Genomic DNA, 114,275 nt, shown 5'->3' with positions numbered 1-114,275 from the left:
CCGCGCCGGTCGTGACGTGGGCGCGGGCGGCCAGGTCGCCGGCGGTGAGGAGGTTCTCGCCGGCCTCGATGACATAGCCGAAGCAGGTCAGGTCGGTGACGCTCAGGCCGACCTGCTGGGCCATCTCCTGCTGGCCGATCATGCTCGTCGCGATGAGGTGGTCCATCGCGGAGAGGGCCTCGGCCGGGGTGGCGGGCGGGCGCGGCTTGGCTTGCATTCCGGAGTTCCCTGATTCCCTTAGTGCGTGAGAGGTTTCTGCGCTAAATTTCTTACGGCGTGAGAGATTCTGCTGTCGTCGGATGCCGCGGGGAGGCGGGCGCATGGGCGCGCACCAGTATGACGAGGGGCACACGGTCGCCGGGTGGACCGGTTTCGGGATCGCGACGCTCGGGGCGGTGGTGCTGGGACTGGGGGTGTGTACGGCGTCGGCGGCGGTGCTGCTCGCCGGGCTCGGGGTCGTGGCGGTGAGCGTGCTGGTCACGTGGGCCCTGCATCTGGCGGGGTGGGGCAAGCCGCCCGGGCGCCGGGATCGGCGGGAGTGGGGGTGGCGGGTGCGGGATCTGAGCGCCCGGGAAGGACATCCCGGCTGCGTGGGGTGCCGACTGGCGGGGCGGGGGCGCAGGCGGGCAGTTCCCGACGTGGCCGTTTCCGCTGCCGCCGACGCGGTCACCGCCTCCCCGGTCTCTGCGGAAAGCCGCAGGTGAACGGCCGTTGTCAGTGGGGCCGTCTAGTGTCGTGAGGGATGGCACAGGCATGGAGGTGCTCGGGGCTGCGGTGGGCGGCAGGCGGTCCCGTGCTGGTGTGGGACGGCGGGCGGCACAGCCCGCTGACCCGGGAAAAGCGAGTGGCCTTCGGGGTCGCGGACGGGGGTGTGCGGGGATGCGTGGGAGCACGGGGACATCCGTGTCCGGTACGGGCGATCGTGCCGGCACGGAGCACGGGGGCGCGGTGCGAGGAGTGCGCGCGGCTGGACCGGGCGCACTCGGTGGCCGCCGACACGATCGCCGACGACCCGCGGCCGTACCACGTATATCTGGCCTGGTTCGGGCCCGGCATGGTCAAGGTCGGGATCACGGCCGGGGAGCGGGGCTCAGCGCGGCTGCTTGAGCAGGGTGCCGTCTGCTTCAGCTGGCTGGGGCTCGGTCCGCTGATGGCCGCCCGGCGCACGGAGGAGCTGCTGCGGGCCGCCCTGCGGGTGCCGGACCGGATTCCGTACGGCGAGAAGCGGGCGGTGCGGTCCCGGCTGCCGGCGTCGGCGAAGGACCGTGCGGCCGAGGTCGAGGACCTGCACGCGCGAGCCGTCGGGCTGCCGGCCTGGCCGGAGTCGCTGCGGCGGGAGCCGTGCCGGGTCGTGGACCATGTGGAGGTGTTCGGCCTGGCGGGGCTGCCGGCCGCCGTCGGAGAGGTCGGCGAGCTGGCCGCGGGCACCTCGGTGGGCGGCGAGCTGCTGGCCGCAGCCGGGCCCGACCTGCATCTGGCGACCGGGCGCGGGGTCGTCGTGCTCGACACCCGCCTGATGACGGGGTGGGACCTCGTCGCCGCCCGGGACGGCGAGGACGTCACCGCTCCCGTGCGGGAGCTCAGGTCCGGGGAAGCGGCCGGGGTGCAGGACGGGTTGTTCTGACGGCTCGGGCGGACGGGGGTCGCCTGTGGTGAGGTGACGGCGCCGCCATCCGGTCGGCGGCGGTCGGCGAGGACGTTGTCGTGAGGCGGCGAGGTATGGCTGAGAGCGCCGGGGTGCGGCGGTTCCGGGAGCGGCTCGGGCTGCCGGGGATCGTCGACGTGCACACCCATTTCATGCCGGAGCGGGTGCTGCGCAAGGTCTGGGGGTACTTCGACGCGCTCGGGCCGCTGACGGGCGGGGTCGAGTGGCCGATCACCTACCGGCAGGAGGAGGACGAACGGCTCGCCGTCCTGCGGGGCTTCGGGGTGCGGGCCTTCACGGCGATGCTCTATCCACACAAGGCGGGCATGGCCGAGTGGCTCAACGGCTGGGCCGTGGACTTCGCCCGCCGCACCCCCGACTGCCTGCACACCTCGACGCTGTTTCCCGAACCCGGCGTCGAGCGGTACGTCGCGGAGGCGGTCGAGGCGGGGGCGCGGGTCTTCAAGGCGCACGTGCAGGTGGGCGCGTACGACCCCGCGGACGGGCTCCTCGACCCGGCGTGGGGGCTGCTCGCCGAGGCGGGGACACCCGTGGTGATCCACTGCGGTTCCGGGCCGGCGCCCGGCAGGCACACCGGGCCCGAGCCGATCGCCCGGGTACTGGCCCGGCATCCCCGGCTGCGGCTGGTCGTCGCGCACATGGGCATGCCGGAGTACGAGGACTTCCTGGACCTGGCCGAGCGGTACGAGGAGGTGCGGCTGGACACGACGATGGCGTTCACGGACTTCAGCGAGCGGTTCGCGCCGTTCCCGCGGCGAGCGCTGCCGAGGCTGGCCGCCCTGGGGGACCGGGTCCTGCTGGGCAGCGACTTTCCCAACATCCCGTATCCGTATCTGCACCAGTTGCACGCCCTGGAGCGGCTGGACCTCGGGGCGGAGTGGCTGCGAGCCGTCTGCCACGACAACGGGGCACGGCTGTTCGGACTCCCGAAGCCGTAACTCCCTGGCGCACAGCCAGGCTTTACGCCCTGATCACCTTGACCCGCACATGATGGACGCGGGCCGGGCCGGATGCCGTCGGGCGAGAGCTTCCCAGGGGTTCCCTGAGAGGCGCCTGTGCGTTTCTCAGGCAATTCACAGGTTGCCGAAAGGGTGCTCTCAGAGGATCCAGACAGGGTTTCCACCATGACCACGACCTCGCCCCAGGGGCGCACCGAACTGCTGAGGCCGGACGGGAGCCCCGTCCGAGTGCTTGTGGTGGACGACGAGTTGTCGATCACCGAGCTGCTGTCCATGGCCCTCCGCTACGAGGGCTGGCAGATCAGGGCCGCCGGAGATGGCACGGGCGCCATCCAGACCGCCCGGGAGTTCCGGCCCGACGCCGTCGTCCTGGACATGATGCTGCCCGACATGGACGGCCTGACCGTCCTGGGGCGCCTGCGCCGCGAGCTCCCGGACGTCCCCGTCCTCTTCCTCACCGCCAAGGACGCCGTCGAGGACCGCATCGCCGGTCTCACCGCCGGCGGCGACGACTACGTCACCAAGCCGTTCAGCCTCGAAGAGGTCGTCGCCCGGCTGCGCGGCCTCATCCGCCGCTCCGGTGCCGCCGACCGCCGCTCCGACTCCGTGCTGGTCGTCGGGGACCTGACCCTCGACGAGGACAGCCACGAGGTGTCGCGGGCCGGCGAGAGCATCCACCTCACCGCCACCGAGTTCGAACTCCTGCGCTTCCTGATGCGTAATCCCCGGCGTGTCCTGAGCAAGGCGCAGATCCTGGACCGGGTCTGGTCCTACGACTTCGGCGGGCAGGCCAACGTGGTCGAGCTCTACATCTCCTACCTGCGACGCAAGATCGACGCGGGTCGCGAGCCCATGATCCACACCCGGCGTGGCGCCGGTTACCTGATCAAGCCCGCGGCGTCATGAGCGGGCGACGACGGCCGCGTGCGCAGCAGCGACGGGTGCGCCAGCCGCGCACCCTGCGGACGCGGCTCGTCGTCGCGTCCGTGGTGCTGATCGCGGTGGTGTGCGCGGTGATCGGCACCGTGACGACGCTGGCCCTGCGTTCGCACCTGTACGACCAGCTGAACGGCCGGCTGGGCGAGGTCGCCGCGCGGGTGGCGCCCCGGGACTTCGGGGGACCGCCGGTGAGCGAGGACAGCGGTCTGCCCGGCGGCGGCCAGGACAAGAAGAAGCAGCAGACCGAGACGAAGCTCAACCAGTTCGTCACCATGGGCCCGCAGCCCGACGGCACGATCGCGGCCAAGGTGGTGAACGGCACCATCACCGAGTCCCAGCGCGGTGTGAAGTCCGACTCCTCGGGCAACTTCGCGATGACCGCCAAGGCCCTCACGGACGCCCAGGAGAAGGCGCTCAACTCCGTCCCCCAGGACAACAGGATCCACACGGTGGACCTCCCCGGGCTCGGCACCTACCAGGTCACCTACACCACCAACGGCACGTACTCCTACTACGTGGCCATCCCCACCACGGAGGCCGACAGCACCATCAACACGCTGATCATCGTCGAGATCAGCGTCACCGCCGCCGGCCTGGGCGCCGCCGTCCTCGCCGGTTACGTGCTCGTCGGCGTCGCCACCCGCCCCCTGCGCCGCGTCGCCGCCACGGCCACCCGCGTCTCCGAACTGCCCCTGCACACCGGCGAGGTCAACCTCAGCGAGCGGGTCCCCGAGTCGGAGACCGACCCCCACACCGAGGTCGGCCAGGTCGGCGCCGCGCTCAACCGGATGCTGGACCACGTCCACAGCGCCCTGCACGCCCGGCAGCAGAGCGAGATGCGGGTACGGCAGTTCGTCGCGGACGCCAGCCACGAGCTGCGCACCCCGCTCGCCTCCATCCGCGGCTACGCGGAGCTGACCCGGCGCGGCAGAGAGCAGGTCGGCCCCGACACCCGGCACGCCCTGGGCCGTATCGAGTCCGAGGCGGGCCGGATGACGTTGCTGGTCGAGGACCTGCTGCTGCTCGCCCGCCTGGACGCGGGCCGTCCGCTGCAGTTCGAGCAGACCGACCTCATCCCCCTGGTCGTCGACACGATCAGCGACGCCCGCGCCGCCGGCATGGACCACAACTGGCGCCTCGACCTGCCCGACGAGCCGGCCCTGGTCTCGGGCGACGCGGCCCGCCTGCAGCAGGTGCTCATCAACCTGCTCGGCAACGCCCGCAAGCACACCCCGCCCGGTACCACGGTCACCGCGCGCGTGCAGCGGCGCGGCCCGTGGATGTGCGTGGACGTCGAGGACAACGGAGGGGGCATCTCCCCCGAGCTGCTGCCGCACGTCTTCGAGCGGTTCGCCCGAGGCGACTCCGCGCGCTCGCGCGCCACCGGCTCGACCGGACTCGGGCTCGCGATCGTGCAGGCCGTCGCGACGGCGCACGGCGGCGCGGTCACCGTGGACAGCGTTCCCGGACGCACCGTCTTCACCGTGCATTTGCCGGCGCTTGCCCCGGCGATGCCCCGGCCCGCCCCCGAAACGAATTGGCAATCGCACTCACAGGCGCAGCACAGTGCCACCACATGGGTGCAACAGGGCGCTTGACCAGAGTCGTTGTCATGCGAACCGACTCTTCTCCCGGCACCCTGCCGGCGCGGGAGCACCTCCCGGCCGGCGACGCCGGTACGCCTGTCCTGGACGTCGTGATCCCCGTCTACAACGAGGAGAAGGACCTCCGGCCGTGTGTGCTGAGACTGCACGAGCACCTCAAGCGCACGTTCCCGTACGCGTTCCGCATCACGATCGCGGACAACGCCTCGACGGACGCCACCCCCCAGGTGGCGGCGCGGCTGGAGGCGGAGATCGCCGAGGTCGGCAACTTCCGGCTGGAGCAGAAGGGCCGCGGACGCGCGCTGCGCACCGTGTGGTCCGCCTCGGACGCCCCGATCCTCGCCTACATGGACGTGGACCTGTCCACCGACCTCAACGCCCTGCTCCCGCTGGTGGCCCCGCTGATCTCGGGCCACTCCGACCTCGCCATCGGCTCGCGGCTCTCCCGCAGCTCGCGTGTGGTGCGCGGTCCCAAGCGGGAGTTCATCTCCCGGACCTACAACCTGATCCTGCGCGGCTCGCTGCAGGCCCGCTTCTCGGACGCCCAGTGCGGCTTCAAGGCGATCCGCCGTGACGTCGCCCAGGTGCTGCTGCCGCTGGTGGAGGACACCGGCTGGTTCTTCGACACCGAGATGCTGGTGCTCGCCGAGCGCGCGGGCCTTCGTATCCACGAAGTCCCCGTCGACTGGGTCGACGACCCCGACTCCACCGTCCACATCGTGAAGACGGCGACCGACGACCTCAAGGGCGTGTGGCGCGTGGGCAAGGCCCTGGCCACCGGTTCGCTTCCGCTGGACCGGCTCGCCCGCCCCTTCGGCGACGACCCGCGCGACCGCGAGATCCAGGACGTGCCCCGGGGCCTGGCCCGCCAGCTCGTCGGCTTCTGCGTGGTCGGCGGTCTGTCGACCCTGTTCTACCTCGTGCTCTACAGCCTCTTCCGGCAGGTCAGCGGCTCCCAGCTGGCCAACGCGCTCGCCCTGCTGGTCTCGGCGGTCGCCAACACGGCGGCCAACCGGCGCCTCACCTTCGGCGTGCGCGGCCGCGGCGGTGCCGTCCGCCACCAGGCGCAGGGCCTGGTCGTCTTCGGTATCGGCCTCGCGCTGACCAGCGGCTCGCTCGCCGCCCTGAACGCGGCGACGTCCGAACCGGCGCACTCCACCGAGCTGGCGGTCCTCGTCGCCGCCAACCTCGCGGCGACGGTCCTGCGCTTCCTGCTCTTCCGGGCGTGGGTCTTCCCCGACCGGCGCGACAACGAGCCGTCGACGGTGGTCGCCTCGCACCTGCCGTCCTCGCCGACGTACGCGACCGTGCCGCAGCAGCCGCAGTACGCCCCCCGGCACCCCCACCAGCAGCCCCCGCTGCCGCAGCGCCCGGCGAACGGGCAGCACCCCCACGCCACGACGACCCAGTTCCGCGCCGGTGAAGCCGCGGACCGCCGCTGGGCGGACGCCACCATGCAACTGCAGCCGGTGCGTCCGACCGACACCGATCCGAGGGACTGACGATGACCACCCACTACGATCCGCAGGCCCAGCAGGGCCCCGCCGGCTGGGGGCCTCCCGAGACGGCCGCCCCCGCCCCCGTCGCCGTACGGGAGCAGGCCGTACAGGAGCAGGACGTACAGGAAGCGCCTGTACAGGCCCCGGTGGTCACGGCCGGTCCGCAGTCCGGTGAACCCCGGCAGCCCTTCGTGCGGAGACTGTGGCGCGGGCGCCCCGAGGACCCGCGCTGGGCCCGCCCGGCGTTCCTCGGTCTGCTGCTCGCCACGGCGCTGCTGTACTTCTACAACCTGAGCGCGTCCGGCTACGCCAACTCCTTCTACTCGGCCGCCGTGCAGGCCGGCACCAAGAGCTGGAAGGCGATGTTCTTCGGCTCGCTGGACGCGGGCAACGCGATCACCGTCGACAAGCCCTCGGCGTTCCTGTGGCCGATGGAGATCGCCGCCCGGGTCTTCGGGCTGAACTCCTGGACGATCCTCGGCCCCGAGGTCCTCATGGGCGTCGGCACGGTCGCGGTCGTCTACGCCTCCGTGCGCCGCCGGTTCAGCCCCGCGGCCGGCCTGATCGCGGGTGCCGTGCTCGCGCTCACGCCTGTCGCGGCGCTGATGTTCCGGTTCAACAACCCGGACGCGATGCTGGCCCTGCTGATGTCGCTGGCCTGCTACTTCGTGGTCCGGGCGGTCGAGGACGGCCGGACCAGGTGGCTGGTGTGGGCGGGCGCCGCGATCGGCTTCGCGTTCCTCGCCAAGACCCTGCAGGCGTTCCTGATCCTGCCGCCGCTGGCGATCGTGTACGCGGCCGTCGGCCCGCACACGTGGAAGAAGCGGATCGGCCAACTGGCACTGGCGACGGTCGCGTTGGTCGTCTCCGGCGGCTGGTGGGTGGCGATCGTCGAGCTGTGGCCGGCCTCCTCGCGGCCCTACATCGGCGGTTCGCAGAACAACAGCTTCCTGGAGCTGACCTTCGGCTACAACGGCCTCGGCCGCATCAACGGCGACGAGACCGGCAGCGTCGGTGGCGGCGGTGGCGGAACGGGAACCGGTCAGTGGGGCGCCACCGGCTGGAACCGCATGTTCAACTCCGAGATCGGCAGCCAGATCTCCTGGCTGATCCCGGCCGCGCTGATCCTCCTCGTCGCCGGTCTGGTGGCCACCCGCAGGCTCCGGCGGACCTCGGTGACCCGGGCCTCGTTCCTGGTCTGGGGCGGCTCGCTGCTGATCACCATGGTCGTCTTCAGCTACATGGCGGGCATCTTCCACCAGTACTACACGATCGCCCTCGCCCCCTACATCGCCGCGGTGGTCGGCATGGGCGCCGGGCTGCTGTGGGAGAAGCGCGCCGAGACGTGGGCGTCGATCACCCTCGCCGCCGCCGTGGTCTCGGCCGCGGTGTGGGGTTACGTCCTGCTCAACCGCACCTCCACCTACCTGCCCTGGCTGAAGTTCCTGGTCCTGATCGGCGGTCTGGCCGCCGCGCTCGGTCTGATCTTCGCGGGCCGCATCAGCCGCCGGCTCGCCCTGGGCGCGGCGGCGGTGGGCCTGGTGGCCGCGCTGGCGGGCCCGACGGCGTACACCCTGAGCACGGTGGACTCGGCGCACACCGGTTCCATCCCGACGGCCGGTCCGGCGGGCGCGAGCTCGATGGGCTTCGGCGGCGGCGGTCCCGGCGGGGGCGGCAACCGCGGCGGGTTCGGCGGCGGCATGCCGGGCCAGAACCAGCAGAACGGCAACGGCAACGCACAGGGCCGGAACGGCACCGGCGGCTTCCCGGGCGGCGGCACCGGCGGGTTCGGCGGGGGCATGCCGGGCCAGCAGAACGGCAACGGCAGCACCCAGGGCCGGAACGGCACCGGCGGCTTCCCGGGCGGCGGTCAGACGGGCGACGGTGGCGGCATGGGCGGCGGCGGTGGCGTCGGCGGCCTGCTGAACGGCGCGACCGTCTCCTCGCAGGCCAAGAAGCTGCTGGAAGAGGACGCCGACCAGTACACCTGGGTCGCCGCGGCCATCGGCGCCCAGAACGCGGCGAGCTACCAGCTGTCCACCGGCGACGCGGTGATGGCGATCGGCGGCTTCAACGGCACCGATCCCTCGCCGACGCTGGCCCAGTTCCAGAAGTACGTGGCGGAGGGCAAGGTCCACTACTTCATCTCCTCCGGCACCGGCGGCGGGATGGGCGGCAGCAGCAGCGGCACGGCCTCCCAGATCACCTCGTGGGTCGAGAAGAACTTCAAGAAGGTGACGGTCGGTTCGGCCACGTTCTACGACCTGACGCAGAAGGCGAGCAGCTGACGGCCGGCTGACCGGGAACGCGAGTGTTGTACACCGTATAGCAACCAGCTATACGGTGTATGACATGTCTGGCCATCCCCGGCGCTGGCTGATCCTCGGCGTCATCTGCCTCGCGCAGCTCACCGTGCTGCTCGACAACACCGTCCTGAACGTGGCGATCCCCTCCCTGACCAGGGAGCTCGACGCGGAGACCTCCGACATCCAGTGGATGATCAACGCGTACTCGCTCGTCCAGTCCGGTCTGCTGCTCACGGCGGGCAGTGCCGCGGACCGCTACGGCCGCAAGAGGATGCTGACCGCCGGGCTCGCCCTGTTCGGCGTCGGCTCGGTGGCGGCCGCACTCGCGCACTCCAGCGGCCAGTTGATCGCGGCCCGGGCCGGCATGGGGGTCGGCGGTGCGCTGCTGCTGACGACCACGCTCGCGGTGGCCATGCAGATCTTCACGGCCGAGGAGCAGCCGAAGGCGATCGGCGTCTGGGCCGCGGTCAACGCGCTCGGCTTCGCGGCCGGTCCGCTGCTCGGCGGTTTCCTGCTGAACCACTTCTGGTGGGGCGCGATCTTCCTGGTCAACCTGCCGGTCGCCGCGCTGGGGCTGGTGGCGGTGGTGGTCCTGGTCCCCGAGTCGAAGGATCCGCGGGGGGAGCGCCCCGACCTGGTGGGCGCGCTGCTGTCGACGCTGGGGATGGCCTTGCTGGTGTACGCGATCATCTCGGGGCCGGAGCACGGCTGGCTCTCGGGCCGGGTGCTCGGCACGGCGGCGGTGGCGCTCGCGGTCCTGGCCGGGTTCGCGTACACGGAGAGCCGCGTCCCGTGTCCCATGCTCGACCCGCACTTCTTCCGCAACCGTCGGTTCACGGGGGCCGTCACCGGGGCGGTGCTGATCACCTTCGGTATGGGCGGGGCGCTGTTCCTGCTCACCCAGCGCCTGCAACTCGTGCTCGGCTACGGCCCGTTGGAGGCCGGCCTGCGCACGGCGCCGCTCGCGCTGACCGTCGTCGTGCTGAACTTCTCGGGGCTGTCGGCGAGGTGGGCGGGACGGCTCGGCACACCGGTGTCCATCGCGCTGGGGATGGTGCTGATGGCGGGCGGGCTGGTGTCGATCGCCCTGCTCGACACCGGGGGCTACGGCGGGACGTTGCTGGGGCTGCTGCTGATCGGGGGCGGCTGCGCGATCGCCAACCCGGCCATGGCGCACGCCGTCATGAGCTCGATTCCGCCGGAGAAGGCAGGGGTGGGGGCCGGGATCAACGGGACGCTGGCGGAGTTCGGCAACGGGCTGGGCGTCGCGGTGCTCGGGGCCGTGCTCGGTTCCTCCGGAGGGCTGGTGGAAGGGCTGCGGGCCGGGCAGTTGGTGGGAGCCGTGGCCGTGCTGCTGGGCGGGTTCGCGGCGGCGGCGTTGCTGCGGCGGGCTCAGCGGGCAGACTCGGAGATGGTTGTCGCCCACTGACCGGGTGACAGGGCCGTCGTGCGGCTGCCGGTTGGGTGGGGATGATCGCGCGGTTCCCCACGCCCCCGAAGATCGGCTGCCGCCCAGCATCATGATCGGCGAGGTCGGACAGGCTAGGAAGGTGCGCCATGGTGAAGGCGGCTGAGCGTGCGGCGCGGACCAGCGTCTGGCTGGAGGGCAAGGTCCGCCGGGGCGGTCGCGGCGGCCAGCCGTCCGGCCTCGACCGCGACCGCATCACCGAGGTCACGGTCCGTCTCCTGGACGCCGAGGGACTGGCCAGGTTCTCCATGCGCCGTCTGGCCGCCGAGCTGAACGTCACCGCGATGTCCGTCTACTGGTACGTGGACACCAAGGACGACCTCCTCGAACTCGCCCTCGACGCGGCCTACGGCGAGCTGGACCTGCCGGACCCGGCGGCCGACGAGGACTGGCGCGAGCAGCTGCGCACGCTGGCACGGCAGTACCGGGCCCTGCTGGTGCGCCATCCCTGGCTGTCCCCGCTGGCCGGCACCTTCCTCAACATCGGTCCGAACTCGCTCGCGTTCTCCCGGGCCGTGCAGCAGGTCATCCGCAGGACGGGCCTGCCGGTGCACGGCCTGACCGGTGCCATCTCGGCCGTCTTCCAGTTCGTCTACGGCTTCGGCACGATCGAGGGCCACTTCATCGCCCGCTGCGCCACCGCCGGCATGACCCAGGACGAGTACTTCCGGCACGCGATGAGCGCGGTGACGCAGTCCCCCGAGGCCGCCGAGGTCATCCGCGAGAACGAGGAGATCATGACGGCCCGGGGCGGCGACACGGTGGAGGAGATGAGGGACAGGGACTTCACCTTCGCCCTGGAGCTGCTCGTGTCCGGCATCGAGGCGATGGTGCACCGCCCGCAGCCGCCGTCCTAGCCCTCCGGCGACGCCAGCCGGGCCGGGAACCCGCCGGTGGCCACCGGGCCCCACGTCCGCGGGGTCACGCGGATGATCGACTTGCCCTGCTTCACCATCGCCGCGCGGTACTCGTCCCAGTCGGGGTGCTCGCCGGCGATGTTGCGGTAGTACTCCACCAGGGGCTCCACGGAGTCCGGCGCGTCGATCACCTCGGCCGTTCCGTCGATCTGGACCCAGGGGCCGTTCCAGTCGTCGCTCAGCACGACGACGCTGACCCGTTCGTCCCGCTTGGCGTTGCGGGTCTTGGCGCGCTCGGGGTAGGTGGAGACCACGATCCGGCCCGAGTCGTCGACCCCGCAGGTGAGCGGTGAGGCCTGCGGGCTTCCGTCGGCCCGGCGGGTGAGCAGGAGGGCGCGGTGACGGGGCCGTACGAACTCCAGCAACTCTTCCAGGGGGACGCGCGTGTTGGTAGCGATGTTCGGTGCCATGGAGGCAGCCTACGACCCCGCCGGCCACAGGCCCCTCAGGCCGGCAGCGCCTCCTCCACGTCCCCGTAGACGGGGATGTCCCGCCTGAGCCCGGTCAGCTCCAGCACGCGGCTGGGCACGCCGTACGGCGCCGCCGCGATCCGCAGGGGGACCTGCCGGCCGAGCAGGCGGTGCACCTCGCCTATGAGGCGGGCGCCCTGGGAGTCCATGAAGGCGGTGCCGGTGAGGTCCAGCACCAGCAGCCGCAGCGAGCCGGTCCGGACGGCCACCGCGGTGGTGACGGCGTCCAGGAGCAGTGCCCCGTTGGCCAGGTCGATTTCGTGGGGGAGGGTGATCACTGTGCATCCGGGCAGGTCGCGCACCCGGCAGCGGGTCGGCAGGAAGGTCAAGGCACTCACCTGGCAGACGGCGGACGGTCAACCGGAACGGGGGAAGGCCACTTCCTGACCTGTTGCCATTCCAGCATGCCCAAGGACGGCTGCAAAGACGACCGGACGGACCGTCAGCCGGGCGTCACCGGTGTGCAACCGAGCAGATAGAGTTCTGTTCGTCCTGTGCTCGCAGTCAGGAATGTGCTGCGGAGCTCTCCTGCGCATGGCCTCTTCGGCCGTGCACGCCGAAGAGGTTCGTGGTGACTGCGCCTGATTTTTCCGATTCGCCCCGTTATGCCTCCGATACCCCTGACCTCTCGGGTTTCGAGCTGGCCGAAGCTCTGACGGTGGCGGCGCGGCAACTGCACGACACGGCCACCCCGCACAGCACCATGCGCACCGCGGTCCGCCTGGCGGTCCACCTGCTGCCCGGCGCCGAGCACGCCGGCATCTCCGTGCTGGACAGCGGCGACCACCGCCGTACGGTCGCCTGGACCGACGAGATCGTGCGCAGGGCGGAGTCCGCCGGCGGAACGCAGGAGCGGCGCCCCTACTGGGCCCGGCTGTGGCACGCCCCCGTGGTCCGCCTGGACGGCGAGGAGACGGAGGACGGCGGCGACGGCCTGGCGGACCTGGGGCTGCGCTCGGTGCTCGCGCTGCGGCTGCGTGCCGACCGGCGCCGGCTGACCGTGCTGACCGCGTACGCCGGCAAGTCCGGCGCCTTCGACGAGGCCGCCGTGCGGATCGGCCGCCTGTTCACCGCCCACGTCAGCCTGGCCCTCGACGCGAAGACGGAACGCGAGCAGCTCACCGAGGCGATGCGCACCCGCGACCTGATCGGACAGGCCACGGGCATCCTCATGGAACGGATGAACATCGACGCGGCGGAGGCCTTCGACAGCCTGGTGCGCGCCTCCCAGCGGGAGAACGTCAAGCTGCGCGACCTGGCCCGCCGCATCGTCGACAACAGGTCCTAGTCAGCCCTGCGGCAGCGACTCCCCCTGCACCGCCTGGATGTCCAGCTCGACCTTCAGGGTGGTGCCGATCGCCGCGATGCCGGCCTGCACCACCTGGTTGTAGTTCATCGCGAAGTCCTCGCGGCGCAGCTCGGTGGTGGCGCGGAAGGCGGCGCGGGTGCCGCCCCACGGGTCCGCGCCGGTGCCCAGGTAGGCCAGGTCCAGGTCGACCGGCCGGACCACGCCGTGCAGGGTGAGCTCGCCGTGCACCGTCCAGCGGTCCGTGCCGGCCGCCGTCAGGCCGCTGGAGCGGTAGGTGATCTCCGGGTACGACGCCACGTCCAGGAAGTCCGGCGAGCGCAGGTGGTCGTCCCGCATGCCGTTGCCCGTGTCGATGGAGGCCGCCCGGATCACCGCCTCCACCCGCGACTTCTCCACCTCGTCCGGCGCGATCTCGATCCGCCCGGCGAAGTCGGTGAACCGTCCGTGCACGCTGGAGATGCCCAGGTGCTGGGCCACGGCCCCGACGCTGGAGTGCGCCGGGTCGATGGTCCACGGTCCGGGCGGCGGCAGCTCGGTGCCGCCCTGCCGGGCCAGCGTCACCGTGCCGACCTCGGCCCGGCCGCTCGCGGTGACGATGGCAGTCGAGGCGGCGGGCGCGTACCCGAGGGCGGTGACGATGACGACGTACGCCCCCGGCGCCAGCGCGGTCGCGTCCCGTACCGCTCCCTCGGCGTCCGCCTCCGCCCGCAGCACCTGCGTGCCGCTCGTGTCGGTCACCGTGACGACCGCGTGCGACACGGCCCATCCGTCCCGGGTACGGATCCTCGCGGTCAGTCCCATCCCGTTTTCTCCCTGCAAGATCTACTGGTCGATGAAAAAACCGGCCCGTGGCGGGCGCACCTCCGCTCAGAGCGCGCCACCGCCACGGGCCGGGGTCCGGACTACTCGCCCGGGTGGGCCAGTTCGATGTCGTGGCCGTCGACTCCGCCGCCGCCCACCGTGAGGGCGGTGGCCACCGGCGGGTAGCCCGTCGCGATGACGGTGTACTCGCCGCTGTCCAGGTCGGTGAAGGCATACGCCCCGTCCGCCCCGGTGGTCGCGGTGCCCACCACGTTGCCCGCCGCGTCGACGAGCGTCACCCGCGCGTCGGCCAGCGGACCGTGCGGCGCCCGGACGACGCCCTGGAGCTGGGCGCCCGCGTCGAGGTCGACGTCGATCCGGGTGACCCCGGTGCCGCCCACCTCGACGGGCAGTGCCCGCGGCCGGAACCCGGCGGCGTTGACGGCGACGGTCACGGCACCCGGCACCAGCTCCGCGAAGGAGAACTCGCCCTGCTCGCCGGTGGTGCCGGTGGCCAGCAGATCTCCGCGCACATCGGTGACGATGACCATCGCGTCCTTGACCGGCAGCCCGGTCGCCGCGGCCCGCACCAGCCCGTTCAGCCCGCTGGTGCCGCTGAGCAGGATGTCGTACGACACCGGCTCGCCGTTGACGACGACCGTGGACGCCTGCGGCTGGAACCCGTCCGCGGAGGCGATCAGGACGTACGACCCGACGCTCGGCGCGTCCACCGCGTACGAACCGTCGGCCTGGGTGACCGAGCGGCCCAGCTGCCGGCCCGCCAGCGAGATCAGCGTGACCGCGGCCTGCGCGACCGGCGCGCTCTCGGCGCCGCGCACGAAGCCGCGGACCGGGATGCCGCCGGAGCCCTCGGAGGACGCCTCGGGCCGGGCGAGGGTGGCGACGGCGGCCAGCCTCTGCGTGCCGTCGGCGGCGGTCCCGGTGTCGGCGGCCACGGTGTGGGCCGGCACCGGCTCGGCGGCGGGAGCAGCGCTCTCGGCGGCGTCCGCGGCGGGAGCCTCCTGCGCGGCCGCGGCCTGCGCCAGCGCGCCCTTGGTCTTCAGCGGGACCTCCTTGATGAACAGGCTGATCAGGAAGGCGAGGGCCGCGAGGCCGCCGGCGATCAGGAAGACGTCGGCGATGGCGTGGCCGTAGGCGCTCTCCACCAGCGTGCGCAGCGGGGCGGGGTACTTGCCCAGGTCCGGGATGCTGTCGGTGGAGGAGCTGGAACCGGCGAGCGCGGCACGGTACTTGGGGTCGAGGGCGGCGATGCCGTCCGTGACGTAGTGGGTGATCCGGTGGGCCATCACCGCGCCGAGCGCGGAGACGCCGACCGCACCGCCGAGGGAGCGGAAGAAGGTGACCGTGGAGCTGGCCGAGCCGAGGTCGTGCGGGTCGACCTGGTTCTGCGTGCACAGCACCAGGTTCTGCATCATCATGCCGATGCCGAGACCCAGCAGGGCCATGAAGACGGCCATCTTCCAGTAGTCCGTGTCGTACCGGATGGTGCCGAGCAGGCCGAGGCCGGCCGTCACCAGGACGCCGCCGCTGACCAGCCAGGCCTTCCAGCGGCCGGTGCGGGTGATGAACTGCCCGGAGACGGTGGAGGAGACGAACAGACCGCCGATCATCGGGATCGTCATGACGCCCGACATCGTGGGGGACTTGTCGCGGGCCAACTGGAAGTACTGGCTGAAGAACACCGTGCCGGTGAACATCGCGATGCCGACGAACAGCGAGGCCAGCGACGCCAGCGTGATGGTGCGGTTGCGGAACAGGCGCAGCGGGATGATCGGCTCGCTCGCCTTGGCCTCGATGAGCACGAACAGCGCGCCCAGCACGATCGACCCGCCGACCATGGTGTACGTCTGCCACGACAGCCAGTCGTACTTGTCACCGGCGAAGGTGACCCAGACCAGCAGCAGCGAGACGGCGGCGGCGATGGCGGTGGCGCCGCCCCAGTCGACCTTGACCTCCCGCTTCACGACGGGCAGGTGCAGGGTCTTCTGCAGCACGATCAGCGCGATGACGGCGAAGGGGACGCCGACGTAGAAGCACCAGCGCCAGCCCAGCCAGCTGGTGTCGGTGATGACACCGCCGAGCAGCGGGCCGCCGACGGTGGCCACGGCGAAGGTGGCGCCGAGGTAGCCGGAGTAACGGCCGCGCTCACGCGGCGAGATCATCGCGGCCATGACGATCTGGGCCAGGGCGGACAGACCGCCGACGCCGATGCCCTGGACGACACGGCAGGCGATGAGCATGCCGGGGTTCTGGGACAGACCGGCGGCCGCCGAGCCCAGGACGTAGACGACCAGTGCTATCTGGACGAGCGCCTTCTTGCTGTACAGGTCGGCGAGCTTGCCCCACAGGGGAGTGGCCGCGGTCATCGACAGCAGGGCGGCGGTGACGACCCAGGTGTAGGCGGACTGGCCGCCGCCGAGGTCGCTGATGATGTGCGGCAGGGCGTTGGTGACGATCGTCGACGACAGGATCGCCACGAACATGCCGAGCAGCAGACCGGAGATGGCCTCCATGATCTGCCGGTGCGTCATCGGCGCGTACTCGGCGGGGCCTCCCCCGTGCTTGGCATGAGCCCGCACACCGGCTGGTGTGGTCGTTGCCATGGGCTTCCTTCTCTTACGTGGTCGCGGGTGTACGGGTGGTCGGTTCGAGTGCGGGAGGGGGCAGCCGGGGCGGCACGGCGCGGCAGTCGTCGAAGCTGGCCCGCAGCCGTGTCATCAGCCGGGTGAGCTGGCCGACCTCCTCGTCGGTCCAGTCGGCCAGCCGGTCGGCGAGCAGCTGCGTGGTCCGCTCGGACAGCTCGTCCAGCAGCCGCAGGCCCTCGGGGGTGAGGTGGACGATGCGTGAGCGCTTGTCCGTGGGGTCGGGGGAGCGCTCGATCCAGCCCCGGGCCGCGACGTGCGCGACATGGCGGCTGGTGACCGACATGTCCACCGCGAGCAGCTCCGCGAGCTTGCTCATGCGCATGTCGCCGTAGCGGCCGAGCAGCGTCAGTACGGCGGCGGAACCGCTCGGGCAGTCGGACGGCATGATGCGCCCGAGCTCCCGCTTGACGGCGCCGAAGGCGCTGAACTGACGGATCAGCTCCTCGTACTGCGCCCGTTCGGCCATCTCGCACCTCCCGCATTCGTTGCTTAGGGCAACCATAGGAGCTGTTGGTTGCTACAGGCAAATAAATCGGTGGCCGCCGGGACAAAAACTTGGCAAAGACAAGTATTGCAAGCGTAAACACGCAGGTCGCAGTGGTCGCCCCCGCGCACCGCCCCCCACTTGGGCCACACCCGCGGATTCGCTAGGGTCTCGGGCTATGACCAACCCCCAGGGCCCCCAGGGCAACCACGACCCCGCAGGCAGCACCCAGATGTTCCGCGCGTTCGTCGACGAGGCGGCCCCGCAGGGCCGGCCGCAGGCGGCCGCGTCGACGGGCCCGCGCATCGGTCTGATCGTCGGCATCGTGGCCGCCGTGGTGATCGTGGCGGCCGTGGCCTGGCTCGCGCTCAAGTAGTCCCCGCCGGGAGTAGTCCCCGCCGGGAGTAGTCCCCGCCGGGAGTAGTCCCCGCCGGGCTACTCCCACTGGACGGCCACGTCCTTCGTCTCGATGTGCATGCCCAGCGGCACGCGCCAGGCGTCGACGCACACCGTCCAGGTCTTCGTCCTGCCCGCGTCCGCCGCGATCGGCGCCGGCAGGTCCACGGTCGACGCGACCGTCCCCCAGTCGATGCCGAGCGCCCCGATGACATGGGTGCCGAAGGTCACGGTGCCCGAACGCACCGCGGTACCGCCCGCGTTGCGGAAGGCGAGGGTCACGTCCTCGCACCAGCGCCGGTCGGTGGGCGTGCGCTGCGGGGCGCCCCAGGTCAGGGCGGCGGGCGCGGGGGCCGGAGTCGGGGACGCCGGGGGTGAGGACGGGGTCTTCTGGCCGGAGCCGGGGCCGTCGGGGGTGGGGGAGCTGGTCGCGGGGTTCGGTGTCCGTGCGGAAGCGGACGCCGTGGCAGGTGAGTTGACGGCCGCCGTACCCGTGTCCGCCTCGGCTCTTCCTGTCGCCGCCCGCTCCCCTTTTTCTCTCGCCGCCCGCTCCCCCTCCAGCGGCACCAGCGTCACCCCGCCCGTGGGGGCCGCCGCCGTACCGGACGCCTGGGGCGCTCCGCCGGCCGCGCCGGTCGCGACGTAACCGCCGCGCCCGTCCCCGCCGCCGCACGCGGCCAGCACCGCGCCCAGACAGACGACGGCCGCCGACGCGCCGATCAGGGCGCCTCGACGGCCGTGTGTCGGTGTGGTCCGTGCCGTCCGTGCCGTCCCAGGAGTCCCACGCAGCATCGCGCCATGGTGGCTGACGCCCCGTCAAATAGAAACCCCTGTGACCGCCGTGGCCCGGTCAGTCGGAGATCAGGCCCTCGCGCAGCTGGGCCAGGGTGCGGGTCAGCAGGCGCGAGACGTGCATCTGGGAGATGCCGACCTCCTCGCCGATCTGCGACTGGGTCATGTTGGCGAAGAAGCGCAGCATGATGATCTGCCGCTCGCGGGGCGGGAGTTTGGCCAGCAGGGGCTTGAGCGACTCGCGGTACTCCACGCCCTCCAGCGCGGTGTCCTCGTAGCCGAGGCGGTCCGCGAGGGAGCCCTCGCCGCCGTCGTCCTCCGGGGCCGGCGAGTCCAGCGAGGAGGCGGTGTAGGCGTTGCCGACCGCGAGGCCGTCGACCACGTCCTCCTCGGACACGCCCAGCACGGCGGCCAGTTCGGTGACCGTCGGGGAGCGGTCCAGCTTCTGGGAGAGCTCGTCGCTGGCCTTCGTCAGGGCCAGCCGCAGCTCCTGAAGCCGGCGCGGCACCCGCACCGACCACGAGGTGTCGCGGAAGAACCGCTTGATCTCGCCGACGACCGTCGGCATCGCGAACGTCGGGAACTCCACGCCCCGTTCGCAGTCGAAGCGGTCGATCGCCTTGATCAGGCCGATGGTGCCGACCTGGACGATGTCCTCCATCGGCTCGTTGCGGGAGCGGAAGCGGGCCGCCGCGTAGCGCACCAGGGGGAGGTTGAGCTCGATCAGGGTGTCCCGGACGTAGGCCCGCTCGGGGCTGTCCTCGGCGAGCGCGGCCAGCCGCAGGAACAGGGAGCGGGACAGGGTGCGGGTGTCGATGGCCTCCGAGGAGGCGGGAAGGGCCGGGGCCGGCACGGCCTCCAGGGCCGTGACGTCGTCGAGAACGGCGTCGGGCGCGGACTCGCTCTTCGTGAGCGTGAGCACCTTCGAGCTGCCCTGGTCTGCGGACATGCCACCCCCTCTGGGTCGCGGGACGGTCGCGGCGGAGGCTCCCCTGATGAGGAGTTCAGCCTTCACCTGAATACCGGAGCCGAAGCCCCGGCAAACTCGCTTCCGGAAGAATGTCACATGTCGGCAACACGCTGTAGTGACATGTCGACATGCGAGATGCGAATCGGCCCTGGAAAGAGGGGGTCTGGGGCTTTTTCGGCACGAAAGCGTCGGGAAGATGCCTGGTGAGCGATTCGCTCGTGCCGGTTACTCCTCGATCCCGCTTGCGAACTGCGGTGTTCCGGAACGTGCGCCCGTGCGCCTCTTATGCATCGATCCGATTGGCGGATCGCAGCCGTTGGAAGCTACGCGCGAGTAGCCGTGAGACGTGCATCTGAGAGACGCCGAGTTCCGCACTGATCTGCGACTGGGTGAGATTGCTGTAGTAGCGCAGCAGAAGGATTCTCTGTTCGCGCTCCGGCAGTTGGACGAGGAGATGGCGGACGAGATCGCGGTGCTCGACGCCGTCCAGGGCCGGGTCCTCGTATCCGAGCCGGTCCAGCAGTCCGGGCAGCCCGTCGCCCTCCTGCGCGGCCTCCAGGGAGGTGGCGTGGTACGACCGTCCGGCCTCGATGCAGGAGAGCACCTCGTCCTCGGAGATGCGCAGCCGTTCGGCGATCTCGGCGGTGGTGGGGGTGCGGCCGAAGGCGGTCGTCAGGTCCTCCGTCGCGCTGTTGACCTGCACCCACAGCTCGTGCAGCCGGCGCGGTACGTGGACGGTGCGGACGTTGTCGCGGAAGTACCGCTTGATCTCGCCGACGACCGTCGGCATCGCGAAGGTGGGGAACTGCACGCCCCGGTCCGGGTCGAAGCGGTCGATGGCGTTGATGAGCCCGATGGTGCCGACCTGGACGACGTCCTCCATCGGCTCGTTGCGGGAGCGGAAGCGGGCGGCCGCGTAGCGCACGAGCGGGAGGTTGGCCTCGATGAGCGCCCCGCGGACCCGGTTGTGCTCGGGGGTGCCCGGTCTGAGCTGCTTGAGCTCGGCGAAGAGCACCTGGGTGAGCGCCCGGGTGTCGGCGCCCCGGCTGCGCGGCGCGGCGGCGGGCGCTTCCGTGGTGGCCTCCTGGGGAGGCGCGGTACTGGCCGACACGGTCAACGCCACCTCTTCAAACGGTCTGCATCGGTCAACTCATCCGTCAAAAGCGGTCATAGCATCACAAGACATGTGCACTGTGTGCAAGCACCGCATAACTCCGTGTTATCCCGTGTTGACGCGCGAAAGCCCCCCGCCGTTGCGGCGGAGGGCTCGTGGTGACCGTGACGGCCGGGGGCGGTTCAGTACGCGTAGTCGGCGATCACCCAGGTGGCGAACTCCTTCCACAGGGCCACGCCGGCCTGGTGCTCCGGGTGCTCGACGTAGCGGCGCAGCGCGTCCGCGTCCTCGAAGCCGGAGTTGATCGCGAAGTCGTAGGCGATGGGCCGGTCGCTGAGGTTCCAGCCCAGCTCCCAGAAGCGGATCTCGGGGATCTTGCCCTCCAGTGAGCGGAAGGCGGCCTCGCCCTGCGCCACGCGCGGGTCGTCGCGCCCGACGCCCTCGTTGAGCTTGAACAGGACCAGGTGGCGGATCATGACTTCCCTCCGTTGACGACCCACGTCATGAAGTCGCCGATGGCTTTCGCGGCGTCCGAGATGCCCTCGAACGCTATCTGGACGTAGTCGGCGGCCTTGGCCGGGTCCGTGATGATCACGTACAGCGCGAAGACCACGAGGACATAGACGGCGATCTTCTTGGCGTTCACCGCCACTGCGGCCTCCCCTGAGCTCGGTGTGGCGCCAGGGCCCCCTGTTGCCGGGCGCGAGTGTAACCGTCACGCCCACTTCAAGGCCCAACGGCCCGCAGGTGAGGGGCTTTCGGCGGTCCCGCGCGGGGCGGGCGGGGAGCAGGATGGAAGCAGGCCCGAAGGGATCTGGCAGGAGTCCGGCGGGCCGGGACGGACCCCCACTGCGGGGTGTGCGCCGCCGTTCTCCCCCGTCGGCGACGCGCACTTGAGGGTCCGTCCACGAACCACGAAGGGCCCCGTCGCGTGACGGGGCCCTTCTCCAGCGGTAGCGGAGGGATTTGAACCCTCGGTGACTTGCGCCACACTCGCTTTCGAGGCGAGCTCCTTCGGCCGCTCGGACACGCTACCGAGACAGACCCTACAACACGGGGGGCCGTGCGCTGAAATCGGTATGCGGGGCTCTGGTCAGCGGTCGCGGAAGAAGCGTGTGAGCAGGTCGGCGCACTCGTCCGCGAGGACGCCCTCGATCACCTCGGGGCGGTGGTTGAGCCGTCGGTCGCGTATGACGTCCCACAGCGAGCCCGCCGCGCCGGCCTTGTCGTCCCGGGCGCCGTAGACGACCCGGTCCACCCGGGACTGCACGATCGCCCCCGCGCACATCGTGCAGGGTTCGAGGGTGACGACCAGGGTGCAGCCGGACAGCCGCCACTCCCCGAGCCGCGCGGCGGCCCGGCGGATCGCCAGCACCTCCGCGTGGGCCGTGGGGTCGCCGACGGCCTCGCGTTCGTTGTGTCCGGCGGCGAGCACCGTCGTGCCGTCCGGGGCCAGCAGTACGGCGCCCACGGGCACGTCGGCGCCCGCCCGCCCGGCCTCGTCCAGGGCGAGCCGCATCGCGGCCCGCCAGCGGTCGCGTACCGGGTCGGGCGCGCCCGCCGTCCGCGAGGTCAGCGGACGGTCTCCAGGACCTCCGAGGCACCGAGGGCCTCGGCGATCGCGGTCAGGGCGTCCTCGTCGAGGGAGCGCAGCTCCTTGGCGCCGACGCCCAGGTCGTCGAGGATCTCGGCGTCGCCGACGGGGCTGTGCGGCACCGCCTCCGCGGAGCCGCCGTCCTCGGCGTCGTCGTCCTCGTCCTCGCCGTCCTCGGTGCCGTCGAGGTCGAGGGCGTCCAGGTCGGGGCCGTCGTCGCCGGGCTCCCTGCCGAGCAGTTCGTCGGTGAGCAGGATCTCGCCGTAACTGCTGCGAGCGGCGGCCGCGGCGTCCGAGACGTAGATACGAGGGTCGTCCTCGCCGTCCACGCGGACGACGCCGAACCACGCGTCCTCCTGCTCGATGAGCACCAGCACCGTGTCGTCGTCGGGCGAGGCTTCACGGGCCAGGTCGGCCAGATCCGACAGCGTCTCCACATTGTCGAGGAGTTCTGTGTCGCTCGCTTCCCACCCGTCTTCGGTGCGCGCGAGCAGTGCGGCGAAGTACACCGTGACTCTCCCACTGGTCATAGGTGTGCCGGTTGGGGGTCCCCCCGGCGGAGGTTCTGGGCGGAGAGAGCTGGGCTCCGAGCCCCACCCACTCGGAATCGTGGCAGAAACAAGGCGTTCAGGGGACGTCTTCGGCTCCCTGTGTCCGGCAGTTTTGATCGTGCGCTCGTTGCCGCCACCAGCGGATCGTACGCGGCTTTTCCCGGAGCCGACGCACCACCACCTGCTCAACGCCCGTACCGTACGGCGATCTTCCCCGCACCGGGGCTACCAGCGGAACGTGCGCATACGCATCGCGTGCCGGAGGCGGGCGACCTTGGCGCGGCGCGGCTGGACGCGGTCGCGCAGTGCGCGGGCCTCGGCGAGTTCGCGCAGGAACTGCGCGCGGCGGCGCCGTCGCGCGGCGTCGGTCTCCCGGTCGGATCCGCCCTCGGGCACGTCAGACAGCTCAGGCATCGGTTCACCACCCTGGTCCGTCCCTCCCACTTTCCCTCGGACGGGCGGTTTGATGCCAGCGCGAGGTGCCTGCCAGCACCGTTACTGTTATGGGCATGCGTCTCCACGTCGTCGACCACCCCCTGGTCGCCCACAAGCTCACCACGCTGCGCGACCAGCGCACCGACTCCGCGACCTTCCGGCGGCTCGCCGACGAACTGGTCACCCTGCTCGCCTACGAGGCCACGCGGGACGTGCGCACCGAGCAGGTCGACATCACCACGCCGGTCTCCCCGACCACCGGCGTCAAGCTCTCCTACCCGCGCCCGCTGGTCGTGCCGATCCTGCGGGCGGGGCTCGGGATGCTGGACGGCATGATGCGGCTGCTGCCCACCGCGGAGGTGGGGTTCCTGGGCATGATCCGCAACGAGGAGACGCTGCAGGCCTCCACGTACGCCACGCGCATGCCGGAGGACCTGTCCGGGCGTCAGGTGTACGTGCTCGATCCGATGCTGGCGACGGGGGGCACGCTGGTCGCGGCGATCCAGGAGCTGATCAAGCGCGGGGCGGACGACGTGACGGCCGTGGTGCTGCTGGCGGCGCCCGAGGGCGTGGAGGTCATGGAGCGGGAGCTGGCCGGGACGCCGGTGACCGTGGTGACGGCGGCGGTGGACGAGCGGCTCAACGAGCACGGCTACATCGTGCCGGGCCTGGGGGACGCCGGGGACCGTCTTTACGGTGCCGCCGAGTAGGGGTTCGGCCGCTCTCAGCAGACCTTCTTCGTGGACTCGGCCGTCGGCTGGGGCCTGGTCAGTGCGGCCAGCGCCTTGTCGGCGGCCGTCTTCGTCGTCAGGGAGGTGAACCTGTCGCCGATGATCAGGTCCACGTCCGTGCCCTTGCGGGCGGCGTCCGTGCGGCGCTCGGCGCCGGTCAGCTGGGTCGCGAGGACCGGCAGCGAGGTGTTCAGGGACGGCGCCGGGCCCAGCAGTATCCCGCTGCCCTTGACCTTCTTGTCGTACTGCTTCGCCGCGTTGCCCACGTCGCCGATCTTGAAGCCGCGCTTCTTCAGTTCGTCCGCGGTGTCCTTGGCGAGGCCGCTGCGGGTCGTGGCGTTGTAGACGTTGACGGTGATCTGGGCCGGCTTGAGGAGGGCCGCCGTGGACGCCGAGGGGCTCGCCTTCGTCGAGCAGTCCGCCTTGGGACCGGCCGCCGCGGCCTTCTTGCCGCCGCCGGTGAAGACGTCGATGAGCTGCAGGGTGCCCCAGCCGAGTACGCCGAGAACGGCGAGTGAGGCCACCACGGCGAGTACGAGACGGCCGCGGCGCCGGCGCTGTCGCATCCGTGGGTACTTGTCCCCCGTGATCCGGTACTTCCCGCCCATGCCCGGGGGAGTCAGCATGCTCATGAGCGCAGCGTAGTGCGCCTGGGCGGCGATGCCTACTAGATGATCATTCGACGCCGCTCAGGTGAACCCGAAAGGGCCAAGCCTTCACGGAAGCGGCACTCGGGGAGCGCGCGGGGGCGGCCCTCAGTCCAGTTCGAGCACGCGCGCGTGCAGCACCTGGCGCTGCTGGAGCGCCGCCCGCACCGCGCGGTGCAGGCCGTCCTCCAGGTACAGGTCACCCTGCCACTTGACGACGTGCGCGAACAGGTCGCCGTAGAAGGTCGAGTCCTCGGCCAGGAGGGTCTCCAGGTCGAGCTGCCCCTTGGTCGTCACCAGCTGATCGAGGCGGACCGGGCGCGGCGCGACGTCCGCCCACTGCCGGGTGCTTTCCCGGCCGTGGTCGGGGTACGGCCGGCCGTTTCCGATGCGCTTGAAGATCACACGGAAAGCCTACCGGTCCCGACGTTCCGGGCGCAGCCATGGCGACGGAGTGCGACGCTGGAAAAGGTGTGGTGAACCGGGGCGAAACGGAAACGGGGTCCCAGATGAGTGACAGCGAGACCGTGTCCGAGGCCACTGCTCCCGAGGGGCCGGGAAGCGCTCCCGCCCTCCCCCGCGAGGCCCTGGAGATCGCCTCCGGATACGCCTTCTCCGGCCCCGCGCTCGATCTCGGCGCCCTGCTCTGGGACGGACGGTGCCTGTCCGACGCGCAGGTCCGCGTCCCGCTCGCCGTGCTCAACCGCCACGGCCTGGTCGCCGGCGCCACCGGCACCGGCAAGACCAAGACGCTCCAGCTGATCGCCGAGCAGCTCTCGGCGCAGGGCGTGCCGGTGTTCCTGGCCGACATCAAGGGCGACCTGTCCGGGATCTCGGCCGCCGGGCGGCCGGACGACAAGGTGCGGGAGCGGGCCGCGGAGGTGCACCAGCGCTGGACGCCGACCGGGTTCCCCGCCGAGTTCCTGGCCCTCGGCGGCCTCGGCCACGGCATCCCGGTCCGCGCCACCGTCACCAGCTTCGGCCCGGTGCTGCTCGCCAAGGTGCTCGGCCTCAATCCGACCCAGGAGCAGTCCCTCGGCCTGGTCTTCCACTACGCCGACCAGAAGGGCCTGGAACTGGTCGACCTCAAGGACCTGCGGGCCGTGGTCGCCTTCCTGACCTCCGACGAGGGCAAGGCGGAGCTCAGGACCATCGGCGGCCTGTCCTCCGCCACGGCCGGGGTGATCCTGCGCTCGCTGACCGCCTTCGAGGCGCAGGGCATGGCGGAGTTCTTCGGGGAGCCGGAGTTCGACACGGGCGAGCTCCTGCGGACGGCGCCCGACGGGCGGGGCGTGGTCTCCGTCCTCGGACTGGCCGCCGTACAGGACCGGCCGCGGCTGTTCTCGACCTTCCTGATGTGGCTGCTGGCCGATCTCTTCCACGACCTGCCGGAGGTCGGCGACGCCGACCGGCCCAGGCTGGTCTTCTTCTTCGACGAGGCGCATCTGCTCTTCGACGACGCCTCCGAGGCGTTCCTGGACTCGATCACGCGGACCGTCCGGCTCATTCGCTCGAAAGGGGTCGGTGTCTTCTTCGTCACGCAGACCCCCAAGGACGTGCCGTCCGATGTCCTCGCCCAGCTCGGCAACCGCGTCCAGCACGCCCTCAGGGCGTTCACACCGGACGACCAGAAGGCCCTCAAGGCGACGGTGAAGACCTTCCCGAACTCGGCCTACGACCTGGAGGAACTGCTCACCGGGCTCGGCACGGGCGAGGCCGTGGTGACCGTCCTGAGCGAGAGGGGGGCGCCGACGCCGGTCGCCGCGACCCGGCTGCGCGCCCCCGAGTCCCTGATGGGGCCGGCCGAGGCGGCCGACCTGGACCGGGCGGTGCACGCCTCGCCGCTGTACGGGCGGTATGCACAGGCTGTGGACAGGGAGTCGGCGTACGAGAGGCTGACCTCGGCGGAGCCGGCCGCCCAGCCACCCGCGAAGCCGTCCGGGGCCAAGGGGCCGGACGAGATGCGGGAGGCGTCCAGGGCCCCGAAGTCCAGGCCGCAGCGGTCCGTCGTCGAGCAGGTCGTCGACAGCGGCGTGTTCCGGTCGCTGGCCCGCTCCGTCGGCACCCAGATCGGCCGCGAGATCACCCGCTCCCTGTTCGGAACGGCCCGGCGCAGGCGGTAGCCCGGCCGGGCCGCGGGGTCAGCGGTCCCGTTTCCGCGGGGGCCGCTGGGGTCCGGACTGCTGTTTCACGTCCGGTTTCGGTGCGCTGCGCGCGGCCTCCGCGCGCAGCAGGGCGCGCAGGACCGCGTAGGGGTCGGTGGGCATGGCTGTGTTCCTCGCGTCGTACTGACTGACCTGGACGGGAGCGGGGTCTGTCAGCAGCGCAGGACCACCGTGCGCAGCAGGCGCGGGGTGCAGGCGGTGCGCGGGGGCGCGGAGGGGCAGGGGCGGGTCCCGGCGGCGACGGGGGCCGGGTCCGGCAGGAGGGCCGGCCGCGGGGGTACGACCTGACGGTGGTCCGCGCGGACCAGCGGCGGCGGGACCGGTGCCGCGGCGTCGTACTCGGCGGTGCTCTCGATCGACGCCGGTGCGGCCGTCGCGTACGCCTCGCCGGGCACCAGGAGGGCGAGCAGCAGCACGAGCGCCCGCAGCCAGACGCGGCTGCGGGGCAGGTGTCGTGCGGTGCTCACCTGAGACCTCTGCCCGGGACACGCCGGTCGTTGAGCACCCGGGGCGCCGGGTCCGCCCGGATGGAGCACGCCTCACACCTCGCGCGGCACCCGCCGGGCCCGGCCGCGGAGGGTGAGGGCGGTGGCGATCTCGATGACGCCGACCGCGACCAGCCAGATCCCGCCGACCAGGGTGAGCACGGCGACCGAGTGGAAGGGCGAGTCGATCAGCACGATGCCGGCGACGAAGGTGACGATCCCGAGGAAGATCTGCCAGCCGCGGGCCGGCGTGTTCCGGTCGGAGGCCGCGGCCAGCGTCTGGGTGATGCCGCGGATGAGCCAGCCGATGCCGATCCACAGGGCGAGCAGCAGGATCGACTGCATCGGCCCGCGGAAGCAGAACAGGCCCAGCAGGATCGACAGGGCGCCGCTGACGAAGGCCAGGACGCGCAGCGAGGTCGTCTGGTGGGTGCCGAACGCGGCGACCAGCTGGAAGACGCCGCTGATCACCAGGTAGAGGCCGAAGAGGATGCCGGCGGCGAACAGGGAGGCGCCCGGCCAGACCAGGACCAGGACGCCCAGCACCAGCGAGGCGACGCCGGTGACCAGGACGACCTGCCAGGCGGCACGGGAGAGGGCGTGCAGGGGACCTTCGAAGGGCGGCTCGGGTTCGTGGCCGCCGTGGGGCGTCTGCTGGGCGTGGACCTTGCGGTCGTCGTACTCCGGGCCCCAGGGGGAGCCGCTCGGTGCCTCGTTCATGATCCATGCTCGGAACGGGGCGCGGCGCTCCGCCACCCGGGGCGGTCCGCTCGGCTGACGCCTGCCGCCGCTACTTCTTCTTGGCCGCCTTCATCTCCTGCTTGTACGCCCGCACCTTGGCCAGCGACTCCGGTCCGGTGATGTCGGCGACCGACCGGAAGGACCGCTCCTCGCCGTAGCCGCCGGCCGCCTCCCGCCAGCCCTTCGGCCGTACGCCCAGCTGCTTGCCCAGCAGTGCCAGGAAGATCTGCGCCTTCTGCCGGCCGAACCCGGGCAGCTCCTCCAGGCGCCGCAGCAGTTCGCGTCCGTCGTCGACGCCCTTCCACACCAGTTCGGCGTTGCCGTCGTAGTGCTCGACCAGGTACCGGCACAGCTGCTGGATGCGCTTGGCCATGGAGCCGGGGTAGCGGTGCACGGCCGGTTTGTCCGACAGCAGCGCGGCGAAGGCCTCCGGGTCCTGGGCGGCGATCTCGTGCGCGTCCAGGTCGTCGGCGCCGAGCCGGTCCGCGATCGTGCGGGGGCCCTTGAACGCCCACTCCATCGGGACCTGCTGGTCCAGCAGCATCCCGACCAGCGCGGCGAGCGGGGAGCGGCCGAGGAGCTCGTCGGCCTGGGCATCCTGAGCGAGGTGCAGGGTGACGTCCATGACCCCGATCATCCCTCTTTCACGCTTCGCGTACGATTCCACCACCAATTACTAAGGCAAGGCTTACCTAAAGGGGTAGGGGGTCGCAGCGTGACGACCGAGATCCACCGGGACGCCTGGGGCATCCCCCATCTGCGCGCCGCCGACGCCCGCGCACTCGCCCGCGCCCAGGGCCTGGTCACCGCCCGCGACCGGGCCTGGCAGCTGGAGGTCGAGCGGCACCGGGCGCAGGGCACCTCCGCCTCCTTCCTCGGCGCCGACGCCCTGCCCTGGGACCTGTTCGCCCGCCGCGCCCGCCTCGACGACACCGCCCGCCGCTGCTGGACGACCCTGGAGGAGGGGGACCCCGAGACGGCCGCGTGGGTGCGGGCCTACGCCGACGGCGTCAACGAGGGCCTGACGGCCGCTCCCGAGGTACGGCAGGAAGGCCGCTGGGAGCCCTGGACGCCGCTCGGCGTCTGGCTCGCCGTGCACATCCTCTTCGCGGGCTTCCCGGCCAAGCTCTGGCGGGAGCGGGCGGTACGGCACCTGGGCGCGGACGCGGTCGGCCTGTTCGCCACGGACGGGCCCGGCACCTCCGGCAGCAACGGCTGGCTGGTCGGCGGCGAACGGACCACCACCGGGCACGCGATCATCGCCGGCGACCCGCACCGCTTCATCGAGGACCCCGGCGTCTACCAGCAGATCCACCTCTCCTGCCCCGAGTTCGACGTCGTCGGCCTCGCCGTCCCCGGCGTTCCCGGCATCGCCCACTTCGCCCACGCCGGCCCGGTCGCCTGGGCCATCACCAACGCCATGGCCGACTACCAGGACCTGTACCGGGAGCGGCTGCGGCGCACCGGCGCGGGCGTGGAGGCGCTCGACCCGGACGGGGTGTGGCGGCGGGCCGCGCGGCACACGGAGACGGTACGGGTGGCGGGGGAGGAGCCGGTCGAGGTCGAGGTGATCGAGACGCTCCGCGGGCCCGTGGTCGTCGGCGGACCGGAGGGCCTCGACGGCGGCGTGCCCGACGCCCAGCCGCTCGCGATCAGCCTGCGCTACCCGCCCCGCGTCACCGCCGACCTCGGCTTCGGCGCCCTGCTCCCCCTGCTGCGCGCCCGCAGCGTCGCCGACGTCGACCGGGCCGTGGAGCGGTGGGCCGAGCCCGTGAACGTCGTGCAGGCCGCCGACACCGCCGGGGGCGTGCTGCACCGGGTCGCCGGGCGGGTGCCCGTGCGCTCGGCGGCGAACCGGACCCGGGTGGTGCCCGCCTGGGAACCCGGGCACGAGTGGCGGGGCCGGCACGAGACGCCCCGCGCCGGCCTGACCGACGGCCTGGCGGTGATGGCCAACCAGCGCGGCCCGGCCGCCCCGCTCGGCGTCGAGTTCGCCCCGCCGCACCGCGCCGACCGCATCCGGGCCCTGCTGGCGGAGAAGGACCGCTGGTCGGCCGCCGACATGCCGGCCCTGCACATGGACACCCACCTCGCCTCCGCCGCGCCCCTGCTGGACCTCCTGGCCGCCCTGGACGGCCTGTCGCCCGAGGCCGCCGCCCTGCGCGACCGGCTGCTGCGCTGGGACCGCCGGATGGACGCGGACAGCACCGAGGCGGCGGCCTACGCGGCGGTGCGCGGCGCGGTCGTCCGCCGGCTCGCCGCGCACCCGGCGTTCGCCGCGCTCGCCGTGCCGCCCGCCTACCCCGAGGTCTTCCTGCCCTGGCTCGCGCTGCTGCCGCGCATCGGCTTCGCCCTCGAACACCTGCTGCGCGCCGAGGAGTTGTACGGCATCGACCGCCCCGCGACCGCGCGGGCGGCCCTGGAGGAGACGGCCGCGCACCCGCCCGGCCGCTGGGGCGACACCCACCGCCTCGCCCCCTGGCGGGCGCTTGCCGACCCGTCGTACGAGGGACCGGGCCTGTCCGGCGACCACGACTGCGTGCTGTGCACCTCCGCCGTGCCCGGGCTCACCGACCTCGCCGCGCGCGGTCCGGCCGCCCGTTACGTCTGGGACCTGGCGCGCCGGGAGGACAGCCTGTGGGTGGTCCCCTTCGGCGCCTCGGGCCGACCCGGCTCACCCCACCACCACGACCAACTCCCCCTGTGGCTCAAGGGAGATCTGGTCCCGGTCGTCACCGACTTCGACCGCCTGGAGAAAGAGACCCATGACTGACCGCCCCCGCCCGCCCTACGTCCACGAGCAGACCGTCGACGGCTTCGGCACCGTCCGCATCCGGCCCCTGGACCCGCACGGCGACGCCGAGGTCGTCCACCGCTGGACCGCCGGGCCCCGGGCCGCCTTCTGGGGCATGAACGGCCTCACCCGGGACCAAGTGGCCGAGATCTACGCCCACATGGACACCCTCGACACCCACCACGCCTTCCTCATCGTCAAAGACGGCGAACCGGTCGGCCTGTTGCAGACCTACGAGCCGGCGGCCGACCGGGTGAGCGAGTGCTACGAGGTGGCCGACGGGGACATCGGCATCCACCTGCTGCTCGCGCCGGCGGGCCCGGACGGCGCGCGTCCCGGCTGGTCGGCCGCGGTGTTCGCCGCCGTCACGGCGTACGTCCTGAAGGGGCTGGACCGGCGCCGGGTCGTGGTCGATCCGGACGTGCGCAACGACCGGGCCATCGCCCGTTTCCTGCGCCAGGGCTTCGAGGCCGGCCCGGTGGTCGTGCTGCCCGAGGTGGACCTGCCGGACGTGCACCTGCCCGAGAAGAACGCCCAACTCGCCTTCCTGCGACGGGAGGTAGCCTTCCCCGGGTGACTCCTGACGACCTCATCGCGCACTACGGACTCGAACCGCTCCCGCGCGAGGGCGGCCTGTACCGGCAGACCTGGGCGGGGCCCGCGCGGGCGGACGGACGGCCCGAGGGCACGGCGATCGTCGCCCTGCTCACGGCGGACGACCACTCCGCCCTGCACCGCCTGCCGACCGACGAGATCTGGCACTTCTACGCCGGCGACCCGCTGGAGATGCTCCTGCTCGCACCCGACGGGAGCACCTCGACGGCGGTGCTCGGACCGGACGTCCCGCACGGCCAGCGGCCCCAGCTGACCGTCCCCGCCGGGACCTGGATGGGCGGGCGGGTCGTCGCGGGCGGGGCGTGGACGTTCTTCGGCTGCACGATGGCGCCCGGTTTCACCTTCGAGGGGTACGAACACGGGGACGCGGCCGAGCTCACGGCGCGGTATCCGGGCGAGGCCGCGCGGATCCTGCGACTGTGCCGCCCATGACTCTGCTGACGGGACAGGTCGCCCTGGTCACGGGCGCGAGCGGCGGTATCGGGCGGGGGATCGCGCTGCGGTTCGCCGAGGAGGGCGCGGCGGTGGCGGTGCACTGCCGCACGCAGCCGGCCGGAGCGCGGGAGGTGGCCGCGCGGATCGAGGAGTCGGGCGGGCGGGCCGTCGTCCTCCAGGGCGACCTGACCGACGAGGAGGCGTGCGCGCGCATCGTGCGGGAGGCCGACGAGTGGGGCGGCGGACTGACGGCGCTGGTCAACAACGCGGGCGTACAGCCCGTCCAGGAACTGCCCGGGATGACGGCGGCGGAGTGGCGGGCGGTCGTGGACGCCAACCTGACGAGCGTCTTCGCCTGTACGCAGGCCGCGGCGGAGGTCATGCGGGCGCGGGGCGGGGGCGGTTCGGTGACCCACATCGCCTCCATCGAGGGCCGGCAGCCCGCGCCGCTGCACGCGCACTACAGCGCGTCCAAGGCGGCGGTGGTGATGCACGCGCGGGCCGCGGCGCTGGAGTACGGCCGTTTCGGCATCCGCGTCAACACCGTCTCCCCCGGGCTCGTCGACCGGGAGGGGCTGGCGGAGGACTGGCCCGAGGGCGTACGGCGCTGGCGGGACGCGGTGCCGGCGGGGCGGCTCGGGCGGCCGGAGGACGTGGGCGACGCCTGCGTGTTCCTGGCCTCCCGGCTCGCGTCCTGGGTCACCGGTCACGACCTCGTCGTGGACGGCGGGGTGTCGGCCCGGCCCACGTGGTGAGCACGGCGGGCGCCGCGTACGTATCCGTCGGAGAGCCGGCCGGTCCCAAGACGGAGAAGCGACGTGGGGTGTGACCGTACACGCAGCACAGAACGAGGACGTCGAGGAGGCCACGAGGTCCCCGGGGCACGAGGTGCCACAGGGAACGGGCGGAGCGGAGAGAGCGCAGGGACCGAGGAGGGCTCCGGCGTTCGAGGGATACGGGGTGCCCGGAATCCCCGAGAAGCCCGCGAGCCCCGCGAGCTCCGGGGCCGGGAGATCCGGGGGACCCGAGGAGCCCGTGAGCTCCGTAAGCGCCGCGACCGAGGGATGCGGAGGGCCCGAGGTCTCCGAGGAGTCCGTGGGCTCCGCGAGCTGCGGGGCTGGGGGATCCGGGGAGTCCGAGGAGTCCGTGATCTCGGTGAGCGTCGCGACCGGGGGATGCGGAGGGCCCGAGGTCTCCGAGGAGTCCGTGGGTTCCGCGAGCTCCGCGGCCGAGGGATCTCGGGTGCCCGAGGGCTCCGAGGAGTCCGTGAGTTTCGCGAGCTCCGGGGCCAGGAGATCCGCGGGGCCCGCCGTCGGCGCCGGGGGTTTCCGCGCAGTCGTCGGCTTCAAGGGCTGGTGTTGCTGGGGTCCGTGCTGGTCCTGCTCGTTCTCGGGGGTGCCGGGCCGGCGTCCGCCCACGCCGCCCTGCGGGGCACCGACCCCGAGGACGGCAGCGTCCTCAAGTCGGCCCCCCGTCACATCACCCTGACCTTCACCGAGTCCGTCGGCCTGCTCGACGACTCCTTCCGCGTCCTGGACCCCGACAACCGCCGGGTGCGCACAGGCGAGGCCGGGCACGGTCCGGCCGGCTCCGACACCGCCCGCGTGACGCTGCCGTCGGGGCTCGCCCAGGGCACGTACGTGGTGGCGTGGCGGGTCGTCTCCGCCGACAGCCACCCGGTCTCCGGCGCCTTCACCTTCTCCGTCGGCAAGCCCTCCGCGACCGCGCCCCTGCCCGACGACCAGGCCGAGAACCCGGCCACCGCGAGCCTCTACAACATCGCCCGCTACCTGGCGTACCTGGCGGCGGCCCTGCTCATCGGCACGGCGGCGTTCACGGCCCTGTGCGGCCCGCCGGACGCCTCCCCGCTGCGCAGGCCCCTGCTGGCGGGCTGGTGGACCCTCCTGGGCGCCACACTGGCCCTCCTGGTCCTGCGGGCCCCCTACGAGACCGGAACGGCCCCCGGGACCGCCTTCACGGCCGACGCCCTCACCCGCACCCTGGCCGGCCGCCCGGGATCGGCCCTGCTGGCCCGGCTCGCGCTGCTGCTGGGGGCGGCCGTCGCGTACGTACCGCTGCGCGGACGGCGAGCGGGCCGGCCCGCCCTGCCCGCCCGCCCCCTGCCGCTCGCCGCGGGCGGCGCCCTGGCCGTCGCCCTCGCGCTCACCTGGGCCGCCGCCGAGCACGCCTCCGCCGGAATCCAGGTGCCCCTCGCCATGGCGTCCTCGGTGCTGCATCTGCTGGCCATGGCGGTGTGGCTGGGCGGGCTCACGGCGCTGCTGATCCTGCTGCACCGCACGGAGGTCCCCCCGGCCGCCGTGGCCCGCTTCTCCCGCCTCGCCTTCGCCTCCGTGACCGTCCTGGTGGTCACCGGCGTCTACCAGTCCTGGCGCGGCCTCGGCTCCTGGAGCGCGCTCACGGGGACGACGTACGGCCGCCTGCTGACCGTCAAGCTGGCCGCGGTGGTGCTGCTGCTGGCGGCGGCGGGGCTGTCCCGGCGCTGGACGGCCCGGCTGGCGACGGCGGTGCCCGAGGCCGCCGTACGGGTGCCGGAGCCGGTGGGCGCCCGCGCGCTGCCGGCGCCCGCGCTCCCCGGCGAGGCGGCCCCCGCCCCCGCCGCCGACCGCCGCAGCCTCCGCCGCTCCGTCCTCGCCGAGGTCGCCCTGGGTGTGCTCGTGCTGGTGATCACCACCGTGCTCACCGGCACGCTGCCGGGGCGCGCGGCGGCCGAGGCGGACGCGCGGCCGGCCGCGACGGGCGGGCTGCCGGCCGCGTCGGTGACGACGATCCCGTTCGACGTCGGCACCCCCGGCGGCCACGGGAAGGTGCAGATCACCCTGGACCCCGGCCGCGTCGGCGACAACACCGTGCAGGCGGTGGTCTTCGGTCCCGACGGCGGCATCTCCACCGTCCCCGAGCTGCGCCTCTCCCTCACCCTCCCGGCCCGCGGCCTCGGCCCGCTGGACGCGAGGCTGACCAACCAGGGCGGCTACTGGGGCACCGGCTCCCTCACCGTCCCCCTCGCCGGCACCTGGACCATGAAGGTGACGGTCAGGATCTCGGAGCTCGACCAGACGACGGTGACCGAAAAGGTCCGCATCCTCTAGGACCCGCGCCCGCCCCGACCTCCACCGATACCCGCGTTTGCTGGATCGTCCGCAAACGTCCGGGCCCGGGTGTGTCGGTTACGTTTCCACAAAGGTCCCGGTGACCTCTTGACCCATGACCGGACATGGGGCTGTTATTACCGCCACGATGTTCGGTCGAGTTGATTTCTGGTCGGTTTCGACTTGTTTCGACAAGCCTCACCCGGTGGCCGAACCCTGCCTTCAGGAGCCGTACATGGACCTCTCCCCCTCGGGTCTTTCTCTCCCCTCTCCGAGCCGCCGCAGCCTGCTGCGCGGAGTCGGCGGCGCCGCGCTTCTCGCCGGCGCCGGCATCCCGCTGCTGTCCGCCTGCGGCAGCAGCGGCAGTTCGTCGGACCCCAAGACCGTCAGTGTCGGCTCCAACGACTCGGACGCCGTGCCGAAGAAGGCGTACGCGGCCGTCTACGACGCCTTCAAGAAGCAGTCCGGCATCACCGTGAAGGTGAACACCAAGGACCACAACACCTTCCAGGAGCAGATCAACTCGTATCTGCAGGGCACTCCGGACGACGTGTTCAAGTGGTTCGCCGGCTACCGCATGCAGTTCTTCGCGGCCAAGGGCCTCGCCTCCCCGATCGACGACGTGTGGGAGAAGATCGGGGCCAACTTCCCCGACGCGATGAAGAAGCTCAGCAAGGGCGCGGACGGCAAGTACTACTTCGTGCCGATGACCACGTACCCGTGGGCGATCTTCTACCGCAAGAGCGTCTTCCAGCAGAAGGGCTACGAAGTCCCCACCACCTGGGACGAGTTGGTCGCCCTGTGCAAGCAGATGAAGAAGGACGGCCTGGTCCCGATCGCCTTCGGCGACAAGGACGCCTGGCCGGCCATGGGCACCTTCGACCAGATCAACTTCCGCCTCAACGGCTACGACTTCCACGTCGAGCTGATGGCGGGCAAGGCCGCCTGGACCGACGCCAAGGTCAAGGCCGTCTTCGACCACTGGTCCGAGCTGCTGCCCTACCACCAGGACGGCTTCATGGGCCGCACCTGGCAGGACGCCGCCCAGACCCTGGTGTCGAAGAAGGCCGGCATGTACCTCCTGGGCACCTTCGTGGCCCAGCAGTTCACCAACAAGGCCGACCTCGACGACCTCGACTTCTTCGCCTTCCCGGAGATCAACTCCGCCTACGGCCAGGACACCGTCGAGGCGCCCACCGACGGCTTCATGGTCAGCAAGTCGCCGAAGAACAAGGCGGGCGTCACCAAGCTCCTGGAGTACCTGGGCACCCCGGCCGCCGAGGAGCTCTACCTCAAGGGCGACCCGAGCGTGGTGGCCGCCTCCAGCAAGGCCTCCACGTCCTCGTACTCGGCGCTGCAGAAGAAGGCGTTCGAGATGATCGGCAACGCCAAGAGCCTCACCCAGTTCATGGACCGCGACTCCCGGCCGGACTTCACCTCCACGGTGATGCAGCCGTCGCTGCAGAAGTTCCTGCAGAACCCCAAGAGCGTCGACAGCATCCTGTCCTCGATCGAGCGCCAGAAGAAGACGATCTTCGCGTCCTCATGAGCATCGACACCTCCCCGAAGAGCCCGGAGGCGGCCCCCGTGCCGCCTCCGGGCCCCACGCCTGCCGAGAAGCGGGTCAGGCGGGGCCACCAGCGCCTGCTGACCCGCCGTGACCGCATCACGCTCGCCTTCATGGCGGGCGTGCCCACGGTCCTGCACGTGGCCCTCGTCTGGGTCACCGCCCTCGCCTCCATAGCCCTGGCCTTCACCAGCTGGGACGGCATCGGCTTCGACTCCATCAAGTGGGTGGGGCTGGACAACTTCAAACAGTTGTTCACCGACAACCCGCAGTTCTGGCCCGCCGTCGAGCACAACATCATCTGGTTCGTCGTGCTCATCCTGGTCCCGACGCCGATGGGCCTGTTCCTCGCCGTGCAGCTGGACAAGAAGATCCGCTTCACGCGCATCTACCAGACCGCGTTCTTCCTGCCGGTCGTGGTCTCCCTCGCGGTCACCGGATTCGTCTGGCAGCTCGTCTACAACCCCGACACCGGCCTGATCAACAGCCTCATCGGGGCCAACAAGCCCGGCCACTACATCGACTGGATCGGCGACCCGCACCTGAACCTGTGGGCCGTCCTGGTCGCCGCCTCCTGGCGGCACACCGGCTACATGATGATCCTCTACCTGGCCGGCCTCAAGGGCGTCGACCCCTCGCTGAGGGAAGCCTCCGCGCTGGACGGCGCCAACGAGTGGCAGACGTTCAAGAACGTCATCTTCCCCACCCTGCGGCCCACCAACACGGTCGTCCTGGTGGTCACCATCATCGAGGCGCTGCGCGCCTTCGACCTCGTGTTCGTCTTCAACAAGGGCGCCCAGGGCACCGAGTTGCTGTCGATCCTGATCACCAACAACATCATCGGCGAGTCCAGCCGCATCGGTTACGGCTCCGCGATCGCCGTCGTCCTGCTCGTCATCTCCCTCGCGGTCATCATCCCGTACCTGATCGCGACCTTCCGGAAGGAGCGGCGCGCATGAGCACGGCTGTCATCGCGAAGAAGCGCACTCCGGTCCGCCCCGCCCGGATCCTGCTGCACACGTTCCTCGTCGTCACCTCGCTGGCCTGGCTCGCCCCGCTGCTGTGGGCGATCTACGCGGCCCTGCGCCCGTACTCGGAGACCAGCAACAAGGGGTACGTCTCCTGGCCGGACAAGCTGAGCTTCGACAACTTCACGAACGCGTTCGAGCAGTCGGACATGATGCACTACTTCGGGAACACGCTGATCATCGCGGTCCCGGCCGTGCTGCTGACGCTGCTGCTCTCGTCGATGGTCGCGTTCTACGTCAGCCGCTTCGACTTCCGGCTCAACATCTTCCTGCTGCTGGTCTTCACCGCCGGCAACCTGCTGCCGCAGCAGGTCATCATCACCCCGCTGTACCGGATGTACCTGCTGATCAACCTGCCGGGCATCACCGCCAGCGGCAAGCTGTACGACTCCGCGCTCGGACTCGTCCTGATCCACGTGGCGTTCCAGTCCGGCTTCTGCGCCTTCGTGCTCAGCAACTACATGCGGATGCTGCCGCACGAGCTGACCGAGGCGGCGCTGGTCGACGGCGCCTCGGTGTGGCGGATGTACTGGCAGATCGTGCTGCCGCTGTGCAAGCCGGCGATGGCCGCCCTGGCGACGCTGCTGTCCATCTGGATCTACAACGACTTCTTCTGGGCCATCGTGCTGATCTCCACCGGCGAGAACATGCCGATCACCTCGGCGCTGAACAACCTCTCCGGCCAGTACTTCACCGACCCCAACCTGGTCGCCGCCGGCGCCCTGCTCACCGCGATCCCGACCCTGATCGTGTACTTCGTGCTGCAGCGGCAGTTCGTCAGCGGCCTGACGCTCGGCGCCAACAAGGGCTGACGCCCTCCTCGTGACAGTTCTCGTGAAAGAGACGCTCGTGCACCACCCCTTCACCCCCGTCACCTCCGTCCCGGTGGACCCGGTCAACGCCCGGGTCCACGAGGAGGGCTGGCAGTCCTGGAGCCCCAGCGGCGCCTACGCCCTCGACGCGACGCCGTACCGCCCCACCAACGACAACTGGGCGACGGTGTGCTACCGCCCCGGGGTCACCGTGCCCGAGGGCGTCTTCCAGGGCGAGGGCCTGCTGGCGCTCGACCCCGGCGACGGCTCACCGGCCCGCCTGTGGGCGGCCGTGAACCCCACCGGCGAGGTCCCGTCCATCCGCCTGACGGTGACGGACGGTCTCGCGGAGGTCGCCGCCGACGGCCCGGTGAAGGAGTGGCGGGGCACGGACATCCAGGAGGCGTTGGGCAGTTGGGCCGCCGGCCTGGGCGTGGCGCCGCCGCGCCCGGCGCCGACCGTCTGGTGCTCCTGGTACGAGTACTTCACGCACGTCACCGAGGACGACATCCACGAGAACCTCCGTGCGATGGACACCCTCGACCTGCCCGTCGACGTCGTGCAGATCGACGACGGCTACCAGAGCGCCCTCGGCGACTGGCTCACCCTCTCCGGCCGCTTCCGCTCCCGCGCGGGCATCGCGGACGCGATCCGGGCGCGGGGCCGCCGGGCCGGCATCTGGACGGCGCCCTTCCTGGTCGACCCGGCGAGCGAGCTGGCCACCGGCCACCCCGACTGGCTGGTGCGCGACGCCGACGGCGGCTTCACCCACGCCGGCCGCAACTGGGGCCACGACCTGCGCGTCCTGGACACCACGCACCCCGAGGCGGCCGCGTACCTGACGCACGTCTTCACCACCCTGCGGGCCGAGGGCTACGACTACTTCAAGGTCGACTTCCTCTACGCGGGCGCCCTGGACGGCGTACGCCACGCCGACACCGACGCGCTCACCGCCTACCGCCAGGGCATCGAGCTGATCCGCGCCGCCATCGGCCCGGACGCCTACCTGCTGGGCTGCGGCGCGCCCCTGTTGCCCTCCATCGGCCTGTTCGACGCGATGCGGGTCAGCCCCGACACGGCACCGCACCGCCGCCCCGAGGCCGGCGACTACAGCCAGCCCGGCCAGGACCCGGCCGAGTTCACCGGCGCCGCACGCCAGTGGCAGCACGGCCGCCTGTGGATCAACGACCCCGACTGCCTGATGGCCCGCCCCGCCGTGGAGACCCGCGAGCGCTGGGCGGCCCACGTGGCGGCGACCGGCGGCCTCGTGGCCTCCAGCGACCGCCTGCTCTCCCTGGACGGGTGGGGCGTGGAGACCACCCGCCGGCTGCTCTCGGGAGGCGCCCGATGAACCGTTCCCTCAAGGCCCTCAAGGTGCCGGGCATCGCCTACGGCGGCGACTACAACCCCGAGCAGTGGCCCGAGGAGGTCTGGGCCGAGGACATGCGCCTGATGGCCGAGGCCGGGGTCGGCATGGTCAGCGTCAACATCTTCTCCTGGGCGCTGCTGGAGCCCTCCGAGGGGACGTACGACTTCTCCCGCCTGGACCGCGTCCTCGACCTGCTCCACACCCACGGCATCGCCGCCGACCTCGCCACCCCCACGGCGGCGCCCCCCGCCTGGTTCTTCACCGCCCACCCCGAGGCGCTCCCCGTCGACAAGGACGGCCGCAGGCTGTCGTACGGCAGCCGCCAGACGTTCTGCCCGTCCAGCCCCGCCTACCGCGAGGCCGCCCTGCGGATCGTGGGCGAGCTGGCCAGGCGCTACGCCGACCACCCGGCCGTCGTCATGTGGCACGTCCACAACGAGTACGGCTGCCACAACGCCGAGTGCTACTGCGACACCAGCGCCGAGGCGTTCCGCGCCTGGCTGCGCGCGAAGTACGAGACGCTCGCCGCGCTCAACGACGCCTGGGGCACCACCTTCTGGAGCCAGTGGTACTACGACTGGGACCAGATCCTGCCGCCGCGCGCGACCGGCGCGGTCCCCAACCCCACCCACCAACTGGACTGGCGCCGCTTCTGCAGCGACGCCCTGCTGTCGCTGTACGAGGCGGAGCGCGACGTGCTGCGCGAGGCGGCCCCGTCGATCCCCGCCACCACCAACTTCATGGTGATGTTCAACTTCGACGCCCTGGACTACTGGCGCTGGGCCCCGCAGCTGGACATCGTCTCCAACGACCACTACCTCCAGTCCGCCGACCCCGAGTCGCAGATCGACATCGCGTTCAGCGGCGACCTGGTCCGCTCCCTGGCCGGCGGCCCCTGGCTGCTGATGGAGCACTCGACCGGCGCGGTGAACTGGCAGCCGGTCAACCGGGCCAAGACGGCGGGGGAGCTGCGCCGCAACGCCCTCGCGCACGTGGCCCGCGGCGCCGACGGCATCGCCTACTTCCAGTGGCGGGCGGCCAGGGCCGGCGCCGAGCAGTGGCACTCGGCGATGCTCCCGCACGCCGGCACGGACAGCCAGATCTGGCGGGACGTCGTCCGACTGGGCGCGGACCTGCGGGCGTTGGCGGAGGTCCGGGGCAGCACCGGCGTCGCCGAGGTGGCGATCGTCTGGGACTGGAACGCCCGCTGGGCGATGGAACTGCCCTCCCAGCCGAGCGGCGAACTGCGCTTCCACGACCTGGTCCGCGCCTGGTACGAGCCCCTGTGGCGGGCGGGCGTGGCGGTGGACTTCGTACGCCCCGACGCGGACCTGTCCGCCTACCGCCTGGTCCTGGCCCCGTCCCTCTACCTGGTCGACGACGCGGGCGCGGCGAACCTCACGGCCTTCGCCGAGCGCGGCGGCACCCTGGCCGTCGGCTTCCACAGCGGCATGGTGGACGCCAACTGCCATGTCCGGCTCGGCGGTTACCCGGGCGCCTTCCGCGAGGCACTCGGCGTGCGCACGGACGAGCTGTTCCCGCTGCTGCCGGGCCAGTCCCTCGGCCTGACCGAGGGCGGCACGGCGACCCTGTGGTCGGAGCGGGTACGGCTGGAGGGCGCCGAGGCGGTGACGTCCTACGCGGACGGCCCGCTGACCGGCGTCCCCGCCGTGACCCGCCACTCCCACGGCCAGGGCACCACGTGGTACGTCGCGACCCACCCCGACCCCGCCACCCTCGCCGGCCTCCTGCACCGCATCCGCGAGGAGGCCGGCGTGACCCCGGTCCGCGACACCCCGGAGGGCGTGGAGACGGCCCTGCGCCGCGGCCCCGACGCCGACTACCTCTTCGTCGTCAACCACACCGACCGCCCCGCGGAGATCCCGGTGGCCCCGGAGTCCGTGGAACTGCTCTCCGGCAAACCACTCGGCACGACGGTGACGGTGCCGGCCGGGGATGTGGGGGTTGTGCGGGAACCTCGGTAGGTGGCCAGCGAACCAGCCCTGCTGGTCGGTGTGTTGCGGCACACGACACGGCCGACGGGACGACGCGGGGCGGTGGCTTCCTGGGGGCCACCGCCGTGGTCGCGGTCCGGGCGGGCGGCGCCCAGGCAACGGTGTCGCTGCTCGGCTCGGGCGGGGAACTGGCGGGCCAGGCGGGCATCACGTTCACGTTCACGAGGAACTGAGGTACCGGCGAGACGGCTCGGCGCGGGGGCGCGCGCTACATTCACCCGTGTGCCGTCTGTTTCGTCCGTGTCGATGAGGGGCCTGGTGGAAGGTCTGGTGGAAGCCCCGGCCCCGGCCCCGGACCGTCGACGATGAACCGGGCCGTCGAAGGGCGGCCGGCGTCGCGACGGGCGATGTGGCCGCTGTACGCCGCCGGGTTCACGACCGCCTTCGGGGCGCACGGCATCGCGGCGAACCTCGGCGCGCACGCCGACGACGCGGTCACGTCGCTCCTCGTCCTGGGCGGACTGCTCGCGCTCTACGACGGCGCCGAGGTCCTGCTCAAGCCCCTCTTCGGCACCCTCGCCGACCGCGTCGGCCCCCGCCCCGTCCTGCTCGGCGGCCTCGTGGCCTTCGCCGCCGCCTCCGCGCTCTACGTCGTCGCCGACAGCCCCGGCTGGCTCTGGGCCGCCCGCCTCGGCCAGGGCGCCGCGGCCTCCGCCTTCTCGCCGTCGGCCTCCGCACTGGTCGCCCGCCTCAACCCGGCGGCCCGACACGGCCGCGCCTTCGGCAGTTACGGCTTCCACAAGTCGGTCGGCTACACGCTCGGCCCGCTCCTCGGCGGCCTCCTGGTGTGGGCCGGCGGCCTGCGGCTGCTGTTCGCGGTGCTCGCCGCGCTGGGCGCGTCGGTCGCCGTGTGGGCCGCGCTCGCCGTACCCGTCGTAGCGCCCCTGCCCAAGACCCGGCAGACGGTGCTGGACCTGGCCCGCCGCCTGGCCGACCCGGTGTTCCTCGGCCCCACCGCCGCCCTGGCCGCGGCGACGGCGGCCCTGTCGGCCGGGGTGGGCTTCCTGCCGGTCTCGGGCCGCGCGGCCGGCCTCGGCACGGTGGCCACGGGCGCCGCGGTCTCGGTCCTGGCGGCCTGCGCGGCCGTGGTCCAGCCCCGGACGGGCCGGGCACGGGACGAGGGCCGCCTGACGACCCGTACCGGTCTGGCGACCGGCCTGCTGATCACCGCCGCGGGCCTGGCCTGCGCGATGCTGCCGGGCCTGACCGGCATCCTCCTCGGCGCGGCCCTGACGGGCGCCGGCACGGGCCTGATCACCCCCCTCGGCTTCGCCGCCCTCGCCGCGAGCACCCCCACGGAACGCCTCGGCCAGACCATGGGCAGCGCGGAACTGGGCCGCGAACTCGGCGACGCGGGCGGCCCCCTCCTGATCGCCGCGGTCGCCTCCCTCACCACCCTCACCTACGGCTTCGGAACCCTCGCCGTCGTCGTGGGGGTGGGAGGGGTGGCGGCGCTGGCGGGACGGCGGGGTCACCCCAGCAAGTGACCCACGGCCTCCCTCAGCTTCTCCGCGGCCGTCGCCAGCACCGTCACGGAGCCCACGGCCGCGGCCAGCCGGTGCAGCGCGCCGGCCAGCCGTCCGGGATCCGGTTCGCCGGCGGCGAGCTGGTCGCTCAGCTCGGCGAGTTCGCCGCGTGCCTGGGCGCGCTCGGCGTCCGGAAGGCTCGCCGCGTGCTCGGCGAGCAGCTGCCGCAGGAGCCGTAGCGCCTCCTCCGGCGTGACCTCCCGCGCCGCGTCGCCCTGGTGACCGGTCGCCGACGCGCCCTTGCCGACCGCGATGGGCCCGGAGCTGTGGATCTGTCCGGTGCCGCTCTGGAAGATGCCGATGTTGTAGTCGCCGCCCATGACCATGCGCCTCCTTGTTCCCGACTCCCCTTTTTCCGACGTCTGTTCGTGACTTCCGCTCACGGGCTCACGCCGGGGGCTTCCGCCGGTCGGTGTGGCCGTCTCCCGTCGCCTGGGACGCGGTTCCGACCGACGTCACGCCGTTGCTCACGATCGTTCCGCCGCCGGTCTGCAGGATTCCGACGTTGAGCGCCTGGGACTGAAAGGCGCGGTACTCCGTGGTGTCGACGCCGTGCTTCTCGAGGAACTCGAGGATGACCTCCAGCGTGCGCCGCTCGATGATCTTGACGAACTTCTCGTCGTCCATCTCCTGGAAGAAGTGCCGGAAGCCATCCGCCGCACCGAGTTCGCGCACGCTGACCCGGGCGCCCCAGTCGACCAGTCCGGACGCCTCGTCGACGTGGTCGGCCTGAGCGGCCTTCGGTGACCGGTCGGTGTCGCGCAGGGCGTGGTAGAGCTTCAGCGGCAGTCCGACCGTCCAGCCGAGGCCGTCCACGATCCCGCCCAGGGTGTCGCCCACGGCCTTCCCGGCCAGCCCCCACACCGTGGCGGACGTGATCCGGTCGGGCAACGCGTCCACGTGATGGAACCCGGCCTTGATCGGCAGCAGCCGGTAGGCGTGGAACTGCGTGTAGAGCATGCGGCCTTTGAGGTCGACGTTCAGGAAGACCGAGGTGCCGAGCTCCTGCGCCCACGAGCCGACGCGCACCATCAGGTACTCGCGGCCGGCGGCGTAATGGTCGTCCGAGACCGACCGTGCGCGCGTGAACTCGTCGATGCGCTGGGCGGGGTCGGGCGGTTGGCGGGAGATGGCCTTGGCGTAGAAACGCCTGCTCACCTCCAGACCGCGCAACCGGTGATCCTCCGCGACGACCTCCGTCAACAGGTCGCTGCGCAGCCGCCGCTCGAGGTGGGAGGTGAGTTCCTCCGCCGTGAACTCCCCGGCCGGCCGACGCGGCGGACGGGTGACGGTCGAGCCCGGCAGCCGGGACGACGGGTCCTCGTCCACGCCGTCGAGCAGGCAGGCGAACGACCATCGCCTGACCGGCCGTCCCGCTCCGACGAACGGCGCGTATCCGCTGTAGTAGACGACACCGGCGGAGGCGTCCTGCTCACGGCGGATCTCCCGGTACGTCTCCACGTCGCCGGGCTGGACGACGGGGGCGACGCCGGTGAAGCCGACGGGGGCGCCGGGGTGCCGACGGCGTCCGAGGTGGACGAGCAGCACTTGGCGGACGACGAGACGCTCGACGAAACAGGCCGCCCACACGCCCCACACCCCGATGACCGAGGTGATCCAGAACGCCGTGGCTCCGAGGCTCGTGGCGCCGCCCACCACTCCGAACGCCAGCCACTGCGCGATGCACACGGCGACGGCGACGGTCCTGCGGCGGCGCCTTTCCCGAGCGGCCAGGGCGTGACCGAGCACCGTCGCCGCGTCATAGCCGTAGGCCGGGGCGGCGAAACGCTGCCGATTGTCGACCAGTTCGCTCACCACGGCCTTGGCGAACGGGGGGTCGGTGTGCGCGCCGGCACTGAGCAGCCGGGTCACCTCACTGGTGGCGTGCGACGCCGCAACGGCATGCGTGGCACCTGGCGCGACGTCGTGGCCGTCGTCCGGTCCGACGGGCTCGGGAGGGAAGACTCCGTTCATCTGCGTCGTGTCCTGTCCTCGGCGATCGGGCGCCACACGGGCGCCGCCTGGGGGGGGGTGTCAGAACTGATCGGCAGTCCAGTCCGTCAGCGCGTACTGCGACGCGAGCGGGCTCCAGACCGAGAGGAACGACTCCTTCTCACTCGTCACGGTCTCGCTCTGCGCCTCGGCGTCCGTGTAGGCGGACTGCCCGGTCGCGGTGGACGGATCACACCCGTCGTCGCGAAGCGACGTGGCCCAGTCGGCGAAGTCGTCATCCGCCGTCGCGGAGTCCGTGAGCGCCGTGGCCAGCAAGGAGGCGGCGTCGCTGCCGCCCTCGACGGCACTCATGTCGAGGGCGGTGGCCTGCTGGGCGAGACTCGATCGAGTCTGTGCCGCGTCCTGGAACGCGGTGATGTCGCTGTCGAGACCCGGCCCGGTACCGCACTGGGCGGCGTCGGCGACGGCTTCGGTCACGCTCTCCCGGGCCGCCGCCGACTGCTGGATGAGGGAGTCCAGGTTCGTGGCCTGCGTGAGGTCGTCAGGTGTGGCCTGGTCCGCCGGGGTGTCCGTCGGCTCGCTCACGCCGTAGTCGTCGTTCTTCGGGTAGGTCTGTGAGTCGCCGGCTCCCGGCCCCTGGGCCGTGCCCGAGGCGAAGGTCCACGGATGAACGGCAAGCAACAGCCCCACGATCAGCGGCGCCACCAACACCCGGACGATCGTGTTCCGTACCGGTCTGTCGACTGTGCCGAGCACGTCGATCCCGTAACCGGGCGAGGCACCCGACGACAGGCGCTCGTCGGCATGGTCGGCACGGCCCAGGCCATCAGCCATGGCACCCCCCAGGTCCCCCTGTAGTGGAGTACATGGTGAAAGCCGGGAGCCGGGCAGTGCGGCGGTTGTCCTTGCCTGGACGAATCCGGCTCGGGTAGGTCGCTTTCGCGACAGGCCGCTTTCGTACCCGCCCGATAATCACCGTCCGTACCGCCAGCCTTAGAACACAGCGTCACGAGTCGGCTACACAGCCGTATGGGGCGTCGCCGGCCGACACCATCGCCGCATGCACAGAATCCGCACCACGGCCGCAGGCGCCGCCATGCTCGCCGCGCTGAGCGCCTGCGGCAGCCAGGCAGGCCCCACCGCGCCCCACGCGGGGGCCCCGGCCGCCCCCTCCGCACCCCTGACGGCGCAGACAGCGTTCCGGCAGCTGTCCCGCACCGTGACCACGGCCACCCTGACCGGCACGGTCACCGCCGGCAGCGACCCGGACCACCTGCTCGGCCGACCGGACGAGTACACCTCGAAGGTCACCTTCTCGGACAGCTTCGTCCCCGCCGACGAGGTCACGGGAGCCGCGCCCGGCGACGTCGAGCGCGGCGGTGCCATCGAGGTGTTCGCGAACGCCTCGGACGCGAAGGCGCGGGCCGCCTACGTCGCGGGCGTCACCGAATCCCAGCCGGCCCTCGCCGAATACGACTACGTCCACGGCACCGTGCTCGTCCGCGTCTCCCGGCTCCTCCCTCCAGACCGCGCGGCCACCTACAAGACGGCAACCGCCCACCTCCCGGCCCCATGAGACCGAGGCTGCCCCGGACGAGTCTCACCCTGTGCTTTCCACATGTTCGTCCCAGGGTTCGACTGCTGCCGGCACGGAAGCCCGGCCCTGCTCACACCTTGCGCCAGGCGGTGAGCGGTTCGTCGGGGCCGTGGCCGCCTGGAGGCCGCAACAACCGACCCCGCTGCGGGAGACCGCCACGCTCGGCACCGGCTCGTCGGTGACCGCCGCCCGGTGCTTCCGGAGCGCGGCCAGGTCGTGGCTGTCGAAGGCGGAGTTCTCCAGCCACTTGACCGAGCCGAGAAACAGCAACTGCTTGGCCACCGGCTGTCGGCCGGCGCCCACCAAGTCGATCTCGACGTCGTTGCTGCGGGTCCAGTAGCCGCCGATCGCCGGAGCGGCGGGCAGGAGACCGTCCGGCAGGAGACGGGCGAGGGATTCCCGGACGAGGGGTTCGATCGCGCGGCCCCGCCAGCTCGTCCACTGCTCCTTGACACGGCTCGGAGTGAGGTCTCCCCGCATGCGTTCGCTCTCTGCCGAAGACCCGTGCCGGACGTCGCACGATCGGCTTGCCCGACCCGCTGATCAAGCTCCTTCGTCAGCACCGGGAGGGCAGGAGAGGGACCGGATCGCCGCCGGTACCGACTGGCAGGACAAGGGATACGTCTTCGCCTCCCCGACCGGCGGCCCTCTCAGTCCGAACACCGACTTCCACACCTGGAAGCGGCTGCTGCGGGACGCAGGCGTACGAGACGGCCGTCTCCATGACGCTCGCCACACCGCCGCGACCATGGGCTGGGAGCCCGGGGGAGCGGCACGCATGCGTGCCCGCTGCATGCACGGCACCGGAACCCTGCCGTGGAAGACGGACAACGTCGAAGGGCCCCACCGCGAACGGTGGGGCCCTTCGACATCGTGCCCGGTGAGGCACTGGCGGAGGATACGAGATTCGAACTCGTGAGGGGTTGCCCCCAACACGCTTTCCAAGCGTGCGCCCTAGGCCTCTAGGCGAATCCTCCGCCGGAAACATTACATGACCGAGAGGAGTGCTCGCGAACTCGTTCCCTGCCCCGACGTCGGGTACTCTTGCCGCAGCCCCTCACGCGGCGCTATCTGACTGAACTCCCCCAGGGCCGGAAGGCAGCAAGGGTAGGTTGGCTCTGGCGGGTGCGTGGGGGGCGCTTGCGTGGGTGGGGCCGGTGCGGCTCGTGCGCGGGGCCCGATGTCAGTGGGCGCCTATAACCTCGTATGCGTGTCGTCTCTCGCGCTGTACCGCCGCTATCGCCCGGAGACCTTCGCGGAGGTCATCGGGCAGGAGCATGTCACCGACCCGCTGCAGCAGGCGCTGCGGAACAACCGGGTCAATCACGCGTACCTGTTCAGCGGCCCGCGCGGATGCGGCAAGACGACCAGTGCCCGTATCCTCGCCCGCTGCCTGAACTGCGAGCAGGGCCCCACACCGACCCCCTGTGGCGAGTGCCAGTCCTGCCGGGACCTCGCGCGCAACGGCCCCGGCTCCATCGACGTCATCGAGATCGACGCCGCCTCCCACGGTGGTGTGGACGACGCCCGCGAGCTGCGCGAGAAGGCCTTCTTCGGGCCCGCCGGCAGCCGTTACAAGATCTACATCATCGACGAGGCCCACATGGTCACGTCGGCCGGTTTCAACGCGCTGCTGAAGGTCGTCGAGGAGCCCCCGGAGCACCTCAAGTTCATCTTCGCCACCACCGAGCCCGAGAAGGTCATCGGGACGATCCGGTCGCGGACCCACCATTACCCCTTCCGGCTCGTGCCGCCGGGCACCCTGCGGGACTACCTCGCCGAGGTGTGCCAGAAGGAGAACATCCCGGTCGAGGACAGCGTCCTGCCCCTCGTCGTGCGCGCCGGCGCCGGATCCGTGCGTGACTCCATGTCCGTCATGGACCAGCTGCTCGCCGGCGCGCGCGAGGAGGGTGTGACGTATGCCATGGCCACCTCCCTCCTCGGCTACACGGACGGCTCCCTCCTCGACTCCGTAGTCGAGGCCTTCGCCACCGGCGACGGCGCCGCCGCCTTCGAGGTCGTCGACCGTGTCATCGAGGGCGGCAACGACCCCCGCCGCTTCGTCGCCGACCTGCTGGAGCGGCTGCGCGACCTGGTGATCCTCGCGGCCGTCCCGGACGCCGTGGAGAAGCAGCTCATCGACGCCCCCGCCGACGTCGTCGAACGCATGCAGGCCCAGGCCGGCACCTTCGGCGCCGCCGAGCTCAGCCGTGCCGCCGACCTCGTCAACGAGGGCCTCACCGAGATGCGGGGCGCCACCTCACCCCGCCTCCAGCTGGAACTGATCTGCGCGCGCGTCCTCCTCCCGGCCGCCTACGGCGACGAACGCTCCGTGATGGCCCGCCTCGATCGCATCGAGCGCGGTGTCAACTTCTCCGGCGGCGGCACCATGCCGGCCATGGGGTACGTCCCGGGGCCGGAGGCGCATGCGGGTGGCGCCGTGACGGCTGGCGGCATGCACGGTGGTGCTCCGGTGCCGCCCGGTGGTGCTCCGATGCCGGCGGGTGGTGCTCCGGTGCCCCCCGGTGGTGGGCCCGCCGCGGCCCGGGCGGCAGTGCGCGCCTCGGGGACCGGGCAGGGTGCCGGCCCGGCTGCCGGGGCGGGAGCGGGCGCAGCGGGAGCGGGCACAGGTGTAGGCCCGGGTGCGGGAGCGGGCACAGGTGTAGGCCCGGGTGCGGGCACAGGTGCGCCCGGTGGGAACGGGCATACGGCACCCCCGGCCCCGCCCGCCGGCCCGGCCACGCCCCCGGCGCCCGACGTCGCCCCGCCCATGGCCGCCCCGCCCGTCGAGCAGGCGCCCCAGTCCCCGCCCCCTCCCGCGCCCACCCAGCCCTCCGGCCCCGGCGCCTGGCCCACCGCGGCCCCCGTCGGCACCGGTCGGCGACCCGGCGGCTGGCCCACGGCGACCCCGGCCGGTGCCGGGCATCCCCCCACCGCCCCCGGCACACCGCCGGCACCCTCGGCGCCCACCTCGTCGCAGCCCACTCCGGCACCCGCGCCCGCGTCCGCCCCCGCCGCGGCCGCCTACGCCCCTCCGGCCGGTGGCCTCGACCCCCGCATGCTCTGGCCGAACATCCTGGAGGCGGTCAAGAACCGCCGCCGCTTCACCTGGATCCTGCTCAGCCAGAACGCCCAGGTGGCCGGCTTCGACGGCACGACCCTGCAACTCGGCTTCGTCAACGCCGGCGCCCGCGACAACTTCGCGAGCAGCGGCAGCGAGGACGTGCTGCGTCAGGCGCTGGCCGAGCAGTTCAACGTGCAGTGGAAGATCGAGGCGATCGTCGACCCGTCCGGCGGCGGCTCCGCCCCACCGGCCCCTGGCGGCCCGTCCGGCTTCAACGGCGGGAACGGAGGCAACGGGGGGTACGGCGGAAGCGGCGGGTACGGAGGAAACGGCGGGTACGGAGGCGGTACGTCGGCCCCGCGTCCGGCGACCCCACCGGCCGCCGCACCCACGCCACCTCCTTCTGCGGCCCCGGCACCCTCCACGCCGGCTCCGTCGCCGACACCGCAGTCCCCGTCCGCCCCGGAGCAGTCGCCCCCGGTCTCCATCGAGGACGACATCCCCGAGGACGACGACCCCGACCTCAACGAGTCGGCCCTCTCCGGCCACGAACTCATCGTCCGTGAGCTGGGGGCGACGGTGGTGGAGGAGTTCTCGAACGAGTGACGAGGAACGAGGGACGAGGGACGGGTAACGAGCGAACAGGTGCGAGTGGCGGAGGCGTGCAGCAGCATCGGCGCCCCTTGGAGGATCGCACAACCCCCGCACCCCGTAGGCTGACCCCCGTGAAGGTCCTCGTCATCGGCAGCGGCGCCCGCGAACACGCCCTGTGCCGCTCTCTGTCCCTCGACCCCGACGTCACCGCGCTGCACTGCGCCCCCGGCAACGCCGGCATCGCCGAGGTCGCCGAGCTGCACCAGGTCGACGCCCTGGACGGCACCGCCGTATCCGCGCTGGCCAGGGAAGTCGGCGCCGAACTGGTCGTCGTCGGCCCGGAGGCGCCGCTCGTCGCCGGGGTCGCCGACGCCGTGCGCGAGGCGGGCATCCCCGTCTTCGGCCCCTCCAAGGAGGCGGCCCGGCTGGAGGGGTCCAAGGCCTTCGCGAAGGACGTGATGGCGGCGGCCGGGGTGCCGACGGCACGTTCGTATGTTTGCACCAACGCCGCCGAGGTCGCCGAGGCCCTCGACGCCTTCGGTGCCCCCTACGTCGTCAAGGACGACGGTCTCGCGGCCGGCAAGGGCGTCGTCGTGACCGGCGACCTCGACGCCGCCAAGGCGCACGCCGCCGGCTGTGAGCGCGTGGTCATCGAGGAGTTCCTGGACGGCCCCGAGGTCTCCCTCTTCGCGATCACCGACGGCGTCACCGTCGTCCCGCTCCAGCCCGCCCAGGACTTCAAGCGCGCCCTCGACGGCGACGAGGGCCCGAACACCGGCGGCATGGGCGCGTACTCCCCGCTGCCGTGGGCCGACCCCAAGCTGGTGGACGAGGTCCTGCAGACGGTCCTCCAGCCCACCGTCGACGAGATGCGCCACCGGGGGACCCCGTTCTCCGGTCTGCTGTACGCCGGTCTGGCGATCACCTCCCGTGGCGTACGGGTCATCGAGTTCAACGCCCGTTTCGGCGACCCGGAGACCCAGGTCGTCCTCGCCCGCCTGAAGACCCCGCTGGCCGGCGTCCTGCTCGCCGCCGCCAACGGCACCCTCGCCGACCTTGAGCCGCTGCGCTGGAGCGGCGACGCCGCGGTGACGGTGGTCGTCGCCTCGCACAACTACCCCGGCACCCCGCGCACCGGCGACCCGATCACCGGACTCGACGAGGTGGCCGCCCAGGATGCCCCGCACGCCTACGTCCTGCACGCCGGGACGAAGCGCGACGGCGACACGGTCGTCAGCGCCGGCGGCCGCGTCCTGTCCGTCACGGCGACGGGCGAGGATCTCGCCGAGGCCCGCGACCGCGCCTACAAGGCCGTGTCCCGCATCCACCTGGACGGCTCCCAGCACCGCACCGACATCGCGGCGAAGGCGGCGAAGACCGCGGGCGCCTGAGCAGGCCCCGCCCGCCGCACGTCGCCCTCCCCGGCCGCCCTCCGGCCGGATGAACCTCACGGGCCCCGGATCCGTCTTCGGAACCGGGGCCCGCTGCCGTGTCCCGCCGCCGACGCCCGCACCGATCGTTGGAATCCCGGTCAAAAATCCGGGCCTGATCTTCGCTGTCCGTCATCCACCTTTGACCAAAGCCATTCCATCGAGTGACCGATGCCCCATCCGGCTGACGGGCCCCTGGGCCCCAACTAGGGTGCGGCGCAAGCGTTCCGGCACTTGGCTCACCGGCATTGCGATGTCAGTCGTGGGTGCCACAGTGGGGGAGTGAGCAACGCCAGGACAGCCGGGCGGCCAGAACAGCGAGGGAGGGGGTGGGTCGGCTCGTGACCGGTACCGGTATGGGTGCGGAGGCGGGCGCGCAGGCAGCGCGCGCCAGGGCCCTCGCCGTGCTGCGCATCCGCAGCCGCGCGCTGGCCGTGGCCCTGCTGCCCGCGGCCGTCGCCGTGGTGCTGCTGGCGGGCGGCTCCACCAGGCACCTCGTGGGCCCGTTCTGGCACGCCGCCCGCTGGGCGGTGACGCCGGTCGCCGTCCTCGTGCTGCTGGCCGCCGGCGGCATCGCGCTGGTCGTCGCCCGCGCCCGCCCGGCCGTGACCCCGACGGTCACGATCCCGGAGGATTCCGCCCCGGACCTGTACCGGATGGTGCGCGACCTGGCCGACCGCCTCGACGTCCCCGCCCCGTCCGCGATAGCCCTCACCCCGGACTGCGACAGCTGGCTGGAGGACCGCACCCATCCGGCCCACGGCCCGCCAGCCCTCGTCCCGCGGACCGACCGGGACGGCGTCCCGGACCGGGACGAGATGGCAGGCGTACGCGGCCCGCACCGCCGTACCCCGGCCGCTCCCGTCCTGGTCATCGGCTCCCCGTTCCTGTGGTGGATGCGCGTGGGCGAGCTGCGCGCCGTCCTGGCCCCGGTCGTCGCCGGTACGGGACCCTCGGCGCACCCGGACATAGCCGCGGCCCGCCGTTTCGTGCGGGGTCTGGACGCCGCGGTGGCCGTCTCCGCCACGCCCGGCCGCTGCCCGCTGACCCGAGCGGTCTGCGCCGGCCTCGGCTGGGTGGCCCGGTTCCTGCTGCGCAGCTGCCGGGAGCACGCGACGCAGATGGAGCGCGGGGTCGCGGCGGCCGCCGCCGAGCGTGCACAGGCTGTGGACTACGGCCTGCGCATCGTCGCCCAGGAGCAGGTGGGCCTGGCGTACGCGGGCTGGGACAGGCTGCTGACCCGGGTCGCGCTGCCGGCCTGGCGGATGGGCCGCTGGCCGTCCCGGCTGGACGCGGGTGTGGTGGCCGCGCTGACCGAGCTGTCCCGCCGGGACCGGCTGGCCGAGGGTTTCGCCTCCCGCCTCGGCGAGCGCCCCGCCTGTGACCTGCTCGAAGAGCCCGGCGCGGTCGACGAGGCCGCCTCCCTGCTCGCCGCCCGCCTCTTCCACGGCGGCCCCGCCGAGTCGGGGGCGGACTGGTCTCCGGTGGACTGGGACGAGTACCCGGACGAGGTCGTGGACCGCAAGTGGCGTACCGACGCGGCCCGCCTCCACCGCGTCCTGGACACCCTGGGCGTCCACCGCCCCTCGGACCCCGACGGCCCCACCCTGGCCCGCATCCTGGACCACCTGTCCCTGCCACCCGCCACCACCGCATCCGCCGCCACCGCATCCGCCGCCACCGCATCCGCCGCCACCGCATCCGCCGCCACCGCATCCGCCGCCACCGCGTCCGCCGACCCTGTGTCTGCCGACGCCGCACCCGGTGAGCCGGCCCCCGGCGACTCCGCGTCCCGCCAAGCCGCCGCCCACGCCGCCCCCGACGTCGACCCCGAGGCCGTAACCGCCTCCGCTGCCGCGGGCGAAACCGACTCCGCCCCCGCCCCCGCCTCTGAAGCCGGCGCCCAGGCCGACGTCCAAGCGGACCTCGAAACCGACCTCGAAACCGACCTCGAAAGCGATCTCGAAACCGACCCCGAAGTCGAGAACGAGCGAGCGGCCGCCCTAGCCGCCCTCCTCTCCGCCGAGCTCGCCCGCGAGGAGGCGGCCCGCGAGGCAGCCGCCCCGGCTCAGTCCTCCGCCCTCGCCCCCGCTCCCCAACCCACCGCCGAAGCCCCCCTCTGGGACGAAGGCACCCTCCCGCTCTTCCCGCTCCAACCCCCGCGCACCGCGCGCGAGTTGCTGGCGGACCACGTCACCGCGATGGTCTGCTGCGCGGCCATGGACACGGCCGGCGCCGCGCCCGGTCTCGACTGGCTCGACGGCCCTTCCCTCCTCGTCAACGGCGAACGCGCCGCGGACCTGACCCCCCGTGTCCTGAGCCTCGTGGAAGACGGCGACCCGACCCCCCTCCGCGACTGGCTCCTGGAATCCGGCATACGCCCCGAGAAACCGGTCCGCCTCGTCTGAGCCGGCGCCCGCCCCGCCCCACCTCACCTCGCCCCCACTCCGCATCGCCCCACCGCCTCGGAACCTGCCATTCCACTTTCGGCCAATTCGCAACGAATAGTGACAGCATGCATGCGCAATGTGATGTGCTGGGACCGAACGCGCACATGGCAAGGGCTTGCGACATACGACAGTGGTCAACGGGGGCACGAGGGAGGGGAGCGACCATGGGCTCGGAGCACATCCGCCGCTGGGAGTCCGGAGCGCTGGCACACGCCGTCACCGACCCCTTCGGACAGGGCCCCCTGCCCTGGCTGCGCGGCAGCGAGACGTACTTCGACGACACCGGCCAGATCGTCCCCTGGTACGTGGACGCCCCCCACATCCCGGCCCCCCGCGCCCGCTCCGCCGCCGGAGGCCCCCGCTCGGCCGACGACGTCCACCGGCAGATCAAGGGCTTCGTCTCCACCGGCGCGGTCGCCCCCGGCGAGGCCCTCGACTTCCACATCACGGTCGACCCGCCCCAGGAGTTCGGCGTCGACATCTACCGCATCGGCCACTACGGCGGCGACGGCGCCGCCAAGATCACCACCAGTCCCCGCCTCTCCGGCATCGTCCAGCCCCCGCCCCTCACCGCCGACCGCACGGTCTCCTGCCACCACTGGTGGCTGTCCTGGCGGCTGCAGATCCCCAGCTACTGGAGCATCGGCGCGTACGTGGCCGTCCTGACCACCGCCGACGGCTACCGCTCCCACATCCCCTTCACGGTCCGCGACAACCACCCGGCGGACCTGCTGCTGCTCCTGCCCGACGTGACCTGGCAGGCGTACAACCTCTACCCGGAGGACGGCCGCACGGGCGCCAGCCTCTACCACGCCTGGGACGAGCAGGGCCGTCTCCTCGGCGAGGCCGACGCGGCGACCACCGTCTCCTTCGACCGCCCGTACGCCGGTTCCGGCCTCCCTCTCCACGTCGGCCACGCCTACGACTTCATCCGCTGGGCCGAGCGCTACGGCTACGACCTCGCCTACGCCGACGCCCGCGACCTGCACGCCGGACGCGTCGACCCCACCCGCTACCGCGGTCTGGTCTTCCCCGGCCACGACGAGTACTGGTCGGCCGGCATGCGCCGCGTCGTGGAGCTCGCCCGCGGACACGGCACGTCCCTCGTCTTCCTGTCCGCCAACACCATGTACTGGCAGGTGGAGTTGGGCCCTTCCCCATCCGGCGTCCCCGACCGCCTGCTGACCTGCCGCAAGCGCAAGGGCCCCGGCAAACCGGTGCTGTGGCGCGAGATAGACCGCCCCGAGCAGGAGGTGGTCGGCATCCAGTACGCGGGCCGGGTGCCCGAGCCGCACCCCCTGATCGTCCGCAACGCCGACCACTGGCTGTGGGAGGCGACCGGCGCGCGGGAGGGCGACGGCATCGAGGGCCTGGTCGCCGGCGAGGCCGACCGCTACTTCCCGCGTACCCCGCTGCCCGAGCACGAGGACCGCATCCTGCTCGCGCACTCCCCGTACACCGACTGTGACGGCGTCCTGCGCCACCAGGAGACGTCCCTGTACCGGGCCCCGTCCGGCGCCCTGGTCTTCGCGTCCGGGACCTTCGCCTGGTCACCGGCCCTGGACCGCCCGGGCCACGTCGACCCGCGTATCCAGCGCGCCACCGCCAATCTCCTGGACCGCATCTGCAAACGTGACTGAACTCACGTAAGCCCACGTCACCGCATCTTTCGCAGCGACCCCGCCCCGAGGGCGACTCCCGGCATACGGGAGAATTGAGCCACTTGGGCCCGCCCGTCGCCCACCACCACCCTCTTCGGGCCCTTCGGGCGCCCCTTCTGCTTCGACCACGGGGAGGAACCGTGTCCGGATTCGTAGAAAAGCCCGAGCCGATCCAGGTCCCGGGCTTGGTGCACCTCCACACCGGCAAGGTGCGTGAGCTGTACCAGAACGAGGCGGGCGACCTCGTGATGGTCGCCAGCGACCGCATCTCCGCTTTCGACTGGGTGCTGCCGACCGAGATCCCCGACAAGGGCCGCGTCCTCACCCAGCTGTCCCTGTGGTGGTTCGATCAGATCGCCGACCTGATCCCCAGCCACGTGCTGAGCACCGACGTGCCCGCGGGCGCCCCCGCCGACTGGGCGGGCCGCGTCATGGTCTGCAAGTCGCTCCAGATGGTGCCGGTGGAGTGCGTGGCCCGCGGCTACCTCACCGGCTCGGGCCTCGCCGAGTACAACGACTCCCGCACGGTCTGCGGCCTCGCCCTCCCCGAGGGCCTGGTCGACGGCAGCGAGCTGCCCGCCCCGATCTTCACCCCGGCGACCAAGGCCGCGGTCGGCGAGCACGACGAGAACGTCTCCTACGAGGAGGTCGCCCGCCAGGTCGGCGCCGATGTCGCCGCCCGGCTGCGCCAGGCGACCCTCGCGGTGTACTCGCGCGGCCGGGACGTCGCCCGGGACCGCGGGATCATCCTCGCGGACACCAAGTTCGAGTTCGGCTTCGAGGGCGAGCGGCTGGTCATCGCCGACGAGGTGCTCACCCCGGACTCCTCCCGCTTCTGGCCGGCCGACCGCTGGCAGCCGGGGCACGCGCAGCCGTCGTACGACAAGCAGTTCGTGCGCGACTGGCTGACCTCGCCGGAGTCCGGCTGGGACCGCAGGAGCGAGCAGCCGCCGCCCGCGCTGCCGCAGGAGGTCGTGGACGCGACCCGGGCGAAGTACGTGGAGGCGTACGAGCGGCTGACGGGCACGGCCTGGTCGTAGGCAGACAAGAACGAAGCCCCCCGGCACCAGCCGGGGGGCTTCTTCACGGAGCGGACGACGAGGCTCGAACTCGCGACCTCAACCTTGGCAAGGTTGCGCTCTACCAACTGAGCTACGTCCGCAGTGCGCCGTGGCGCGGAAGCAACTATATCCCACCCGGCGCGGCGCTCCGGACGCCCGCGCGCGTGACGGTCACAACACGACGAAGGCCCCGGTCGTGATGACCAGGGCCTTCGATGCGATGAGCGGACGACGAGGTTCGAACTCGCGACCTCAACCTTGGCAAGGTTGCGCTCTACCAACTGAGCTACGTCCGCAGTGCCTCCGACCGGCTCCCACCGATCGGTGCGAGCACCAGCCTACCCGATCCACGGCAGTGGTCCGGACCGGCGGTGCAGAGCGGGTGACAGGAATTGCACACTGCGCCTTCCCCCTGGAAGGGGGATGTTCTGCTACTGAACTACACCCGCATGTACTCCGTGAGCTGGCCTTCCGGCCTGGCCCCTCGGCGTGCTCCAGACTCTAGCCGACCCGGAGGGGTGCAGCGCAAGTCGGGTTCGCCGAGGGGCGGCTGACCGGTCGTCGGCCGGCGGCTACTGCGCCGCGCTGAAGGCCTCGTAGACCTTCTTGGGGATCCGCCCGCGCGCGGGCACGTCCATCTTGTTCGCCTGCGCCCAGGCCCGGACGGCCGCCGGGTCGGGGGCCACCTCGGTCTGCCGGTACGCCTTGCCGGACCTGGACCGCTTGCGGCCGGCCTCCACGTAGGGCGCGAGCGCCTTGCGCAGTTTCCTGGCATTGGCTTGGTTCAGGTCGATCTCGTACGACTTGCCGTCGAGTCCGAAGGCGATCGTTTCCGCCGCTTCCGAGCCGTCGATGTCGTCAAAGAGAGTGACCACGACTTTCTGCGCCACGAATATCGGTCCCTTCGTACGGCACGTCGATACAGCTCAACGGCGATGACGTGCCGAGTATCGGCTATTGCCAATTCATTTGTACAGTGCCCGGCAATGCAATGTGAAGCCCGACTAAATCTGTCCGCGTGTCCGAGCGCAATACCTGTTGTGGGCGGAACGGGGATCTTTCCCGTAACTTTTCGTGGAGGACCCCTGCCGGACGGACATCGTGACCCCGCTCACGTAGCTTCCTACAACTCTACCCGCGTAGAAATTCGGGGCAGGTAGTCTGAAACCACAGTGCAGAACCACAGTGCAGAGCCCCCTGCGGGAAGCTGCTCAGCACCACACCACCAGGAGTGCCAGTGGCGCGCGTCGTAGTCGACGTCATGCTCAAGCCGGAGATCCTCGACCCCCAGGGCCAGGCGGTCCAGCGTGCGCTGCCGCGCCTGGGTTTCGACGGCATCTCGGACGTACGTCAGGGAAAGCGATTCGAACTGGAAGTTGACGGGCCGGTCGACGAGGCCGCCCTCGCCCGTATCCACGATCTTGCGGAATCTTTCCTCGCGAACACCGTGATCGAGGACTTCACCGTTCGCGTGGACGAAGTGGCGGAGGCCGCGAAGTGACCGCTCGTATTGGCGTCGTCACTTTCCCGGGCAGCCTCGACGACCGGGACACCCAGCGCGCGATCCGCCTCGCGGGTGCCGAACCGGTCGCCCTCTGGCACAAGGACAAGGACCTGCACCAGGTCGACGCGGTCGTCCTCCCGGGTGGTTTCTCCTACGGCGACTATCTGCGGGCCGGTGCCATCTCCCGCTTCTCGCCGGTGATGGAGACGGTCATCGAGCAGGCGAAGGCCGGCCTCCCGGTCCTCGGCATCTGCAACGGCTTCCAGATCCTCACCGAGGCCCACCTCCTTCCGGGCGGCATGCTGGGCAACGACCACCTGCACTTCATCTGCCGCGACCAGAAGCTGCGGGTGGAGAACGCGGAGACGGCCTGGACCGTGGACTACGAGGCCGGCCAGGAGATCCACATCCCGCTGAAGAACATGGACGGCCGCTACGTGGCCGACCGGTACACGCTGGACAAGCTGGAGGCCGAGGGCCGCGTCGCCTTCCGGTACCTGGACTTCAACCCGAACGGCTCGCTCAACGACATCGCCGGCATCACCAACGAGGCCGGCAACGTCGTGGGCCTCATGCCGCACCCCGAGCACGCCACCGAGCCGCTGATCGGCACGGGCCGCACCGACGGCCTGCCGTTCTTCACCTCGATCCTCAAGAAGCTGGTCAACGCATGAGCAGGACGCCTCTGGACACGGTCGAGCACGCGGCCGCGACCCCCGACGTCGAGCTGCCCTGGGCCGAACTCGGCCTGAAGAAGGACGAGTACGAGCGGATCGTCGAGATCCTCGGCCGCCGACCCACCGGCGCCGAGCTCGCCATGTACTCCGTCATGTGGTCCGAGCACTGCTCGTACAAGTCGTCGAAGGTGCACCTGCGCCAGTTCGGCGAGAAGGCCCCGCAGTCCGACGCGCTGCTCGTCGGCATCGGCGAGAACGCCGGCGTCGTCGACGTCGGCCAGGGCTACGCGGTCACCTTCAAGGTCGAGTCGCACAACCACCCGTCGTACGTCGAGCCCTACCAGGGCGCGGCCACCGGTGTCGGCGGCATCGTCCGCGACATCATCGCCATGGGCGCCCGCCCGGTCGCCGTGGTCGACCCGCTGCGGTTCGGCGCGGCCGACCACCCCGACACCAAGCGCGTCCTGCCGGGCGTGGTCGCCGGCATCGGCGGCTACGGCAACTGCCTGGGCCTGCCCAACATCGGCGGCGAGGTCGTCTTCGACGCCTGCTACCAGGGCAACCCGCTGGTCAACGCCGGTGCCATCGGCGTGATGCGGCACGAGGACATCCACCTCGCGAAGGCGTCCGGCGCGGGCAACAAGGTCATCCTCTACGGCGCCCGGACCGGCGGCGACGGCATCGGCGGCGCCTCGATCCTCGCCTCCGAGACCTTCGACGACGCCAAGCCGTCGAAGCGCCCGGCCGTGCAGGTCGGCGACCCCTTCCAGGAGAAGCTCCTCATCGAGTGCACCCTGGAGGCGTTCAAGGAGAAGCTGGTCGTCGGCATCCAGGACCTGGGCGCGGCCGGTCTGTCCTGCGCCACCTCCGAGCTCGCCTCCAACGGCTCCGGCGGCATGCGCGTCACCCTGGACGACGTACCCCTGCGCGACTCCACGCTCTCGCCCGAGGAGATCCTCATGAGCGAGTCGCAGGAGCGCATGTGCGCGGTGGTGGAGCCGGAGAAGGTCGAGCGGTTCCTGGAGATCTGCGACAAGTGGGACGTCATCGCCACCGTCATCGGTGAGGTGACCGACGGCGACCGCCTGGAGATCTACTGGCACGGCGGCAAGATCGTCGACGTCGACCCGCGCACCGTCGCCCACGACGGCCCGGTCTACGAGCGCCCGTACGCCCGCCCGTCCTGGCAGGACGAGCTCCAGGCGGACGACGCGAACAAGCTGCCGCGCCCGCAGACGAGCGAGGAGCTGAAGGACCAGGTCCTGAAGCTGGTGGCCTCGCCCAACCAGGCGTCCAAGAAGTGGATCACCTCGCAGTACGACCACTTCGTGCAGGGCAACACGGTGCTGGCCCAGCCGGAGGACTCCGGCATGATCCGCATCGACGAGGAGAGCGGCCTCGGCGTCGCCATCGCGACGGACGGCAACGGCCGGTACGCCAAGCTCGACCCGTACACCGGCGCGCAGCTGGCGCTCGCGGAGGCGTACCGCAACGTCGCCACCACCGGCGCCAGGCCGCTCGCCGTCTCCGACTGCCTGAACTTCGGCTCGCCCGAGGACCCGGCCGTCATGTGGCAGTTCGCCGAGGCCATCCGAGGTCTCGCGGACGGCTGCCTGCAGCTCGGCACCCCGGTGACCGGCGGCAACGTCTCGCTCTACAACCAGACGGGCGAGGCCGCCATCCACCCGACCCCGGTCGTGGCCGTCCTCGGCGTCATCGACGACGTGGCCCGGCGCACCCCGGTCGCCTTCCAGGAGGAGGGCCAGCTGCTGTACCTCCTCGGCGACACGCGTGAGGAGTTCGGCGGTTCGGCCTGGTCGCAGGTCGTCCACGACCACCTCGGCGGACTGCCCCCGAAGGTCGACCTGGAGCGCGAGCGCCTGCTCGGCGAGATCCTGATCGCCGCCAGCCGCGACGGCATGATCGACTCCGCGCACGACCTGTCCGACGGCGGTCTGATCCAGGCGGTCGTGGAGTCGGCGCTGCTGGGCGGCAAGGGCGCGCGGCTGGTCGTACCGGACGGGCTGGACGCCTTCACGTTCTGCTTCTCCGAGTCGGCGGGCCGCGCGGTCGTCGCCGTGCCGCGCTCCGAGGAGGTCCGCTTCAACGACATGTGCGGTGCGCGAGGTCTGCCCGTGACCCGCATCGGTGTCGTCGACGGGGACACCGTCGAGCTCCAGGGCGAGTTCGAGCTGTCCCTCGCGGAGCTGCGCGAGGCGCACGAGGGAACGATCCCGGCGCTGCTCAAGTAGGCGGTCGTACGACGCCGAAGGCCCCGCCCGTGCGGTACGGGCGGGGCCTTCGGCACGCCGCGACGGGTTGCTCGACCCGTCCCGCGGCGAGGGACGGCGACGCGGACCTGGGCAGCCGCAGGGCCATGAGCGCGGCCAGCGTCATCAGTGCCGCACCGCATCAGAACACGGGGGACGGAAGGGTGCGCGTACCGGAGCGGCTGCGGAAGTCGGTGAACGTGCTGCTGTGCCTGGTCGCGGTGGCGGGCAGCGTCTGGAGCGGCAGGGAGATCTGGCAGGTCCTGCGCGGGCGGTACGAGATCGACCAGGCCTGCGCGGGGCTCGTCCCGCCCGGCCGGGTCCTCGCGCTCTCCCCGGCGGGCGGCACCATCTCGCACCGGCTGGCCGACGAGGGCACCATCGAACTCGCCGCCGGGCTGCCGCAGGACTGCGAGATATTCAGCACCGAGGCGGGCGAGAAGTCCGGTTCGCGCAGCGGCGAGCGCTGGTTCTTCACCGGCGCGGTCGGCGCCGTGGGACAGGGCGAGGCACTGCACCCGGAGGACCCGTTCGACGACCTCCTCGATCCGAACGGCCCGTACGGCGACCACACCTACGCCCCCCAGCCCCTCGGCGGCGGCATCGCGGGCATCGTCACGGACACCGGCGTCACCGTCGAACTCCCCTGCGCCAAGGGCGAGTCCGACGGCCGACCGGTCGGGGCGCTGTGGGCGAAGGCCACGTTCACCGAGGCCGAGACGCCCTTCAGCGACCACGGCCAGCTCACCGCGCACGACCGCGGCATCCTCGCCGACACGGCCGTGCAGACCGCCAACAACCTCGCCGCCCGCCTCGGCTGCACCGAGCGCCTGCCGGACGCCCCCGAGCACATACCCGCCCTGACCGAGGGCCCGACCCCGGTCCCGGCCGCCGAGGGCACCTGTGCCTGGTACCGCAGGACGGGGCTCGCCAGGAGCTCGCTCTACGCCGACCAGGTCCTGGAGAGCCGTACGGACGCCAGGGTCTGGGACGAGCGCTGCGCCCTGGTCCTCAGCAAGGGCCGCGCGGCCGGCCTGTACCACGCCCACGCCGCCGAGACGCACGGCGCCGGCAGCCCCGACCGCCCCGGCGAGTACTTCGCGAGCTTCCACACCTACTCCGGCGAGGACGCGAAGAACGTCGAGCTGCCCAGCCTGGGCGGCGACTCCCCGGTCGACGCCGAGCCGGGCCGGGCGGGCCGCAGCACCGACAACCCGATCTGGTGGGCCTCCTCCGTCTGCGGCGGAAAGCCCCAGGTCCACACCCTGACCCTGTCCTACGGCTACGACCGGATCGCCACGCCCGCCTACCAGAGGCTCTTCCGCGCCTACGTCGACGACGTCACCCGCCGCCGGGGCTGCACGGACGTCAGATATCCGGCTGCCTCGACCTTCCGCGCCGGTTAGGCTCGCCGCCATGCCCCCGGCCAGGAAGCGCGCCCGCAGCTACGACCCCGCGAAGACCCGGGCCGCCGTGACGGCCCAGTTCGGGCACGTCCGGGAGGGCGTCCGCGCCCTCACGCCCGAGCAGTTCGCGCTGCCCACGCGGCTCGGGGAGTGGACCGTGCGCGAACTGGTCGCGCACATCGGCATGTGCGTCGACGTCGTGGCCCGGCTCGTCGGCCGGCCGGAGCCGCCGCGAGCGGAGATCACCGTGCTGGACTGGGCGTTCGGCACGGCGGCCAACGCCGGCGCGCTGTCCGAGGCGGCCTACGGGATCGCCGGGCGCACCGCGGACGCGGACGCCTCCCTGGCGGTCGTCGCCGAGGACCTGGCCGGCACCCTCGCCGGGACCCCCGACAGCCGCGTCCTGGACTTCCGCACCGGACCCATCACCCTCGGCGACCTCCTCGTCACCCGTACGGTGGAACTGGTCGTCCACACCGACGACCTGAACGCCGCCGTGCCCGGCCTCGGCATCCCCTACGACCGCCAGGCGCTCGCCGCCTGCACCCGTCTGCTCGCCGACGCCCTGGCCGCGAAGGCCCCCGGCGGCTCGACCGAGGTGCGGATCCCGCCGTACGCCGTCGTGCAGTGCGTCGAGGGCCCCCGGCACACCCGCGGCACCCCGCCGAACGTCGTCGAGACCGACCCGCTGACCTGGATGCGGCTCGCCACCGGGCGGCTGGCCTGGAAGGACGCGATCGAGGAGGCGAAGGTCGGCGCGAGCGGCGAGCGGGCCGATCTGAGCGCCTTCCTGCCGGTGATGAGCTGAGCCACGGCACCCGAATGATGTGCGACGCCTCACTCATCAAGACCGAACGAACCCCGCCGGGCGGCTTGACGCGCGCGCCCGGCCGCCGGGTCGATCACGACGGCACCGCGCTGACCAGCGAAAACACCGCAGCGGCAGGGGATCGCGCCAGCCAGTGATCCACTACTGACGAGTAACCCCAATTCGGACCAGTGGTCGATCTCGCCTACACTCGGTGCCGTGCCACGTGGTGACGGACGACTCAACCACGACCTGCTCCCCGGTGAGAAGGGCCCCCAGGACGCCTGCGGCGTCTTCGGTGTCTGGGCTCCGGGCGAAGAGGTCGCCAAGCTCACGTACTTCGGGCTCTACGCCCTCCAGCATCGGGGCCAGGAATCCGCGGGTATCGCGGTCAGCAACGGCTCCCAGATCCTCGTCTTCAAGGACATGGGCCTGGTCTCCCAGGTCTTCGACGAGACCTCGCTCGGTTCGCTCCAGGGTCACATCGCGGTCGGACACGCCCGCTACTCGACCACCGGCGCCTCCGTGTGGGAGAACGCCCAGCCGACGTTCCGCGCCACGGGGCACGGCTCCATCGCGCTCGGCCACAACGGCAACCTGGTCAACACGGCGCAGCTCGCCGAGATGGTCGCCGACCTGCCGAAGGACACCAGCGGCCGCTCGACCCGCGTCGCGGCCACCAACGACACCGACCTGCTCACCGCGCTGCTCGCGGCCCAGGTCGACGAGGACGGCAAGCCGCTGACCATCGAGGAGGCCGCCCACCAGGTCCTCCCGCAGGTCAAGGGCGCCTTCAGCCTCGTCTTCATGGACGAGCACACCCTCTACGCCGCCCGCGACCCGCAGGGCATCCGCCCGCTGGTCCTCGGCCGGCTGGAGCGCGGCTGGGTCGTCGCCTCCGAGTCCGCCGCCCTCGACATCTGCGGCGCCAGCTTCGTCCGCGAGATCGAGCCGGGCGAGTTCGTCGCCATCGACGAGAACGGACTGCGCACCTCCCGATTCGCGGAAGCGAAGCCCAAGGGCTGTGTCTTCGAGTACGTGTACCTGGCCCGCCCGGACACCGACATCGCCGGCCGGAACGTGTACCTCTCCCGCGTGGAGATGGGCCGCCGCCTCGCCAAGGAGGCCCCGGTCGAGGCCGACCTGGTGATAGCGACCCCGGAGTCCGGCACCCCGGCCGCCATCGGCTACGCGGAGGCATCCGGCATCCCCTTCGGCGCCGGACTGGTCAAGAACGCGTACGTGGGCCGTACGTTCATCCAGCCCTCGCAGACCATCCGGCAGCTCGGCATCCGCCTGAAGCTGAACCCGCTGAAGGAAGTCATCAAGGGCAAGCGCCTGGTCGTCGTCGACGACTCGATCGTGCGCGGCAACACCCAGCGGGCGCTGGTGCGCATGCTGCGCGAGGCGGGCGCCGCCGAGGTCCACATCCGGATCTCCTCGCCGCCCGTGAAGTGGCCCTGCTTCTTCGGCATCGACTTCGCCACGCGCGCGGAGCTCATCGCCAACGGCATGACCATCGACGAGATCGGCACCAGCCTCGGCGCCGACTCGCTGGCGTACATCTCCATCGACGGCATGATCGAGGCGACCACCATCGCCAAGCCGAACCTGTGCCGCGCCTGCTTCGACGGCGAGTACCCGATGGAGCTCCCGGACCCCGAGCTGCTCGGCAAGCAGCTCCTGGAGACCGAACTGGCCGCCGGTCCGGCAGCCACGGCCGCGGCCGACGCGATCCGTCGCCCGTAAGCCTCGTAGCAACCAACCCGAAAGATCCCAGGCAATGTCTGAGACTCCATCCTCCGGTGCTTCCTACGCGGCTGCCGGCGTCGACATCGAAGCGGGCGACCGCGCGGTAGAGCTGATGAAGGAGTGGGTGAAGAAGACGCAGCGCCCCGAGGTCCTCGGCGGCCTCGGCGGGTTCGCCGGCCTCTTCGACGCCTCCGCCCTCAAGCACTACGAGCGCCCCCTGCTCGCCTCCGCCACCGACGGCGTCGGCACCAAGGTCGACATCGCGCGCCGGCTGGGCGTGTACGACACCATCGGCCACGACCTGGTCGCCATGGTCATGGACGACATCGTGGTGTGCGGCGCGGAGCCGCTGTTCATGACCGACTACATCTGCGTCGGCAAGGTCCACCCCGAGCGGGTGGCCGCCATCGTCAAGGGCATCGCGGAGGGCTGCGTGCTGGCCGGCTGCGCCCTGGTGGGCGGCGAGACGGCCGAGCACCCGGGTCTGCTGGGTCCGGACGACTTCGACGTCGCCGGCGCCGGTACGGGCGTCGTGGAGGCCGACCGGCTGCTGGGCGCGGATCGCATCCGTACGGGTGACACGGTGATCGCCATGGCGGCCTCCGGTCTTCACTCGAACGGGTACTCGCTGGTCCGGCACGTCCTCCTCGACCAGGCGAACCTGTCCCTGGAGGCGCGTGTCGAGGAGCTCGGCCGCACCCTCGGCGAGGAGCTGCTGGAGCCGACGAAGATCTACTCGCTGGACTGCCTGGCCCTGACCCGCACCACGGACGTGCACGCCTTCAGCCACATCACCGGCGGCGGACTCGCCGCCAACCTGGCCCGGGTGATCCCGGAGGGCCTGCACGCGGTCGTCGACCGCTCCACCTGGACCCCGGCCCCGGTCTTCGACCTCGTCGGCAGGACCGGCCGGGTCGAGCGGCTGGAGCTGGAGAAGACCCTCAACATGGGCGTCGGCATGATCGCGATCGTGCCGCAGGAGTCCACGGACGTGGCTCTGGCGACGCTCGCGGACCGGGGCGTCGAGGCATGGGTGGCGGGCGAGATCACCGAGCGGGGTGAGCACACCACCGGTGCCGCTCTGGTGGGCGACTACGCCGGCTGATCCCGGCCGACCTCGTGCAGGCAGCACAGAACCCGGTCGGTGACCGAGGTCAACCGACCGGGTGGGTGCTCAGTACAAGGTCAAGCGCCGCGACGGTGTTGGGAGGACTGGTCGTCCTCGTCCTCCTCGTCGCCGTCCTCGTAGAGGTCGGCGTACCGTGAGTACAGGTCGTCGTCGTCCTGCCCATCGTCCTCGAAACGGTCGCCGTTCGGCGACTGGTTCGACGTCGATGCGCCCAGCTCCTCGGCCAGGCGTGAGAGGTCCGTCCCACCGCTGTTGTACTTCAGCTGGCGGGCGACCTTCGTCTGCTTGGCCTTGGCCCGGCCGCGCCCCATGGCTCGACCCCCTCAACGACGGGGCTCGACGGCCCCAGAGTCTGACACGCGTTCATGATCCGGAACGGACTCTCCGTGGAGAGGCCGGTCCGTAGGGCTTCCACGGTACCTGAGCCCGCGCCCATACGGTACGTCGCCCGCAGCAGCCGCGTGTGCACAGGACCTTCGAGGCGCCCCGTCCTCGCTGGTCAACCGCGATTTTAACCACTTATCGGCGGTCGACCCGCCGACGAACGTGAGAGTTCTCTCTAAGTGCCCGTCGGCGGGTACCGGCCAAACCTCAGCGCGGGCCCTTCGCGGCCGCCTCGTGCATGCGCTGCTCGGCGATCCGGTCGGCCGCCGCGGCCGGTGGAATACCGTCCGCCTTCGCACGTGCGAATATGGCCAGCGTGGTGTCGAAGATCTTCGCCGCCTTCGCCTTGCACCGCTCGAAGTCGAAGCCGTGCAGCTCGTCGGCGACCTGGATGACACCGCCGGCGTTCACCACGTAGTCCGGCGCGTAGAGGATCCCGCGGTCGGCGAGGTCCTTCTCCACGCCCGGGTGGGCGAGCTGGTTGTTGGCCGCCCCGCAGACGATCTTCGCGGTCAGCGCGGGCACGGTGTCGTCGTTCAGGGCGCCGCCCAGCGCGCAGGGGGCGTAGATGTCGAGGCCCTCGACGCGGATCAGGGTCGCGGTGTCGGCGACGGCCGTGACGCCCTCCGGGTGCGCGGCGAGGATGCGGCCGACGGCCTCCTCGCGCACGTCGGTGATCACGACCTCCGCGCCCTCGTCCCGCAGGTGCTTGACCAGGTGGTGGCCGACCTTGCCGACGCCCGCGATGCCGACCCTGCGGCCGCGCAGCGACGGGTCGCCCCACAGGTGCTGGGCGCTGGCGCGCATGCCCTGGTAGACGCCGAAGGCGGTGAGCACCGAGGAGTCGCCGGCGCCGCCGTTCTCCGGGGAGCGCCCGGTCGTCCAGCGGCACTCGCGCGCGACGACGTCCATGTCGGCGACGTAGGTGCCGACGTCGCACGCGGTGACGTACCGCCCGCCGAGCGAGGCCACCATGCGCCCGTAGGCGAGCAGCAGCTCCTCGGTCTTGTCCCGCTCGGGGTCGCCGATGATCACCGCCTTGCCGCCGCCGTGGTCCAGCCCGGCCATGGCGTTCTTGTACGACATCCCGCGCGCGAGGTTGAGCGCGTCGGCGACGGCCTCCGCCTCGGTGGCGTACGGGTAGAAGCGGGTGCCCCCGAGCGCCGGGCCCAGGGCGGTGCTGTGGATGGCGATCACGGCCTTCAGGCCGCTCGCGCGGTCCTGGCAGAGCACGACTTGCTCATGTCCGCCCTGGTCCGAGTGGAACAGGGTGTGCAGTACATCAGCAGGTGCGCCGGTTACGTCGGTCACTGTGGTGACTCCTGAAGCAAGTAGCGGCGGGTGGATCAGCTCCCGTGTGGGTGGCGGGGGCTGTGAGCACGAATTTAGACCCTGGACGCCCCGCCATCCGCGCAGTGCTCAGGATCACCTACCACCGGGGTGGGGCCGTGCGACGATTTGGATAGATTTCCCGCGCGTTTGTCAGCGGGTTCCGCAGGTTTTCCCGGTGGTGGGCGGGGGAGGGAGCAGGCGTGCCCAAGGTGTCCTCGGTGATCGTCCCGTACGCGACGTACCTGCGTGTGTACGAGCCGCTGGCCGCCTTCCCCGAGCCCGAGCGCAGTCACTGGGCGCGTTACGCCCGCCGCCCGGACCGGCCCTCGTACCAGGACGAACTGCGCCGCTCCCTGGCCGACTTGCTGCCCACCCCGCCGATCCCGGTGCCGGTGCACGAGAGCAGCGACGCGTTCGTGCTCGACGTGGACGGCGTGGTCTGCGTCTGCCCCTGGCGCACCCGGCTGCGCGGCTGGCAGGCGCTGCGGGAGCTGCCCGAGGAGCTGCCGAAGCCGGTCCTGGACGCGGTGCTGCCGGAGGTCGTACGGCGCCAGGCCGCCCAGGACTACGACCGCTGGCTGGTGCGCAACCCGGATGCCCGCCCCTGGATCCGCACCTCGACCTGGCAGGTGCCGCTGCACTGGTTCGTGCTGGTGTCGGACGAGGAGCGGCGCTTCGACAAGGGCAGCGGCGAGATCCCGCCCATGCTGCGCTACCGCACGCCGATGGTGCAGGCCCGGCGCAGGGTGGCCCGGGCGCTGCGGGCGCTGAAGGACGCCCTCGACGAAGGGCCGCTGATCGAGGGCCTGGTGGACGTGGGGCGCTGGCTGGAGGAGTTCCACCCGCGCTCGCTGGTCGAGCTCGACTACGGCGGCCTGGTGCACACCCTGCCGGCCGGTGAGCTGGAGGACGACCACTCGGCGGCCGACGTGGCCGACGGCATCGAGGCCCTGCGCCAGGGCGACGGCGCGGCCGCGGGCGCCGCCTACGCCCGCCTGGTGGACCGCTGGCGCTCGGTCCGGGACCGGCGGTCGGCGAACTAGCCCCAGATCCGGGCGTAGGTAACGAACTGGCGTTTGACGTGACGCCCGTTTTGGGGTTTCGTCCTCCCCCTGAGGTATCTGAGGCGTCTTCAACATCGGACGTAGGTCACGTTACGGGCGTTCGCCTCAAGCGATGTGCAAGTGCTGTCAAGCGTGATGGACCGCACTTACACGGCCCTTGCGTCTCTTGCCCCTCCTCGTGCCAAAATAGGACAAGGAGTCCGGGGAGGACTCCGTCGCATTGCACGCTTTGGGGGGTCTGGTGACTCCTGATCGTCCTGTGACTGATCGTCACAGTGGCGTGACTGTCCGCTATGGGCTGGTCCATCGGCTTCCGCGGCTGATGACTACCTGGGAGGGCAATTCCATCGGTTTGGCCGACGCGGCTGGACAGATGGTGTAGTTGTAGTGCCGAGGACAAGCCGTTCGTCCTATAACCGACTCGACTCGCGTCCGCCATTTCGGGCAACGCGGGTCAAGGTGCAGAATTTAGAGGAAAGAACCGAGAAGGTTCGGTTCTCCCGAGGAGGCCGCTCATGACCGCTCGCACCCCTGATGCCGAGCCGCTGCTGACCCCGGCTGAGGTCGCCACCATGTTCCGCGTGGACCCGAAGACGGTCACGCGGTGGGCGAAGGCCGGAAAGCTCACTTCGATCCGCACGCTCGGCGGGCACCGCCGTTACCGCGAGGCCGAGGTCCGCGCTCTGCTCGCGGGCATCCCGCAGCAGCGCAGCGAGGCCTGAACAACTCCATAACCGGGCAAGACGGCAGGTCCCCCAACAACGTGCCGTGGCGTCCGGAACCTAGCTCCAAGCGACGCGGGTTCTGCCCCAACAGGGCCCACGCCCAAGCCCCTAGGGGCTTTCCAAGCAAGTGACAGGGTGCGTCGTCGATCGCGCTGGACTCCGCCGGGTCCAGCGCGATCTTTTTTGTGCGGGTCGCGAGGGCCGGCCGACCGGGCTGTGAGCGGGCTTGTCGGAGTCTGGGGAGGGCTGTCGGAACCCTGTGGAGGGGGCGCCGGGATGCCGCTCGGGGACGTGTCCGAGCTGGTGCAATTGCACATATTAAATTGACCTGTTGTAGGCCGGTTGTAAGTACCGCAGTTTCAGAAACTCATGCGGTGACACCCGTCACATCCCGGAGAGCTTGTCGCCTCCGGCGCAGGTGCGCTAAAGGGGGGCGTGAGCCCCAGCGTCCCACGGCGGTACGGGTGTTGGGGGCGGCGGTGCTCACGCGTCGGCGGGGCTCTCGTCCTCCACGGCCTCGTCCGGGCTCTCGGCGGCCCGCGGGGCGGAGTCCATCGCCAGCCGCAGGAGGTGGTGGCAGATCGGGCAGTGGCGGGTCAGATGCCCGTACGACGACGCGGCCGACAGGTGGGCGCGGAGCAGCGCCCGCGTTTCGTGCCTCGCCGTTGCCGCCATGCGCCACCTCCAGGGGGCCACGCGGGAACGGGCCCTGATTTCTGGGTACCGACCGAATGTGACGCCGTCAAGACGTACGGCTCGCGGGAGGCGCCGCTTCCGCACGCCACCGCCCCCTACCGGCCACCGGACGCCGGCACCCCGCAGCCCTCGCGCGGGCATGAAGAAGGCCCGCTCCCTCACGGGATGCGGGCCTCTTGCTGCCTTCTCTGCGGTCCTGACGGGATTTGAACCCGCGGCCTCCACCTTGACAGGGTGGCGAGCACTCCAAACTGCTCCACAGGACCAGGTTTCGCGGCGCTTGCTGGTGCGTTGCGCTGCGAGAAGAGACTGTACAGGAGGGGGAGCCGCTGGTCGAACTCACCCAGGGTGAACGGACCGTCACGGCGCCAGCGCGTCGATCGCCTTCACAATCCGCTTGTCGGAGACGGGGTACGCCGTGCCGAGAGCGTGGGCGAAATAGCTGACCCGCAGCTCCTCGATCATCCAGCGGACGTCGAGGACCTGCTGTGGCACCGGCCGCCCGCGCGGCATCTGCTCCAGCAGCCACGCGTACTCGTCCTGCATCTCGTGCACCTTCTCCATGCGCGTGGTGTCCCGCTGGACGTTCGTCGGCATCTGCTGCAACCGCCGGTCCGCCGCGACGAGGTAGCGCATCAGGTCGGGCAGCCGCCGCAACCCCGTGTCCGTCACGAAACCCGGCCGTACGAGCGCGTCCAGCTGCTTGCGGACGTCCTGGAGGTTCGGCAGCAGGGCAGGGCTCCGTACGGCCTTCAGACGGCGCTCACAGGCCTGCCAGGCGGCCAGCACCTGCTGCACCTGCCCCACCGCACGGACCGTCGTGTCGACGATCTCCGCGCGCACCTTGTCGTACAGCTTCCGGTACGACTCCTCGTCCCACGCCGGCCCCCCGAAGTCCCCGATCAGCTTGTCCGCCGCCGCCATCGCGCAGTCGTCGAACAGCGCCTGGACCGAGCCGTGCGGATTGGCGGACAGGGCGAGCTTCTGGGCGTTCGTGAGGCGGTCGCTCGCGAACTTCGCCGGGTTGACCGGGATGTTGCGCAGGATCAGGCGGCGGGTGCCCTTCCACATCGCCTCCGCCTGCTCCGCCTCCGTGTCGAAGAGGCGGACCGACACCGTGTCGCCGTCGTCCACCAGGGCCGGATACGCCTTCACCGGCTGGCCGGCCCGGCGCGTCTCGAAGACACGCGTGAGGGAACCGATCGTCCAGTCCGTCAGCCCCTTGCGCTCCAGCGACTCCCCGCCGGTCCGCTCGGCCGTCGCCGCCGCGGCCTGCGAGATCGCCTTGCGCGCCTTCGGCTTCAGCCGCAGCTTCAGCGCCTCCAGGTCCTTGTCCTCGCCCAGTTTGCGGCGCCGCTCGTCCACGATCCGGAACGTGACGCGCAGATGGTCCGGCACCTTCGACCAGTCGAAGTCCTCGGGCTCGAAGGGCACGCCGACCATGCGCTTCAGCTCGCGCGCCATCGTCACCGTCAACGGCTCCCGCAGAGGGACGGCCGTGTCGAGGAAGCGTTTGGCGAAGTTCGGCGCCGGCACGTAGTTGCGCCGGATCGGCTTGGGCAGGGAACGGATCAGCTCCGTCACCAACTCCTCGCGCAGACCCGGGATCTGCCAGTCGAAGCCCTCGTCCGTGACCTGGTTGAGCACCTGGAGCGGGATGTGGACGGTCACACCGTCGGCGTCCGCGCCCGGCTCGAACTGGTAGGTCACCCGGAACTTCAGCTGCCCCTGACGCCAGGAGTCCGGATAGTCGGCCTTGGTGACCGCCTCGGCCGACTCCCGGATCAGCATCTCCCGCTCGAAGTCCAGGAAGTCCGGCTGCTCGTGCCGCTTGCGCTTCCACCACGAGTCGAAGTGGGCGCCGGAGACGACGTGTTCGGGCACCCGGGCGTCGTAGAAGTCGAAGAGCGTCTCGTCGTCGACGACGATGTCCCGCCGCCGGGCGCGGTGTTCGAGCTCCTCGACCTCGCTCAGCAGCTTGCGGTTGTCGGCGAAGAACTTGTGGTGCGTGCGCCAGTCGCCCTCCACGAGCGCGTTGCGGATGAACAGCTCGCGCGAGGCCTCCGGGTCGATCCGGCCGTAGTTGACCTTCCGCTGGGCGACGATCGGGACGCCGTACAGCGTGACCTTCTCGTACGCCATCACGGCCGCCTGGTCCTTCTCCCAGTGCGGTTCGCTGTACGTCCGCTTCAGCAGGTGCCCGGCAAGCGGCTCCACCCACTCGGGCTCGATCTTCGCGTTGACCCGCGCCCACAGCCGCGAGGTCTCCACCAGCTCCGCCGACATCACGAACCGCGGCGGCTTCTTGAACAGCGCCGAGCCGGGGAAGATCGCGAACTTGGCGTTGCGGGCGCCCAGATACTCGTTCTTCGCGCCGTCCTTGACGTCCTTCATGCCGATGTGCGAAAGCAATCCGGCCAGCAGCGAGACGTGGATGCGGTCGGCGGGGGCGTCGTCCTCGTTGAGGTGGATGCCCATCTGCTTGGCGACCGTGCGCAGTTGGGTGTAGATGTCCTGCCACTCGCGGATGCGCAGGAAGTTGAGGTACTCCTGCTTGCACATGCGGCGGAAGGACGAGGACCCCCGCTCCTTCTGCTGCTCGCGGAGGTACCGCCACAGGTTGAGGTAGGCGAGGAAGTCGCTCGTCTCGTCCCTGAAACGGGCGTGCTGCTGGTCGGCCTGCGTCTGCTTCTCGGCCGGGCGCTCGCGCGGGTCCTGGATGGACAGGGCCGCGGCTATCACCATGACCTCGCGCACACAGCCGTTCTTGTCGGCCTCCAGCACCATGCGGGCCAGCCGCGGGTCCACCGGCAGCTGGGCCAGCTTGCGCCCGGTGTCCGTGAGGCGCTTGCGTACGTCCTTCTGCGCCGGGTCCAGCGCGCCCAGCTCCTGGAGGAGTTGGACACCGTCACGGATGTTGCGGTGGTCCGGCGGGTCGATGAAGGGGAACTTCTCGATGTCGCCGAGGCCGGCCGCGGTCATCTGCAGGATGACGGAGGCGAGGTTCGTGCGCAGGATCTCCGCGTCCGTGAACTCCGGCCGGGCGAGGAAGTCCTCCTCGCTGTACAGCCGGATGCAGATGCCGTCGGACGTACGGCCGCAGCGGCCCTTGCGCTGGTTGGCGCTGGCCTGGCTGATCGGCTCGATCGGCAGCCGCTGCACCTTCGTGCGGTGGCTGTAGCGGCTGATCCGGGCGAAGCCGGGGTCGATGACGTACCGGATGCCCGGGACCGTCAGGGAGGTCTCGGCGACGTTGGTCGCCAGAACGATCCTGCGCCCGCTGTGCGGCTGGAAGACGCGGTGCTGCTCGGCGTGCGAGAGCCGCGCGTACAGCGGGAGCACCTCCGTGAACCGGTACTTCCGCTTCTCCAGCGCGTCGGCGGTGTCCCGGATCTCCCGCTCACCCGACAGGAAGACGAGGATGTCCCCCGGCCCCTCGGCCTGCAGCTCCTCCACCGCGTCGCAGATTGCGGTGATCTGGTCGCGGTCGGCGTCGTCCGAGTCCTCTTCGAGCAGGGGCCGGTACCGCACCTCGACCGGATACGTCCGCCCGCTCACCTCGATGATCGGCGCGTCCCCGAAGTGCCGGGAGAAGCGCTCGGGATCGATGGTGGCCGAGGTGATGACGACCTTCAGATCGGGCCGGCGCGGCAGCAGCTGCGCCAGGTAGCCGAGCAGGAAGTCGATGTTCAGGGACCGCTCGTGGGCCTCGTCGATGATGATCGTGTCGTAGGCGCGCAGCTCGCGGTCGGTCTGGATCTCCGCGAGCAGGATGCCGTCCGTCATCAGCTTGATGAACGTGGCGTCCGGGTTCACCTGGTCGGTGAACCGCACCTTCCAGCCGACGGCCTCGCCCAGGGGCGTCCGCAACTCCTCGGCCACGCGCTCGGCGACCGTACGGGCGGCGATACGGCGGGGCTGGGTGTGCCCGATCATGCCGCGCACGCCGCGCCCCAGCTCCAGACAGATCTTGGGGATCTGCGTCGTCTTCCCGGACCCGGTCTCACCGGCGACGATGACGACCTGGTGATCGCGGATGGCGTCGGCGATCGCGTCCTTCTTCTGGCTGACGGGCAGCTGCTCGGGATAACCGACGGCGGGGACCCGCCCGCGCCGCTCGCTCATCCGCTCCTCGGCCCTGGCGACCTCCGCCTCGATCTCGGCGAGAACGGCGGCCCGGGCCTCCGGCTTACGGATCTTGCGCGCACCTTCGAGCCTGCGCCCGAGCCGGTGCGCGTCGCGCAGGGACAGCTCGGTCAGGCGGGGGGCGAGGGCGCCGAGGGCCGGGGTGGCGGGGGCAGGATGCGTAGACATACGCGATCCAGGATCTCATCCCCGGGAAATCCGTGGCGAACGATTTGTACCGGGCGCTCGCCGCGGAGGGTCACGTACCGGACGCCTACGACGTGTGCGGCTCCGGCGCACCGCCCGCGACGGGCTGCGCGGCCCCGGATCGCACGGGCTGGGCGGCCTGCGCGGGCTGTGCCTCCGGTGCCGCCGGCTGCTGCGGCCGGCGCTGCGCCCCGTCGCCCAGCGCGATGGACCGCGCCGTGTTGGACACGGCCTTGATCCCCAGATAGGCGGTGGTCATGCTGCTCACCGCGGTGAACGCGGCCGTGAGCACCCCGACGGTCACCGCCTTGTCGCCGTCGAGCCGCCAGATCCCGACGACCGCCACCACGACGATCGCGAGATTGCTGCCCACCACCGCGAGCAGCCCGTACCGCGCCCGCGCCAGTTCCAGCCCGTCCCCGTGCACGGTCTTCGCCGCGTCTCGTTTCATGATCCCCGCCCTGCGCTGAACCGCTCCGAGTGGCCGGCTGTCTTCCGCGAGCACTCATCCCGATGCCGAGCCGATTATCGATGGTGCCGGTCGTGCTCGGAAAGAGAACACCCCCTCCGGATGATCCCGGAGGGGGTGAGAGCCCGGTGAGGGCGACGGTGGCTGGGGCCGGGGTCGAACCGGCGACCTTCCGCTTTTCAGGCGGACGCTCGTACCAACTGAGCTACCCAGCCGTCAAGGCTCTTCGCAGAGCCTTTGCGGTCCTGACGGGATTTGAACCCGCGGCCTCCACCTTGACAGGGTGGCGAGCACTCCAAACTGCTCCACAGGACCAAGCGACTGCGTACGACAGTGTCGCACACCGTACTGCGTGCCCCCAACGGGATTCGAACCCGTGCTACCGCCTTGAAAGGGCGGCGTCCTAGGCCGCTAGACGATGAGGGCTATCGGCCCGCCTGGGCGCTTCTCAGCGCGTCGGGGACGTGAGAAGCATATGGGATGGCGGGAGGTATCGCCAAAACGGTTTACGGGGCGGAGGCGGAGGGCGTCGCGGTGGACGGTGTGGCGCCCGGCTTGTTCTCGTCCGGGAGGTGACGCGTGACCTCGGCGGTCGTCTCGCCGAGACCGCCCAGTTTGATCGCGTCCCAGGCCTGGAGGCGGCGGGTGTCGCGGTCGAAGTAGAGGATGGACGCCTCGATCGGCGCCGGGTACTTGTGCTCCAGCGCCCGCAGCCCGCTGCCGCCGGTGGAACCCTCCATGTGCAGCCGCGTGCCGTACTCGAGGATCTCGTCGCCCTCGTGGTGCAGGTGCCCGCACAGGACCAGCGGCGCCTCGCCGTCGACCTCGCGGGCGGCGGACGGTTCGTGGGCCATCGCCACGTCGACCGGCGTGCCCGCGGCCTTCTGGTCGCTCAGGGCGGAGGCGAGGCGGTCGCCGGCCAGCTGCTCCGACTCGTCGGCGCCGATCGCCTTGGAGCGGTCGGGGGTGAACTGGGGGTCGCCGATGCCCGCGAAGCGCAGTCCGGCGACGGTGACGGCGCGGCCGTCGTCGAGGACGCGGACGTTCTTCATGCGCTCCAGGTAGCGCTGGGTGGCGGCGGAGTCGTGGTTGCCGCGGACCCAGACGTACGGCGCTCCCAGGTCCGCGATCGGGTCCAGGAAGCCGTTCTCGGCGGCCGTGCCGTGGTCCATCGTGTCGCCGGTGTCGACGATGACGTTCACCTTGTACTGCTGCACGAGCGAGGCGATGATCTTCCAGCTCGCCGGGTTGAGGTGGATGTCGGAGACGTGCAGGACGCGGACGGTGGTGGGGTCCGGCTGGTAGGCGGGCAGCGTGGACGTGACGTCGTACAGCTTGGTCACGTTGGTGACCAGGCGCGCCAGCTCCTTCTGGTAGACGTCGAACTCGGTGACGATGTTGCGCGCGTTGCCGACCAGGGACGGGGCCGAGGAGAGCAGGCCGGAGTACTTCGGTTCCAGGACGGAGTCGGGGTTCCAGGTGGCGTAGGCGGAGGCGCCGGAGGCGACGAGGAGGGCAAGCGCGGTGGCGCCGGCGGCGAGGGCGCGGCGGGGCCGGCGGTAGACGGCGAGACCGAGGGCGGTGGCGCCGACGACGACGGCCACGCAGGAGCGTACGGCGAGGTCGAGGGTGCCGTGTTCGACGTCGCGGGCGACCTCGTCCTGCAGGCCGGAGAGGCGTTCGGGGTGGTCGACGAGGGCCTGGGCGCGGACCGGGTCGAGCTGGTCGACGTTGACGTCGAGGCGGACGGGGGCGTGGTGGGTGCTCAGCTCCAGCGCGCCGAGCGGCGAGACGTTGATCTTCGTGCCGCCGGAGACGGACGGGCGCAGGGTCATCGTCGTGTTCATGGGACCCACCGGGACGCGTACGTTCCCGACGACCAGCAGGCCGAGCCAGGCGCCCAGCAGCACGACGGCCACCAGCCCCAGGGCCCGCGCCCAGGGACGGCTCTGCGGCACCAGCTCCAGGGCCGGGCGCGAGCGGCGGGCGCGGTGGCGGCGGAGAAGGGTGCGGGGGGACTTGCGCAGACGGTTCACAACGGTCACGACGTTCACGGCGACGGCGGGGACGCGGGACATTGGTCCCGTATGCCCAAGTCCGGGGGCGGATATGCGAGAGAGTCGATGACTCTCGTACGGGCGCGCCGTGGCCGACAATGGGCCTGTGCTGGAGATGACGCGCGAGGAGTTCGAGGAACTGGTCGCCGAGGCGCTCGACCGGATCCCCCCGGAGCTGACGCGGCTGATGGACAACGTCGCGGTGTTCGTCGAGGACGAGCCGCCGGCGGACGACCCCGAGCTGCTCGGGCTCTACGAGGGCACTCCGCTGACGGACCGGGGCGAGTGGTACGCCGGGGTGCTGCCGGACCGCATCACCATCTACCGGGGCCCGACCCTGCGGATGTGCGACAGCCGGGAGGACGTGGTGGCGGAGACCGAGGTGACGGTGGTGCACGAGATCGCTCATCACTTCGGGATCGACGATGCCCGGCTGCATGCGCTCGGGTACGGGTGAGCGGGGCGCGTGTCTTCTTGTGGGCGAGTGGAGTTGGGCAGGTTGACTTCTTCGTCCGCCTCGGAGGTGGCTGCCGTGCGCCCCTTGAACGTACCCGTCCGTCTGGCTGCCACCGTCATGGCCGTCGCCGCTGCCGCCGGCTGTATGAGCGTGGGGGACGACGGGGCGGGCGGCAAGGCGAAGCCCTCGCACTCGGCGGGGCAGCGGGGTGGGGAGGCGCCCGACGGGGGGACCGCGGTGTCCGGGGGCGGGCGCGTGGGGGCCGGAGCGGCGGGCGACGACGGCAAGCGTGGGGGGAAGAAGGGCAAGGACGGGGAGTCGGCGTCCCCGTCGGCCTCCGCGTCCGCGAGCGCGTCCGCGCCGGCCGGGGGGAAGGCCGCCAAGCCCGGCCGCAGTGAGCAGCCCGGCGGGCCCGTGCCCAGTCAGGCGCAGCCGACGCCCACCCGGAGCGCCGACCCGCAGCCGACGGCCACGGTCGATCCGACGTCCGCCCCGCCGGAGCCGCCCCCGTCCGCCGAGCCCTCCTCCTCCGCCCACCAGGAGACGGGAGCCCAACTCACCGACCGCGAACCGGCCCCGGCGGCGGGGACACCGGCGTAGCGGCACGGCCGAGCCGGCCGGCTGCGGCCTTCGGGCCCCGGACGTGACGAGGGTCTCCAGGGCTTGGTTTGCCTTGGGGGGTGGAGGGTGCGTATGGTGGTAGATCGTTTGATCCCATTTGCCCGGCGCCACTGCAGAGCGCGCCGTGTGGCGCGTACTCTCCCTTGCCGTGGCGGACCGCATAGAGGCGGTCGATTGCGAATCACGGAGTTGACGGGCGCGTGCCGACGAGACTCCGGAAGGTTTCGCATACGCATGTCCATTTCCAGTTCCACCGACCAGGTCGTCGTGCCCGAGGGCACCGAGCAGGAGACCCCCGAGGTCACCTTCGCCGACCTCGGTCTCCCCGAGGGCGTCGTGCGCAAGCTCGCGCAGAACGGCGTCACCACCCCCTTCCCGATCCAGGCCGCGACCATCCCGGACGCCCTGGCCGGCAAGGACATCCTCGGCCGTGGCCGCACCGGCTCCGGCAAGACCCTCTCCTTCGGTCTGCCGACCCTGGCCCAGCTGGCCGGCGGTCACACGCAGAAGCACAAGCCGCGCGCCGTCATCCTCACGCCCACCCGTGAGCTCGCCATGCAGGTGGCCGACGCGCTCCAGCCCTACGGCGACGTCCTCGGCCTGAAGATGAAGGTCGTCTGCGGCGGTACGTCGATGGGCAACCAGATCTACGCCCTGGAGCGCGGCGTCGACATCCTCGTCGCCACCCCGGGCCGCCTGCGCGACATCATCAACCGCGGCGCCTGCTCCCTCGAGGACGTCCAGATCGCCGTCCTCGACGAGGCCGACCAGATGTCCGACCTGGGCTTCCTGCCCGAGGTGACGGAGCTGCTGGACCAGGTGCCGGCCGGCGGTCAGCGCATGCTCTTCTCCGCGACCATGGAGAACGAGATCAAGACCCTCGTCGACCGCTACCTGAACAACCCCGTCCACCACGAGGTGGACGCGGCCCAGGGCGCCGTCACGACGATGTCCCACCACATCCTGATCGTGAAGCCCAAGGACAAGGCGCCGGTCACCGCGGCCATCGCCTCCCGCAAGGGCCGCACCATCATCTTCGTCCGCACCCAGCTCGGCGCCGACCGCGTCGCCGAGCAGCTGCGCGACGCCGGTGTGAAGGCCGACGCGCTGCACGGCGGCATGACCCAGGGCGCCCGCACCCGGACCCTGGCCGACTTCAAGGACGGGTACGTCAACGTCCTCGTCGCCACCGACGTCGCCGCCCGCGGCATCCACGTCGACGGCATCGACCTCGTGCTGAACGTCGACCCGGCCGGCGACCACAAGGACTACCTGCACCGCGCGGGCCGCACGGCGCGGGCAGGCCGCACCGGTACGGTCGTCTCCCTCTCCCTGCCGCACCAGCGCCGCCAGATCTTCCGGCTGATGGAGGACGCGGGCGTCGACGCCTCGCGGCACATCATCAACTCGGGTACGGCCTTCGACCCGGAGGTCGCCGAGATCACCGGCGCCCGTTCGATGACCGAGGTCCAGGCCGAGTCCGCGGGCAACGCCGCCCAGCAGGCCGAGCGCGAGGTCGCCCACCTCACCAAGCAGCTGGAGCGGGCGCAGCGCCGCGCGACCGAGCTGCGCGAGGAGGCCGACCGGCTGGTCGCCCGGGTGGCCCGCGAACGCGGCGAGGACCCGGAAGCGGCGGTCGCCGAGGCGCAGGCCGCGGACGCCGGGACCGTCGCCGCGGTGGCGGCCGAGGTGTCCGTGCCCGAGCAGCCGGCCGCGCAGGACGTCGACCGGGCGGAGGCCGCGGCACAGGCGCCGGCGCAGGCGCCGTACGAGCGTCGGGAGCGGCGCGAGGAGCGCGGCGAGCGGGGTTCCTACGACCGTCGTGACGACCGTGGTGGCCGTTCCTTCGAGCGTCGTGACGACCGCGGTGGCTTCCGCCGTGACGACCGTGGTGGGCGTGGTTTCGAGCGTCGTGACGACCGTGGCGGCTTCCGTCGCGATGACCGTCGTGACGACCGGGGTGGCCGTTCCTTCGAGCGTCGTGACGACCGTGGCGGTCGTTCCTTCGAGCGTCGCGATGACCGTCCGGGCCGTTCCTTCGAGCGCCGTGACGACCGTGGTGGCCGTTCCTTCGACCGCCGCGACGACCGTGGTGGCCGTTCCTTCGAGCGCCGTGACGAGCGTCCGGGCCGTTCCTTCGAGCGCCGGGACGAGCGGGGCGGCCACCGTGGCAGCGACCGTCCGTTCAACCGCGACCGCCGCGACGACCGTCCCGGCTTCCGCACCGGCGGCCACGAGCGCCCGTACGGCCGCCGTGACGACCACCGCGGCGGCGGTTCCTTCGGCCGCCGTGACGACAAGCCGCGCTGGAAGCGCAACGGCTGACACTGTGTGACGCATCGCCGAGCGCCGCGTTCCCGGAAGGGGGCGCGGCGCTCGGTCGTGTCCGGGGCACCGCGGCCCCAGCTCTCCGAAGCGGGCGTAAGATCGGCTCACTTCAGAGGGGGACATGACAGCCGGGGTGGGGACCTCAGCGGCCTGTGTCCCTCCTTCTCCGGGGAGGACTCACCTTGGCACGTCACGCCTTCGTGTCCGCGGCGGTCGCGGTCGCCGTGTCCGCGGCACTGGTCACCGCCCTCGGCCCGGTGGGAACGGCCGTCGCGGCCGACACCGCGCAGGAGACGGTCGTACCGGCCACCACCGCAGCACGAACCTCAACGCCTCCCTCCTGTACACCAACTACTCCGCCGGGGGCGGCGACGGTGCGGGCGCGCAGGGGGTGTTCCACACGCTGGAGGGCCACTCCCGGGCGGTGTGGACGCGGTACGCGGACGGCGCGTCCTTCGACACGCCGTCGGTCATGGGCGACAGCACGTTCTACAACACCGGCACGGGCAGCGACGTCCTCGCCTACCGTCACGGCGACGGCCGCATCGACCTGTGGAACGCGGCCGACGGCACCACCGGCACGGTCCAGGTGCCCGCGAACCAGTCGGTCTACGGCGTCTTCGGCACCACGGTCGCCACCAATGAGAACGTCACCTACGCCGACGGCACCACCGCCAGGATCAAGCGTCTGCTGACTCCCGGCGCCGACGGCACGACGCACGAGGTGGTCGTCGGCGGCGCCCCGGACGGCATGGTGCTCGGCGGACCGGTACGCGGCGACGCGGACGGGTTCGTCTTCCGGGCCACCCTGGACGGTTCCCCCCGTCTGGTGCTGGTCGACCCCGCGACCGGCCGGGTCGGCAGCTGGACGTCCGCCCTGCCCACCGGTGCCAACATCGCCGTAAGACTCTCCCCCGACCACGTCGTCGCGTACGCCGGCGGGGGTGCCACCACGGCGTACGTGTACTCCCGCGCCGACCTGACGGCCGCCCCGGTCGCGGTCGCGCTGGATTCGGCGGTGTCGAGCAGCGGGCTCGCGATCGTCGGGGACTGGCTCGTCCACCAGCCCGGCGGCCGGGGCGAGGTCGTGGCCGTGCCGGTCGCGGGCGGCGCCCCGGTCACCCTGCTCGCCGCGTCGAACAGCGGCATCTCGCTCGCCGCCGACGGCACGGCGGTCGTGGTCGGCCGTACCGGCGCCGACGACTGGGGTGTGCAGCGCGTCACCGCCGGCGCCGGCGGCGCGCCGGTCGTCACCCTGGTCAAGGCGCTGCCGAAGCCGCCGTACCCGATCACGGGGCTGTCGCTGGACCAGGGGCGGCTGGTGGAGGCGGACGCGAGCTACGCCGGGATGCGCGACACCTACGGTCGGGTCGTCGCCGCGACCGGCACGCCCACGTACGGTCCGCGGTCGAGCTACGACGGCACGGACGTGCTGACCAGCTCGTGCAGCCCCGGCTGCGCCCAGCTGTTCGGCTCGGCCGCCGGGCGGACGGTGTGGCTGGAGCAGAACAGCGGCGACTCCGTCTACGACCTGCGCGCGGACGGCCCCGGGCAGCGGAACTCCCTGTGGGAACACGAGGTACCCGCCGGGCGCATCACCGATGTCTCCGGCACGTACGTCCTCTACACCGCCGACACCCAGCAGTTCGTCTACGCGATCGGCGACAGCGGCGCCGCCAAGGTCACCCGTACCCCTGCCGCGGCCGCCCTCTCCGGCGACCTGCTGTGGACGGCGAGCGCCACGGTCCCCGGTCGGGTCAGCGCGTACGACCTGGCGGCGCAGAAGACCGTCGAGACGCTCACCCTCGACACCGCGGGCTGCGCGCCCACCGAACTCCAGGCCAACGGCCGGTACCTGTACTGGAACTGCGGTGGCCGGACGGCCGCGGTCTACGACCGTACGGCGAAGAGGTCCGTGCCCGTGCCGGCCGACGAGGCGAAGCTCGGGGACGGGTACGTCGTCACGCACGACAAGGCAGCGGGGCGGCTCGTCCTGACGGCCGTCGCCGGCGGGACGCCCGTCAGCCGGGTCGTCGGCGAGCTGCCCGACACCGGTGTCTCACAGCGGGACGTGCGCTGGACGGTCGACGAGTCCGGTGCCGACGCGGCCTACGTGGACGCCGGCGAGCAGATCCACCTCGTGCCGTCGGGCGTGCCCGAGCAGCCCCTCCGGCTGCTCTCGCCCGCCCGGAACGCCCCCTCGGTCGACCCGGTCCCCGTCGACACGACGCCGGACACCCTGACCACGCTGCTGCTGTCGAAGCCCGCGTCGGGCTGGCGGCTGACCGTGCGCTCCAAGGCGACCGGGAAGGTCGTCGACACGGCGGACAGCACCGCCGAGACGCGCGGCGAGCTGTCCGTGGGCTGGTCCGGCATGGACCGTACGGCCCCGGGGGACGTGCCGCTGCCGAACGGGACGTACGCGTGGACGCTGTCCGTCACGCCGGCCGACGGGGTGGGGGCGCCGCTCGAGGTGACCGGTTCCGTGCGGATCGGGACCGGCAGCCCGGTGCGCCACGACCACGTCGGTTCGGACGGCGTCGGCGACCTGCTCACCCTCAACTCCTCGGGCACGCTGACCTTCCAGCGGGGGACGGGCAAGGGCACGTTCTCGGGGAAGGTCTCCGGGAGCGGCTGGTCGACGAAGACGCTCGCCGTGCCGTACGGCGACCTGGACAAGGACCGCTGCAACGACGTGCTGGTGCGCACCCCCGGCGGCGCGCTGCGCGCGTACCGGCCCGCCTGCGGCGCCGCCCTCACCCCGTCGACGCCGTACACGACCCTCGGCGCGAGCGGATGGAACCAGTACGACGTCCTCACCTCGCCCGGCGACCTGAACAAGGACGGCCGTGCCGACCTGGTCGCCCGCAACGCCTCCACCGGCGCGGTCTACCTCTACACGACCACCGGCGCGGGGAAGCTGTCGGCGCGGGTGAGGCTCTACGCCGACTGGAAGACGTACAAGAAGATCGTCGGCGTCGGCGACCTCAACGGGGACGGCATCGGCGATCTGCTCGCGCAGGACAAGGCGAACAACCTGTACCGCTACTACGGCACGGGCAGGGGGACGTTCGGGGCGCGGGTGAAGCTGTTCGGCGCGTGGGGCGGCTCGTACAACACGGTCGTCGGCGTCGGGGACGTCACCGGGGACGGAAGGAGCGACATCGTCGAGCGGGACTCCTCGGGTGCCCTGTACCGCAACGCCGGCGACGGCAAGGGGTCGTTCGGGGCGCGGGTGCGGATCGCCACGGGCTGGCAGGGCTACAAGGGCATTTTTTAGCCATAGCGTGTCCCTGCGTGACGCATGTCACGGCTCCGGCGCGGGAATCGCTCGGGGCATGACAGATGACGCCAGAGCGAGCGGGCAGTCGGGTCTCTCCGACGAAGAACGGCTTGCCCAGCTCGGTTACACGCAGGTCCTCGCCCGCCGCATGTCGGCGTTCTCCAACTACGCGGTCTCCTTCACGATCATCTCGGTCCTGTCGGGCTGCCTCACCCTCTACCTGTTCGGCATGAACACGGGCGGCCCGGCGGTGATCACCTGGGGCTGGGTGGCGGTCGGTCTGATGACCCTGTTCGTCGGGCTGTCCATGGCCGAGATCTGTTCGGCCTACCCGACCTCCGCCGGTCTCTACTTCTGGGCCCACCGCCTGGCGCCGCCCCGCTCGGCGGCCGCGTGGGCGTGGTTCACGGGCTGGTTCAACGTGCTGGGCCAGGTGGCGGTGACCGCGGGCATCGACTTCGGCGCCGCGTCCTTCCTCGGGGCGTACCTGAACCTCCAGTTCGACTTCGAGGTCACGCCCGGGCGCACGGTCCTGCTCTTCGCCGGCATCCTCCTCCTGCACGGCCTGCTGAACACCTTCGGCGTGAAGATCGTCGCCCTGCTCAACGACATCAGCGTGTGGTGGCACGTGCTGGGCGTCGGCGGGATCGTCGGCGCGCTGACGTTCGTACCGGACCACCACCAGTCGGCGTCCTTCGTGTTCGGGAAGTTCGTCAACAACACCGGCTGGGGCAGCGGGGTGTACGTCGTGCTGCTCGGCCTGCTGATGGCCCAGTACACCTTCACGGGCTACGACGCCTCGGCCCATATGACGGAGGAGACGCACGACGCGTCGACGGCGGGCCCGAAGGGCATCGTGCGGTCGATCTGGACGTCGTGGATAGCGGGCTTCGTGCTGTTGCTGGGCTTCACCTTCGCCATCCAGAACTACGACAAGGAGCTCGGCTCGGCGACGGGCGCGCCGCCGGCCCAGATCCTGCTGGACGCGCTCGGCGCCACGGCCGGCAAGCTCCTGCTCCTGGTGGTGATCGGCGCGCAGCTGTTCTGCGGGATGGCGTCGGTGACGGCCAACAGCCGCATGATCTACGCCTTCTCGCGGGACGGGGCGCTGCCGTTCTCGAGGGTGTGGCACACCGTCAGCCCGCGCACGCGCACCCCGGTGGCGGCGGTGTGGCTGGCGGCGGCCGGGGCGCTGGTGCTGGGGCTGCCGTACCTGATCAACGTGACCGCGTACGCGGCGGTGACGTCGATCGCGGTCATCGGCCTGTACATCGCCTACGTCATCCCGACGCTGCTGCGGGTGCGCAAGGGCGGGGCGTTCGAGCGGGGGCCGTGGCACCTGGGCCGCTGGTCGACGCTGATCGGGTGGGTGTCGGTGGCCTGGGTCGCTGTCATCACCGTCCTGTTCATGCTGCCGCAGGTCTCGCCGGTCACCTCGGAGACCTTCAACTACGCCCCGGTCGCCGTCCTGGTCGTCCTCGGCTTCGCGGCGACCTGGTGGCTGGCCTCGGCCCGGCACTGGTTCCTCAACCCGGCGCACGACCGGACGCGGGCGCGCGAGGCGGCGCGGGCGGGGGCCGCCGAAAAGGTAGATCCGTAACACTCCCGCCGTTTCACGGCGCCGACGCGGCCGTGTCTCCGATACCCGATCGGAGAGACGGCCACGTCCGGCTATGCTCGTGGGGGCAACATCGCCTGGGCCCTTAGCTCAATTGGCAGAGCAGTGGACTTTTAATCCATTGGTTGTGGGTTCGAGTCCCACAGGGCCTACCGCGGAGCCCCGGCCCGGAGCACCTCCGGGCCGGGGCTCACGGCGTTCCCCGGGGCGGTGTGCCCTCTCGCCGTCACGCCGGCAAGGGGAACGGCGGTCAGCGCACCCGTACGCCGGTGAGCACCCCGTCGCCCACCTCGTGCAGTTCCACGTCGAAGTCCTCGGCCGCGGTGAGCAGTTCGCGGAAGGGGGCCACCTGCTCGCGGTGGCTCACCGCGTTGTCGACGGCCACCGCGCCGTACGGCGTCAGCACGCGCCGCAGATGCGGCCAGTACTCGACGTACGCAGGCCGTTCCGCGTCCAGGACGACGAGGTCGACCGAGGCGTCGGGCGTGCGGGCGAGGACGTCGGCGCCGTCCGCGTGGACGACGTGCACGTGGTCCCGGACCCCGGCGCGCTCCAGGTTGCGCAGTGCCTCGGCGACGCGCGCCTCGTCGGTCTCCACGGTGGTCAGCAGGCCGCCGGTGTCCCGGAGGGCGTCGGCGAACCAGATCGCCGAGTAGCCGTTGGAGGTGCCGATCTCCAGGACCGAGGTGCTGCGCTGGACGCGGATCAGCAGGGAGATCAGACGGGCGGCGTCCGGGGTCATGTTGCGCAGCCGCAGCAGCCGGTCGGCCAACGGGCCGTCGTGGGCCCGCCCTTCCCGGTAGAGGTCGTCCAGCAGGCTCGCCAGTCGGTCATCCACGGGAACTCCCGTCTGCTCGGAGGGGGACGGTGGCCAAAGTACCCCTGCCTGCTCGCCCACCTGCCTGCCTGTCTGCCGGCCGGCGGCCGGCGTGCGATCACCGAGTCACCCCGGGCCGGCATTGGTGAACGAAATTGTTGACAATCGCCGGGGTCCATCTTAGGTTCGAGCGGGCGGCGTCCCTTTCCCGTCTGTCATGGACGCCGCCCGCCTTCCCGCCCCTCCCACTCGCTCAGCCGGCGCTGAGCTGTGCCAGCGGCAGCGTGTGCTGGGTCTGCAGAACCTTCGCGCGCAGGTAGCGGACGTTGTGGGCGGTGGTGAAGACGCCCGTCGGCACGCGCTCGTGGACGGTCACCCCCAGATCGCGCAACTGCTGCGCCTTGTCCGGGTTGTTGGACAGCAGGTCCAGCTCGTCGATGCCGAGCGCGCGCAGCATCTGGGCGGCGGCCGTGTAGTCGCGGGCGTCCTCGGGCAGCCCCAGCGCCGCGTTGGCCTCGTACGTGTCGAGGCCGCGGTCCTGAAGGGCGTACGCGTCGAGCTTGTTGTACAGCCCGATCCCGCGGCCCTCCTGGCGCAGGTAGAGCAGGACGCCGCCGCGCTCGGCGATCCGCTCCACCGCCTCGCGCAACTGGGGCCCGCAGTCGCAGCGCGCCGAACCGAAGACGTCCCCGGTCAGGCACTCGGAGTGCAGCCGGACCAACGGGACGGTGCCGGGGGCCGGGTCGCCCAGCACGACGGCCACGTGTTCCTGGCCGTCGGCCAGGCCGTGGAAGGTGACCAGTTCGGTGTCGACGCTGTAGCCGTCGTGGAAGCGCAGCGGGACCCGGACGCGGGAGCGCGGCGTGGCGGCGGGGAAGTCGGACATGCGGGTTCTCCCAGCTCCGGTGGGCATCTGCTTCAGATTTGAAACAGGCTTACGGTCGAGGACCCTACCCACGCTTTAAATTTGAAGCAACAGGTTTGCGGTGCCGCTCACCGCGGTGCGACGCGGCTCACGCGGAGGGCGGCCCGGAACAGGGCGAGGACCGGCGCCGCCAGGGCACCTCGTCGGCCGTCGGCCGGGGCGCCTCGTCTCCCTCCAGCGCCTTGAGGATCACCGAGCTGATCTCCTCCAACTGCTCGACCTGCTCGGCGGAGAGCCGGTCGAACAGCGCCGCCCGCACGATCTCGACGTGCCCCGGCGCCGTGCGCTCCAGCACCGCCATGCCCTCGTCGGTCAGCGCGGCGATGCTGCCCCGCTTGTCCCACTTGCAGTTCTCGCGCCGGATCAGACCGTCCTTCTCCAGCCGGGTGACGGCATACGTCAGCCGGCTGCGGGTGATCTTCGTCTTCTCGGCGAGGTCGGTCATCCGCAGCCTGCGCTCGGGCGTCTCGGAGAGGTTGGCCAGGATGGAGTAGTACAGATGCGGCATGCCGGCGTCCTGCTGGAGCTGGCGGTCGATCGCGTCCTCCAGGAGGTGCGTCGCCGCGATGTACGCGCGCCAGGCGCGCTGCTCCTTCTGTGTGAGCCAGCGAGTCGTCATGCCACCAGTGTAGGTTTGTTTCAAACTTTAACCAAGCGTCCCCCGGCCTGCGAGAGCGAGCGCGCCCGATGCCGTACCCCCACGTCCTGCTGTCCGCCGCCGTCTCCCTCGACGGCTACCTCGACGACACCGGCCCCGACCGCCTGCTGCTGTCCTCGCCGGCCGACTTCGACCGCGTCGACGAGGTACGGGCCTCGGTCGACGCGATCCTGGTCGGCGCCGGCACGATCCGCGCCGACAACCCGCGGCTGCTGGTGAACTCCGCCGAACGGCGCGCGGCCCGCGTGGCCGCCGGACGGCCCGAGTACCCCCTCAAGGTCACGGTCAGCGGCTCCGGCGACCTGGACCCGGCGGCGCGGTTCTGGCACACGGGCGGCGACAAGGTCCTCTACACGACGGACAAGGGCGCCGAGCGGGCCCGCGCTCTCGGCGTCGCCGCCGACGTCGTGTCCCTCGGCGCGGACCTCGACTGGCGCCGCCTCCTGGCGCACCTGCACGACGTGCGGGGCGTGGCGCGCCTGATGGTCGAGGGCGGCGGCCGTATCCACACCCAGCTCCTCCAGCAGGGCCTCGCCGACGAACTCCAGCTCGTGCTCGCCCCGCTCTTCGTCGGCGACCCGGACGCGCCCCGCCTCTTCGGCCCCGGCGCCTACCAGGGCGGACGCCTGCGCCTGCTGGAGACCCGGCGGATCGAGGACGTCGTGCTGATGCGCTACGAGCCCACGGCACCCGGCACGGGCCCCGCCCCCTCCGCCGCCGACCACCACTGGCTGCGGCTCGCCTGCGACCTGGCCGCGCTGTGTCCCCCCTCCCGGACCGCCTTCAGCGTCGGCGCGGTGATCGTCGCCGCCGACGGCACGGAACTGGCCCGCGGCCACTCCCGCGAGGGCGGCGACCCGGTCGTCCACGCCGAGGAGGCGGCCCTGGCCAAGCTGGACCCGGCCGACCCGAGGCTCGCGACCGCGACGGTCTACAGCAGCCTGGAACCCTGCGCCCACCGCGCCTCCCGGCCCAGGCCGTGCGCACGGCTGATCCTGGACGCCGGGGTGCGCCGGGTCGTGACGGCGTGGCGCGAGCCGGACACCTTCGTGCCGGACGCCGACGGCACCGGCCTGCTCGCGGCACGGGGCGTCGAGGTCGTCGTACTGCCGGAGCACGAAGAACGAGCGAAGGCGCCGAACGCGCACCTGCTGCCCTGAGCGCCCGCATGAGGGGAATCCCGGGTTCGTTGCGCGCGCCCGTCCACCGTGCTTCGCTCGCCCGATGAACCTTCTGCTGACGGCGAGCGGCCTGCGCAACGAGACGCTGCGGGACGCCCTGCGGGACATGCTGGACAGGCCGTTCGGAGCGGCGAACGCCGTGTACATCCCCACGGCCTCCCTCGCCGAGCCCGGGGACCACGGGTGGTTCCTGGCCGACATGAACCGGCTGCACGGCCTCGGCTGGCGGGAGTTCGACGTCCTGGAGCTGAACGGCCTGCCCCCGCGGACGGTGCTCGACCGGCTCCTGCACGCCGACGTCGTCTACGCCGGGGGCGGCAACCACTACCACCTCGCGCGCAGCATCACCGGCAACGGCCTGGCCGACGGCTTCCTCAAGGCGCTGGAGAGCCGGGTCTACGTGGGCTTCAGCGCCGGATCGATGATCTTCAGCCGTCATCTCACCGGCCACTCCGCCGACGTCATCGGGGACACCGCGGACCTCCACGCGCTCGGGGCGACGGGTCTGGAGCCGCCGTTCGGGCTCTTCGACTGGTATCTCAAGCCCCACCTGTACTCGCCGGACTTCCCCGAGCGGGACGACGCCTGGGCCGACCGCATCGTCGCGCGCGCGGACTTCCCGATCTATTTCCTCGACGACGACACGGCCGTGCGCGTCCGGGACGGCGAGGTGGATGTGGTGTCCGAGGGCCGGTGGCGGTTCCATCCGTGACGCCACCAGGCCATGCGTGTGCTCGACGTCCTGCGCATGGCGTACACTGGAGTCACACCGACGCGGGGTGGAGCAGCTCGGTAGCTCGCTGGGCTCATAACCCAGAGGTCGCAGGTTCAAATCCTGTCCCCGCTACTCACGGCTCAGGGCCGGAATCCAGTGCCAGCCACCGGATTCCGGCCCTGAGTGCTTCCCCGGCCTCTTCCCATCCCCCCCGTCACTGCGGGTGAGCGAACGACCGCCCTCCGCATAACGACTGACATACCGTCAATCGCTGTGAAGATCCCGAGCCTTGGTCAACTCGCCCGTTTTTCGCCGCCCATGAGCCCTACGTCCAGCCAGGATTCGTTAATGATCAAGCCGAACCGCTTGGAATCGGTGGCCCGGGTCTATTAACGTTCGATAACGCAGCGCGGTCGTCCCAGCCGTCACAAGAGGCGGCTCCGTGCGCACGCGCCGAATCCCGCAAGGGAACCGGGGAACCACCACCCTGGGGTGAATCACGCGGATGCCGCCGTGGAACCACGGCAGGTATACGCGCGTAGGAGACCTTCCTGCTCCGAACCCGTCAGCTAACCCGGTAGGCGAGAAGGAAGGAAAGGAGCGCGCCCACGTGGCGTCCAACCCGCCTGCCCCGGCAGCCCCGTTCGTGCCGAGCACCGAGCCCTTCGGCTTCGCCGGCCCCCGCACCGACGAGGGTCAGTGGGAGGAGTGGAACCCCACCGCGGAGTCCCTCCGTCCGGTCGCCGGCCGGCACCGCATCGCCAAGCAGCGCGGCGGGGGACTCGCCCGCAGCTCCACCGTCCTGGGCGTCGGCCTCATAGCCGCCGTCGGCGCGGGCGGCATGGCCAGCGCCAACACCGGCAAGCCGCCGGTGTCGATCTCCCTCCCCGACCTGCCCCTCCTCTCCGACCACGACGCCACGCCCAAGGGCTCGGCCACCGTGCTCAGCAGCGTCGGCGTGACCACCGAGGACACCGCGCAGGGCGCCAAGGACGCGGGCGAGGCGCTGCGCGACCGGATCATGGCGCAGGCCGAGTCGCAGCAGGTCCAGGTCGACAGCAAGGCCCAGTCCGTCACCGAGGCGGCCCTCGCCAAGCAGGTCGACGCCGCCGCCGCGCAGGCGGAGAAGGAGGCCGCGGCCAAGGCCGAGGCGGCCAAGGAGAAGGCGGAGGCGGCGGCCAAGAAGGCGGCCGAGGCCGCGAAGCTCGCCGAGCTGGCCAAGCAGTACACCCTGCCGGTCGTGTCGTACACCATCACCGGCACCTTCGGACAGGCCGGCTCCATGTGGTCCTCCGGCTACCACACGGGCCTCGACTTCGCCGCCCCGACGGGCACGCTGATCAAGGCCGTCCACTCCGGCACCGTCACCGAGGCGGGCTGGGCGGGGTCGTACGGCTACCGCACGATCATCACCCTCGACGACGGCACCGAGCTGTGGTTCTGCCACCAGTCGTCGATCAGCGTCAGCGTCGGTCAGAAGGTCGGCACGGGCGACGTCATCGGCCGCGTCGGCGCCACCGGCAACGTGACCGGCCCGCACCTGCACCTCGAGGTCCACCCGAACGGCCAGGCCGACGGCATCGACCCGATGACGTGGCTGCGCGGCAAGGGCCTCAACCCCTGACACGGGGTTTCCGGAGCCGTGCCTTCCGATTGTTTACGGGAAGTTTGCGGGTGTTGCGGAAGGCCGGGCCGCGGCGGGTGCGTTGACATAAGACATGACTTCACTCCGCAAACTCGGCTCCTCCGACCTCGAGGTCTTCCCGCTCGCCCTGGGCGGCAACGTCTTCGGCTGGACCGCCGACGAGACGCAGTCCTTCGCCGTGCTCGACGCCTACACGGAAGCCGGCGGCAACTTCGTCGACACCGCCGACGCCTACTCCGCGTGGGTTGACGGCAACAGCGGCGGCGAGTCCGAGACGATCATCGGCAAGTGGCTCGCGGCGCGCGGCAACCGCTCCGACGTGGTGATCGCGACGAAGGTGAGCCAGCACCCGCAGTACCAGGGCCTGTCGGCCGCCAACATCAAGGCCGCCGCCGACGCCTCGCTGCGCCGCCTGGGCACCGACTACATCGACCTGTACTACACCCACTACGACAAGCCCGAGGTGCCGGTCGAGGAGATCATCGGCGCGCTGGACGAGCTGGTGAAGGCGGGCAAGGTGCGGGCCATCGCCGCCTCCAACATCTCCGCCGAGCGGCTCGCGGCCTCGCTGGAGTTCTCCGACCGCGAGGGCCTCGCCCGGTACGTCGCCCTCCAGCCGCACTACAACCTGGTCTCCCGGGACACCTACGAAGGCGGCCTCCAGGACCTCGCCGCCCGTTCCGGCCTCGCCGCCGTCCCCTACTACGCCCTCGCCTCGGGCTTCCTCACCGGCAAGTACCGCCCCGGCGCGACCGTGGACAGCCCGCGGGCGGGCGGCGCGGGCGCGTACCTGAGCAGCGAGCGGGGACAGCGGGTCCTGGCCGCGCTGGACGACATCGCCGCCGCCCACGGCGCGCCCGTGGCCACGGTCGCCCTGGCCTGGCTCGCGGCCCAGCCCACGGTGGCGGCGCCCATCGCCTCGGCCCGCACGGTGGACCAGCTGCCGGCCCTGCTGGGCGTGGCGGACCTGACCCTGACGCAGGCCGAACTGAACACCCTGACGCAGGCGTCGGCGTAGTCCGCGGCTCGTTCGGGTCCCGCTACCTGCCGGCCCATCCCTTGCCGACGCGGCGGCGCGCAGCCGCGAGGGTGCGGTCCGGCGGTGCCGGGCCCTCCGCGGCGATTACGACAGATACGGGTTGTACGCGGGATACGGCACCGCCGGGTAGCCGGGGTGCCCCTGGTGGTACCCGGGGTACCCCTGGTGGTGCCCGGGGTGCCCCTGGTGGTGCCCGGGGTACCCGTAGTAGCCCCCGGCGTGCCCGTAGGCCGTCGGTGGCCGCCACGCCGGCGCCGTCATCCGTGCCGCGTGATCCAGGGCCGGCGCCGCGACCTCCCGCCGTCGCCACAGCTCGCCCAGCAACTCCCGCTCCCGTACGACGAAGTCGGCCCCGGCCCGCCCGCGGCGCCCCCGGTGCCGCAGGAACGCCAGCAAGGTCGCGTACGCCTCGTACTGCGCCACCGCCCGCGCCGCCGGCTTCCCGAAGTGGTGCCGGGCGTACCCGCGGGCCATGCGCCGCGCCCGCATCGACCCGAGCGCGTACGGCTCGCCCGGCGTCAGCCAGCCCGCCACGACGTACGCCGGCAGCTCCTCCCGCACGGTCCGCAGCTCCCGCTGCCGCGTCCAGATGACCAGCCACGTCAGCAGCCCGAACGCGGGCACCATGAACGCGGCGTAGACCGCGAAGAACCCGTACTCCCCGAACGTGGAGGAGCCGTTCCAGATCGCGTGCATGCCCATCGCGAGCAGCAGCCCGGACAACGGCACGAGCACCCGGCGCAGATGCTGCCGCTCCGCGGCCATCGCGGCGAGCCCGAAGCCGATGCCGGTCAGGACGGTGAAGAGGGGGTGCGCGAACGGCGACATGATGATGCGCACGAAGAAGGTCGCGGCGGTCACGGAGGCGATCCCGCGGTCACCGGTGAGCTGGTCCGTGCCGAAGGCGGTGCCGAGGTAGAGGATGTTCTCGGTGAACGCGAAGCCGGTCGCGGTGACCCCGGCTATCACCACCCCGTCGACGATCCCGGTGAAGTCCCGTCTGCGGAAGAGGAAGACGAGCAGGACGGCGGCGGCCTTGGCGGACTCCTCCACGATGGGCGCTATGACCGTCGCCCCGAGGGTGTCCGCGCTCGACGGGTCCGCCGTCGCCGTGGCGATCCATCTGGTCGCGAAACTGTTGGCCACGATCGCTATCAGCGCCGCCGCGCAGGCGCCCCAGGCGAAGGAGAACACCAGGTTGCGCCAGGGGCCCGGGGCGACCCGGTCGAGCCAGCGGAAGGCGGCTGTCAGCAGCGGCACGGGCAGCACGGCGAGGCCGAGCCCGACCAGGAACCCCTCGGTGCCGGTCTGTTCGCGCACCAGGGCGAGGATGACGAGTCCGGAGAGGGCGAGCAGGGTGCTCAGGGCGCCGTAGCGCACCCATCGGCGCTGCCACCAGTGCGCGTGCCGGACTCCGCCGCCGACCGGACCGCTGGGGTACGGCGGATGTGTCGGGTACGGAGGACTGGTGGTCACGGCATTGACCCTAACGAGGGATGGCGCCGCCCGCAGGAGGGCCCGGGGGCCCGCTGGGTGTCAGGCGCCGGTGGGGGGTTGGTCGTGGTGCTGTACGCGCCGGAACAGCAGGTCGTTCACGACATGTCCCTTGTCCAGTCCCTGCCCCTCGAAACGGGTCAGCGGCCGGAAGTCGGGACGCGGCGCGAAACCGCCGTCGGGCTGCGTGTTCTCGAACTGCGGATGGGCGCCGAGCACGTCGAGCATCTGCTCGGCGTACGGCTCCCAGTCGGTCGCGCAGTGCACGATGCCGCCCGGCCTGATGCGGGCCGCGGCCAGGTCGAGGAACTCCGGCTGGATCAGCCGCCGCTTGTGGTGCCGCTTCTTGGGCCAGGGGTCGGGGAAGTACACGCGCAGCCCGTCCAGGCAGTCCGGGGCGAGCATCTCGCGCAGCAGGATGATGGCGTCGCCGTTGCCCACGCGGATGTTGGACAGTCCGTTGCGGTCGGCGAGGTTCAGCAGGTTGCCCTGGCCCGGGGTGTGCACGTCCACGGCGAGGATGTTGGTGTCCGGGTCGGCGGCGGCCATCTGGGCGGTGGCCTCGCCCATGCCGAAGCCGATCTCCAGCACGACGGGACGGGTGTTGCCGAACAGCTCGGCGAGGTCGATGACCCGCCCGCCGTCGATGTCCAGCCCCCACTTGGGCCACAGCCGCTGCAGCGCGTCCGCCTGCCCGGCGGTCACCCGGCTGCGCCGCGGCTGGAAGCTGCGGATGCGGCGCTCGAAGTGGGACCCGGCCGGATCGGCCTTCGGCCCGTCCGGGAACCGGGGTTCCCCCTTGGCCCGGGTGTGCCGCACGGAGACACCCGGGATGTGCGGGGGAAGCTCACCGGGCACGGCCTCGGTGGGCCGGGGCGCAGCGGGCTGGGGGGTTTCGGGGGCGTTGAGCGACTCAGACACAGTGCTGCCGATTTTACGGGGCGGACGCCGTCCGGCGGCGGGTGTGGTCTGGCGGTGGGTGCCGTCCGGTGGTGGGTGTGGTCTGGCGGTGGGTGCCGTCCGGTGGTGGGTGCGGTCTGGTGGCGGGTGCCGTCCGGTGCAGACGCGTCCGAGACCAGTGCAGAGGCGTCCGAGTCCGGCGCGGACGCGTCCGAGCCCGGCGCGGACAGGTGGGAGATCGGCGCGGACAGGTCGGCGATCGGGCGGACAGGTGGGAGATCGGCGCGGACGCGTCTCAGACCGCGCGCCCTCGTCGTCTTGAGTCGGGTCAGACCGTGCGCGCTCGTCGTCTTGAGTCGGGTCAGAGCGTGCGCCCTCGCCGCCTGGCGTCAGGGTGCCACTCCTCCCGCCTCACGCCGAGCCCAGTACCGCCAGTGCCCTGCGCGCCACCTCCCGTCCGATCGGCAGGGAGGCCGTGGCCGCGGGTGACGGTGCGTTCAGGACGTGTACCGCCCGTGCCCCCTCCTTGATCAGGAAGTCGTCCACCAGCGTCCCGTCCCGCAGCACCGCCTGCGCCCGCACCCCGGCCGCCGCCGGCACCAGGTCGTCCTCGGTCACCGCCGGCAGCAGCCTGCGCACGGCCGCCGTGAAGGCCCCCTTGGACACCGACCGGCGCAGCTCCCCGGCGCCGTAACGCCAGTGTTCCCGCGCTATCCGCCACGACCCGGGCCAGGCCAGCGTCCCGGCCACCTCCCGCGGCCGGACGACACCCCAGCCGTAGCCCTCCCGGGCCAGCGCCGGCACCGCGTTGGGTCCGATGTGCACGCCGCCGTCGATCCCGCGCGTGAGGTGCACCCCGAGGAACGGGAACGCCGGATCCGGCACCGGATACACCAGCCCGCGCACCAGCCCCGGCCGCGCCAGCTCGTAGTACTCCCCCCGGAACGGCACGATCCGCATCCCGGGCTCGTCCCCGGTCATCCGGGCCACCTCGTCGCAGTACAGCCCGGCGCAGTTCACCAGCACCCGGGCCCGTACGACGTCCCCGCCGCGGGTCCGTACGGCGACCCCCAGCGCCGGCCTCCGGTCGACGCGCTCGACCCGCGCCCCGTACCGGATCTCCGCGCCCGAGGCCCGCGCCAGCTGCCGTGCCACGCCCACGAAGTCGCAGATCCCGGTGGTCCCGACGTGGATCGCGGCGAGCCCGCGCACCTCCGGCTCGTACTCGGCGATCTGGGCCGCGCCGAGCTCCCGTACCGGAATGCCGTTCTCCCGGCCGCGCTGCACGAGCGCGTGCAGCCGGGGCAGCTCGTCCCGCTCGGTGGCGACGATCAGCTTCCCGGTGACGGCGTGGTCGATGCCGTACTCCGCGCAGAACTTCACCATCTCCGCGGCACCGCGCACCGCGTACCGCGCCTTCAGCGAGCCCGGCCGGTAGTAGATCCCGCTGTGGATGACCCCGCTGTTGCGCCCCGTCTGGTGCCGGGCCGGCCCCGGCTCCTTCTCCAGCACGGTCACGTGCGTGCCCGGCGCGGCCCGGGTGATGGAGAACGCGGTGGACAACCCGACGATCCCACCACCGATCACCAGCACGTCACAGTCGTACGCGATCCCGGCACGCACCTGCACCACCTCCCACCTCGATAGTGCACTGCGCCACTGACAGTCACTTCAAACGCCGGACACGCGCACGCCGTGCAAGGGGGAGGGCGGCCTTCTCACGCCGGAGCCATCAGCAGCGGCCGGGCCCTCTCCCGCAGCTCCACCACCCGCGGCTCGTCGCCGTACGGCTCCAGCCGGTGCAGCAGGTCCTTGACGTACTCCGTCGTCCGCGCCGACGAGATGCGCCCCGCGACCTCCACCGCCCGCACGCCCTGCTCGCACGCCGCGTCGAGATTGCCCGACTCGAGCTCCGCGACCGCCGAGACCACGAGCCGCAGCCCGTGCGAGCGCACGAACTCCTCCGTCGGCTTCGACAGCGCCTGCTCGGTGAACCGGCGTACCTGCCGGGGCGCCTTCAGGTCCCGGTAGCACTCGGCCGCGTCCGCCGCGAACCGGTCGTAGGAGTAGAAGCCCAGCCAGGAGGGGTCGTTGTCGCCCTCCCGGGACCGCTCAAGCCAGCCCTCCGCCGCCTTCAGCGCCGCGCCCGCCGCGTGCGCGTCACCCGCGCGTGCGTGCGCGCGTGCCTCGACGAGCCGGAAGAAGCTCATGGTGCGGGCGGTGGCCAGTCCCCGGTTGCGCTCCAGCGCGGCCTGCGCGAGGTCCACGCCCTCGTCGCCGAAGCCCCGGTACGTCGCCTGAAGCGACATCGACGCCAGCACATAGCCCCCCAGGGGCACGTCGGCCGCCGCGCGCGCGAGCCGCAGCGCCTGGATGTAGTACCGCTGCGCGGCCTCCTGCTGACCGGTGTCGAAGGCCATCCAGCCCGCCAGCCGGGTCAGTTCGGCGCTCGCCCCGAACAGCGCCCGGCCCACCTCGTCCGAGTACGCGCCGAGCAGCAGCGGTGCCGCCTCCACCCGTAAACACTCGGGCACCATCGACGAACGCCAGTCGCCGCCCCCGTACTTGGAGTCCCAGCGCCTGGCGTCCTCGGCGGCCTCCCGCAACTTCTGCACATCGCTGTGGCCGACTTTGAGCGGTGCGCCGGAACCGTCCGCGTGGTTCACCTCGCGCGCCACCGAGCTGTCGGCCGGGGTTATCAGCCACCGTGAGGCGGGCGTCGCGTACGCGCTTACTGCGAACGAACCGGCCAGCGACTGCCAGATGCCGCCGGAGCCGGCCCGGCGCCCGGCGAGGTCGAGGCGGTAGAGCTCCGTCGCCGAGCGCACCGCCTGTCCGACGTCCCGGGGGAAGGCGAGGCCCACTTCGGGTGCGGGATCCGCGTCCGCCAGGCCGATCTCGTGGAGCGGCACCGGACGGCCGAGCTTCTGGCCGATCGCGGCGGCGATGAGGTGCGGCGCGGCGCCCTGCGGCACCATGCCCTTCGACACCCAGCGCGCGACCGAGGTCTTGTCGTAGCGAAGTGTCAGTCCCCGCTGTGCGCCAAGGTCGTTGACGCGACGGGCGAGGCCTGCGTTGCTGATTCCCGCGAGGGCGAGAACGGCGCCGAGTTTTTCGTTCGGCCCGCGTTGCTCCCTGGACATGCGCCACCCCTCGACACAGACGGCTGCCGCGCTGGCATAACCACGCGGCATTCGTAAACCCAGCGTAGTTCGCCGCATCCCAAGCGTTAAGAGGCATTGTTCCGGATGGCGGGATTGTGGTCCGTACTGAAGTGCGGGCCCGATACGGGCTGTTGCGTCGTGCTCCCGGTGTGTGGCCGTGCGCCCGTGCGTGCGCTCTTCTCCGGCCATCCCGGGAGCGGTTCCATGAACCCTGCGTGGGTCGGCCCGCTGTACTGGATCCAGTGGGCTGGGGGACACCGCCGCCTCCATCCCCGCGGGCGGCGGACCGGTCCGGGAGGCGAGCTCCGCCTCCCGGACTGTGCGTGCGCCGGGCGGTGCGCAGAGCCTGTACGGAGCGTGGCCAAGCCTGCCCTCCTGCCGCTGATTTGGCCGAAAATCGACCCCGTCCACCTGGGGCCAATACCGCTCCCACCACGGAACTTGAGGGCGCGAAGGGCGTTTTCGGGGCGCGCACCGGGGGCGCATTCGCGTCGCAGATGCTCTGCCCACCAAGGGTGCCGGGGCCTGCGGGTGGGGGAGCGCGGGGGCGTGTTCGGGGGATCTCAAGCAGTGCCGGCGCCCCTACAGGGCGCGTCCTTCATGGCAGCATGGGGAACCAGTTCGTACGGTGCACTGGTTGTCCACAGCCTGTGGAGGCTTCGATGCGGTGGTTGGTGGGATGGAGCAGCACCGCCGCGCGGACCGCCGGAATCGGTTCCGCGGGAGCCACCGGACACGACGGCGAGACGGTCCACCCCGTCGGCTCCCAACTCCTCTGGGGCGACCCCGATCCGCTGTGGGCGGTCGGCGACTGGCGCCCCGACGAGGTGCGCGTGGTGCGGGCCGACGCGCAGACCCGGATAGCGGTCCTCGGCACCTGCGGCGCCTCCGACGAGGAGCTGCGGGTGGGCCTGTTCGCCGCGCGCGGGGGCGCCCTGCGGCATCTGACGGCCTGGCCGGGCAGTTACACGGCCGTCGTCCAGGTGGGCCGCCGCGTCACCGTCTGCGGCGATCTGGCGGGCGCCCGCCCGGTGTTCTACACCCCGTGGGCCGGCGGCACCGCGTACGCGACCGCCGCCCTGCCCCTGGCCGACCTCATCGAGGCCAACCTCGACTTCGGCCATCTGGCGGCCCTCCTGGCGGCCCCCGACGTCCCCGCCGCGGTGCAGGACTCCACCCCCTACGAGGGCGTACGGCGCATTCCGCCGGGGCACGCGCTGATCCTGCGCGCCGGTGCGCGGGAGATCGCCGGCTACGAGCCCGTCGCCTCCCTCGCCGTGGCGGCGCCCCCGGCCGACCCGGACAGCGCGGTGGACGCGGTGCGCGACGCGCTGGTGGACGCGGTACGCGCGCGTCTGTCGGCGCCCCGGCACGTCCCCGGCGCCGACATCGACCCCGGGCCGGTCCCGGGCATGGGGCCGGCCGAACGACGTGCCGCGCGCGGGATGCCGGTCGCGGGCATCGGCGCGGACCTCTCCGGCGGCCCGGCCTCGGGCACGCTGGCGCTCCTCGCCGCGGGCCTGCCCGGCATGCCGGGCACGGTCCTGGGCCACGGCACGGGCGCGGGGGAACGGCTGCTGGCGGTCACCTTCAACGACCTCGCGGTGGGCGGCCGCGAGGCCGAACTGGAGCGGGCCGGCACCCTCGCGGCCAACCCCCGCCTGCACCACGTGGTGGTGGCCGGCGGCGAGGAGTCGCTGCCGTACGCCGACCTCGACGGCCCCCTGACCGACGAGCCGGGCCCCTGCCTGGTCAGCGCCGCCCGGCACCGCGCCCGCCTGGCCTCCGGCAGCGCGGACCACTTCACCGGGTACGGCGCCCGCCAGGTCCTGGACGCCCACCCCGCCCGCCTGGCCGACCTCCTGATGGACCGCAAACGCCGCCACCTCGTCCGGCCGGTCGCCGCGCTGGCCAAGGCGGACGGCTCGGTGATGGTCCCCGCGCGCGTGTACGGCGCGGCGCGGCGACTGGCGCGCACTCCGTACCGCGCCGGCCTGGAACTTCTTGCCGAACGCCTCCTGCGCCGCCGCTTCGACGAACCCGGGGGCGCCGTAGGGGCGTCGCTGGCGGCCCTCACGTGGGCCAGACCGGGTCCCGCGGCACGCTGGCTGACTGGCGAGGCACTCGCTGAAGTATCGGTTCGCCTGCAAGCCTCCACGAGCCGCTCGGGGGTGGGCCCCGGGCAGCGCCCCGGCGACTACCGCGCGCGTGCGGCACTGGCCCGCCACGCGGCGGACCTCCGCATCCTGGAGCAGGCCGCCGAGATCCGCTCCCAGCGGCTGCACGCGCCCTTCCTCGACAACCAGGTCGTCCGCGCCTGCCGTGCTCTGCCCGAGGCCCTGCGGGTCCAGCCCGGCGCCCGTGCGGCGATCCTGCGTACGGTCCTGGAGGGCGCCGGCGTCACGGACCTGCCCCCCGGCTGGGGCGCCCCGTCCCACGCCTCCGCCTCCCTGGCCGCCCGCACCGGCCTGCGCGTGGCCACGGACTCCCTGATGGCCCTCTTCGGCACGCCCCTGCTCGCGCAGGCGGGCCTGGTGGAGGCCCGCGTCGTCCGCAAGGCGCTCCGCGCGGCGGCCCAGGGCGAGCCCCTCCCCCTCGACGGCCTCGCCGACCTGGTCTCCCTGGAGATCTGGCTCCAACGCCTCCTGGCCCGCCGGGGCACCTGCTGGACAGGCACCCCGGCCCGCGCCCGCGCCGTCCCAGCGGGCATCAGGCCACAGAGGGGGGCGCTGGCTTCGGGGGGCGGGGCCGGGGTGGCTTGAGGGCGAGGAAGAGGAGGAGGAAGAGCCGACGGTACGGGACGGCTTTTCGGCGCGGGCGCTGGCTTTGAAGTGCGGTTCGTGGAGGTGGACGGCGGCTTTGTGGCGCGCTGACTTTGAGGCGCGGCTGTGCGGGCTGACGCTGTGTGGTGACCGTATGGGGTGACGTTGTGCGGCGGCTTCAAGCTGCTGCGCCAACACCGCCCGAATCCGCCGCGCGAGCCCGATCTCCCCAGCCAGCGACCCCGGAGCACCCGCGCGAAGCCACCGACCCAGCCCGCGCAGCGCTGCGCCGAACTGTGACACCAAACCGCCCCCAGAGCCCCTCGAAGGCGCCGGCAATGGCACCCCGCCGAGCGATTCCGCCCCGCTCGGCAATCTCGCCGATCGCACGGCAGCGCACCGCAACCTTCCGCGTTGACGCCTGCCCTGCCCTGCCCTGCCCTGCCCTGCCCTGCCCTGCCTTGTCCTGCCCTGCGCGCCGGGCGCCCGCGAAGGCGGCTTCGGGGCGGCTCGGCGTGCTCGTGGCCGCTCGATGCAGTCGATGGCGGCTCGGCGTGGTCCGGGGTGATCCCTTGCGCGTCGTACCGGCGCCGGCGCCGTACCGCCCTCGTCGGCCTCCTGCCCGCCCCGCCCAGTCCCGAGCCGACGCCTTGCACCGTGCGGCGGCTTCGCATGGGCCACTGTGGGGTTCGGTTGCGCACGGCGCGTCGGGGTCGTGCCCCGTGCGGTCGGCCCGAGGCCGTGGCCTCGCACCGTGGCCCTGGGCAGGAGAAAAGCCGTGCCTGTCGTGGCGGCCCCGGCGACAATGACCCGGTGCGGTACAGAATCCTGGGCGTCACCCAGGCGGAGGACGACCAGGGCACCGTCGTACCCGTGGGCGGCCCCCGCCTGCGCGCGCTGCTCACCGCCCTCGCCCTGCGCCCCGGCCGGACGACGTCCCCCGAGACCCTCATCGACGAGGTCTGGGCCGACGACCCCCCACAGGACGCCCCCGCCGCCCTCCAGGCCCTCGTCGGCCGCCTCCGCCGCGCCCTCGGCAAGGACGCCGTCACCTCCACCCCCGGCGGCTACCTCCTGACGGCGACGCAGGACGACGTCGACCTGTTCGTCTTCGAGCGCCTGGTACGCCGCGCCACGGCCGCCCTGACCCACGGCGACCCCGCCTCCGCCGCCCGCGACCTCGACGACGCCCTCTCCCTGTGGCGCGGCCCCGCCCTCGCCGACCTCCCCGACCGCACCGCCGCGACCCGCGCCGACGCCCTGCACCTGGAGGCGACCCGCACCCGGGCCGACGCGGAACTGCGCCTCGGCCGCGCCCAGGACGCCGTACCGCGGCTGCGGGAGCTGACCACGGCGCATCCGTACGACGAGCCGCTGCACGCCCTCCTCATCCGCGCCCTGCGCGACACGGGCCGGCACGCCGACGCCCTCGCCGCGTACGAGACGGCCCGCCGCGCCCTGTCCGACGGCCTCGGCACCGACCCGGGCCCCGAACTGCGCGCCCTGCACACCGAACTCCTCACCCAGCCCCCCGCCACCGCGCCCACCGCTCAGGACACCGCCCCCGCCACGGCCCCGCGAGCCGACGTCCAGCCCACCCATCCCGAGCCGGGCCCCACCACCCCCACCCGCCGACACCCCCACCGAACCGGCAACATCCGTCCGCGGCTTACCTCTTTCGTGGGCCGGGAACCCGAGCTCGCCGCGATTCGTTCCGAATTGCACAGGGCCCGACTCGTCACCCTCACCGGACCGGGCGGCTCTGGGAAGACCCGTCTCGCCGAGGAAGCCGCCGCCGGCCTCCCGCAGGCATGGCTGGTCGAGCTGGCGCCGCTCGACCGTCCGGAGGCGGTGCCAGGCGCGGTGGTCAGCGCGCTCGGTCTGCGCGAGACCGTGCTGATGACCACCGAGCTGACGGCCCCGCAGGACGACCCGCTCGCCCTGCTCGTCGAGTACTGCGCCCCGCGCAGCCAACTCCTGATCCTTGACAACTGCGAACACGTCATCGAAGCAGCGGCCGCCCTCGCCGAAACGCTGCTCACCCGCTGCCCGGGACTCACGATCCTCGCCACCAGCCGTGAACCCCTGGGCGTCCCCGGCGAGTCGGTGCGCCCGGTCGAGCCCCTCGCCCCCGACCAGGCCCACCGCCTCTTCGCGGAGCGCGCGTCCACCGTCCGCCCCGACGCGGACACCGTGCTGCGCGACAAGGAGGCCGTCGCGGAGATCTGCCGCCGCCTGGACGGACTGCCGCTCGCCATCGAACTGGCGGCAGCCCGGCTCCGGCTGCTCACCCCCCGGCAGATCGCCGACCGCCTCGACGACCGCTTCCGCCTCCTCACCTCCGGAAGCCGCACGGTCCTGCCCCGCCAGCAGACCCTGCGCGCCGTCGTCGACTGGTCCTGGGAGCTGCTCGACGAGCGGGAGCGGACCGTCCTGCGCGAGGTTTCCGTCTTCGCGGGCGGCTGGGACCTCCAGGCGGCGGAGGCCGTGTGCACCGGCCCCGCGGCCGACCTGATCGGGGCGCTGGTCGACAAGTCCCTCGTCGTGGCGACCCCGTACGAGCGGGACGACACCGACGGCATGCGCTACCGCCTGCTGGAGACGATCCACGAGTACGCCGTGGAGCGCGCCGCGGAAGTCCCCGATCTGCGCGCCTCCGCCGAACTCCGGCACCGCGCGTGGGCGCGGGCGCTCGTGGAGCGAGCCGACCCGCTGCTGCGCTCGGGCGAGCAACTGCCCTGGATCTCCCGCCTGGAGACCGAGCTGGACAACATCCGCGCGGCCCTCGGCCGCGCGCTCGCCGCCGGTGCCGAGGCGGAGGCCGGCGCCATGGTCCTGGCGACGGGCTGGTTCTGGTGGCTGCGCAACTACCGCCAGGAGGGCGCCGCCTGGACGGACCGCGTCCTGCGCCTGGGCGCGGTACTGGACGCGTCCCCCGCCCCCACCGCCGACACCTCCCGCACCGTCGACGAGGACTCCCTCGACCGCGTGGACCCCGTGGACGCCTTCCTCGCCACCCCCGACGAGGAGGCGCACCACCCGCTGCACACGCTCCGCATGGACCTGCGCATGCTCCACCTCTTCCTCAGGATCGAGGCCGAGCCGATCGACGGGCTGCTGGACGACCGGCTGCGCGCGTACATGGAGCGGCTGCGGGCCTTCTACGAGCGGGGCGGCCCGGCAGCGGCCCGGATGCCGGGCCTGGTCTGGCCGCTGACCACCTACGTCCTGGACAGCTCGCTCGACGTCCGGTCCGCCCTGGACACCTCGGTCGGCCACTGCCGTGCGCACGGCGGCGAGTGGGAGCTCGGCGTCAGCCTGATGTTCCGCACGCACATGGCCGTCGACTCGCCGGGCGGCCTGGAGGGCGTCGACGACGACCTCGCGGAGCTGAGGGCGCTCAGCCGGCGCGTCGGCGACCGCTGGATGCGGGCGCAGGTGTGCAGCGCGGCGGGGGAGACGGCGATGGCCCGCGGCCGGCTGGCGGAGGCCAAGGGGGAGTACGAGGAGGCGCTGCGGCTCGCCTACGAGGTGGGCGCGTACACCGAGACGCCGTTCCTGCTGGCGCGCCTCGCCGAGATCGCCTACCGCGCGGGGGACCGACCGGTCGCGCTGGGTCTGCTGGACGAGGCGCAGGAGGCGGCCGACCGCTACAGCGTGGTGGACTCCAGGGCGTTCATCCTGCTGGTCCGCGCCCAGCTCGCGCTGGACGAGAAGGACACCGCCCGCGCGCGCGAGATGTGCGAGGCGGCCCGTGCGGAGACCGGACGGGGCACGCCGCCGCCCCAGTTCACGGTGATGCTGAACGCCATCGACGCGATGGTGACGATCGCCGAGTCGGGCCCGGAGCGCGGACTGCCGCTGCTGGCCGACACCGTCCGCGAGTCCGTGGAGCGCCGGTGCGCCGACGTGGTCACGGCGACGCTCGTGGACTGCACGGCGGTCGTACTGGCCGACCTCGGCGACTTCCCGCGCGTGGCCCGGCTCCTCGGGGCCGCGGACCGCCGCCGGGGCGACCAGCCGCGCCTGATGCCGGAGGGCGCGCGGGCGGAGCGGGCCGGGGCGGCGGCGCGCGCCGCGCTGGGGGCGGGGACCTACGAGGCGCAGTACGCGAGGGGCGCCGGCTTCTGCGCGGACGACCTCTTCGGCGAACTCGGCGAGGCCCAGCGCCGGCACCCCGCCGAACAGCCCCGCTGAACGACCGCACCGCCCCCGGAGGTTGTCGCTACGAGCAGGTGAACCTCGACTCGGCCCAGTCCGCGAGCGCCACGGAGTCGAAGCCGGTGTGGGGTTCGACGACCAGCCGTACGGTCTTGTGCCCGGCGAGGTTCACATGCACGGGGACGGCGGGGTCGCTGCCCCGGACGAGCCCGGACTTCCACAGCTGGGCGCCGTCGGCGTAGACGGAGAAGGACACCTGGCCGAGGCCGAGCGTCAGGTCGTCGACTCCGACGAGGGCGTCGTAGGCGGAGCAGGAGCGGTTGAGGTCGATGGTGACGGAGGACCGTCCGTGCACGGTGACGCCGTGCGGGTACCGCTTGTCGTCGATGGAGACGCCGTACCGCTGCCACACCCAGCTGCTGTCGCCGAGCCGCATCTCGGGCTTGGTGCCGTCGCCGGTGACGTTGTACGCCAGCTCGCTCCACTGGTAGACGGCCGGGGCCGGTGGCGGAGTCGGGGTCGGCGTCGGGGTGGGCGTGGGCCTGGGGGCCGGTTTCGGCGTCGGGGTGGGCGTCCGGCTCGGCGTCGGGGTCGGGGTGGGCGTGCGGTGGGGCGTGGGCGTGGGTGTCGGCGTGGGCTTGGGCGCGGCCTCGGCCACCGGGACCAGCGGGGGATTGGGCTCGGGCTCCTTCCGTGACGGCGTCGGCGTGGGCGGCTCGGGGCGCACGACCGGCGAGGAGACGGGCGGCTTGGCGTCCGGTTTCCTGGCCGGGTGGTGGCTGCCGGCCAGCGCGAGGGCCACCGCGGCGGCCGCCACGGCGACCACACCGGCCGCGATACCGGCCTTCACCGGCGCGCCGAGCCCCTCGGAGGCGGCCGCACCCCCGGCGCCCGCCCCGCCCGACGAACCGCCGCCCGCCGCGGCGGCCGCACCCGCGCCCGCCGCACCGGCACCGGCCGCACCGCCGGCGATGAGGCCGACCGCCTTGGCGTATCCGGCGGCGCCGAACCAGCCGATGACCGCGACCGGGACGACGGCCGGGATGCCGCTGGCGACCTCCTTGATCTGGCCCGCGGCCAGCCGGCACTTGGCGCACTCCTCCAGGTGCTTGCGCAGGCCCCGTTCGGCACGGGTGCGCAGTCCGCCGCGGGCGTAGGCGCCGAGCCGGTCGGCGTAGCGGGCGCACTCCTCGTCGTCGGCGAGCGCGGCGCTGACGTGGGCCTGCAGATAGGCCTGCTTGAGGCCCTCGCGGGCGCGGCTGGCGAGCACGCGCGTGCCGTTGGCGTCCAGCCCGAAGAGCGTGGCGACCTCGCTGGGGGACTCGTCCTCGACCTCGGTGTGCCACAGCACGGCCTGCCAGCGCTCGGGCAGCGACCGGAATGCCTGCATGGCCATGGACTGCTCGGCCTCGTGCATCGCGCGCACGTCGGCGCCCAGGTCGAGGGTGTCGTCGTCGGACACCTCGGAGACGCGCACGGCCTGTGCGGCGAACACGGCGAAGTCGTCGACGAGCTGCTCGCGGCGCGCGGACTTGGTCCAGTTCGCGGCGACGCGCCGGACGGAGGTGAGCAGGTAGGCGCGCACGGCGTGTTCGGGGCCGTGGCCGCCGCGGACCGCCTGGAGCATGCGGGCGAAGACCTCGGCGGTGAGGTCGTCGGCGGTGTGGGCGTCACGGCAGCAGGTGCGGGCGTAGCGGCGCACGGCGTCGGCGTGCCGCCGGAAGAGCTCCTCGTACGCGCGGTCGTCGCCCGAGCGCATCCGCCCGATCAGATCGGCGTCGGACGGCGGCAGGTCCCGCGGCGGGGGCAGGACGCCGGTGTCCTCACGCCGGTCGCGCTGGGCCGGGACACTGCCCTCGACCGGTTCGCCGCCCTGCGCCGGGATGGCGGCCCGTCCCCCCTGGCTCGGTACCTGCGGCGAGCCGCCGGCCTCCGCGTCACCGTCACCCAGTGACTCGTCCCGCCCGTCAACGCTCATCGCGGAAAGCCCCCGCCGCCTGCCCAACCTGACCCCAACACCGGGTCAGAGTGCCATATTGGCTTTTGTTCAGGACCCCCGCAGTACGAGACATCACCCATTCGGGGAACGCTCACTCGACTCCAGGCCAAGCCAAGTCCCCATCTCCACCCGAAAGTTACCCCCCGAGACACACCGCCGTGCGAACCGGCACTGACCGCTCCGGAACCCGCAGCCGTCACCCTCGAACCCGCAGCCGCCGACGGCGGACGAGCCCCGCGGGGGCCACCCGCCCCCGACCGCGAAAGCCGCACGGGTGGTGCGGGTGGGAACCCGAACCCGGCCGAAGGCCGGGTGACACCCCCACTCACCCGCAGACGCAGACGCGGACGTAGTCGCAGTCAACGACAACGGCACGTACAACTACGCAGGCCGAGACCGCAGCCCCTCCAACAGGATGTCCAGCAACCGAGCCGACGCGGCCGCCTGCTGCGCCGCATCCGGCAGAGACGGCGCCGCCGTGGCGATCACCAGCAGCACATCCGACACCGACACGTCGGCCCGCAACGCCCCCGCCGCCCGCGCCCGCTCCACCAGCTGCCCCACGACATCGAGCAGCGCAGCCGCCCCCGCGTCGTCCTCCGCCGAGACCCCACCCCGCCCGGCCCCTTCGGAGACCAGCCGCAGCTCACCGGCCCCGGCACCGGTCCCGGAGTGAGCACCGGAGTGAACACCGACACCGCTTCCGACACCGCCACCGACACCCGGCTGCGTCCGCTGCTGCGGCACCCGCGCCTCGTCGAACACCGAACCGTCGGCCCGCTCGTCGGCCACACCGACCCGCAGCACCTGCGGCGGCAGCAACCGCCCCGCACCCGAAGCCACCGACGTCCGCAGGAAGCGCGAGAGCGCCGACCACGGCTCGTCCTCCTGACCGAGCGCCGCACGGGCCTGGTCGGTCAGCCGGGAGGTCTCCTCCTCGGCTATCCGCCGCACCAGGACGTCCTTGCTCGGGAACCGCCGGTACACGGTCCCCACACCCACCCGCGCCCGCCGCGCCACGTCCTCCATCGGCGCGCCGTATCCCAGCTCGCCGAAGACCTCGCGCGCCGCACGCAGCACGTGCTCCAGATTGCGCTGTGCGTCCACACGCAGCGGCGTCGAACGCGTACCGTCCCCGCGTCCGTTGCTCGCCGCCGCGCTCACCGCGCCGCTCGCTGCAAGAGCGGACGCGGACGACCAATGCGAGTCCTGAATGTGCATAAGCGATCCCCCGGTAATGACGTCTCCCCCCGGAGACTCTCCCCGCCAATCGAAGCCGGAGCGTGCGGGGAAGCCAGGACCACCGGCCCGCCCGTCGCGGACCTGGACCCGAAGAGCGCATCCCCCTACACCCCGTCGACACACGAACATAGTTGAGAGGGGGTCAATTCAGAAGGGGCAGGTTCCGCACGGAGCGCCCCCCGATCGGAGTACGGGTCGTATACGTCCCGATTGCACCCCCGCCGTACTCCCGGCGCACACCCGCTGACCTGCACAGCTTCCGTACATCCCGGCAATTCGGCCAACTCCGGATGTCCCCGGCCCGCGGTCACACAAATTGTCGGGGCTGTGGACAAACTCAAGCGCCGGGTGCGTCATGGGATGGTGAAGGAACGTGCGCGCATTCTCGTTGTCGGTGGCGGCTACGTCGGGATGTACACGGCCCTGCGCCTGCAACGAAAGTTGAAACGGGAACTCAGGCGGGGCGAGATCGAGATCACGATCGTCACCCCGGACCCGTACATGACCTATCAGCCGTTTCTTCCCGAGGCCGCGGCCGGGGCGATTTCCCCGCGCCACGTCGTCGTCCCCCTGCGCCGCGTCCTCGACCAGTGCCACGTCGTCATCGGCGAGGTCCGCTCGATCGACCACGCCAAGCGCACGGCCACCCTCACCACCCTGGCCACGGAGGAGGAGGGAGCGGGCGCCGAGCAACTGCCGTACGACGAACTCGTCCTCGCGCCCGGCTCGATCTCGCGCACCCTGCCGATCCCCGGCCTCGCCGAGCACGCCATCGGTTTCAAGTCGGTCGAGGAGGCCATCGGCCTGCGCAACCACGTCATCGAGCAGATGGACATCGCCTCCTCCACCCGCGACCCCGAGATCCGCGACGCGGCGCTGACCTTCGTCTTCGTCGGCGGCGGGTTCGCCGGCGTGGAGGCGCTCGGCGAACTGGAGGACATGGCCCGCTACACCACGCGCTACTACCACAACGTCAAGGCCGAGGACATGAAGTGGATCCTCGTCGAGGCCTCGGACCGCATCCTGCCCGAGGTCGGTGCGGAGATGGGCCGGTACACGGTCACCGAACTGCGCCGCCGCAACATCGACGTACGCCTCGGCACCCGCCTCGAATCGTGCGCCGACCGCGTCGCCGTCCTCAGCGACGGGGCCCGCTTCCCCACCCGTACGGTCGTCTGGACGGCCGGTGTGAAGCCCTCCCCCCTGCTCGCCGCCACCGACCTCCCGCTCACCGAACGAGGTCGGCTGAAATGCACCCCCCAGCTGACGATCGAGGGCGCCACGCACGCGTGGGCGGCGGGCGACGCGGCCGCCGTCCCCGACGTCACCGCCGGCGAACCCGGCAGGGAGACGGCCCCCAACGCCCAGCACGCGCTGCGCCAGGCCAAGCTCCTCGGCGACAACATCGCGCACGCGCTGCGCGGCGAGGACCTGGAGACGTACTCCCACAAGTACGTCGGCTCGGTGGCCTCCCTCGGCCTCCACAAAGGCGTCGCACACGTCTACGGGCGCAAGCTGAAGGGCTACCCTGCCTGGTTCATGCACCGCGTCTACCACCTCAGCAGGGTGCCCACCTTCAACCGCAAGGCCCGTGTCCTGGCCGAATGGACGCTGTCGGGCCTCTTCAAGCGGGAGATCGTCTCGCTCGGTTCACTCGAACATCCCCGGGCGGAGTTCGAACTCGCGGCCGGTGGAAAGCCTCCTACCGACCCGACAGCCGACCCGAAGGGGTCGTCCTGACCGGATCCAGGAACTCCGCCGACCGGGTGGGCGTCTGACGGATGTCGGCCCGGTAGGCGACACTGCCAGACTGACGACCTCCGCACGGACGGGCCGCGGCCCGCCCTTCGGACCCATTCGAACCCAGAGGCTTTCCCACCGTGCTGCATCCCGGGCGCGCCACCCTCCCTCCACCAGGCCGGGTCCGGCCGACGACGCCGCAGACGACGACACGAGGCAAGGATTCGTGAACTTCACGCGCTGGAGCGCCCGGCTCCCCGGAACACAGCGCCGCACCGCCGCGGCGTCCGAGCACGCGATCACCGCCGAGGGATCGGTGCCGGCGGCCCGTGCCGAACAGCTCACCGACGACACCCCGCCCGTGCCCGCCGTCGACGACCTGCCCGTCCGCGAGGTCCTCGACCGCGTCCCGGCCCTGGTCGCCCTGGTCCACGGCCCCGACCACCGGGTCGCGTACGTCAACGACAACTACGTGGCGGCCTTCGGCGTACGCCCCCTCGGCGAACCCACCCGCCACGCCCTCCCCGAACTCGACGAACTGGGCCTGCTGCCCCTCCTGGACCAGGTCCTGCGCAGCGGCCGCCCCCGCACCCTGAAGTCCCGCAAGGCCCCCGACGGCCGCTCCTACACCTTCACCTGCACCCCCGTCACCGAAGCCGACCACGCGGGCGTGCTCGTCTTCGCCACCGACGTCACCGACCACGCCGAAGCCGCCGAACGCCTGCGCGCCAGCGAGCGCCGCCAGCGCGAGACGGCCGTCACCCTCCAGCGCTCCCTCCTCCCCCAGGAACTGGAACAGCCCGACGACCTGCGCATCGCCGCCACCTACCAGCCCGGCGGCACCGAGGCCGCGGTCGGCGGCGACTGGTACGACGTCATCACCCTCGGCGGCGGCCGCACGGCCCTGGTCATCGGCGACGTCATGGGCCGAGGCGTCCGCGCCGCGGCCGTCATGGGCCAGCTCCGTACGGCCGTGCGCGCGTACGCCCGCCTCGACCTGCCCCCGCACGAGGTCCTGCAACTCCTCGACGGCCTGGCCGCCGAGATCGACGCCAACCAGATCGCCACGTGCGCGTACGCCGTCCACGACCCGAACGAGGGCCGGCTGGTGTACGCCTCCGCCGGCCACCTGCCCATCCTGGTGCGCGACGAGTCCGGCGTCGTCCTGCGCGCCGACGAGCCCACCGGCCCGCCCCTCGGCACCGGCGGCTGGATGCACGCCTCCGGCTCCATCCCCCTCGGCCCGGGTTCCACCGCCGTGCTCTACACCGACGGCCTGGTCGAACGCCGTGACGAGGACCTGGACGAGGGCATCGCCGCGCTGGAGCGCGCCCTCGCCGGCGCCACCGGCACTCCCCAGGTCGTCTGCGACCGCCTGGTCCGCTCGGCGGGCGTGACGGCGGACCACGACGACGACGTGGCGGTCCTGGTCCTCCAGCACCCGGCCCGCACGGGCACCGACAGCGAACTCTTCCGCAACGCCGCGCTCGAACTCCTCGGCGGTGTGGAAGCGGCCCCACGCGCGCGTGCCTTCGCCTCCGGCGTGCTCACCAGCTGGCGCTTCCCCACCGAACTGCACGACCTCGGCGTCCTCGCGGCCAGCGAACTGGTCGCCAACTCCCTCCAGCACGGCACGCCCCCCATGCGGCTGCGGCTGCGGCGCACCGACCGCCGCCTGATCGTCGAGGTCACGGACGGCGACGACCACCTCCCGCGCCGCCGTCGGGCGGAGCCGGGCGACGAGTCGGGCAGGGGCATCGCCATCGTGGCCACCATCGCGTCGAACTGGGGGTCGCGGAGGACGCCCGGGGGCGGGAAGGCGGTCTGGTGCGAGTTCGTGCTGCCGAAGAGGTAGTGCGCTAAGGGCGGCGCGAGGGTCGGGCAGTCACGCGGCGATGGACCGTGCCGGTGTGTTCCCCTGAGCCACCACGCGGCTCTTCCTGCGCCACGGCTGGTCCTGTACGGGGGTGAGGTGACGGCCCAGGCGTACGGCCAGGACGGTGACGGCCAGGGAGAAGAGCAGGAACGTCACGATGTACGGCGCGTGCAGGGAGGCGCCCATCGGACCGCCCACCGCCGGGCCGACGGCCAGGGCGAGCTGCTTGACCAGCGCGAAGGCGGAGTTGTACTGACCGGCCATCCCCGTGGGCGCCAGATCGGCCACCAGCGGGGCGACCGTCGGCGACAGCATCGCCTCGCCGAGACCGAAGAGCGCGTACGTCGACACGAAGGCGGCCGTCGCTATCTCCTGGCTGCCGTGCCCGAGCCCGGCGTAGCCGGCCGCGAGCCACGCCACCGCCCAGATCAGGCCCACCCCGGCGATCACCCGGGACCGGCGCCGGCGCTCGACGAACCTGAGCACCGCGAACTGCGCGACGACGATCATCAGCGTGTTGGCGGCGAGCGCGCTGCCCAGCGCGGACGTGGAGATCCCGGCGGCCTCGACACCGTAGGCACTCAGGCCCGACTCGAACTGCCCGTAGCAGGCGAAGAACAGCACGAAGCCCAGCACGGACAGCTGCACCATGGCCCGGTTGCCGAGCAGCTGCTTCCAACCGCCCCTGACCGACCGCGCCGGAGCGTCCTCGACGCGCGGCGAGTGCGGCATCCGCACGCTCGCCATCACGGCCACCAGCAGCAGGAACACCGCCGCCTCGATCGAGAACAGCAGGGTGAAGGAGTCGACGCGCGTAGAGTCGACGAGATGGCCGCCGATGAGGCCACCGACGCCGAGCCCCAGGTTCTGCAGGAAGAACTGCATCGCGAACGCCCGTGATCGGGTGTCGGCGGTCGAGCAGTCCACGATCATCGTGGCGAGCGCCGGCTGCATCACGGCCTGCCCGGCGCCGAGCGCCGCCGCCGACAGCAGTACGGCCGTGGCGTTGCCCGCGAGCCCGAGGCTCAGCGCGCCCAGTGCGGCGGTGACCAGGGCGGCGATCAGGACCGGCAGCGGACCGCGCCGGACGATGGCCCGCCCGGCGAACGGCAGCACGAGCAGCGCGGCCACGGCGAACACGGCGAGGACCAGCCCCGCCGTCATGGCTCCCAGTCCCCGCACCTGCGCCACATAGACGTACAGGTAGGGGACGGTGAAGCCGAGCCCGAACGCGCTGAGTGCGTTACCGACGTGGATCCGGCGCATCGCTGCGCCCATCGCCCTGGTCACGTTCACCTCTCTCATCTGATCGGAGTCCCACTCATTAGTTGTTAGGAGTGAAGACTTCAAAGCTAAAGTTCGAGGCTAAAGAGTACACATCGAAGGACTTCGAGGCAAAGGGGGGCCGTGCGATACTGCGCCCATGGCCGACACCGCCGGCATCCCGGAGCCGACCCTCGAAGAACAGATCGCCGCCTATCAGCGCGAGTTCCAGGGTCTCGATCCCCAGGTCGAGAAGATCGTGTCGGCACTGTCCCGGCTGAACCGCCGGATGAACGTCGCCTACGGCCGCCAGACCGCCGCGCTCGGCATCAGCAACGCCGAGTGGGAGGTCCTCAAGGCCCTCGTCCTGTCCGGCGCCCCCTACCGACTGGGCCCGAGCGACCTCGCCAAGCGGCTCGGCCTGACGCCGGCCGCGATGACCCACCGCATCGACCGCATGGTCACGGAGGGACTGGTCACCCGGGAACGCGACGAGGCCAACCGCGTCCGTGTCATCGTCGAGCTGACGCCCGACGGCCGCGAGAAGTGGCTGGAGGCGATGCGCCTCGCCACGGTCTTCGAAGAGGACCTGCTCCAGGACCTGTCCGCGGAGGAGCGCACGGCTCTGGGTGAGGTCCTCACCCGCCTTCTGCGTAGGGTGGAACATGCGCAACCGGACGCCGGCGGGCGGCTCAGCGACCTCGACTGAAAAGATCTTGACACGGGGTGCTTGACAGCGCTCTGCCGGATCCGTAGAGTTCTTCGGGTTGCCACGGGGCCGTAACGGTTCTGCGGCAGCACCTCTCGCCGCGGTAGCGGCAACAAACCATCAGCACGACCTCCCGAACGGGTTGATATCGGCATGCCCGAATTCAATTCGAATGGGAGCCCGGCGGCCCGATTGGGAATCGCCGAGAGAATCGGCTAAGGTTTGAGACGTCGGAACGGCCCAACGGCCGGGAAGACAGCCCCTTCTGACTGGGGATCAGACGCCG

93 protein-coding genes, 11 tRNA genes, 1 other RNA gene, 2 pseudogenes and 1 riboswitch (1 of these 108 running past the window's edge) are annotated in these 114,275 nt (G+C 72.0%); of the genes and pseudogenes, 57 read left to right on the top strand and 50 right to left on the bottom strand.

What is annotated here, in order from left to right:
* Positions 1 to 217, bottom strand: the beginning of a protein-coding gene (locus ACYF6T_RS21185) for a MarR family winged helix-turn-helix transcriptional regulator (RefSeq protein WP_461698351.1). Its footprint begins 254 nt before the window's first position; the window shows 217 of its 471 coding nt (coding positions 1-217); its start codon is at positions 215 to 217; the stop codon falls past the left edge of the window.
* 103 nt (positions 218 to 320) lie between these two features.
* Between ACYF6T_RS21185 and ACYF6T_RS21180 the strand changes: the two genes are divergently transcribed.
* From ACYF6T_RS21180 to ACYF6T_RS21140, 9 genes are all read left to right on the top strand, one after another.
* Complete coding sequence (locus tag ACYF6T_RS21180) at positions 321 to 704, top strand: HGxxPAAW family protein (RefSeq protein WP_461698350.1); 384 nt, start codon at positions 321 to 323, stop codon at positions 702 to 704.
* A 38-nt stretch (positions 705 to 742) separates the two neighbouring features.
* Positions 743 to 1,624: a DUF2797 domain-containing protein gene (locus ACYF6T_RS21175; RefSeq protein ID WP_461698349.1), complete on the top strand. Its 882-nt coding sequence runs from the start codon at positions 743 to 745 to the stop codon at positions 1,622 to 1,624.
* 95 nt (positions 1,625 to 1,719) lie between these two features.
* Positions 1,720 to 2,604, top strand: a complete 885-nt coding sequence (locus ACYF6T_RS21170; RefSeq protein ID WP_461698348.1) for an amidohydrolase family protein — start codon at positions 1,720 to 1,722, stop codon at positions 2,602 to 2,604.
* A 186-nt stretch (positions 2,605 to 2,790) separates the two neighbouring features.
* Positions 2,791 to 3,531, top strand: coding sequence for a response regulator transcription factor (locus tag ACYF6T_RS21165; protein ID WP_278196566.1), 741 nt, complete (start codon positions 2,791 to 2,793; stop codon positions 3,529 to 3,531).
* Positions 3,528 to 5,162 (top strand): ATP-binding protein, encoded by a 1,635-nt coding sequence (locus ACYF6T_RS21160; protein ID WP_461698347.1) that lies wholly within the window; start codon positions 3,528 to 3,530, stop codon positions 5,160 to 5,162. Before ACYF6T_RS21165 ends, ACYF6T_RS21160 begins: the two co-directional genes overlap by 4 nt.
* Positions 5,163 to 5,176: 14 nt before the next feature.
* The gene (locus tag ACYF6T_RS21155) at positions 5,177 to 6,670 is read left to right on the top strand and encodes a bifunctional glycosyltransferase family 2/GtrA family protein (protein WP_461698346.1); all 1,494 of its coding nucleotides are present in this window, start codon (positions 5,177 to 5,179) and stop codon (positions 6,668 to 6,670) included.
* A gap of 2 nt (positions 6,671 to 6,672) precedes the next feature.
* The gene (locus ACYF6T_RS21150; RefSeq protein WP_461698345.1) at positions 6,673 to 8,955 is read left to right on the top strand and encodes a glycosyltransferase family 39 protein; all 2,283 of its coding nucleotides are present in this window, start codon (positions 6,673 to 6,675) and stop codon (positions 8,953 to 8,955) included.
* Between the two features lie 64 nt (positions 8,956 to 9,019).
* Positions 9,020 to 10,402, top strand: coding sequence for an MFS transporter (locus ACYF6T_RS21145; protein WP_461698344.1), 1,383 nt, complete (start codon positions 9,020 to 9,022; stop codon positions 10,400 to 10,402).
* A gap of 128 nt (positions 10,403 to 10,530) precedes the next feature.
* Positions 10,531 to 11,298, top strand: coding sequence for a TetR/AcrR family transcriptional regulator (locus tag ACYF6T_RS21140; RefSeq protein ID WP_461698343.1), 768 nt, complete (start codon positions 10,531 to 10,533; stop codon positions 11,296 to 11,298).
* Here ACYF6T_RS21140 and ACYF6T_RS21135 read toward each other — a convergent pair.
* Entirely contained in the window at positions 11,295 to 11,768 is a 474-nt protein-coding gene (locus ACYF6T_RS21135) for a PPOX class F420-dependent oxidoreductase (protein ID WP_461698342.1), read from the bottom strand. The genes ACYF6T_RS21140 and ACYF6T_RS21135 overlap by 4 nt on opposite strands.
* A gap of 35 nt (positions 11,769 to 11,803) precedes the next feature.
* Positions 11,804 to 12,166 carry an STAS domain-containing protein gene (locus ACYF6T_RS21130; RefSeq protein ID WP_461698341.1) on the bottom strand — a complete coding sequence of 121 codons (363 nt, stop codon included), beginning with the start codon at positions 12,164 to 12,166 and terminating at the stop codon, positions 11,804 to 11,806.
* Between the two features lie 320 nt (positions 12,167 to 12,486).
* Between ACYF6T_RS21130 and ACYF6T_RS21125 the strand changes: the two genes are divergently transcribed.
* Positions 12,487 to 13,116 (top strand): ANTAR domain-containing protein, encoded by a 630-nt coding sequence (locus tag ACYF6T_RS21125; RefSeq protein WP_461698340.1) that lies wholly within the window; start codon positions 12,487 to 12,489, stop codon positions 13,114 to 13,116.
* Here the strand turns inward: ACYF6T_RS21125 and ACYF6T_RS21120 are convergent, their stop codons facing one another.
* From ACYF6T_RS21120 to ACYF6T_RS21110, 3 genes are all read right to left on the bottom strand, one after another.
* Entirely contained in the window at positions 13,117 to 13,938 is an 822-nt protein-coding gene (locus ACYF6T_RS21120; RefSeq protein ID WP_461698339.1) for a YceI family protein, read from the bottom strand. It lies immediately after the preceding gene.
* A 101-nt stretch (positions 13,939 to 14,039) separates the two neighbouring features.
* On the bottom strand, positions 14,040 to 16,490 hold the full coding sequence (locus tag ACYF6T_RS21115) for an MFS transporter (RefSeq protein ID WP_461698459.1): 2,451 nt from the start codon (positions 16,488 to 16,490) through the stop codon (positions 14,040 to 14,042).
* An 85-nt stretch (positions 16,491 to 16,575) separates the two neighbouring features.
* Positions 16,576 to 17,070 (bottom strand): MarR family winged helix-turn-helix transcriptional regulator, encoded by a 495-nt coding sequence (locus ACYF6T_RS21110; RefSeq protein WP_461698338.1) that lies wholly within the window; start codon positions 17,068 to 17,070, stop codon positions 16,576 to 16,578.
* Positions 17,071 to 17,266: 196 nt separating this feature from the next.
* Here ACYF6T_RS21110 and ACYF6T_RS21105 point away from each other — a divergent pair, with 196 nt between their 5' ends.
* Positions 17,267 to 17,464 (top strand): hypothetical protein, encoded by a 198-nt coding sequence (locus tag ACYF6T_RS21105; protein WP_461698337.1) that lies wholly within the window; start codon positions 17,267 to 17,269, stop codon positions 17,462 to 17,464.
* A 59-nt stretch (positions 17,465 to 17,523) separates the two neighbouring features.
* On the opposite strand, the gene ACYF6T_RS21100 is transcribed toward ACYF6T_RS21105, so the two are convergent.
* From ACYF6T_RS21100 to ACYF6T_RS21060, 9 genes are all read right to left on the bottom strand, one after another.
* Positions 17,524 to 18,276 carry a hypothetical protein gene (locus ACYF6T_RS21100; protein WP_461698336.1) on the bottom strand — a complete coding sequence of 251 codons (753 nt, stop codon included), beginning with the start codon at positions 18,274 to 18,276 and terminating at the stop codon, positions 17,524 to 17,526.
* A 58-nt stretch (positions 18,277 to 18,334) separates the two neighbouring features.
* Positions 18,335 to 19,225 (bottom strand): RNA polymerase sigma factor SigF, encoded by an 891-nt coding sequence (locus ACYF6T_RS21095; protein WP_461698335.1) that lies wholly within the window; start codon positions 19,223 to 19,225, stop codon positions 18,335 to 18,337.
* 304 nt (positions 19,226 to 19,529) lie between these two features.
* Positions 19,530 to 20,369 (bottom strand): RNA polymerase sigma factor SigF, encoded by an 840-nt coding sequence (locus ACYF6T_RS21090; RefSeq protein ID WP_461698334.1) that lies wholly within the window; start codon positions 20,367 to 20,369, stop codon positions 19,530 to 19,532.
* Between the two features lie 173 nt (positions 20,370 to 20,542).
* Positions 20,543 to 20,836, bottom strand: coding sequence for a Dabb family protein (locus tag ACYF6T_RS21085; protein WP_461698333.1), 294 nt, complete (start codon positions 20,834 to 20,836; stop codon positions 20,543 to 20,545).
* The gene (locus ACYF6T_RS21080) at positions 20,833 to 21,012 is read right to left on the bottom strand and encodes a hypothetical protein (protein ID WP_461698332.1); all 180 of its coding nucleotides are present in this window, start codon (positions 21,010 to 21,012) and stop codon (positions 20,833 to 20,835) included. Before ACYF6T_RS21080 ends, ACYF6T_RS21085 begins: the two co-directional genes overlap by 4 nt.
* Before the next feature lie 299 nt (positions 21,013 to 21,311).
* A tRNA-Ser gene (locus ACYF6T_RS21075) sits at positions 21,312 to 21,396 on the bottom strand.
* A gap of 57 nt (positions 21,397 to 21,453) precedes the next feature.
* Positions 21,454 to 21,879: a tRNA adenosine(34) deaminase TadA gene (gene tadA / locus ACYF6T_RS21070; protein WP_461698331.1), complete on the bottom strand. Its 426-nt coding sequence runs from the start codon at positions 21,877 to 21,879 to the stop codon at positions 21,454 to 21,456.
* Between the two features lie 53 nt (positions 21,880 to 21,932).
* Positions 21,933 to 22,463: a tRNA adenosine deaminase-associated protein gene (locus tag ACYF6T_RS21065; protein WP_461698458.1), complete on the bottom strand. Its 531-nt coding sequence runs from the start codon at positions 22,461 to 22,463 to the stop codon at positions 21,933 to 21,935.
* A gap of 267 nt (positions 22,464 to 22,730) precedes the next feature.
* A complete protein-coding gene (locus ACYF6T_RS21060) occupies positions 22,731 to 22,919 on the bottom strand; it encodes a hypothetical protein (protein ID WP_461698330.1) in 189 nt (62 codons plus the stop codon).
* 95 nt (positions 22,920 to 23,014) lie between these two features.
* Between ACYF6T_RS21060 and upp the strand changes: the two genes are divergently transcribed.
* The gene (gene upp, locus ACYF6T_RS21055) at positions 23,015 to 23,650 is read left to right on the top strand and encodes a uracil phosphoribosyltransferase (RefSeq protein WP_461698329.1); all 636 of its coding nucleotides are present in this window, start codon (positions 23,015 to 23,017) and stop codon (positions 23,648 to 23,650) included.
* A 14-nt stretch (positions 23,651 to 23,664) separates the two neighbouring features.
* On the opposite strand, the gene ACYF6T_RS21050 is transcribed toward upp, so the two are convergent.
* Both ACYF6T_RS21050 and ACYF6T_RS21045 read right to left on the bottom strand, forming a co-directional pair.
* A complete protein-coding gene (locus tag ACYF6T_RS21050; protein WP_461698457.1) occupies positions 23,665 to 24,279 on the bottom strand; it encodes a LytR C-terminal domain-containing protein in 615 nt (204 codons plus the stop codon).
* 147 nt (positions 24,280 to 24,426) lie between these two features.
* Complete coding sequence (locus tag ACYF6T_RS21045; protein ID WP_003999914.1) at positions 24,427 to 24,723, bottom strand: type II toxin-antitoxin system VapB family antitoxin; 297 nt, start codon at positions 24,721 to 24,723, stop codon at positions 24,427 to 24,429.
* 104 nt (positions 24,724 to 24,827) lie between these two features.
* Between ACYF6T_RS21045 and ACYF6T_RS21040 the strand changes: the two genes are divergently transcribed.
* Entirely contained in the window at positions 24,828 to 26,441 is a 1,614-nt protein-coding gene (locus ACYF6T_RS21040; protein WP_461698328.1) for a helicase HerA-like domain-containing protein, read from the top strand.
* 18 nt (positions 26,442 to 26,459) lie between these two features.
* Here the strand turns inward: ACYF6T_RS21040 and ACYF6T_RS21035 are convergent, their stop codons facing one another.
* From ACYF6T_RS21035 to ACYF6T_RS21020, 4 genes are all read right to left on the bottom strand, one after another.
* Positions 26,460 to 26,585: a hypothetical protein gene (locus ACYF6T_RS21035; protein WP_461698327.1), complete on the bottom strand. Its 126-nt coding sequence runs from the start codon at positions 26,583 to 26,585 to the stop codon at positions 26,460 to 26,462.
* A 50-nt stretch (positions 26,586 to 26,635) separates the two neighbouring features.
* Positions 26,636 to 26,950, bottom strand: coding sequence for a hypothetical protein (locus ACYF6T_RS21030; protein ID WP_461698326.1), 315 nt, complete (start codon positions 26,948 to 26,950; stop codon positions 26,636 to 26,638).
* A 72-nt stretch (positions 26,951 to 27,022) separates the two neighbouring features.
* Positions 27,023 to 27,688, bottom strand: a complete 666-nt coding sequence (locus ACYF6T_RS21025; protein WP_461698325.1) for an HdeD family acid-resistance protein — start codon at positions 27,686 to 27,688, stop codon at positions 27,023 to 27,025.
* A gap of 70 nt (positions 27,689 to 27,758) precedes the next feature.
* On the bottom strand, positions 27,759 to 28,334 hold the full coding sequence (locus tag ACYF6T_RS21020) for an HhH-GPD-type base excision DNA repair protein (RefSeq protein WP_461698324.1): 576 nt from the start codon (positions 28,332 to 28,334) through the stop codon (positions 27,759 to 27,761).
* Between the two features lie 90 nt (positions 28,335 to 28,424).
* On the opposite strand from ACYF6T_RS21020, the gene ACYF6T_RS21015 reads away from it, so the two are divergent.
* The 11 genes from ACYF6T_RS21015 (at position 28,425) to ACYF6T_RS20965 (ending at position 42,938) form a co-directional block, all read left to right on the top strand.
* Positions 28,425 to 30,482, top strand: coding sequence for a penicillin acylase family protein (locus ACYF6T_RS21015; protein WP_461698323.1), 2,058 nt, complete (start codon positions 28,425 to 28,427; stop codon positions 30,480 to 30,482).
* On the top strand, positions 30,475 to 31,080 hold the full coding sequence (locus ACYF6T_RS21010) for a GNAT family N-acetyltransferase (RefSeq protein ID WP_461698322.1): 606 nt from the start codon (positions 30,475 to 30,477) through the stop codon (positions 31,078 to 31,080). Before ACYF6T_RS21015 ends, ACYF6T_RS21010 begins: the two co-directional genes overlap by 8 nt.
* Positions 31,077 to 31,550 (top strand): cupin domain-containing protein, encoded by a 474-nt coding sequence (locus tag ACYF6T_RS21005; protein ID WP_461698321.1) that lies wholly within the window; start codon positions 31,077 to 31,079, stop codon positions 31,548 to 31,550. The genes ACYF6T_RS21010 and ACYF6T_RS21005 overlap by 4 nt, the downstream gene beginning before the upstream one ends.
* Positions 31,547 to 32,308 carry an SDR family NAD(P)-dependent oxidoreductase gene (locus ACYF6T_RS21000; protein WP_461698320.1) on the top strand — a complete coding sequence of 254 codons (762 nt, stop codon included), beginning with the start codon at positions 31,547 to 31,549 and terminating at the stop codon, positions 32,306 to 32,308. The genes ACYF6T_RS21005 and ACYF6T_RS21000 overlap by 4 nt, the downstream gene beginning before the upstream one ends.
* A 600-nt stretch (positions 32,309 to 32,908) precedes the next feature.
* Complete coding sequence (locus tag ACYF6T_RS20995) at positions 32,909 to 34,660, top strand: copper resistance CopC/CopD family protein (RefSeq protein ID WP_461698319.1); 1,752 nt, start codon at positions 32,909 to 32,911, stop codon at positions 34,658 to 34,660.
* A 235-nt stretch (positions 34,661 to 34,895) separates the two neighbouring features.
* Positions 34,896 to 36,209 (top strand): ABC transporter substrate-binding protein, encoded by a 1,314-nt coding sequence (locus ACYF6T_RS20990; protein ID WP_461698318.1) that lies wholly within the window; start codon positions 34,896 to 34,898, stop codon positions 36,207 to 36,209.
* Entirely contained in the window at positions 36,206 to 37,186 is a 981-nt protein-coding gene (locus ACYF6T_RS20985) for a carbohydrate ABC transporter permease (protein ID WP_461698317.1), read from the top strand. Before ACYF6T_RS20990 ends, ACYF6T_RS20985 begins: the two co-directional genes overlap by 4 nt.
* Positions 37,183 to 38,067 carry a carbohydrate ABC transporter permease gene (locus ACYF6T_RS20980; protein ID WP_461698316.1) on the top strand — a complete coding sequence of 295 codons (885 nt, stop codon included), beginning with the start codon at positions 37,183 to 37,185 and terminating at the stop codon, positions 38,065 to 38,067. The genes ACYF6T_RS20985 and ACYF6T_RS20980 overlap by 4 nt, the downstream gene beginning before the upstream one ends.
* Positions 38,068 to 38,104: 37 nt before the next feature.
* Entirely contained in the window at positions 38,105 to 39,418 is a 1,314-nt protein-coding gene (locus ACYF6T_RS20975; protein WP_461698456.1) for a glycoside hydrolase family 36 protein, read from the top strand.
* Positions 39,415 to 41,421 carry a beta-galactosidase gene (locus tag ACYF6T_RS20970; protein WP_461698315.1) on the top strand — a complete coding sequence of 669 codons (2,007 nt, stop codon included), beginning with the start codon at positions 39,415 to 39,417 and terminating at the stop codon, positions 41,419 to 41,421. Before ACYF6T_RS20975 ends, ACYF6T_RS20970 begins: the two co-directional genes overlap by 4 nt.
* A gap of 377 nt (positions 41,422 to 41,798) precedes the next feature.
* Positions 41,799 to 42,938, top strand: a complete 1,140-nt coding sequence (locus ACYF6T_RS20965; RefSeq protein ID WP_461698455.1) for an MFS transporter — start codon at positions 41,799 to 41,801, stop codon at positions 42,936 to 42,938.
* Here the strand turns inward: ACYF6T_RS20965 and ACYF6T_RS20960 are convergent.
* The 3 genes from ACYF6T_RS20960 to ACYF6T_RS20950 all read right to left on the bottom strand — a co-directional run bounded on the left by ACYF6T_RS20960 (position 42,923) and on the right by ACYF6T_RS20950 (position 45,764).
* A complete protein-coding gene (locus tag ACYF6T_RS20960) occupies positions 42,923 to 43,297 on the bottom strand; it encodes a DUF5955 family protein (protein WP_461698314.1) in 375 nt (124 codons plus the stop codon). The genes ACYF6T_RS20965 and ACYF6T_RS20960 overlap by 16 nt on opposite strands.
* 67 nt (positions 43,298 to 43,364) lie before the next feature.
* Positions 43,365 to 44,951 carry a hypothetical protein gene (locus ACYF6T_RS20955; RefSeq protein WP_461698313.1) on the bottom strand — a complete coding sequence of 529 codons (1,587 nt, stop codon included), beginning with the start codon at positions 44,949 to 44,951 and terminating at the stop codon, positions 43,365 to 43,367.
* A 60-nt stretch (positions 44,952 to 45,011) separates the two neighbouring features.
* The gene (locus tag ACYF6T_RS20950; protein WP_461698312.1) at positions 45,012 to 45,764 is read right to left on the bottom strand and encodes a hypothetical protein; all 753 of its coding nucleotides are present in this window, start codon (positions 45,762 to 45,764) and stop codon (positions 45,012 to 45,014) included.
* A 226-nt stretch (positions 45,765 to 45,990) separates the two neighbouring features.
* Between ACYF6T_RS20950 and ACYF6T_RS20945 the strand changes: the two genes are divergently transcribed.
* Positions 45,991 to 46,506: a hypothetical protein gene (locus ACYF6T_RS20945; protein WP_461698311.1), complete on the top strand. Its 516-nt coding sequence runs from the start codon at positions 45,991 to 45,993 to the stop codon at positions 46,504 to 46,506.
* A gap of 91 nt (positions 46,507 to 46,597) precedes the next feature.
* Here the strand turns inward: ACYF6T_RS20945 and ACYF6T_RS20940 are convergent.
* A pseudogene (locus ACYF6T_RS20940) lies at positions 46,598 to 47,022 on the bottom strand (DUF234 domain-containing protein); the annotation flags it as partial.
* A gap of 2 nt (positions 47,023 to 47,024) precedes the next feature.
* On the opposite strand from ACYF6T_RS20940, the pseudogene ACYF6T_RS20935 reads away from it, so the two are divergent.
* A pseudogene (locus tag ACYF6T_RS20935) lies at positions 47,025 to 47,446 on the top strand (site-specific integrase); the annotation flags it as partial.
* On the opposite strand, the gene ACYF6T_RS20930 reads toward ACYF6T_RS20935, so the two are convergent.
* Positions 47,417 to 47,504, bottom strand: a tRNA-Ser gene (locus tag ACYF6T_RS20930). The pseudogene ACYF6T_RS20935 and the gene ACYF6T_RS20930 overlap by 30 nt on opposite strands.
* 71 nt (positions 47,505 to 47,575) lie before the next feature.
* Here ACYF6T_RS20930 and ffs point away from each other — a divergent pair.
* The 6 genes from ffs (at position 47,576) to ACYF6T_RS20900 (ending at position 56,766) form a co-directional block, all read left to right on the top strand.
* Positions 47,576 to 47,674: signal recognition particle sRNA small type (gene ffs / locus ACYF6T_RS20925), an RNA gene on the top strand.
* A gap of 63 nt (positions 47,675 to 47,737) precedes the next feature.
* Positions 47,738 to 50,197 carry a DNA polymerase III subunit gamma and tau gene (locus ACYF6T_RS20920; RefSeq protein ID WP_461698310.1) on the top strand — a complete coding sequence of 820 codons (2,460 nt, stop codon included), beginning with the start codon at positions 47,738 to 47,740 and terminating at the stop codon, positions 50,195 to 50,197.
* Positions 50,198 to 50,316: 119 nt separating this feature from the next.
* Positions 50,317 to 51,576 carry a phosphoribosylamine--glycine ligase gene (gene purD, locus ACYF6T_RS20915; protein ID WP_461698309.1) on the top strand — a complete coding sequence of 420 codons (1,260 nt, stop codon included), beginning with the start codon at positions 50,317 to 50,319 and terminating at the stop codon, positions 51,574 to 51,576.
* Between the two features lie 395 nt (positions 51,577 to 51,971).
* Positions 51,972 to 54,023 carry a hypothetical protein gene (locus ACYF6T_RS20910; RefSeq protein ID WP_461698454.1) on the top strand — a complete coding sequence of 684 codons (2,052 nt, stop codon included), beginning with the start codon at positions 51,972 to 51,974 and terminating at the stop codon, positions 54,021 to 54,023.
* 206 nt (positions 54,024 to 54,229) lie between these two features.
* Positions 54,230 to 55,705 (top strand): N,N-dimethylformamidase beta subunit family domain-containing protein, encoded by a 1,476-nt coding sequence (locus tag ACYF6T_RS20905; RefSeq protein WP_461698308.1) that lies wholly within the window; start codon positions 54,230 to 54,232, stop codon positions 55,703 to 55,705.
* Positions 55,706 to 55,866: 161 nt separating this feature from the next.
* Positions 55,867 to 56,766 (top strand): phosphoribosylaminoimidazolesuccinocarboxamide synthase, encoded by a 900-nt coding sequence (locus ACYF6T_RS20900; protein ID WP_461698307.1) that lies wholly within the window; start codon positions 55,867 to 55,869, stop codon positions 56,764 to 56,766.
* Positions 56,767 to 56,815: 49 nt separating this feature from the next.
* On the opposite strand, the gene ACYF6T_RS20895 is transcribed toward ACYF6T_RS20900, so the two are convergent.
* From ACYF6T_RS20895 to ACYF6T_RS20880, 4 genes are all read right to left on the bottom strand, one after another.
* A tRNA-Gly gene (locus ACYF6T_RS20895) sits at positions 56,816 to 56,888 on the bottom strand.
* Positions 56,889 to 57,010: 122 nt separating this feature from the next.
* Positions 57,011 to 57,083 (bottom strand) — tRNA-Gly (locus tag ACYF6T_RS20890).
* 81 nt (positions 57,084 to 57,164) lie between these two features.
* Positions 57,165 to 57,236: transfer RNA gene (locus tag ACYF6T_RS20885), tRNA-Gly, on the bottom strand.
* Between the two features lie 123 nt (positions 57,237 to 57,359).
* Positions 57,360 to 57,677, bottom strand: coding sequence for a histone-like nucleoid-structuring protein Lsr2 (locus tag ACYF6T_RS20880; protein ID WP_461698306.1), 318 nt, complete (start codon positions 57,675 to 57,677; stop codon positions 57,360 to 57,362).
* A gap of 347 nt (positions 57,678 to 58,024) precedes the next feature.
* On the opposite strand from ACYF6T_RS20880, the gene purS reads away from it, so the two are divergent.
* The 7 genes from purS (at position 58,025) to purM (ending at position 66,309) form a co-directional block, all read left to right on the top strand.
* Positions 58,025 to 58,288, top strand: coding sequence for a phosphoribosylformylglycinamidine synthase subunit PurS (gene purS, locus ACYF6T_RS20875; protein ID WP_266770661.1), 264 nt, complete (start codon positions 58,025 to 58,027; stop codon positions 58,286 to 58,288).
* Positions 58,285 to 58,965 carry a phosphoribosylformylglycinamidine synthase subunit PurQ gene (gene purQ, locus ACYF6T_RS20870; RefSeq protein ID WP_200699670.1) on the top strand — a complete coding sequence of 227 codons (681 nt, stop codon included), beginning with the start codon at positions 58,285 to 58,287 and terminating at the stop codon, positions 58,963 to 58,965. The genes purS and purQ overlap by 4 nt, the downstream gene beginning before the upstream one ends.
* Entirely contained in the window at positions 58,962 to 61,220 is a 2,259-nt protein-coding gene (purL, locus tag ACYF6T_RS20865) for a phosphoribosylformylglycinamidine synthase subunit PurL (RefSeq protein ID WP_461698305.1), read from the top strand. The genes purQ and purL overlap by 4 nt, the downstream gene beginning before the upstream one ends.
* Before the next feature lie 182 nt (positions 61,221 to 61,402).
* On the top strand, positions 61,403 to 62,644 hold the full coding sequence (locus ACYF6T_RS20860; RefSeq protein ID WP_461698304.1) for a hypothetical protein: 1,242 nt from the start codon (positions 61,403 to 61,405) through the stop codon (positions 62,642 to 62,644).
* Between the two features lie 10 nt (positions 62,645 to 62,654).
* Positions 62,655 to 63,452, top strand: a complete 798-nt coding sequence (locus tag ACYF6T_RS20855; RefSeq protein ID WP_461698303.1) for a maleylpyruvate isomerase family mycothiol-dependent enzyme — start codon at positions 62,655 to 62,657, stop codon at positions 63,450 to 63,452.
* A gap of 219 nt (positions 63,453 to 63,671) precedes the next feature.
* A complete protein-coding gene (gene purF, locus ACYF6T_RS20850) occupies positions 63,672 to 65,201 on the top strand; it encodes an amidophosphoribosyltransferase (RefSeq protein WP_461698302.1) in 1,530 nt (509 codons plus the stop codon).
* Positions 65,202 to 65,235: 34 nt separating this feature from the next.
* A complete protein-coding gene (gene purM, locus ACYF6T_RS20845) occupies positions 65,236 to 66,309 on the top strand; it encodes a phosphoribosylformylglycinamidine cyclo-ligase (RefSeq protein WP_461698301.1) in 1,074 nt (357 codons plus the stop codon).
* 80 nt (positions 66,310 to 66,389) lie between these two features.
* Here purM and ACYF6T_RS20840 read toward each other — a convergent pair whose 3' ends face one another.
* Both ACYF6T_RS20840 and ACYF6T_RS20835 read right to left on the bottom strand, forming a co-directional pair.
* Positions 66,390 to 66,644 carry a DUF3073 domain-containing protein gene (locus ACYF6T_RS20840; protein WP_461698300.1) on the bottom strand — a complete coding sequence of 85 codons (255 nt, stop codon included), beginning with the start codon at positions 66,642 to 66,644 and terminating at the stop codon, positions 66,390 to 66,392.
* 280 nt (positions 66,645 to 66,924) lie between these two features.
* On the bottom strand, positions 66,925 to 68,028 hold the full coding sequence (locus ACYF6T_RS20835) for a Leu/Phe/Val dehydrogenase (RefSeq protein WP_461698299.1): 1,104 nt from the start codon (positions 68,026 to 68,028) through the stop codon (positions 66,925 to 66,927).
* Positions 68,029 to 68,249: 221 nt separating this feature from the next.
* Here ACYF6T_RS20835 and ACYF6T_RS20830 point away from each other — a divergent pair, with 221 nt between their 5' ends.
* Both ACYF6T_RS20830 and bldC read left to right on the top strand, forming a co-directional pair.
* Positions 68,250 to 69,092, top strand: coding sequence for a hypothetical protein (locus ACYF6T_RS20830; RefSeq protein WP_461698298.1), 843 nt, complete (start codon positions 68,250 to 68,252; stop codon positions 69,090 to 69,092).
* A 536-nt stretch (positions 69,093 to 69,628) separates the two neighbouring features.
* Entirely contained in the window at positions 69,629 to 69,835 is a 207-nt protein-coding gene (gene bldC / locus ACYF6T_RS20825; protein WP_003949541.1) for a developmental transcriptional regulator BldC, read from the top strand.
* 486 nt (positions 69,836 to 70,321) lie between these two features.
* Here the strand turns inward: bldC and ACYF6T_RS20820 are convergent, their stop codons facing one another.
* The 8 genes from ACYF6T_RS20820 to ACYF6T_RS20785 form a co-directional block, all read right to left on the bottom strand.
* Positions 70,322 to 70,513: a DUF6274 family protein gene (locus ACYF6T_RS20820; RefSeq protein ID WP_461698297.1), complete on the bottom strand. Its 192-nt coding sequence runs from the start codon at positions 70,511 to 70,513 to the stop codon at positions 70,322 to 70,324.
* Positions 70,514 to 70,725: 212 nt separating this feature from the next.
* A tRNA-Asp gene (locus tag ACYF6T_RS20815) sits at positions 70,726 to 70,800 on the bottom strand.
* Between the two features lie 94 nt (positions 70,801 to 70,894).
* Entirely contained in the window at positions 70,895 to 74,848 is a 3,954-nt protein-coding gene (hrpA, locus tag ACYF6T_RS20810; protein WP_461698296.1) for an ATP-dependent RNA helicase HrpA, read from the bottom strand.
* 85 nt (positions 74,849 to 74,933) lie between these two features.
* Positions 74,934 to 75,317, bottom strand: a complete 384-nt coding sequence (locus ACYF6T_RS20805; RefSeq protein WP_461698295.1) for a hypothetical protein — start codon at positions 75,315 to 75,317, stop codon at positions 74,934 to 74,936.
* 159 nt (positions 75,318 to 75,476) lie between these two features.
* Positions 75,477 to 75,550: transfer RNA gene (locus ACYF6T_RS20800), tRNA-Phe, on the bottom strand.
* A gap of 25 nt (positions 75,551 to 75,575) precedes the next feature.
* A tRNA-Asp gene (locus ACYF6T_RS20795) sits at positions 75,576 to 75,650 on the bottom strand.
* 38 nt (positions 75,651 to 75,688) lie between these two features.
* A tRNA-Glu gene (locus ACYF6T_RS20790) sits at positions 75,689 to 75,761 on the bottom strand.
* Positions 75,762 to 75,841: 80 nt separating this feature from the next.
* Positions 75,842 to 77,413 (bottom strand): metallophosphoesterase family protein, encoded by a 1,572-nt coding sequence (locus ACYF6T_RS20785; protein ID WP_461698294.1) that lies wholly within the window; start codon positions 77,411 to 77,413, stop codon positions 75,842 to 75,844.
* A gap of 85 nt (positions 77,414 to 77,498) precedes the next feature.
* Here ACYF6T_RS20785 and ACYF6T_RS20780 point away from each other — a divergent pair, with 85 nt between their 5' ends.
* The 6 genes from ACYF6T_RS20780 (at position 77,499) to ACYF6T_RS20755 (ending at position 85,851) form a co-directional block, all read left to right on the top strand.
* On the top strand, positions 77,499 to 77,849 hold the full coding sequence (locus ACYF6T_RS20780; protein WP_041819691.1) for a metallopeptidase family protein: 351 nt from the start codon (positions 77,499 to 77,501) through the stop codon (positions 77,847 to 77,849).
* Positions 77,850 to 77,924: 75 nt separating this feature from the next.
* Complete coding sequence (locus ACYF6T_RS20775; RefSeq protein ID WP_461698293.1) at positions 77,925 to 78,449, top strand: hypothetical protein; 525 nt, start codon at positions 77,925 to 77,927, stop codon at positions 78,447 to 78,449.
* Between the two features lie 255 nt (positions 78,450 to 78,704).
* Complete coding sequence (locus ACYF6T_RS20770) at positions 78,705 to 80,795, top strand: DEAD/DEAH box helicase (protein ID WP_461698292.1); 2,091 nt, start codon at positions 78,705 to 78,707, stop codon at positions 80,793 to 80,795.
* 394 nt (positions 80,796 to 81,189) lie between these two features.
* On the top strand, positions 81,190 to 84,078 hold the full coding sequence (locus ACYF6T_RS20765) for an FG-GAP-like repeat-containing protein (RefSeq protein ID WP_461698291.1): 2,889 nt from the start codon (positions 81,190 to 81,192) through the stop codon (positions 84,076 to 84,078).
* 58 nt (positions 84,079 to 84,136) lie between these two features.
* Complete coding sequence (locus tag ACYF6T_RS20760; protein WP_461698290.1) at positions 84,137 to 85,681, top strand: amino acid permease; 1,545 nt, start codon at positions 84,137 to 84,139, stop codon at positions 85,679 to 85,681.
* A 97-nt stretch (positions 85,682 to 85,778) separates the two neighbouring features.
* Positions 85,779 to 85,851, top strand: a tRNA-Lys gene (locus ACYF6T_RS20755).
* A gap of 98 nt (positions 85,852 to 85,949) precedes the next feature.
* Here ACYF6T_RS20755 and ACYF6T_RS20750 read toward each other — a convergent pair.
* The 3 genes from ACYF6T_RS20750 to ACYF6T_RS20740 form a co-directional block, all read right to left on the bottom strand.
* Positions 85,950 to 86,537, bottom strand: a complete 588-nt coding sequence (locus ACYF6T_RS20750) for an O-methyltransferase (protein WP_461698289.1) — start codon at positions 86,535 to 86,537, stop codon at positions 85,950 to 85,952.
* Between the two features lie 232 nt (positions 86,538 to 86,769).
* A complete protein-coding gene (locus ACYF6T_RS20745) occupies positions 86,770 to 87,402 on the bottom strand; it encodes a GTP cyclohydrolase II (protein WP_461698288.1) in 633 nt (210 codons plus the stop codon).
* Between the two features lie 127 nt (positions 87,403 to 87,529).
* A complete protein-coding gene (locus ACYF6T_RS20740) occupies positions 87,530 to 88,060 on the bottom strand; it encodes a MarR family winged helix-turn-helix transcriptional regulator (protein ID WP_461698287.1) in 531 nt (176 codons plus the stop codon).
* 68 nt (positions 88,061 to 88,128) lie between these two features.
* Here ACYF6T_RS20740 and ACYF6T_RS20735 point away from each other — a divergent pair, with 68 nt between their 5' ends.
* The 5 genes from ACYF6T_RS20735 (at position 88,129) to ACYF6T_RS20715 (ending at position 92,658) form a co-directional block, all read left to right on the top strand.
* Positions 88,129 to 89,259 (top strand): dihydrofolate reductase family protein, encoded by a 1,131-nt coding sequence (locus ACYF6T_RS20735; RefSeq protein ID WP_461698286.1) that lies wholly within the window; start codon positions 88,129 to 88,131, stop codon positions 89,257 to 89,259.
* Between the two features lie 64 nt (positions 89,260 to 89,323).
* Positions 89,324 to 89,992, top strand: a complete 669-nt coding sequence (locus tag ACYF6T_RS20730) for a Type 1 glutamine amidotransferase-like domain-containing protein (RefSeq protein ID WP_461698285.1) — start codon at positions 89,324 to 89,326, stop codon at positions 89,990 to 89,992.
* Between the two features lie 61 nt (positions 89,993 to 90,053).
* Positions 90,054 to 90,127, top strand: a tRNA-Met gene (locus ACYF6T_RS20725).
* A 309-nt stretch (positions 90,128 to 90,436) separates the two neighbouring features.
* Positions 90,437 to 90,593, top strand: a riboswitch (cyclic di-AMP (ydaO/yuaA leader).
* A 12-nt stretch (positions 90,594 to 90,605) separates the two neighbouring features.
* Positions 90,606 to 91,619: a M23 family metallopeptidase gene (locus ACYF6T_RS20720; protein ID WP_461698284.1), complete on the top strand. Its 1,014-nt coding sequence runs from the start codon at positions 90,606 to 90,608 to the stop codon at positions 91,617 to 91,619.
* Positions 91,620 to 91,713: 94 nt separating this feature from the next.
* Positions 91,714 to 92,658, top strand: coding sequence for an aldo/keto reductase (locus ACYF6T_RS20715; RefSeq protein WP_461698283.1), 945 nt, complete (start codon positions 91,714 to 91,716; stop codon positions 92,656 to 92,658).
* A gap of 105 nt (positions 92,659 to 92,763) precedes the next feature.
* Here the strand turns inward: ACYF6T_RS20715 and ACYF6T_RS20710 are convergent, their stop codons facing one another.
* From ACYF6T_RS20710 to ACYF6T_RS20695, 4 genes are all read right to left on the bottom strand, one after another.
* Positions 92,764 to 94,155: a PrsW family intramembrane metalloprotease gene (locus tag ACYF6T_RS20710; protein WP_461698282.1), complete on the bottom strand. Its 1,392-nt coding sequence runs from the start codon at positions 94,153 to 94,155 to the stop codon at positions 92,764 to 92,766.
* A gap of 60 nt (positions 94,156 to 94,215) precedes the next feature.
* The gene (gene trmB, locus ACYF6T_RS20705; RefSeq protein ID WP_461698281.1) at positions 94,216 to 95,094 is read right to left on the bottom strand and encodes a tRNA (guanosine(46)-N7)-methyltransferase TrmB; all 879 of its coding nucleotides are present in this window, start codon (positions 95,092 to 95,094) and stop codon (positions 94,216 to 94,218) included.
* A gap of 390 nt (positions 95,095 to 95,484) precedes the next feature.
* Positions 95,485 to 96,696, bottom strand: coding sequence for an L-2-hydroxyglutarate oxidase (gene lhgO, locus ACYF6T_RS20700; RefSeq protein WP_461698280.1), 1,212 nt, complete (start codon positions 96,694 to 96,696; stop codon positions 95,485 to 95,487).
* A gap of 95 nt (positions 96,697 to 96,791) precedes the next feature.
* On the bottom strand, positions 96,792 to 98,216 hold the full coding sequence (locus tag ACYF6T_RS20695) for an MFS transporter (RefSeq protein ID WP_461698279.1): 1,425 nt from the start codon (positions 98,214 to 98,216) through the stop codon (positions 96,792 to 96,794).
* 683 nt (positions 98,217 to 98,899) lie between these two features.
* Between ACYF6T_RS20695 and ACYF6T_RS20690 the strand changes: the two genes are divergently transcribed.
* Both ACYF6T_RS20690 and ACYF6T_RS20685 read left to right on the top strand, forming a co-directional pair.
* Positions 98,900 to 100,999: an asparagine synthase-related protein gene (locus ACYF6T_RS20690; RefSeq protein ID WP_461698278.1), complete on the top strand. Its 2,100-nt coding sequence runs from the start codon at positions 98,900 to 98,902 to the stop codon at positions 100,997 to 100,999.
* Between the two features lie 813 nt (positions 101,000 to 101,812).
* Positions 101,813 to 105,196 carry a BTAD domain-containing putative transcriptional regulator gene (locus ACYF6T_RS20685; protein ID WP_461698277.1) on the top strand — a complete coding sequence of 1,128 codons (3,384 nt, stop codon included), beginning with the start codon at positions 101,813 to 101,815 and terminating at the stop codon, positions 105,194 to 105,196.
* 28 nt (positions 105,197 to 105,224) lie between these two features.
* Here ACYF6T_RS20685 and ACYF6T_RS20680 read toward each other — a convergent pair whose 3' ends face one another.
* Entirely contained in the window at positions 105,225 to 107,138 is a 1,914-nt protein-coding gene (locus ACYF6T_RS20680; RefSeq protein WP_461698276.1) for a sigma-70 family RNA polymerase sigma factor, read from the bottom strand.
* Between the two features lie 402 nt (positions 107,139 to 107,540).
* Positions 107,541 to 108,380, bottom strand: a complete 840-nt coding sequence (locus ACYF6T_RS20675; protein ID WP_461698275.1) for a TetR/AcrR family transcriptional regulator — start codon at positions 108,378 to 108,380, stop codon at positions 107,541 to 107,543.
* 381 nt (positions 108,381 to 108,761) lie between these two features.
* On the opposite strand from ACYF6T_RS20675, the gene ACYF6T_RS20670 reads away from it, so the two are divergent.
* A complete protein-coding gene (locus ACYF6T_RS20670; protein WP_461698274.1) occupies positions 108,762 to 110,141 on the top strand; it encodes an NAD(P)/FAD-dependent oxidoreductase in 1,380 nt (459 codons plus the stop codon).
* Between the two features lie 226 nt (positions 110,142 to 110,367).
* Positions 110,368 to 111,996, top strand: coding sequence for an ATP-binding SpoIIE family protein phosphatase (locus ACYF6T_RS20665; RefSeq protein WP_461698273.1), 1,629 nt, complete (start codon positions 110,368 to 110,370; stop codon positions 111,994 to 111,996).
* 30 nt (positions 111,997 to 112,026) lie between these two features.
* On the opposite strand, the gene ACYF6T_RS20660 is transcribed toward ACYF6T_RS20665, so the two are convergent.
* Entirely contained in the window at positions 112,027 to 113,322 is a 1,296-nt protein-coding gene (locus ACYF6T_RS20660; RefSeq protein ID WP_461698272.1) for an MFS transporter, read from the bottom strand.
* 118 nt (positions 113,323 to 113,440) lie between these two features.
* On the opposite strand from ACYF6T_RS20660, the gene ACYF6T_RS20655 reads away from it, so the two are divergent.
* Positions 113,441 to 113,989 carry a MarR family winged helix-turn-helix transcriptional regulator gene (locus tag ACYF6T_RS20655; RefSeq protein WP_461698271.1) on the top strand — a complete coding sequence of 183 codons (549 nt, stop codon included), beginning with the start codon at positions 113,441 to 113,443 and terminating at the stop codon, positions 113,987 to 113,989.
* The last annotated feature ends 286 nt before the right edge of the window (positions 113,990 to 114,275 follow it).

The sequence above is a fragment of the Streptomyces sp. 7R007 genome, from assembly GCF_054850255.1.
The sequence above is the reverse complement of the archived record's forward strand: the minus strand, read 5'-3'. Positions and strand labels throughout refer to the sequence as shown.

Coding starts and splice junctions, on each gene's coding strand:
- ACYF6T_RS21180 (WP_461698350.1), top strand. CDS start 321: ATGGGCGCGCACCAGTATGACGAGGGGCACACGGTCGCCGGGTGGACC.
- ACYF6T_RS21175 (WP_461698349.1), top strand. CDS start 743: ATGGCACAGGCATGGAGGTGCTCGGGGCTGCGGTGGGCGGCAGGCGGT.
- ACYF6T_RS21170 (WP_461698348.1), top strand. CDS start 1,720: ATGGCTGAGAGCGCCGGGGTGCGGCGGTTCCGGGAGCGGCTCGGGCTG.
- ACYF6T_RS21165 (WP_278196566.1), top strand. CDS start 2,791: ATGACCACGACCTCGCCCCAGGGGCGCACCGAACTGCTGAGGCCGGAC.
- ACYF6T_RS21160 (WP_461698347.1), top strand. CDS start 3,528: ATGAGCGGGCGACGACGGCCGCGTGCGCAGCAGCGACGGGTGCGCCAG.
- ACYF6T_RS21155 (WP_461698346.1), top strand. CDS start 5,177: ATGCGAACCGACTCTTCTCCCGGCACCCTGCCGGCGCGGGAGCACCTC.
- ACYF6T_RS21150 (WP_461698345.1), top strand. CDS start 6,673: ATGACCACCCACTACGATCCGCAGGCCCAGCAGGGCCCCGCCGGCTGG.
- ACYF6T_RS21145 (WP_461698344.1), top strand. CDS start 9,020: ATGTCTGGCCATCCCCGGCGCTGGCTGATCCTCGGCGTCATCTGCCTC.
- ACYF6T_RS21140 (WP_461698343.1), top strand. CDS start 10,531: ATGGTGAAGGCGGCTGAGCGTGCGGCGCGGACCAGCGTCTGGCTGGAG.
- ACYF6T_RS21135 (WP_461698342.1), bottom strand. CDS start 11,768: ATGGCACCGAACATCGCTACCAACACGCGCGTCCCCCTGGAAGAGTTG.
- ACYF6T_RS21120 (WP_461698339.1), bottom strand. CDS start 13,938: ATGGGACTGACCGCGAGGATCCGTACCCGGGACGGATGGGCCGTGTCG.
- ACYF6T_RS21115 (WP_461698459.1), bottom strand. CDS start 16,490: ATGACGCACCGGCAGATCATGGAGGCCATCTCCGGTCTGCTGCTCGGC.
- ACYF6T_RS21110 (WP_461698338.1), bottom strand. CDS start 17,070: ATGGCCGAACGGGCGCAGTACGAGGAGCTGATCCGTCAGTTCAGCGCC.
- ACYF6T_RS21105 (WP_461698337.1), top strand. CDS start 17,267: ATGACCAACCCCCAGGGCCCCCAGGGCAACCACGACCCCGCAGGCAGC.
- ACYF6T_RS21100 (WP_461698336.1), bottom strand. CDS start 18,276: ATGCTGCGTGGGACTCCTGGGACGGCACGGACGGCACGGACCACACCG.
- ACYF6T_RS21095 (WP_461698335.1), bottom strand. CDS start 19,225: ATGTCCGCAGACCAGGGCAGCTCGAAGGTGCTCACGCTCACGAAGAGC.
- ACYF6T_RS21085 (WP_461698333.1), bottom strand. CDS start 20,836: ATGATCCGCCACCTGGTCCTGTTCAAGCTCAACGAGGGCGTCGGGCGC.
- tadA (WP_461698331.1), bottom strand. CDS start 21,879: ATGCGGCTCGCCCTGGACGAGGCCGGGCGGGCGGGCGCCGACGTGCCC.
- ACYF6T_RS21060 (WP_461698330.1), bottom strand. CDS start 22,919: ATGCCTGAGCTGTCTGACGTGCCCGAGGGCGGATCCGACCGGGAGACC.
- upp (WP_461698329.1), top strand. CDS start 23,015: ATGCGTCTCCACGTCGTCGACCACCCCCTGGTCGCCCACAAGCTCACC.
- ACYF6T_RS21050 (WP_461698457.1), bottom strand. CDS start 24,279: ATGGGCGGGAAGTACCGGATCACGGGGGACAAGTACCCACGGATGCGA.
- ACYF6T_RS21040 (WP_461698328.1), top strand. CDS start 24,828: ATGAGTGACAGCGAGACCGTGTCCGAGGCCACTGCTCCCGAGGGGCCG.
- ACYF6T_RS21035 (WP_461698327.1), bottom strand. CDS start 26,585: ATGCCCACCGACCCCTACGCGGTCCTGCGCGCCCTGCTGCGCGCGGAG.
- ACYF6T_RS21025 (WP_461698325.1), bottom strand. CDS start 27,688: ATGAACGAGGCACCGAGCGGCTCCCCCTGGGGCCCGGAGTACGACGAC.
- ACYF6T_RS21020 (WP_461698324.1), bottom strand. CDS start 28,334: ATGGACGTCACCCTGCACCTCGCTCAGGATGCCCAGGCCGACGAGCTC.
- ACYF6T_RS21010 (WP_461698322.1), top strand. CDS start 30,475: ATGACTGACCGCCCCCGCCCGCCCTACGTCCACGAGCAGACCGTCGAC.
- ACYF6T_RS21000 (WP_461698320.1), top strand. CDS start 31,547: ATGACTCTGCTGACGGGACAGGTCGCCCTGGTCACGGGCGCGAGCGGC.
- ACYF6T_RS20990 (WP_461698318.1), top strand. CDS start 34,896: ATGGACCTCTCCCCCTCGGGTCTTTCTCTCCCCTCTCCGAGCCGCCGC.
- ACYF6T_RS20985 (WP_461698317.1), top strand. CDS start 36,206: ATGAGCATCGACACCTCCCCGAAGAGCCCGGAGGCGGCCCCCGTGCCG.
- ACYF6T_RS20980 (WP_461698316.1), top strand. CDS start 37,183: ATGAGCACGGCTGTCATCGCGAAGAAGCGCACTCCGGTCCGCCCCGCC.
- ACYF6T_RS20970 (WP_461698315.1), top strand. CDS start 39,415: ATGAACCGTTCCCTCAAGGCCCTCAAGGTGCCGGGCATCGCCTACGGC.
- ACYF6T_RS20965 (WP_461698455.1), top strand. CDS start 41,799: ATGTGGCCGCTGTACGCCGCCGGGTTCACGACCGCCTTCGGGGCGCAC.
- ACYF6T_RS20960 (WP_461698314.1), bottom strand. CDS start 43,297: ATGGGCGGCGACTACAACATCGGCATCTTCCAGAGCGGCACCGGACAG.
- ACYF6T_RS20955 (WP_461698313.1), bottom strand. CDS start 44,951: ATGAACGGAGTCTTCCCTCCCGAGCCCGTCGGACCGGACGACGGCCAC.
- ACYF6T_RS20950 (WP_461698312.1), bottom strand. CDS start 45,764: ATGGCTGATGGCCTGGGCCGTGCCGACCATGCCGACGAGCGCCTGTCG.
- ACYF6T_RS20945 (WP_461698311.1), top strand. CDS start 45,991: ATGCACAGAATCCGCACCACGGCCGCAGGCGCCGCCATGCTCGCCGCG.
- ACYF6T_RS20910 (WP_461698454.1), top strand. CDS start 51,972: ATGGGTGCGGAGGCGGGCGCGCAGGCAGCGCGCGCCAGGGCCCTCGCC.
- ACYF6T_RS20905 (WP_461698308.1), top strand. CDS start 54,230: ATGGGCTCGGAGCACATCCGCCGCTGGGAGTCCGGAGCGCTGGCACAC.
- purL (WP_461698305.1), top strand. CDS start 58,962: ATGAGCAGGACGCCTCTGGACACGGTCGAGCACGCGGCCGCGACCCCC.
- ACYF6T_RS20855 (WP_461698303.1), top strand. CDS start 62,655: ATGCCCCCGGCCAGGAAGCGCGCCCGCAGCTACGACCCCGCGAAGACC.
- purM (WP_461698301.1), top strand. CDS start 65,236: ATGTCTGAGACTCCATCCTCCGGTGCTTCCTACGCGGCTGCCGGCGTC.
- ACYF6T_RS20840 (WP_461698300.1), bottom strand. CDS start 66,644: ATGGGGCGCGGCCGGGCCAAGGCCAAGCAGACGAAGGTCGCCCGCCAG.
- bldC (WP_003949541.1), top strand. CDS start 69,629: ATGACCGCTCGCACCCCTGATGCCGAGCCGCTGCTGACCCCGGCTGAG.
- ACYF6T_RS20820 (WP_461698297.1), bottom strand. CDS start 70,513: ATGGCGGCAACGGCGAGGCACGAAACGCGGGCGCTGCTCCGCGCCCAC.
- hrpA (WP_461698296.1), bottom strand. CDS start 74,848: ATGTCTACGCATCCTGCCCCCGCCACCCCGGCCCTCGGCGCCCTCGCC.
- ACYF6T_RS20805 (WP_461698295.1), bottom strand. CDS start 75,317: ATGAAACGAGACGCGGCGAAGACCGTGCACGGGGACGGGCTGGAACTG.
- ACYF6T_RS20785 (WP_461698294.1), bottom strand. CDS start 77,413: ATGTCCCGCGTCCCCGCCGTCGCCGTGAACGTCGTGACCGTTGTGAAC.
- ACYF6T_RS20770 (WP_461698292.1), top strand. CDS start 78,705: ATGTCCATTTCCAGTTCCACCGACCAGGTCGTCGTGCCCGAGGGCACC.
- ACYF6T_RS20760 (WP_461698290.1), top strand. CDS start 84,137: ATGACAGATGACGCCAGAGCGAGCGGGCAGTCGGGTCTCTCCGACGAA.
- ACYF6T_RS20745 (WP_461698288.1), bottom strand. CDS start 87,402: ATGTCCGACTTCCCCGCCGCCACGCCGCGCTCCCGCGTCCGGGTCCCG.
- ACYF6T_RS20740 (WP_461698287.1), bottom strand. CDS start 88,060: ATGACGACTCGCTGGCTCACACAGAAGGAGCAGCGCGCCTGGCGCGCG.
- ACYF6T_RS20735 (WP_461698286.1), top strand. CDS start 88,129: ATGCCGTACCCCCACGTCCTGCTGTCCGCCGCCGTCTCCCTCGACGGC.
- ACYF6T_RS20730 (WP_461698285.1), top strand. CDS start 89,324: ATGAACCTTCTGCTGACGGCGAGCGGCCTGCGCAACGAGACGCTGCGG.
- ACYF6T_RS20715 (WP_461698283.1), top strand. CDS start 91,714: ATGACTTCACTCCGCAAACTCGGCTCCTCCGACCTCGAGGTCTTCCCG.
- ACYF6T_RS20695 (WP_461698279.1), bottom strand. CDS start 98,216: ATGTCCAGGGAGCAACGCGGGCCGAACGAAAAACTCGGCGCCGTTCTC.
- ACYF6T_RS20690 (WP_461698278.1), top strand. CDS start 98,900: ATGCGGTGGTTGGTGGGATGGAGCAGCACCGCCGCGCGGACCGCCGGA.
- ACYF6T_RS20680 (WP_461698276.1), bottom strand. CDS start 107,138: ATGAGCGTTGACGGGCGGGACGAGTCACTGGGTGACGGTGACGCGGAG.
- ACYF6T_RS20675 (WP_461698275.1), bottom strand. CDS start 108,380: ATGCACATTCAGGACTCGCATTGGTCGTCCGCGTCCGCTCTTGCAGCG.
- ACYF6T_RS20670 (WP_461698274.1), top strand. CDS start 108,762: ATGGTGAAGGAACGTGCGCGCATTCTCGTTGTCGGTGGCGGCTACGTC.
- ACYF6T_RS20660 (WP_461698272.1), bottom strand. CDS start 113,322: ATGAGAGAGGTGAACGTGACCAGGGCGATGGGCGCAGCGATGCGCCGG.
- ACYF6T_RS20655 (WP_461698271.1), top strand. CDS start 113,441: ATGGCCGACACCGCCGGCATCCCGGAGCCGACCCTCGAAGAACAGATC.